The 115,343-nt window shown below is 61.1% G+C and carries 95 protein-coding genes, 1 tRNA gene, 1 other RNA gene and 9 pseudogenes; 42 read left to right on the forward strand and 64 right to left on the reverse strand.

Annotated features, from left to right (window positions below):
- Positions 1–563: 563 nt before the first annotated feature.
- Positions 564–869, reverse strand: a pseudogene (locus CIT37_RS35490) (HigA family addiction module antitoxin).
- A 51-nt stretch (positions 870–920) separates the two neighbouring features.
- Positions 921–1,220, reverse strand: coding sequence for a type II toxin-antitoxin system RelE/ParE family toxin (locus CIT37_RS35495; protein ID WP_231088546.1), 300 nt, complete (start codon positions 1,218–1,220; stop codon positions 921–923).
- A 453-nt stretch (positions 1,221–1,673) separates the two neighbouring features.
- Between CIT37_RS35495 and CIT37_RS35500 the strand changes: the two genes are divergently transcribed.
- Positions 1,674–1,991, forward strand: a complete 318-nt coding sequence (locus tag CIT37_RS35500) for a hypothetical protein (protein ID WP_011084451.1) — start codon at positions 1,674–1,676, stop codon at positions 1,989–1,991.
- A gap of 17 nt (positions 1,992–2,008) precedes the next feature.
- Here the strand turns inward: CIT37_RS35500 and CIT37_RS35505 are convergent, their stop codons facing one another.
- The gene (locus tag CIT37_RS35505) at positions 2,009–2,419 is read right to left on the reverse strand and encodes a tyrosine-type recombinase/integrase (protein ID WP_011084450.1); all 411 of its coding nucleotides are present in this window, start codon (positions 2,417–2,419) and stop codon (positions 2,009–2,011) included.
- Positions 2,420–2,795: 376 nt separating this feature from the next.
- Between CIT37_RS35505 and CIT37_RS35510 the strand changes: the two genes are divergently transcribed.
- Positions 2,796–3,152, forward strand: a complete 357-nt coding sequence (locus CIT37_RS35510; protein ID WP_028182256.1) for a hypothetical protein — start codon at positions 2,796–2,798, stop codon at positions 3,150–3,152.
- Between the two features lie 840 nt (positions 3,153–3,992).
- Positions 3,993–4,226 carry a cold-shock protein gene (locus CIT37_RS35515; protein WP_018647867.1) on the forward strand — a complete coding sequence of 78 codons (234 nt, stop codon included), beginning with the start codon at positions 3,993–3,995 and terminating at the stop codon, positions 4,224–4,226.
- Between the two features lie 320 nt (positions 4,227–4,546).
- Here CIT37_RS35515 and glmS read toward each other — a convergent pair whose 3' ends face one another.
- A complete protein-coding gene (gene glmS, locus CIT37_RS35520) occupies positions 4,547–6,373 on the reverse strand; it encodes a glutamine--fructose-6-phosphate transaminase (isomerizing) (RefSeq protein ID WP_011084447.1) in 1,827 nt (608 codons plus the stop codon).
- A 1,332-nt stretch (positions 6,374–7,705) separates the two neighbouring features.
- On the opposite strand from glmS, the gene gmd reads away from it, so the two are divergent.
- Both gmd and CIT37_RS35530 read left to right on the forward strand, forming a co-directional pair.
- Positions 7,706–8,791 (forward strand): GDP-mannose 4,6-dehydratase, encoded by a 1,086-nt coding sequence (gmd, locus tag CIT37_RS35525; RefSeq protein WP_014498053.1) that lies wholly within the window; start codon positions 7,706–7,708, stop codon positions 8,789–8,791.
- The gene (locus tag CIT37_RS35530) at positions 8,763–9,770 is read left to right on the forward strand and encodes a GDP-L-fucose synthase family protein (protein ID WP_095424407.1); all 1,008 of its coding nucleotides are present in this window, start codon (positions 8,763–8,765) and stop codon (positions 9,768–9,770) included. The genes gmd and CIT37_RS35530 overlap by 29 nt, the downstream gene beginning before the upstream one ends.
- A 274-nt stretch (positions 9,771–10,044) precedes the next feature.
- On the opposite strand, the gene CIT37_RS35535 is transcribed toward CIT37_RS35530, so the two are convergent.
- From CIT37_RS35535 to CIT37_RS35655, 25 genes and pseudogenes are all read right to left on the reverse strand, one after another.
- Positions 10,045–13,161, reverse strand: coding sequence for an efflux RND transporter permease subunit (locus CIT37_RS35535; protein WP_028153850.1), 3,117 nt, complete (start codon positions 13,159–13,161; stop codon positions 10,045–10,047).
- Positions 13,162–13,671: 510 nt separating this feature from the next.
- A pseudogene (gene panC / locus CIT37_RS35540) lies at positions 13,672–14,537 on the reverse strand (pantoate--beta-alanine ligase).
- Positions 14,491–15,377 (reverse strand): annotated as a pseudogene (panB, locus tag CIT37_RS35545) (3-methyl-2-oxobutanoate hydroxymethyltransferase). The pseudogenes panC and panB overlap by 47 nt, the downstream one beginning before the upstream one ends.
- 960 nt (positions 15,378–16,337) lie before the next feature.
- A complete protein-coding gene (locus CIT37_RS35550) occupies positions 16,338–17,606 on the reverse strand; it encodes an IS256 family transposase (protein WP_035716818.1) in 1,269 nt (422 codons plus the stop codon).
- Positions 17,607–18,795: 1,189 nt separating this feature from the next.
- A pseudogene (locus CIT37_RS35555) lies at positions 18,796–19,035 on the reverse strand (type IV secretion system protein); the annotation flags it as partial.
- The gene (trbK-alt, locus tag CIT37_RS35560) at positions 19,032–19,403 is read right to left on the reverse strand and encodes a putative entry exclusion protein TrbK-alt (protein ID WP_080586783.1); all 372 of its coding nucleotides are present in this window, start codon (positions 19,401–19,403) and stop codon (positions 19,032–19,034) included. The pseudogene CIT37_RS35555 and the gene trbK-alt, both read right to left, overlap by 4 nt.
- A complete protein-coding gene (gene trbJ, locus CIT37_RS35565; RefSeq protein WP_028152635.1) occupies positions 19,403–20,134 on the reverse strand; it encodes a P-type conjugative transfer protein TrbJ in 732 nt (243 codons plus the stop codon). Before trbJ ends, trbK-alt begins: the two co-directional genes overlap by 1 nt.
- The gene (trbE, locus tag CIT37_RS35570) at positions 20,131–22,572 is read right to left on the reverse strand and encodes a conjugal transfer protein TrbE (protein WP_095425543.1); all 2,442 of its coding nucleotides are present in this window, start codon (positions 22,570–22,572) and stop codon (positions 20,131–20,133) included. The genes trbJ and trbE overlap by 4 nt, the downstream gene beginning before the upstream one ends.
- Positions 22,573–22,582: 10 nt before the next feature.
- Positions 22,583–22,846, reverse strand: coding sequence for a VirB3 family type IV secretion system protein (locus tag CIT37_RS35575; RefSeq protein WP_028152637.1), 264 nt, complete (start codon positions 22,844–22,846; stop codon positions 22,583–22,585).
- Positions 22,846–23,169 (reverse strand): TrbC/VirB2 family type IV secretion system protein, encoded by a 324-nt coding sequence (locus tag CIT37_RS35580; RefSeq protein WP_038936972.1) that lies wholly within the window; start codon positions 23,167–23,169, stop codon positions 22,846–22,848. The genes CIT37_RS35575 and CIT37_RS35580 overlap by 1 nt, the downstream gene beginning before the upstream one ends.
- A 1-nt stretch (position 23,170) precedes the next feature.
- Positions 23,171–24,085 carry a P-type conjugative transfer ATPase TrbB gene (gene trbB, locus CIT37_RS35585; protein WP_028152639.1) on the reverse strand — a complete coding sequence of 305 codons (915 nt, stop codon included), beginning with the start codon at positions 24,083–24,085 and terminating at the stop codon, positions 23,171–23,173.
- A 224-nt stretch (positions 24,086–24,309) separates the two neighbouring features.
- Positions 24,310–25,629, reverse strand: a complete 1,320-nt coding sequence (locus tag CIT37_RS35590; RefSeq protein ID WP_038936973.1) for an MFS transporter — start codon at positions 25,627–25,629, stop codon at positions 24,310–24,312.
- Positions 25,630–25,764: 135 nt separating this feature from the next.
- The gene (locus tag CIT37_RS35595) at positions 25,765–26,190 is read right to left on the reverse strand and encodes a CopG family transcriptional regulator (protein WP_038936974.1); all 426 of its coding nucleotides are present in this window, start codon (positions 26,188–26,190) and stop codon (positions 25,765–25,767) included.
- 6 nt (positions 26,191–26,196) lie between these two features.
- On the reverse strand, positions 26,197–28,170 hold the full coding sequence (locus CIT37_RS35600) for a conjugal transfer protein TraG (RefSeq protein WP_038936975.1): 1,974 nt from the start codon (positions 28,168–28,170) through the stop codon (positions 26,197–26,199).
- 36 nt (positions 28,171–28,206) lie between these two features.
- Complete coding sequence (locus CIT37_RS35605) at positions 28,207–29,970, reverse strand: relaxase/mobilization nuclease domain-containing protein (protein WP_095425541.1); 1,764 nt, start codon at positions 29,968–29,970, stop codon at positions 28,207–28,209.
- Between the two features lie 456 nt (positions 29,971–30,426).
- Positions 30,427–30,672: pseudogene (locus tag CIT37_RS35610) on the reverse strand (IS110 family transposase); the annotation flags it as partial.
- A 140-nt stretch (positions 30,673–30,812) separates the two neighbouring features.
- A complete protein-coding gene (locus CIT37_RS35615) occupies positions 30,813–30,995 on the reverse strand; it encodes a hypothetical protein (protein WP_014498065.1) in 183 nt (60 codons plus the stop codon).
- A gap of 288 nt (positions 30,996–31,283) precedes the next feature.
- Positions 31,284–33,011 (reverse strand): dipeptide ABC transporter ATP-binding protein, encoded by a 1,728-nt coding sequence (locus tag CIT37_RS35620; protein ID WP_014498066.1) that lies wholly within the window; start codon positions 33,009–33,011, stop codon positions 31,284–31,286.
- The gene (locus CIT37_RS35625) at positions 33,008–33,889 is read right to left on the reverse strand and encodes an ABC transporter permease (protein ID WP_028144229.1); all 882 of its coding nucleotides are present in this window, start codon (positions 33,887–33,889) and stop codon (positions 33,008–33,010) included. The genes CIT37_RS35620 and CIT37_RS35625 overlap by 4 nt, the downstream gene beginning before the upstream one ends.
- Complete coding sequence (locus CIT37_RS35630) at positions 33,886–34,848, reverse strand: ABC transporter permease (RefSeq protein WP_011084418.1); 963 nt, start codon at positions 34,846–34,848, stop codon at positions 33,886–33,888. The genes CIT37_RS35625 and CIT37_RS35630 overlap by 4 nt, the downstream gene beginning before the upstream one ends.
- Entirely contained in the window at positions 34,845–36,533 is a 1,689-nt protein-coding gene (locus CIT37_RS35635; RefSeq protein WP_050995760.1) for an ABC transporter substrate-binding protein, read from the reverse strand. Before CIT37_RS35635 ends, CIT37_RS35630 begins: the two co-directional genes overlap by 4 nt.
- A gap of 32 nt (positions 36,534–36,565) precedes the next feature.
- Positions 36,566–37,900, reverse strand: coding sequence for an NtaA/DmoA family FMN-dependent monooxygenase (locus tag CIT37_RS35640; RefSeq protein ID WP_038973697.1), 1,335 nt, complete (start codon positions 37,898–37,900; stop codon positions 36,566–36,568).
- Between the two features lie 852 nt (positions 37,901–38,752).
- Positions 38,753–39,043, reverse strand: coding sequence for a hypothetical protein (locus CIT37_RS35645; RefSeq protein WP_028144232.1), 291 nt, complete (start codon positions 39,041–39,043; stop codon positions 38,753–38,755).
- Between the two features lie 11 nt (positions 39,044–39,054).
- The gene (locus tag CIT37_RS35650) at positions 39,055–39,270 is read right to left on the reverse strand and encodes a hypothetical protein (protein WP_240536567.1); all 216 of its coding nucleotides are present in this window, start codon (positions 39,268–39,270) and stop codon (positions 39,055–39,057) included.
- Positions 39,267–39,560 carry a hypothetical protein gene (locus tag CIT37_RS35655; RefSeq protein ID WP_240536566.1) on the reverse strand — a complete coding sequence of 98 codons (294 nt, stop codon included), beginning with the start codon at positions 39,558–39,560 and terminating at the stop codon, positions 39,267–39,269. Before CIT37_RS35655 ends, CIT37_RS35650 begins: the two co-directional genes overlap by 4 nt.
- On the opposite strand from CIT37_RS35655, the gene CIT37_RS35660 reads away from it, so the two are divergent.
- A complete protein-coding gene (locus CIT37_RS35660; RefSeq protein WP_240536565.1) occupies positions 39,547–39,912 on the forward strand; it encodes a hypothetical protein in 366 nt (121 codons plus the stop codon). The two genes, CIT37_RS35655 and CIT37_RS35660, sit on opposite strands and share 14 nt — an antisense overlap.
- 666 nt (positions 39,913–40,578) lie before the next feature.
- On the opposite strand, the pseudogene CIT37_RS35665 reads toward CIT37_RS35660, so the two are convergent.
- Positions 40,579–40,809: pseudogene (locus tag CIT37_RS35665) on the reverse strand (DUF3551 domain-containing protein).
- A 432-nt stretch (positions 40,810–41,241) separates the two neighbouring features.
- Positions 41,242–41,514, reverse strand: a complete 273-nt coding sequence (locus CIT37_RS35670) for a hypothetical protein (protein WP_038936786.1) — start codon at positions 41,512–41,514, stop codon at positions 41,242–41,244.
- Between the two features lie 668 nt (positions 41,515–42,182).
- Here CIT37_RS35670 and CIT37_RS35675 point away from each other — a divergent pair.
- Positions 42,183–42,258 (forward strand) — tRNA-Ile (locus CIT37_RS35675).
- Positions 42,259–42,556: 298 nt separating this feature from the next.
- Here CIT37_RS35675 and CIT37_RS35680 read toward each other — a convergent pair.
- The 3 genes from CIT37_RS35680 to CIT37_RS35690 form a co-directional block, all read right to left on the reverse strand.
- On the reverse strand, positions 42,557–43,621 hold the full coding sequence (locus CIT37_RS35680; protein WP_011084514.1) for an IS630-like element ISRj1 family transposase: 1,065 nt from the start codon (positions 43,619–43,621) through the stop codon (positions 42,557–42,559).
- 255 nt (positions 43,622–43,876) lie between these two features.
- Positions 43,877–44,041 carry a hypothetical protein gene (locus CIT37_RS35685; RefSeq protein WP_240536564.1) on the reverse strand — a complete coding sequence of 55 codons (165 nt, stop codon included), beginning with the start codon at positions 44,039–44,041 and terminating at the stop codon, positions 43,877–43,879.
- Between the two features lie 29 nt (positions 44,042–44,070).
- Positions 44,071–44,244, reverse strand: coding sequence for a hypothetical protein (locus tag CIT37_RS35690; protein WP_154694118.1), 174 nt, complete (start codon positions 44,242–44,244; stop codon positions 44,071–44,073).
- A gap of 44 nt (positions 44,245–44,288) precedes the next feature.
- Here CIT37_RS35690 and CIT37_RS35695 point away from each other — a divergent pair.
- Positions 44,289–45,013: pseudogene (locus CIT37_RS35695) on the forward strand (IS3 family transposase); the annotation flags it as partial.
- A 15-nt stretch (positions 45,014–45,028) separates the two neighbouring features.
- Here the strand turns inward: CIT37_RS35695 and CIT37_RS35700 are convergent.
- Positions 45,029–46,249, reverse strand: coding sequence for an IS110 family RNA-guided transposase (locus CIT37_RS35700; protein ID WP_028144250.1), 1,221 nt, complete (start codon positions 46,247–46,249; stop codon positions 45,029–45,031).
- Positions 46,250–46,489: 240 nt separating this feature from the next.
- Here CIT37_RS35700 and CIT37_RS35705 point away from each other — a divergent pair.
- The 4 genes and pseudogenes from CIT37_RS35705 to CIT37_RS35720 form a co-directional block, all read left to right on the forward strand.
- Positions 46,490–46,693: pseudogene (locus CIT37_RS35705) on the forward strand (integrase core domain-containing protein); the annotation flags it as partial.
- Positions 46,694–47,025: 332 nt separating this feature from the next.
- Positions 47,026–47,220, forward strand: coding sequence for a hypothetical protein (locus CIT37_RS35710; RefSeq protein WP_014498117.1), 195 nt, complete (start codon positions 47,026–47,028; stop codon positions 47,218–47,220).
- Between the two features lie 229 nt (positions 47,221–47,449).
- On the forward strand, positions 47,450–47,926 hold the full coding sequence (locus CIT37_RS35715) for a hypothetical protein (protein ID WP_231088548.1): 477 nt from the start codon (positions 47,450–47,452) through the stop codon (positions 47,924–47,926).
- A 367-nt stretch (positions 47,927–48,293) separates the two neighbouring features.
- Positions 48,294–48,626 (forward strand): avidin/streptavidin family protein, encoded by a 333-nt coding sequence (locus CIT37_RS35720; RefSeq protein ID WP_231088703.1) that lies wholly within the window; start codon positions 48,294–48,296, stop codon positions 48,624–48,626.
- A gap of 246 nt (positions 48,627–48,872) precedes the next feature.
- On the opposite strand, the gene CIT37_RS35725 is transcribed toward CIT37_RS35720, so the two are convergent.
- Positions 48,873–49,633 (reverse strand): IS5-like element ISBj2 family transposase gene (locus CIT37_RS35725; protein ID WP_110115815.1). Its coding sequence is split into 2 segments (ribosomal slippage): positions 48,873–49,294 and positions 49,294–49,633, totalling 762 coding nucleotides; the frame shifts between segments, so codons are not numbered across the junction.
- Between the two features lie 156 nt (positions 49,634–49,789).
- Between CIT37_RS35725 and CIT37_RS35730 the strand changes: the two genes are divergently transcribed.
- Together CIT37_RS35730 and CIT37_RS35735 are read left to right on the forward strand one after the other, a co-directional pair.
- The gene (locus CIT37_RS35730) at positions 49,790–50,854 is read left to right on the forward strand and encodes an IS630-like element ISRj1 family transposase (protein WP_039156390.1); all 1,065 of its coding nucleotides are present in this window, start codon (positions 49,790–49,792) and stop codon (positions 50,852–50,854) included.
- A gap of 72 nt (positions 50,855–50,926) precedes the next feature.
- Complete coding sequence (locus CIT37_RS35735) at positions 50,927–51,241, forward strand: hypothetical protein (RefSeq protein ID WP_334262531.1); 315 nt, start codon at positions 50,927–50,929, stop codon at positions 51,239–51,241.
- A 103-nt stretch (positions 51,242–51,344) separates the two neighbouring features.
- Here the strand turns inward: CIT37_RS35735 and CIT37_RS35740 are convergent.
- Both CIT37_RS35740 and CIT37_RS35745 read right to left on the reverse strand, forming a co-directional pair.
- A protein-coding gene (locus CIT37_RS35740) for an IS3-like element ISRj2 family transposase (protein WP_109866565.1) occupies positions 51,345–52,474 on the reverse strand; the annotation gives its coding sequence in 2 pieces (ribosomal slippage) (positions 51,345–52,222 and positions 52,222–52,474; 1,131 coding nt in all).
- 520 nt (positions 52,475–52,994) lie between these two features.
- Complete coding sequence (locus CIT37_RS35745; RefSeq protein WP_244611382.1) at positions 52,995–53,228, reverse strand: helix-turn-helix domain-containing protein; 234 nt, start codon at positions 53,226–53,228, stop codon at positions 52,995–52,997.
- A gap of 1,266 nt (positions 53,229–54,494) precedes the next feature.
- Here CIT37_RS35745 and CIT37_RS35750 point away from each other — a divergent pair.
- Entirely contained in the window at positions 54,495–54,854 is a 360-nt protein-coding gene (locus tag CIT37_RS35750) for a methylamine utilization protein (RefSeq protein WP_011084371.1), read from the forward strand.
- A gap of 4 nt (positions 54,855–54,858) precedes the next feature.
- On the opposite strand, the gene CIT37_RS35755 is transcribed toward CIT37_RS35750, so the two are convergent.
- Complete coding sequence (locus tag CIT37_RS35755; protein WP_050995610.1) at positions 54,859–55,851, reverse strand: hypothetical protein; 993 nt, start codon at positions 55,849–55,851, stop codon at positions 54,859–54,861.
- 313 nt (positions 55,852–56,164) lie between these two features.
- Between CIT37_RS35755 and CIT37_RS35760 the strand changes: the two genes are divergently transcribed.
- Entirely contained in the window at positions 56,165–56,326 is a 162-nt protein-coding gene (locus CIT37_RS35760; RefSeq protein WP_154694119.1) for a hypothetical protein, read from the forward strand.
- Positions 56,327–56,358: 32 nt separating this feature from the next.
- Here CIT37_RS35760 and CIT37_RS35765 read toward each other — a convergent pair whose 3' ends face one another.
- From CIT37_RS35765 to CIT37_RS35780, 4 genes are all read right to left on the reverse strand, one after another.
- Positions 56,359–57,381, reverse strand: a complete 1,023-nt coding sequence (locus tag CIT37_RS35765; RefSeq protein WP_028142008.1) for a cytochrome-c peroxidase — start codon at positions 57,379–57,381, stop codon at positions 56,359–56,361.
- A 446-nt stretch (positions 57,382–57,827) separates the two neighbouring features.
- Complete coding sequence (locus CIT37_RS35770) at positions 57,828–59,174, reverse strand: IS5-like element ISBj5_B family transposase (RefSeq protein ID WP_011084757.1); 1,347 nt, start codon at positions 59,172–59,174, stop codon at positions 57,828–57,830.
- A gap of 139 nt (positions 59,175–59,313) precedes the next feature.
- Complete coding sequence (locus CIT37_RS35775) at positions 59,314–61,980, reverse strand: EAL domain-containing protein (protein WP_244611328.1); 2,667 nt, start codon at positions 61,978–61,980, stop codon at positions 59,314–59,316.
- A gap of 412 nt (positions 61,981–62,392) precedes the next feature.
- The gene (locus CIT37_RS35780; protein ID WP_011084366.1) at positions 62,393–62,554 is read right to left on the reverse strand and encodes a Flp family type IVb pilin; all 162 of its coding nucleotides are present in this window, start codon (positions 62,552–62,554) and stop codon (positions 62,393–62,395) included.
- Positions 62,555–64,186: 1,632 nt separating this feature from the next.
- Between CIT37_RS35780 and CIT37_RS35785 the strand changes: the two genes are divergently transcribed.
- Positions 64,187–64,366 carry a hypothetical protein gene (locus CIT37_RS35785; RefSeq protein ID WP_074077659.1) on the forward strand — a complete coding sequence of 60 codons (180 nt, stop codon included), beginning with the start codon at positions 64,187–64,189 and terminating at the stop codon, positions 64,364–64,366.
- A 694-nt stretch (positions 64,367–65,060) separates the two neighbouring features.
- Here CIT37_RS35785 and CIT37_RS35790 read toward each other — a convergent pair.
- The 3 genes from CIT37_RS35790 to CIT37_RS35800 all read right to left on the reverse strand — a co-directional run bounded on the left by CIT37_RS35790 (position 65,061) and on the right by CIT37_RS35800 (position 66,026).
- Complete coding sequence (locus CIT37_RS35790) at positions 65,061–65,360, reverse strand: hypothetical protein (protein ID WP_028142010.1); 300 nt, start codon at positions 65,358–65,360, stop codon at positions 65,061–65,063.
- A 64-nt stretch (positions 65,361–65,424) separates the two neighbouring features.
- A complete protein-coding gene (locus CIT37_RS35795) occupies positions 65,425–65,583 on the reverse strand; it encodes a hypothetical protein (RefSeq protein WP_154694120.1) in 159 nt (52 codons plus the stop codon).
- A 209-nt stretch (positions 65,584–65,792) separates the two neighbouring features.
- Positions 65,793–66,026: a hypothetical protein gene (locus CIT37_RS35800; protein ID WP_038971399.1), complete on the reverse strand. Its 234-nt coding sequence runs from the start codon at positions 66,024–66,026 to the stop codon at positions 65,793–65,795.
- A 471-nt stretch (positions 66,027–66,497) separates the two neighbouring features.
- Between CIT37_RS35800 and CIT37_RS35805 the strand changes: the two genes are divergently transcribed.
- The 6 genes from CIT37_RS35805 to CIT37_RS35830 all read left to right on the forward strand — a co-directional run bounded on the left by CIT37_RS35805 (position 66,498) and on the right by CIT37_RS35830 (position 72,751).
- A complete protein-coding gene (locus CIT37_RS35805; RefSeq protein WP_131233107.1) occupies positions 66,498–66,701 on the forward strand; it encodes a DUF6894 family protein in 204 nt (67 codons plus the stop codon).
- 451 nt (positions 66,702–67,152) lie between these two features.
- Entirely contained in the window at positions 67,153–68,205 is a 1,053-nt protein-coding gene (locus tag CIT37_RS35810) for an IS110 family RNA-guided transposase (protein ID WP_095424708.1), read from the forward strand.
- Positions 68,206–68,875: 670 nt separating this feature from the next.
- Positions 68,876–69,289 carry a hypothetical protein gene (locus tag CIT37_RS35815; protein ID WP_011084360.1) on the forward strand — a complete coding sequence of 138 codons (414 nt, stop codon included), beginning with the start codon at positions 68,876–68,878 and terminating at the stop codon, positions 69,287–69,289.
- A 13-nt stretch (positions 69,290–69,302) separates the two neighbouring features.
- The gene (locus CIT37_RS35820) at positions 69,303–69,617 is read left to right on the forward strand and encodes a hypothetical protein (protein WP_014498135.1); all 315 of its coding nucleotides are present in this window, start codon (positions 69,303–69,305) and stop codon (positions 69,615–69,617) included.
- A gap of 719 nt (positions 69,618–70,336) precedes the next feature.
- A complete protein-coding gene (locus CIT37_RS35825; RefSeq protein WP_161966264.1) occupies positions 70,337–70,843 on the forward strand; it encodes a hypothetical protein in 507 nt (168 codons plus the stop codon).
- A gap of 204 nt (positions 70,844–71,047) precedes the next feature.
- On the forward strand, positions 71,048–72,751 hold the full coding sequence (locus CIT37_RS35830) for a recombinase family protein (RefSeq protein WP_011084356.1): 1,704 nt from the start codon (positions 71,048–71,050) through the stop codon (positions 72,749–72,751).
- Here CIT37_RS35830 and CIT37_RS35835 read toward each other — a convergent pair.
- From CIT37_RS35835 to CIT37_RS35860, 6 genes and pseudogenes are all read right to left on the reverse strand, one after another.
- Positions 72,724–72,813: pseudogene (locus tag CIT37_RS35835) on the reverse strand (acyl-CoA thioester hydrolase); the annotation flags it as partial. The gene CIT37_RS35830 and the pseudogene CIT37_RS35835 sit on opposite strands and share 28 nt — an antisense overlap.
- A 69-nt stretch (positions 72,814–72,882) precedes the next feature.
- Positions 72,883–73,803 (reverse strand): metallophosphoesterase, encoded by a 921-nt coding sequence (locus CIT37_RS35840; protein WP_095424707.1) that lies wholly within the window; start codon positions 73,801–73,803, stop codon positions 72,883–72,885.
- A 129-nt stretch (positions 73,804–73,932) separates the two neighbouring features.
- Positions 73,933–74,967 carry a Holliday junction branch migration DNA helicase RuvB gene (gene ruvB, locus CIT37_RS35845; protein ID WP_174719466.1) on the reverse strand — a complete coding sequence of 345 codons (1,035 nt, stop codon included), beginning with the start codon at positions 74,965–74,967 and terminating at the stop codon, positions 73,933–73,935.
- A 149-nt stretch (positions 74,968–75,116) separates the two neighbouring features.
- A complete protein-coding gene (ruvA, locus tag CIT37_RS35850; RefSeq protein ID WP_095424705.1) occupies positions 75,117–75,734 on the reverse strand; it encodes a Holliday junction branch migration protein RuvA in 618 nt (205 codons plus the stop codon).
- Between the two features lie 142 nt (positions 75,735–75,876).
- Positions 75,877–76,404, reverse strand: coding sequence for a crossover junction endodeoxyribonuclease RuvC (ruvC, locus tag CIT37_RS35855; RefSeq protein ID WP_092254529.1), 528 nt, complete (start codon positions 76,402–76,404; stop codon positions 75,877–75,879).
- 235 nt (positions 76,405–76,639) lie between these two features.
- Entirely contained in the window at positions 76,640–77,386 is a 747-nt protein-coding gene (locus tag CIT37_RS35860) for a YebC/PmpR family DNA-binding transcriptional regulator (RefSeq protein WP_028142017.1), read from the reverse strand.
- Positions 77,387–77,596: 210 nt separating this feature from the next.
- Between CIT37_RS35860 and CIT37_RS35865 the strand changes: the two genes are divergently transcribed.
- From CIT37_RS35865 to CIT37_RS35885, 5 genes are all read left to right on the forward strand, one after another.
- Positions 77,597–79,342 (forward strand): methyl-accepting chemotaxis protein, encoded by a 1,746-nt coding sequence (locus CIT37_RS35865; RefSeq protein ID WP_161966265.1) that lies wholly within the window; start codon positions 77,597–77,599, stop codon positions 79,340–79,342.
- Between the two features lie 107 nt (positions 79,343–79,449).
- Positions 79,450–80,874 (forward strand): methyl-accepting chemotaxis protein, encoded by a 1,425-nt coding sequence (locus CIT37_RS35870; RefSeq protein ID WP_095424703.1) that lies wholly within the window; start codon positions 79,450–79,452, stop codon positions 80,872–80,874.
- A 632-nt stretch (positions 80,875–81,506) separates the two neighbouring features.
- On the forward strand, positions 81,507–81,971 hold the full coding sequence (locus CIT37_RS35875; RefSeq protein WP_028142020.1) for a (2Fe-2S)-binding protein: 465 nt from the start codon (positions 81,507–81,509) through the stop codon (positions 81,969–81,971).
- Between the two features lie 8 nt (positions 81,972–81,979).
- Positions 81,980–84,148, forward strand: coding sequence for a xanthine dehydrogenase family protein molybdopterin-binding subunit (locus tag CIT37_RS35880; RefSeq protein ID WP_161966266.1), 2,169 nt, complete (start codon positions 81,980–81,982; stop codon positions 84,146–84,148).
- Positions 84,145–85,488, forward strand: a complete 1,344-nt coding sequence (locus CIT37_RS35885; RefSeq protein ID WP_095424701.1) for a c-type cytochrome — start codon at positions 84,145–84,147, stop codon at positions 85,486–85,488. Before CIT37_RS35880 ends, CIT37_RS35885 begins: the two co-directional genes overlap by 4 nt.
- A 210-nt stretch (positions 85,489–85,698) precedes the next feature.
- Here the strand turns inward: CIT37_RS35885 and CIT37_RS35890 are convergent, their stop codons facing one another.
- The 5 genes from CIT37_RS35890 to CIT37_RS35910 form a co-directional block, all read right to left on the reverse strand.
- Positions 85,699–86,523 (reverse strand): TIGR00282 family metallophosphoesterase, encoded by an 825-nt coding sequence (locus tag CIT37_RS35890; protein ID WP_161966267.1) that lies wholly within the window; start codon positions 86,521–86,523, stop codon positions 85,699–85,701.
- A complete protein-coding gene (locus tag CIT37_RS35895) occupies positions 86,501–87,097 on the reverse strand; it encodes a 5-formyltetrahydrofolate cyclo-ligase (protein ID WP_028142024.1) in 597 nt (198 codons plus the stop codon). The genes CIT37_RS35890 and CIT37_RS35895 overlap by 23 nt, the downstream gene beginning before the upstream one ends.
- Before the next feature lie 169 nt (positions 87,098–87,266).
- Positions 87,267–87,427, reverse strand: a non-coding RNA gene (ssrS, locus tag CIT37_RS35900) — 6S RNA.
- Positions 87,428–87,669: 242 nt separating this feature from the next.
- Positions 87,670–88,053: a cell division protein ZapA gene (locus tag CIT37_RS35905; RefSeq protein WP_095424699.1), complete on the reverse strand. Its 384-nt coding sequence runs from the start codon at positions 88,051–88,053 to the stop codon at positions 87,670–87,672.
- Positions 88,050–88,370, reverse strand: a complete 321-nt coding sequence (locus CIT37_RS35910; RefSeq protein ID WP_028142025.1) for a DUF4164 domain-containing protein — start codon at positions 88,368–88,370, stop codon at positions 88,050–88,052. Before CIT37_RS35910 ends, CIT37_RS35905 begins: the two co-directional genes overlap by 4 nt.
- Positions 88,371–88,755: 385 nt before the next feature.
- Between CIT37_RS35910 and tkt the strand changes: the two genes are divergently transcribed.
- From tkt to CIT37_RS35950, 8 genes are all read left to right on the forward strand, one after another.
- Entirely contained in the window at positions 88,756–90,741 is a 1,986-nt protein-coding gene (gene tkt / locus CIT37_RS35915) for a transketolase (RefSeq protein ID WP_095424698.1), read from the forward strand.
- 148 nt (positions 90,742–90,889) lie between these two features.
- Positions 90,890–91,897: a type I glyceraldehyde-3-phosphate dehydrogenase gene (gene gap / locus CIT37_RS35920; RefSeq protein WP_028142027.1), complete on the forward strand. Its 1,008-nt coding sequence runs from the start codon at positions 90,890–90,892 to the stop codon at positions 91,895–91,897.
- A 144-nt stretch (positions 91,898–92,041) separates the two neighbouring features.
- Positions 92,042–93,238 (forward strand): phosphoglycerate kinase, encoded by a 1,197-nt coding sequence (locus tag CIT37_RS35925; protein WP_095424697.1) that lies wholly within the window; start codon positions 92,042–92,044, stop codon positions 93,236–93,238.
- Positions 93,239–93,294: 56 nt separating this feature from the next.
- Complete coding sequence (fba, locus tag CIT37_RS35930) at positions 93,295–94,362, forward strand: class II fructose-bisphosphate aldolase (protein ID WP_028142029.1); 1,068 nt, start codon at positions 93,295–93,297, stop codon at positions 94,360–94,362.
- A 256-nt stretch (positions 94,363–94,618) separates the two neighbouring features.
- Complete coding sequence (locus CIT37_RS35935) at positions 94,619–95,644, forward strand: class I fructose-bisphosphate aldolase (RefSeq protein ID WP_028142030.1); 1,026 nt, start codon at positions 94,619–94,621, stop codon at positions 95,642–95,644.
- 3 nt (positions 95,645–95,647) lie between these two features.
- Positions 95,648–96,337, forward strand: a complete 690-nt coding sequence (locus CIT37_RS35940; RefSeq protein ID WP_038950778.1) for a thiamine phosphate synthase — start codon at positions 95,648–95,650, stop codon at positions 96,335–96,337.
- Positions 96,338–96,345: 8 nt separating this feature from the next.
- Positions 96,346–97,419: a tetratricopeptide repeat protein gene (locus tag CIT37_RS35945; RefSeq protein ID WP_095424696.1), complete on the forward strand. Its 1,074-nt coding sequence runs from the start codon at positions 96,346–96,348 to the stop codon at positions 97,417–97,419.
- Between the two features lie 96 nt (positions 97,420–97,515).
- On the forward strand, positions 97,516–98,307 hold the full coding sequence (locus CIT37_RS35950; RefSeq protein ID WP_038950776.1) for an inositol monophosphatase family protein: 792 nt from the start codon (positions 97,516–97,518) through the stop codon (positions 98,305–98,307).
- 120 nt (positions 98,308–98,427) lie between these two features.
- On the opposite strand, the gene CIT37_RS35955 is transcribed toward CIT37_RS35950, so the two are convergent.
- The 4 genes from CIT37_RS35955 to CIT37_RS35970 form a co-directional block, all read right to left on the reverse strand.
- Positions 98,428–101,583, reverse strand: a complete 3,156-nt coding sequence (locus tag CIT37_RS35955; protein WP_095424695.1) for a multidrug efflux RND transporter permease subunit — start codon at positions 101,581–101,583, stop codon at positions 98,428–98,430.
- Between the two features lie 6 nt (positions 101,584–101,589).
- A complete protein-coding gene (locus tag CIT37_RS35960) occupies positions 101,590–102,783 on the reverse strand; it encodes an efflux RND transporter periplasmic adaptor subunit (protein WP_085968065.1) in 1,194 nt (397 codons plus the stop codon).
- A 310-nt stretch (positions 102,784–103,093) separates the two neighbouring features.
- Positions 103,094–105,979: an autotransporter family protein gene (locus CIT37_RS35965; RefSeq protein ID WP_244611329.1), complete on the reverse strand. Its 2,886-nt coding sequence runs from the start codon at positions 105,977–105,979 to the stop codon at positions 103,094–103,096.
- A 28-nt stretch (positions 105,980–106,007) separates the two neighbouring features.
- Positions 106,008–107,024 carry an SAM-dependent methyltransferase gene (locus tag CIT37_RS35970; protein WP_028142036.1) on the reverse strand — a complete coding sequence of 339 codons (1,017 nt, stop codon included), beginning with the start codon at positions 107,022–107,024 and terminating at the stop codon, positions 106,008–106,010.
- 168 nt (positions 107,025–107,192) lie between these two features.
- Here CIT37_RS35970 and CIT37_RS35975 point away from each other — a divergent pair, with 168 nt between their 5' ends.
- The 4 genes from CIT37_RS35975 (at position 107,193) to CIT37_RS35990 (ending at position 110,143) form a co-directional block, all read left to right on the forward strand.
- The gene (locus CIT37_RS35975; protein WP_028142037.1) at positions 107,193–108,212 is read left to right on the forward strand and encodes a flagellar motor protein MotA; all 1,020 of its coding nucleotides are present in this window, start codon (positions 107,193–107,195) and stop codon (positions 108,210–108,212) included.
- 146 nt (positions 108,213–108,358) lie between these two features.
- Positions 108,359–109,387: a peptidoglycan -binding protein gene (locus tag CIT37_RS35980; RefSeq protein ID WP_028142038.1), complete on the forward strand. Its 1,029-nt coding sequence runs from the start codon at positions 108,359–108,361 to the stop codon at positions 109,385–109,387.
- Positions 109,387–109,833 (forward strand): GNAT family N-acetyltransferase, encoded by a 447-nt coding sequence (locus CIT37_RS35985; protein WP_038950771.1) that lies wholly within the window; start codon positions 109,387–109,389, stop codon positions 109,831–109,833. The genes CIT37_RS35980 and CIT37_RS35985 overlap by 1 nt, the downstream gene beginning before the upstream one ends.
- A gap of 94 nt (positions 109,834–109,927) precedes the next feature.
- Positions 109,928–110,143 (forward strand): hypothetical protein, encoded by a 216-nt coding sequence (locus CIT37_RS35990; protein WP_038950770.1) that lies wholly within the window; start codon positions 109,928–109,930, stop codon positions 110,141–110,143.
- Between the two features lie 245 nt (positions 110,144–110,388).
- Here CIT37_RS35990 and CIT37_RS35995 read toward each other — a convergent pair whose 3' ends face one another.
- A complete protein-coding gene (locus CIT37_RS35995) occupies positions 110,389–112,239 on the reverse strand; it encodes an ABC transporter ATP-binding protein/permease (protein WP_038950769.1) in 1,851 nt (616 codons plus the stop codon).
- A 196-nt stretch (positions 112,240–112,435) separates the two neighbouring features.
- On the opposite strand from CIT37_RS35995, the gene rpmE reads away from it, so the two are divergent.
- Complete coding sequence (rpmE, locus tag CIT37_RS36000; protein ID WP_007599895.1) at positions 112,436–112,663, forward strand: 50S ribosomal protein L31; 228 nt, start codon at positions 112,436–112,438, stop codon at positions 112,661–112,663.
- 188 nt (positions 112,664–112,851) lie between these two features.
- On the opposite strand, the gene rcdA is transcribed toward rpmE, so the two are convergent.
- A complete protein-coding gene (gene rcdA, locus CIT37_RS36005) occupies positions 112,852–113,361 on the reverse strand; it encodes a protease adaptor protein RcdA (protein WP_018318720.1) in 510 nt (169 codons plus the stop codon).
- A gap of 576 nt (positions 113,362–113,937) precedes the next feature.
- The gene (locus tag CIT37_RS36010; protein WP_028142042.1) at positions 113,938–114,129 is read right to left on the reverse strand and encodes a DUF1192 domain-containing protein; all 192 of its coding nucleotides are present in this window, start codon (positions 114,127–114,129) and stop codon (positions 113,938–113,940) included.
- A gap of 109 nt (positions 114,130–114,238) precedes the next feature.
- On the opposite strand from CIT37_RS36010, the gene CIT37_RS36015 reads away from it, so the two are divergent.
- A complete protein-coding gene (locus CIT37_RS36015; protein WP_028142043.1) occupies positions 114,239–115,237 on the forward strand; it encodes an NAD(P)H-quinone oxidoreductase in 999 nt (332 codons plus the stop codon).
- Positions 115,238–115,343 lie beyond the last annotated feature (106 nt).

A 115,343-nucleotide genomic window follows, 5' to 3' on the forward strand; every position in this document is an offset into this window, starting at 1 on the left:
GTCATCCGGCCGCGCGGGTAGGACCCACAACGTAAAAATGCGTCCACTACATGGTTGAGTAAAGCGGGTGGCGTTGGGGGAAAATCTTTTCCCATCTCGCGTCTGAGCGCCTCGAATTCGGCTAAGGTCGAAAGAGGGCACTCCGCCACCGCGTCCATTTTTGAGCAGATAACTTCAACCCGGAATCGCCGAGCGGCCAGCTGCTCTTCAGTTCGCTGTGGCCCGTAGGTGTCTTCTGCCGGGGTATGGCTTGGCCTACGGGCGTAGTCCGTGAATGCTTGGATTGCCGCCCCCACATCGGTCCTAGGCACGGCGGTTACTCCTATGAGCGGAGCCAGCTCGAACAGTTGCGGGCCGAGCGCTTCAATATGACATGCACGCGGGGCGCGGCACCCCACCGGTACTGGTAGGTGCTCTCCAGTTCTTCTCCACCATACAATGGTAGCACCTTGGGGAATTTGAACCTCTCGGGCGTAAAGGTGGCCAGCCCCTGTCTTCGAGGACGGGCTGGCTACCATCGCTTGCGACACCGTTTGGGCGACCCCGCACCCGGACTCGTCGCCCTAAGCCGGTTCCAGCATCTTGATCTCGCTGACATCAACTTCGCGTCGGCGTGCCACGCATCGGGGGCTGCCTGCAAACGAAGCTAGATGGCCGGGCCGTTGCCGACCGGCTTTCCAATCCGGGCGGCCACGTTCGGACTGACCGGCTTCTTCTCCGCGAGGATGTCGTGCAGATGCTGCCTGGAATCCCAGCGCTTCTGCAATCTCGGTCTTAGACTTCCTGATGTACTGTAGAATTTCATCAAGGACGGCGCCCGGATGAGACGGGCAGCGGTTAGGATCGCGCTTAGCCTTCTGCTCTGCCATTGATGCTCTCCAGCATGTCGGAGCCCTCATGGCTTATTCGGTATTCTGCGTTCAGTGGTACTGGTCAAAGTCAACCTTGAATGCATCGCTTCCTTCAAACTCGAATGTGATGCACCACGGGCCATTGATGTGAATCGTGTAGCGCACGGACTTTCCGGCCAGCTTGTGGAAATCGTTGCCTGTCAGCTTCAGTTCGGAACTGTTGACGGCTTCGTTGAGCGTATCGAGACGAACTCCTATAGCGCGACAATCAGGATGAGAGCGCGATGCGCTTGTGCATTCTCTTGTCGACGCAGCCGGTTCGCCGCTAGTGGCGCGGCCATACTGCCTAAGATCACAACTGATCGCCAAGCGCTGGCTACGACCAATCCTGGTAGTTGTGATAGGGGCGTTCGCCGAATATGCATCCCGGTTAGCTTCTTCCGCTGCTTGGGCTGACCATGGTGAAGTTAGCGGTGAGTGGTAGGGACAGCGCTTCCTCGGTTCACGTCAAAGCGCCGAGTCACGTGCAGCTATCTACTGTGGGTCCGAATGGGCGGTGACAATCAACACTCGAAATCTTCGGCAGATCACAGCCCTGCGGTCGCAAGCGCTTGAGGTGCTTGCAGCCAATCAGGCCCGGGCCGCCGATCAGTCTTTGAGCCCGGCAGATCGCCAAGTCGCGACGTTTGATGCCGAGGAGGCTCAGGCAGTGTTGGGCATACTCGATAGCGTGAAACTCAACCTGGGCCGAAGGAGGCAGGCAAGATCGCTGCACGCATACGCGCTCTTCTAGAGGGCGTCTCGTGGGCGCTGGCGTGTTTGGTGCCTGATCATGATTCGGTTCCCCGTCAAACCAAAACTCAGATACTACAGTGGCGTGAACCGAAAGTTGCAGCGCAAAAAAAGCGGGTTTATAACGCGGTTGCGCATCGCGCCGCCAATCACCTTAATACCCAGATCGCGAACAATGAGAGCGACACCCAGCAATATATGTTCGCTAACATCGCTTACGATATCGGCGCTTCGACGGATGACGTGCGATCTGCCCTTTCAAACGGCGGGTACAACGGCGTAACATTCATGGGCATTAGCGCAGAGGAGCGGACAGCACTGGCTCGATACAGACGAGAGGGGAGCTGAAGTGTCGCAGAAGTTTGCTAACCGGTGATTGTGATTAAATGCTTTTCAATCCGCTGGAATCGCTTCTCGCTTCTCTTCGAACATATGCCATCGCGCATAGACGCATGAACGATGGTCGCGGCTGTACGCCTGAGGTCATGGGGCGTAAAGGCTACCAGCTCATTGTCTTCCAACAAGCGCCGCACAGCCTGGCTCATACAGTGGCTCGCAAGCACCCCAACGCTTTCGAAGCGACTGGCAACGACGGGTCTGTTGCCTTGGTCCTCTCCCTTCTCTGGCTTGCCGATCTCCAAGGCCGCCTCGATCAACTTGACGGCAGTCGGGAAGAGCGGGACTGTGTGCTCCGCTTTCTTGTTCTTCGTCCGTACAGCGGGAATGATCCAGTGGGGCTTTTCCCCGTGTAGGCCGTGAAGCTCGGAACGCATCATGCTCGCGACTTCGCCCCGGCGCTGGGCTGTCAGCAATACGGACTTTCAGCGCCAAGCGCGTTCCATCCGTGATGCCCGCTTCCTCATCGTTGAGGATCGCAAAGAAGGCTTCAGTTCGTCGAGTGTTAGAACGCGGTCCTTCTCGACTTCCTTGCCACCAACTTTCTTCATGCCGTGCAGGAAATTCTCAGTCAAATCTCGCGGTCGTTCGCATACCCCGCAAATGGTGCGGATATCCGCTTAAGCAATCCCGATGAGCAAGTGCTACCAAATGAGATAGGTTCGACATGTTGCCGGTTGTGGTACTTTCCGAAGCTCTTGGTCGGATCTAGACCACGCAGCGAGCTGCGATCCTGTTTAGACGGAGAGACGTTGAATGACCGCGAGAAGTCCCGAATACGAGAAACGCGAACGGAAGACCCATCCAGAGCCCGAACGGGCCGCCCAGGCTTCAGCCTCTGAAGCGGGAGGCACCACGCACGATGTTGGAGAATCAGCGAGGGCTGCATCAAGCCATTCATTTGCGTCTCCGGAATGGAAAAAATCCCTCGAAGAGACAACAGACCTGTTCGCTGCGGCGTTGAAGGACGGGTCAAAGCTGGCTGCTTCCTCTCTGCACGCTCAGGTCAATCTTCTGAAGAATCTTGCCAATTCCAAAACTCCCTCGGACGTGATGAAGTGCCATCTGGATTTCGCGGAGCAGTTCTGGTCGAAATCGTTCAGCAAAGGCTGAGAGATAAGATCATTTAGAGCGGGCCGTCATCTGCGGCTAGCTGAGCAATTCGCCAAGCGTGAAATAGGGTCGATGGCGCTCTATTACCTCCGAGGTGAACGCACCTTTGGCAAGCCTGACAATCACCCCAGTCCAGCTTCGCTACTTGCTCGACTACCCATGCGAATGCTCCTCCTCGTGAGGCTCAGTGATTCTGAGATGGAGATGGTCGAGCTCGTGATTGCGTAGTTTTCGAGCCTCAATCGCGCACGGCGTGTTGGAGAACGGGTGCGCGTCCGAAGGGAGACGATCGATTAAAAGGCCCGCTTGCCTGCTGTTCAATACGCCAGCGAAATTTCTGTGTGCTTAGCAGGTCGGATGAATGCCGCCATCGCGTACAGGCCGGGCGTGCAAGAGAATGCGCTGGGCCGTGATGGGCAGCACGTTGTCGGGGCAATTTGGCGGCGCGAGCGTGAGCCTGCAGTCCGAAGTTCGGCGGGACCAACTGGGACGGACAGTGCCCCCGTCGGCCATCAGTTTTCAGACCAAAGCGAACACCTTGACCCTGTAGCCCGCCACGAAGCGCCTGCAGAATCTCCGATTCTCGATTCGGCACGACCCTTGCTCGGTCCTGGGCAGCATCACCGAGTCTCCAGATGCGGTAATGTTAGGGGCGGGCTCGTCGCTTCTAGCGCCTGGTCCGCCCCGCCGGTTTGCTGTGAGGCGAGGTGAGTCAGGATGTTTCAAGTGGTGGCGCTCATCTTCGCTCGCGCTCGTCGCCGCCGAGTTAGGAACGGAAAGTGCACCCGCAGCTCCGGAGTAGTAGGCGGCGATATCGAGCCGCAAGACCGTGGAACAAACATGCGCACCGGAACAGTAGTGTCGTACAGCGTTGAAAAGGGCTGGGGGTTCATTCGGCCTGACTATGGCGACGGCAAGGATTTGTTCGTGCACATATCGGACCTTCGCGGCTGCGCAGGGGCTGATCTGGTGTCCGGCACGCGCGTGACTTTCGGTATTCGTTTCAATAAACAGCGCTCGAAGTACAGAGCCGTCGAAGTCAGGCTGCGCGCTCCGGGGCATGGCGACCAGTGAATCCGATTGATGGCGACCACCATTTCCGATCGATGACGACCACCTGTTCCGGTCGATGGCGACCAGGGCAACAGGGCTGTGGACGGGCGTGATGAACGCCGTCCCAGTCGTGCAACATCCCGGATCGCCCCTAGGCTAGTCGATTCTGCTATACGAGGCTGATGGCAGCATCAGCTAAGTTCACCAAAACCGCACGACAGCTACGAGCGACCCGGATTGGGAACTTGTCGGATTCCGTCCCCGCAGAACCTAGGCCACCAAACCCGCGCCGAATGGCTCGAGGCCGAGACCTCAATGCTTTGATACTAACTTCTCCAGCCTCATTCCACCGTGACCGATTTTGCAAGATTACGCGGCTGATCCACGTCCGCCCCCCTTGCGACCGCGGTATGGTAAGCCAAGAGCTGGACCGGAATGGCATAGACCAGCGGCGTAAAGCTTGCGACCATTGCCGGCAGCACGATGGTCAGGAGCGTGTCTACCATCGCTTCAGACGCACCCTTCGCATCGGTGATCAGGATGATCTTGCCGCCCCGAGCGGCCACCTCTTGCATGTTAGAGACGGTCTTCTCGAAGACCTCGTCGTAAGGCGCGATCACCACCACAGGCACAGCCTCATCGATCAGTGCGATCGGGCCGTGCTTGAGCTCGCCGGCGGCGTAGCCCTCTGAGTGGATATAGGAAATTTCCTTCAACTTGAGCGCGCCCTCCAAGGCCAAGGGGGCCGATGTGCCACGACCGAGATAGAGTACTGTCCTCGCGCCGGCGATATAACGCGCGAGCTTCTCAATCTGGGGCTCGACCAACAGGGCCGCAGCAATCAATCGCGGCACCTCAATGAGCTCGCGCACGAGCTGCGATTCATCGATTTCAGACAGCTTACCCCGCTCCTTAGCTGCTCTGACGGCAAGCACCCCCAATACCATCAGCTGGCAGATAAATGCCTTGGTGGAAGCGACGCCGATTTCTGGCCCTGCCAGGGTAGGCAAAACGGATTCGCTCTCGCGCGCAATCGTCGACGTCGGTACATTAACCACAGATATCGTATGCAAGCCCTTGCCCTTGGCGTATCGCAAGGCAGCTAATGTGTCAGCGGTTTCGCCCGATTGCGAGATGACTATTGCGAGATCGCCTCGGCGCAAAGGCGCCTCCCTGTAGCGGAATTCAGAGGCTACATCGACGTCGCAAGGCAAACGCGCGAGCCTCTCGAACCAGTATTTGGCGATGTGCCCAGCGTAGCTAGCCGTGCCGCACGCAGTAATTGAAATGCGCTGAATGCAATTAAAGTCGAAGGGCAACGCGAGCGGCAGGGCGACGCGTTTGGCCGCAACATCGAGATAATGCGCCAATGTCTTGCCGGCCACTGTCGGCTGCTCGTGAATTTCTTTGGCCATGAAGTGGCGGTAATTCGCTTTGTCCACAAGGAGCGCTGATACGCCAGATTTTGATGTTTCCCGCTGGACGATAGAGCCGTCTGCACCATAAATCACGCACGTTGCGCGCGTAAGCACGGCCCAGTCGCCGTCTTCAAGGTAGGTGACGGTGTCGGTCAAAGGTGCGAGCGCAATTGCGTCCGAGCCTAGATACACTTCGCCGCGACCATGTCCGATCGCGAGCGGCGAGCCCTTGCAAGCACCGATCAAAAGATCGTCGTTCGCTTTGAAAAGGAATGCCAACGCGAAGGCACCACGCAGTCGCGGCAGTGACGCCTGTACCGCATCCTGCGGCGAGTAGCCATTCTTGAGATAGGAATCGACGAGATGCGCCACTACCTCGGTGTCCGTCTCCGAGTTAAAGCCGGCTCCATTCCGCTCCAACTCGGCTCGCAGCTCGCGGAAATTCTCAATGATCCCGTTATGAACGACCGCGACATTCTCCGTCGCATGCGGATGAGCATTGCTTTCGGTCGGCTTTCCATGAGTCGCCCAGCGGGTGTGACCGATGCCAGCATGCCCCGACGGCGGACAATAGCGCAGCTGCTCCTCAAGGTTCCTCAGCTTACCTTCGGCGCGGCGGCGCTCGATCCGGACTCCTTCGAGAGTTGCGAGGCCCGCGGAATCGTAGCCACGATATTCCAATCGCCTGAGCGACGCGACCAACTTATCAACGACCGGACCACGGCCCAAAATGCCAACAATTCCACACATATCAATCCATGCAGCCCAGCTTCAAGAAGTCTGACGTTCCTCCAACAGGAGCACCGTCGCAAACTTCGTTTGCCCAAAGGTAACAGGTTTAGGTTCGGGATTTTCAGCGGGCGCCGTTATCACCGCCGCATTCTCTGGCCTCATTTAGATCTCCCGGCCATCATCGCTTCGCCCAGCTAGATTCCGCTTTTGGCTGGCCGATCGAAGAAACACTGCGATGCCATCGCCATTGGCGTGACTGCCTGAAGCAGAATCAGATGCGCTAGTGCGCCTGCACGGCGCATCCAAGTCCGCCCAAACAGGCTCGCTCGACGGCCTCACTAACTGTCGCCGGCGCAACAAGCCGCTGCCAAGATGTATCAAATAGTCTCGCTCCATAGATTGAGGGCATTCGAACAGAACGGAAAGCCAATTATCCTACGGTGAAGCAGGTTATCTTGCTTGGCTCACTCTCACCGAGGAGCCATTTCAGGACGCAGTTTGTGTTCTCAGAAGAAGCGAGAAGCGATGCCAGCTTGCCGGGCACGGTCAATATGGCAACAACTGAGTCCTCGCGTCTCACTAATCATTCTCCCGGGCGAGTGACGCTTCGTCTGGGCTTCGCTCCATTTCAGACAGAAAGATGAGATCTGCCCACGTTCCGCATAGTCCCTGCTCATCTCTTTGCGCAGCTGCTCCCGACTTGCTGGAAACACACTTGCGATGAGGGTTTAAGAGACTTTTCATGATTGGACAGAGGCAACTTATGCCCGGTCAAGTTAGAGGACTGGCATCAAAGCTCCATTGTACGAACGTAAGATTTCGATATCGAAACGTTACAAAGTCTATACCAACGTTTGCCTTTCTTTCTCATTCTGTTTTGCATCAGGCCGTCCATTGCCTACCCGCAATTAGCAAAGCGGCGCTGATTATGAGCCGCGAAGGCTGCGTCTTCTAGTCGGAAGTCTCACCACGTCACTCTTCCGCGCCATGAGGGACCAAACGGAAAACATACCTGCGCGCGTGGAAAGATAAGGACCCCAGAAATATCGCGAGGAGGCAAAGCGCCCCCGAGCGCGTCTAACAGGGCCTACCATCCATCCCGCCTGCTTGGGATCGTCGCCGTTGCGAGGGTTCGCTCGACTTTCATCTTTGAAGCTCATGCGCCGGCATCATTCAGTCCACCTAAATCAATGTATATGGTGTGTTTTCCTGAGTCCGGTGTATGACTTGGCTTGCCGAGCGTATCCTTTAATTGCGATGGAGCGCGCATCCGCATATCGATCTTTTCGAGAAGCGGCTTCGCAATGATTTCTCAGAGTGCAGCTCTTTCCGGTGCAACTAAGGAAGACCATGACGGTTCGCAACTCAAAGGGGCGTGTCGCTCTCATCACCGGCGTGACCGGTCAGGACGGCGCCTATCTCGCCGAATATTTGCTGTCGCTCGGCTATGTCGTGCACGGCATCAAGCGGCGCTCGTCCTCGTTCAACACCGCGCGCGTCGATCACCTCTATCAGGACCCGCATGTCGGCAACGTTCCGTTCCTGATGCACTATGGCGACATGACGGATTCGACCAATCTGATCCGCCTGGTGCAGCAGATCCGGCCGACCGAGATCTACAATCTCGCAGCTCAAAGCCACGTCGCCGTCAGCTTCGAGAGCCCGGAATACACCGCCAATGCCGACGCCATCGGCGTGCTGCGCCTGTTGGAAGCGATCCGCATCCTCGGCATGGAGAAGGAGACGCGGTTCTACCAGGCCTCGACCTCCGAGCTCTACGGCCTGGTGCAGGAGATCCCGCAGAAGGAGACGACGCCGTTCTATCCGCGCTCGCCCTACGGCGTTGCCAAGCTCTACGGCTACTGGATCACGGTGAACTACCGCGAAGCCTACGGCATGTTCGCGTCGAACGGCATCCTGTTCAACCATGAGAGCCCGATCCGCGGCGAGACCTTCGTGACCCGCAAGATCACCCGCGGCGTCGCGCGTATCGAGGTCGGGCTGGAACAGACGCTCTATCTCGGCAATCTCGAAGCCAAGCGCGACTGGGGCCATGCCAGGGACTATGTCGAGGGCATGCACAAGATCCTGCAGGCCGACAAACCCGACGACTTCGTGCTCGCCACCGGCGAGATGCGCTCGGTGCGCGAGATGGTCGAGCTGTCCTTTGCCCATGTCGGCCGTCGCATCGCCTGGCGCGGCAAGGGCGTCGAGGAGACCGGCGTCGACGAGACGAGCGGCAAGATTGTGGTGAAGATCGATCCGACCTATTTCCGTCCGACCGAGGTCGATCTTCTCGTCGGCGACGCCAGCAAGGCGCGCGAGGTGCTCGGCTGGACGCCGAAGCGCAGCTTTGCCCAGCTCGTCGAGGAGATGATGACGAGCGATCTGGCGGAGACAAAACGGGATGCGGCCAGTGGCAAACGCACCGTTTGAGCTGAGGGGCAAGAGCGTCTACGTCGCCGGCCATCGCGGCATGGTCGGAGCCGCGCTGGTGCGCCGGCTGGCACGGGAGGAGGTGCGGCTCGTCACGGTCGACCGGCGCGAGGTCGATCTCTGCAACCAGGCCGCCGTGTTCGACTGGTTCGCCAGGACGCGGCCGCAAGTGATCTTCCTCGCCGCGGCCAAGGTCGGCGGCATCGTCGCCAACAACACGCTGCGCGCCGAGTTCATCTACGACAACATCGCGATTGCGGCGAACGTGATCCAGGCCGCGCATCAGAACGGCGCCGAGAAGCTAATGTTTCTGGGCTCGTCCTGCATCTATCCGAAGCTGGCGCCGCAGCCGCTGCGCGAGGATTCCGTGCTCACCGGTCCGCTGGAGCCGACCAACGAGCCCTATGCGATCGCCAAGATCGCCGGCATCAAGATGGCGGAGGCCTATCGCAGCCAGTATGGCAGCGACTTCATCAGCGTGATGCCGACCAATCTGTACGGCCCCGGCGACAATTATCACCCCGAGCTGAGCCACGTCGTCGCCGCGCTGATCCGCCGCTTCCACGAGGCGAAGGTTTCGGGAGCGAAGCGCGTCATCGTGTGGGGCACCGGCACGCCCCGGCGCGAGTTCCTCTATGTCGACGACATGGCGGATGCCTGCGTGCACCTGATGAAGACCTATTCGTCGCCGGAACCGGTCAATATCGGCACCGGCGAGTACATCACCATCGCCGATTTAGCACTGATGGTCGCGGCCGCCGTCGGCTTTCGCGGTGAAATCAGCTTGGATACGTCGCGCCCGGACGGAACGCCGCGCAAGCTGCTGGATGTTAGTCGGCTGTCCAGACTCGGCTGGCGAGCCACCACCTCGCTCACGGAAGGCATTCAGCTGGCATACCGGGTGTTTTGCGCTGAGAGAGACGGACGGCTCCAGAGTGATCTGCTCGTTCTCGACAAGGCAGCCTGCATCACCGGCTAGATCATATCGAGCAATGTTCCGAAGGGGCTGAGCCTTGCGATGATCTGTCAGCCCTCCTTTTTGATCAAGAGAGCACCGATTCTCCTTTGGTCGAGCTTGGGCGTCAGGTCTCCGTGAATACCCGGCGCCGCTTTAACCTGGGGCGGCAGCAGCGGATCTCCGACTGTTAACCGCCGAAAAGATGCGCCCAGTTTGGCACCAAGCACGCGAAGTTCTCGATGTGTAAAGAACCGTGAAGTGGTCCTAAGCTCCTTCGCGCGTCACACTAGCAAACCTAGATGATTTGATGGTCATGCTTTGTTACCTCGGCATCAGCAGCGCTGGTGAAGTCGCGCTCGGCGAGGTTCGCGCGGACGACACCCCCATTACCACGGTGATCGGACGCGATCGCGACATAGACCGCCGGGAGCACGAATAGCGTGATCAGCGTGCCCGCAGACATGCCAGCGGCGAGAACGAGTCCGATCGAGAACCGGCTCGCGGCGCCAGCTCCGGTTGCCGTCAACAAGGGTATGAAGCCCGTGACCATTGCCGCCGTGGTCATTAAGATTGGGCGCAGTCGGACACGCGCCGCCATCTCTATAGCCGAGCGACGGTCAAATCTCTCCTTGAACTGCAGCTCATTGGCGAACTCAACCATTAGGATGCCGTGCTTTGAAATCAACCCGACCAGTGTCAACAGTCCAACCTGGGTGTAGATGTTCATGGTCGCCCAGCCGAGGAACGGCGGAATCAAGGCGCCGACCATTGCCATCGGCACGCTGATCATGATGATGAGCGGATCGCGCAGACTTTCGAACTGCGCCGAAAGCACTAAGAATATGATGATGAGGGCAAATGCAAAGGTAATCGCCAATTGATTACCCTCGTGCACGTACTGGCGGGCGTCGGCCAGGAAGTCGTAACTGAAGCCTGGGGGCAGTTTCTTCGCCTCGGCTTCTAGGAAATCCACGGCCTGTTCGATCGTGACGCCGGGCATCGGCACGGCCTGAAAGGTCGCGCAGTTGAGCTGGTTGTAGTGGGTGAGCGCATTCGGATCGGTCGCAGTCTCGGTGGAGACTACGGTAGACAGCGGAAGCATCGATCCCGTCGCAGTCTTCACATAATAGCTTCCGATTGATTGCGGCACTAGCCGTTCCTCTCGCGGCACCTGCGGGATCACCTCGTAGGAGCGGCCCTGCAGATTGAAGCGGTTGACGTAATTTCCCCCAAGTAAGGTGGCGAGCGCGTTACCGACGATCTGCATGGTGATGCCAAGCTCGTTAGCCTTCGATCGATCAACCTTGATTCGTACCACCGGCTGGTTGAACTCGAGGTCGGAGTCGCTCACCATGAAGAGGCCGCTCTTCTGCGCGGCATCCTTCAACTTTGACATCTGCTCGTGGATGGATTGAAAGCCAAGAGTCGAATTGATCACCATCTGGACTGGTAGGCCACCAGAACCGCCCGGCAGCGGAGGCAAGCTAAAGGCAAACGCGTTGATGCCTTCGATTTTGGATAGCTCGGCCTGAACAAGCGACTTTAGTACAATCGATGATCGCTTGCGTTCGTCCCAAGGCTTGAGCAACATGCCGGCCATGCCACTCTGCTGGCCGCCAATGCCATTGAACACGAAGCTCAAGTCAGTCTCTGGAACTTTTTTCAACGCGCTTTCAAGCTTGGTGCCATAATAGTCGAGGTAGTCGATATTGGCGTATTTCGGCGCCTTAGTTAGCGCGAATATGATACCTTGATCCTCCTCCGGCGCTAGTTCCTTGGAAATATGCATATAGAGAAAGCCGACAAGTCCCAACATGGTCAGCGCAAATAGGCCGGTAATTGGGCGATAGTCGAGCGAACGGTCGAGCTTGCGGCCGTACCATCGTGTTACGGCACTGAACCCGCGGTTCACAAGCCTTGCAAATCGTCCCCCCTTGGCGCGCCTCAGGAAGAGAGAGCACATCATGGGCGACAGCGTCAAAGCGACCACACCGGACACGATCACCGCTCCTGCCAGCGTGAACGCGAATTCGCGGAACAGGCCACCGGTGAGGCCGCCAAGGAATCCGATCGGGGCATATACCGCAGCCAAGGTAATCGTCATGGAGATAACCGGACCGACGATCTCGCGCGCGCCCCTTGTAGCAGCCTGTAGCGGAGCCGCTCCTTCTTCTAAATGGCGATGAATATTCTCCACCACCACGATTGCGTCGTCGACCACGAGGCCGATCGCGAGAACCATCGCAAGGAGCGTCAGGAGGTTGAATGAGAACCCCAGCGCCAGCATCATGCTGCAGACACCAACGAGAGACAACGGAATAGTAACCACAGGAATGATGACGGACCGCAGCGAGGCCAGGAAAAGAAAGATCACGACGACCACAACCACGACGGCCTCAATGAGCGTCTTCTTCACTTCGTCGATCGATGATTGAATAAACTTGGATGAGTCGTAGGCCACTTTCATCTTCAGCGGCGGCGGCAGGTTACGCTCCATTTCAGGAAACAGCGCCCGAACGCCTCGCACTATGTTTAGCGGATTGCCTTCCGGGCTCGCTTGCACGCCGACAAAGACCGCGTGGTCGCCGTTCATCGTGACGGTAGTGTCCGTCATCTGCGCGGCAAGTTCGACTACCGCAATGTCTTCCATGCGCACAAAGCCACCGTCATTCGCCTTGACAATCATACGCTTGAAATCGTCAACACTCCGCAAATCCGTATTTGCTGTGACATCGGAGATAGTGAAATAGCCCTTGGTCTGGCCTGCCGCAGCCTGGAAGTTGTTAGCTGCGATTGCAGCCGAAACTTCAGCCGGCGATATGCCATGCCCAGCCATTTTCGCAGGGTCTAGCCATAGCCGCATCGCAAAACTCTGGCCGCCTAGGATGTCAGCCGCTGAAACGCCGTCGACGGTTGAGATAACCGGTTGCACGACGCGCGTGAGGTAGTCGGTGATCGCACTGGCCGCTAGCTCATCGCTGGAGAAAGCGATATACATGACAGCATTCGTCTGACCGCTCGACTTCGTGACGACTGGATCGTTTGATTCCTTCGGGATCAGGTATTTGACTGAGTTGACCTTGGAGAGCACCTCCGTGAGCGCTTCGTTTGGATTGAAGTTCAGCTTGATGTAAACTTGAATAGTCGAGACACCAAGCATAGACGAGGAACTGATGTAGTCGACGCCTTCGGCGGACGCGACTGCTTGCTCCAGGGGAGTGGTGATGAACCCCTGGATCATGTCGGCCGAGGCGCCAGGATAGGCAGTCGTGATATTGATGACCGTATTGGTTAGCTTCGGATATTGCCGGATCGGCAGTAGGACCGCGGCGCGCAAGCCGATCAGCAAGATCAGGAAACTCACGACGATTGACAATACCGGACGTTTGATGAAAAGCGCGGTAAATGTCATGTCAACTCGTATTCGGGATTGGGATGTAAATCTGCCACCAACTTTAAGGCAATGGTCAGCAATGCGGCGACTGTGCTAGAGCCCCCGCTGTAGAGCTCGTGCCCTTTTTGCGTTTATCGGCGAAAGGCCCGACAAGAATAGTTGATTAGAACGCAACGACTTCTAGCCGGGCATTAGTTCAGGCTTCGCACTTCGACATCGGAATTACAAACGACCTGACCGGTACTCAACTCTACAAAGGTAAGTGAGTGATATAGCATCGGCTGCAAAGCACTATACCAAGGTTTATCGAGTTCGCCGCTGATCACCGTCGCAAGACTTGCGGAGTTGCTAAACACAAATTCTTAGCCCCGCATATTCAGTGCGCGCCCGCTATCGCTTCGCTAACTCGCCGAACAAAGCCGTCTCGGGGCTTGCCCTCTGCTGCCAGTTCGATATGCCTCTCGGAACAGTGCTTTGAGCGTTTCTGTCAGCTCAATAAGCTGCGCTCTGGCTTGTCCACGCCTTGCGCTACCGAGTTGGCAACGCCAATACCACTTTGTCGATCCGACGCGTTGAGCCAACGTAGGCGGCCGTACATAGCGCCGCGGGGAGTCGCAGTGGACTATCGGCGGTTTTGGGCGTGTCACCGTCGATAAGTCAAGATACTGCAATGTGTCAACCGCCTCCAAATGCCTTGGCAGCCGCAATCAGCTTTTGTACGTTGCACTCTCCAGACCGAAAATCATCGAGCGCCGCGGGCAGCCCCTGGTTGATTGCAAGGGCCTGCTGCGCGCTTCCTAGCTGAGATAGCGATTGCGACTACTCATGGCGGGCCCATCCTTTTCACGAACCGTCGGTACGGTGACGATCTCGATCGGGACATTGAGATCAACCACCATGCGACGCACGACTACGCATTAATGAACATCCTTCTGGCCAAAAAAGCGACGTGGGGCTGCACCATGTTGAACAACTTGCAGACGACAGTCGCCACACCGCGAAAATGTCCGGGCCTGAAAGCGCCGCATAGAGGTTTCGCGAGGTCGCCAGGTCCAACAAAGGTTTCGAAATTGCTCGGATAGACTTCCTGTGCATCGGGCGCGAAGAGGATCGCAACACCAGATCCCGGCACAGTTCTTCATCGCGCAAGAAGTCGCGCAGATAGGTGCTGAGATCTTCATTTGCTCCGAACTGAGTGGGGTTAACGAAGATGCTGACGACGGTCACATCGCATTTTGCTTGGCTCGCTGCGATCAGCGCCAGGTGGCCATCGTGGAGATAGCCCACCGTCGGCACAATCCGGCCCTTTGATTGGCACTGCGGGATTTTGCGAGAGTGCGGCGAAGTTCAGCGACGCTCGTGATAATTTGAGGTGGATGGCGCGCAGTTGGCAATTGCCTCCCCAACGCCTTCGGGAAGCCGATAGGACTCTTGCGGGCCGGGGAACGCGCCACGGCGGACATCCGCTGCCCCGCGCGAAAGCGCATCATGGAACTGCTGAAAGCCTTCCGTATAGGCGGGAACGAATTTGGGGCGATGACCTTCGGTTTGGCCCAGCACGTCATGAAACAGAGCACCTGCTCTGAACAGTCTGGGCCCGAGCCGATTCCGATCGTCGGTATTGTCAAGGAATCGCTTACTCGAGCAGTAAGCTCAGCCGGAGTGCCCTCCAATACCAAAGCGAAACAGCTGGCCTCCTGCAGACGATGAGCATCATCGAGCAAACGCAGCGCTTCATCCACTTTGCGGCCCTGCACTTTGAAGCCGCCCATGACATTAACGCTCTGCGGAATAAGACCGAGATGACCCATCACGGGAATCTCGCAATCGACAATGGCACGCACCATCTCGATTCTTTTGCCACCGCCCTCGAGTCTCGCCGCAGCTGCTCCTCGCTGCAGAAATCCGCCAGCATTTCGTATGGTCTCCTCAACGCTGACGTGGAAGCTAAGAAAGGACATATCGGCGACGAGCAAGGCACGCGGTTTGCTGCGTACGGCGGCTTCGAGGTGATGGTTCATCATCGCAACACTTACTGGAGGCGTGTTTTCGAATCCAAGGCAGACGTTACCCCCGCTGTCACCGACGAGACTGATATCGATGGAAGGATCCGGGATAGGCGCCGCAACCGCGTCGTAGGCAGTCGTCATGACTAGACGCCGGCCGTCCTGCTTCCACCGCTGCAGGAGGGGAATTGTGATGCGGTCGACCGGTTGCTCCGAAACGCGACTCATTTGAACTCAGTTCGATTTTTAGCTGCGAACTGACAAAGCTTTGAACTTCAACCAACTCGCCGCCTATTGCAAAGTTATAGCGATCCCCAGCGCTCGAGTTGATCGAGTATCCCACGCGATCAGCAGTCTGGTTGCTACAATTCTTCAGCGTCAATCCGCTCTTCGTCGCTGTCCAAGAAGGACAAAGGGCAAAAAGTGAGTTGCGTATGGGCTTGGTGGATCCGCGCACCAGCGCCGTTGAGAACACACCATCGCGAGGCACGTGCGCGAGAATGACATAGGTCGAAGTCGCCCATAGGAGTTCTTGTTCCATATCTCCACAAGCCCATCGGTGGAATGGCCACTTCGAAATAAGGATGTGGATCGAGGGTGGCGGAACCGCGACAATGAAGATTGGCCTCCAGCACATCCTTCGCAGCGACTACTTTTCTCGCCAAGTGTTTTGCGCACCCGCGACTTCCCTGTGAGAGCGGAAGAAATCTGTCGACCCGCCAAGAAGAAAGGAAAGACCCTCTCGGAAATCACCCGCAGATGGTGAAAATTCCTTTTGGTTGCGTCATCAACGCCAGAAGGCTTCCTTCGCTTGCTGTAGGTCTTGCGGGCGTGTTCGGCTTCGGCCGATTCGCGGGCCGGCTGTCGCGTCGGACCGATCGGGTTTACTTCTACAGCGCACTTTTGATGCATCGATTTTTTCCAGTGTTAAATCCACCGAGGTGAGCATAAGGCGGCATGCAACAGATTGTATTTCTGAGCCGATTGATCGGTAAAGAGCTCCTATAGAGTTTTGTACCGATGTGCTTGAGACCGAGGCGTCCGTCTCGGCAGTCCTCCCCCGCAGGCTGCTCTGTCCTGTCCGGTCCATTAACCGCTGGCCTATATGGTCACCTTGCCGAGCTTTTTGATACCGACCCGGATCGGGTCCGCCGGAAGAGCTATGCGGGATTTTGGGTGACGAGGCGATCAGGCGGCGTGGTTTTCCGGCACTTGGATGACCTCGATGCCGTTTTCGAATCTGACACCTGCGATGACCTTCGGCAACTGATTTGTGCCTTTCAGCCGCCGCCAGGTCTTTGATGCGGCGCAGAGCAGCTTGAACACCATCAACTTGGCAGTCGTTGACGATAACGAACCTTTCGTGCGCACCGTTCTGTGCCGGACCGTCGCGAACACGCTTTCGATGGGATTCGTCGTCCGCAAGTGGTCCCAATGCTCGGCGGGGAATTCGTAGAACGCAAGCATTGCGTCGCGATCTTTCGTCAGGCACTCGACCGCCTTGTCGTACTTCGCTCCGTATTTCTCGGCAAAGACATCGATCGCCACTTCGGCCGAAGCTCGGTTGGACGCCAAATAGACCTCGCGCAGATCCTTCTTCATGCTGGCCTGTACCGACACTGCGACTTTGTTCAAGATATTCGCGGTTTTGTGCACCCAGCACCGCTGATGTCGCGTGGCGGGAAAGACCTCGTCGAGCGCCTTCCAGAAGCCGAGCGCGCCGTCACCGACGGCGATTTCCGGGGCGATCTTCAGCCCACGGGTTTTCGCCTCGACGAGCAGTTCGTGCCAGCTCTGCGTGCTCTCGCGCACGCCGACCTGGAAGCCGATGAGTTCCTTCTTGCCTTCCGGCGTCGCGCCGATCAGCACCAGCATGCATTCGCTGTGGTCTTCCATGCGAGCCTGCAGGAAGACGCCGTCCGCCCACACGTATACGTACCGGCGCGCCGACAGATCGCGCTTCTGCCAACGCTCGTACTCGAGCTGCCACTCCGTCGTCAGTCTGGAAACCACCGCCGGAGAAAGATTCGGCGCATCCTTGCCCAGGAGCGCCGCCAGCGCCTCCTGGAAGTCGCCCGTCGAGATGCCTCGCAGGTACAGAACCGGCAAAAGTGCATCCAAGCTCTTCGTGCGCCGTGCCCACAACGGCAGGATCGCCGAGGTGAAGCGGATCCGCTCGCCATCGCTGGTCACCGCGCGATCGCGAATCTTTACCCGGGCGACTTCGACGGCGCCGATCCCCGTCTGGATCGTCCGCACTGGACCATGGCCGTGCCGCACGAGGCGGTCGCGGCCATCGGGAAGCTTCAAGCCCTTCATCGCGGCGAGAAACGCCTCGGCTTCCATCTCGACAGCCTGCGCAAGCAGCTGCCGAGCACCAGATCGCAAAATATTCGTCAGTGGATCGTCGATCTCATCGGGCTGACGCAGTGGGACAATGTTGCTATGCTCGTTCATGGCGTATCGCTCTCCTTGAGGTTCTGGCAGGCTCGACACCCGCCTCGATACGCCGCCTATCTCATTCCGTCATCACCCAGTTTCCCGCATAGCTCCCGCCGGAATGCTCACGTTCATAGCGTCGCTCCGGCTCAGCCGGGCCCAGGTTGCGCAATCGGTTTAATCCCAGCCGGCGCCGGATAGGGCTGAAGGTCGCCGGCGACACTACCGGCCTCGATTGAGATCTGTTTGACCTGTGGCGCTGTCGTCCCAACGTTCCGGCTTCTGCGCATGGGAAGGCAGGATTTGGCTTGGATAAAAGAGGTCTTGTGGAGCGATCACGGTCCATCCACTTCTTCCTCGCCGAACGCTTAAACTTGGCGACCGTCCTCGCCGAAAACGGCGAGTTGCAGCGCACTGCAGCCTTCGTCAGGCCAGCCTCGATCAAGATTGGCGCCATGGCCTTTCGGCGTCAATGGCGCATTCTTGGGGGCGTTCATCCGATCCTTAAGGGGTAGGCTAAAGCTTCGGCAGGTTGCTTCCTCGTTCAGGACCGGATGGACAACCTACTGAAAGCTCACACCTCATGGTCTCACAGACATCCTACCCGAACTGGTTGCCCCCTCATGCGGCCCCTCTAGAAGCGCGCGTATGCGCGCAGCGATCTGTCGCGCTTTTCGGCCGCAGGTTGGGTTCCACGCAATCGAGTATAGCCAGCATCGCCAGAACTTCGTCGACGTTAAATGTGGCCGCCCTGCGATCTGATAGTCCCAGAGACCGATGGGGGGCGCGGACCCGATTGGCTGCAAGCACCGCAAGCGCTTGCGGCCGCAAGGACGTAATATGCCGCTCGAATATATGCATTCGTTGGCCTGTAGCTGCCCTGTGGGCATGATGTCGCGAGCGCTGGTGGCCAACCCGGTCGCAAAGACTGGGGCTGGCCACCTTTGCTCCCAAGAGGCTCCAATTCTCAAGGGCTACAAAGTTGTATCTTCGAGAAGTACCAAGGGGCACCTACCAAAATCGGTGGCTCCCCTCCTCGTCGGCGACTCTCTAAGCTAGTTTTTGCCTTGAATTGGAGACACCAGCACGACCAGACACATGCACGTTGCATGAACAAGAAAACATGCCAATCGCACATGAGCGACGCAAGTATGTGGGCAGAGTCAATCTAGGCGGAGCACGATAGAAAGCCGCTGGAAAGTTATCCGAGACCCTCGTAGACCGCGATGAGGAAGGCGAAGACCCCTACGAAGAGCGTCTTCTTGACGAGACGCGCGGTGATGTCCTCATCAGTTCCCCAACTCCAGAACAACGCTGCGAGCGTAATGTCGATCGCAGCAAGGGTCGTTGCGAGATATCCGACATCGCTCCCCAGCAGCCCAAAGCCGCTGTCGATGTAACGCGTGAACGTTTCCAGGAACTGGTCAATGATCCCCGTACCAGTCATGGCTTGCTTGCCTCAGGTGTCACCAGGTTCGGATATCCCTGCGGGATCCGGCTTGGATCCTTTGGAGCGAGCGCCACGCCGGCAGCGGAATCGTCGTGGCCAGGTAATGTGGCACCGTCTTTCTTGCCAAAAAAGCGACGGCGGTTTTCGGCCCAAACTTGCTTGCAGTGATGATAACCCGCGGCTTCCTCCGCAGTGACGCTGCGGCAGCGCGCGAGGTCAGAGCTGGTTGCTTCTGTCGTCTGCTCGGCCTTCGGTGGTGGAGCAGGACCGTCTCCGCCACGAAGCTGAATCGTGCAGGCAGCGACGGCCACTAGGCCGATTGTCGTAAGCAGCGATAGCGCCTTGAATGCCTTTAGCTCGGTCATCAGTGGAACATCTGCACGTTGAAGGATTGATAGCCCTCTCCTGGCGTCAGGAATCGCCTGAGTTGCTCTCGTCCTTGATCCTGAGCCGAGCCGCGCTGAGCCGCTTCGAGGCTCTGCGCCCTGCCCTGCGCCGTCACGACAGCGGTGAGGTCGGCGAGTTGCTGCGCGTTCAGCGCGAGAATCTGATTGCCAGCTTGGGTTGCCTGCAGAGCACCGCTTGCGCCTTGGCTAGACGCTACGAGCGCGGACGTCTGGATGCGATTGGTGTCGAGATTGCCAACGATGCCCGCCTGAACTCGCAGCGCGTCTTGCGTTGCGGCATAGGAATTCTGCCAACGTGTTTGGGCGTTGAAGATCAGCAACTGGTTCGACTGGCTGACTGTAGCTGGCGCATAGCTCGTCGAAAACGCGCGATCGATCTGCTGGACGTCATAGGCGATGCGCTGGGCCTGGGCCAGTAATTGCTGAGTCCGCTGGATCGAGGATTGCAGTTGCTGCAGCGACGAGTACGGCAGGTTTGCTAGGTTCTTCGCCTGATTGATCAGCATCTGCGCCTCGTTCTGCAACGAGGTGACCTGATTATTGATCTGCTGGAGCTCCCGCGCAGCTGTTAGGACGTTCTGCACGTAGTTGTTGGGATCAAAGACGATCCACTGCGCTCGCGCGGACACCGTGACGCTGAGCATCAGCGCGACCGTGGCAGCGGCCGCCAATAGGCCAAGATGCCTCATAGGGATTTCTCCAGATTGACGAGATTGGGGATGATGTCTAGGGCCCAGGCGACACCGCGGTGCCGGAGCCAGGCCGGCACGAAGCCGTCAGGTCCATGTTCGGCGAGGAGTTGCGTGATCGCGGCTTGGTCTGCCTTGGAAGAGGCTGCGGTAAAGGCGAGCGCGACTTCACCGAGCCCAAGTTCGAACATCCGATTGCCCCGGCGCGACTGGCAGTAGTAGTCGCGCTTTGGCGTTGCTCGGCTCAGAAGTTCGATTTGGCGATCATTGAGTCCGAAGCGGCGGTAGATCGTGGTGATCTGGGGTTCGATCGCCCGCTCGTTCGGCAGCAGCAGGCGCGTTGGGCAGCTTTCGATGATCGCCGGCGCGATCGCGGAGCCATCGATGTCCGACAGTGACTGGGTGGCGAAGATGACGGACGCATTCTTCTTCCGGAGCGTCTTCAGCCATTCCCGGAGTTGACCGACAAAATCTTCATCGTTGAGGGCAAGCCAGCCCTCGTCGACAATGAGAAGTGTCGGCCGGCCGTCGAGACGGTCTCCGATCCGATGAAAGAGGTAAGCCAGAACCGCTGGGGCAGTGCTCGTTCCGATCAACCCTTCAGTCTCAAACGCCTGAACCGAAGCTTCGCCAAGGCGCTCGAATTCGGCATCAAGCAGGCGCCCGGAGGGACCGCCCAGGCAATAGGGCTGCAGGGCCCTTTTCAGGGAATTGGATTGCAGCAAGACCGAGAGGCCCGTGAGGGTGCGCTCCTCCCTCGGCGCCGAAGCGAGAGAGGTGAGCGCCGACCACAGATGATCCTTGACCTCCGGCGTGATCTCGACCTTTTCCCGCGCCAGGATCGCGCAGATCCATTCCGTGGCCCATCCGCGCTCGGCGGAATCGTCGATCCAGGCCAAAGGTTGCAGCGCGACGGGGTTTTCGTCCCCTTCAGACAGCGCACCGCCGAGATCATGCCAGTCGCCGCCCATGGCGAGCGCGGCCGCCCGGATCGAACCGCCGAAATCAAACGCAAAGACCTGCGAGTTCGGATAGCGCCGGAATTGCAGCGCCATCAGAGCGAGCAACACCGACTTTCCGGCACCGGTCGGTCCCACCACAAGGGTATGGCCGACATCTCCGACGTGGAGCGAAAACCGGAACGGCGTTGATCCCTCGGTCTTACCAAACAGGAGCGGCGGGCCCCTGAAATGCAGGTCCCTCGCCTCGCCCGCCCAGACGGCCGACATCGGAATCATATGGGCGAGGTTAAGTGTCGATACCGGTGGCTGCCTCACATTCGCATAGACATGCCCCGGCAGACTGCCGAGCCAGGCTTCGACCGCGTTCACCGTCTCGATCATGCAGGTGAAATCGCGGCCCTGAATGACCTTCTCGATCAGCCGCAGCTTCTCGTCGGCGACATTGGGATCGCGGTCCCACACAGTGATGGTCGCCGTGACAAAGGCTTGCCCAATCTGATTGGACCCCAGTTCCTGCAACGCCGCGTCGGCATCAAGCGCCTTGTTGTGGGCGTCGGTATCTAGCAGCGTCGACGCCTCGTTCGTCATGATCTCCTTGAGAATGGCGCCAATCGATTTTCGTTTGGCGAACCACTGCCGCCGAATTTTGGTCAGCAGCTTGGTGGCCTCGGTCCTGTCGAGCATGATCGCGCGGGTTGACCAGCGATACGAAAACGCCAGGCGATTCAGGTCATCCAGAATTCCCGGGGTCGTCGCGCCGGGAAAGCCGACGATTGTCAGGACCCGAAGATTGGCTGAGCCCAACATCGGCTCGAGTCCGCCGGTCAGCGGCTGGTCGGCCAGCAGAGCATCGATGTACATGGGAATCTCAGGTGCTCGAACTCGATGACGCTTGGTCGAGATCGTCGAGTGCAGATAAGTCAGCGTGTCCTGATCATCGAGCCAGGTGCATTCCGGCATGAACCCTTCAAGCAGGCCGAGCACGCGGTTGGTTTGGTCGATAAATCCGCGCAGCACCTCCCGAGCATCTGCTCCAACGGTGCGGTCGCGACCTTCATAGAGGAATCTCTCCGCCATAGCCGCTCCCTCCTCCGGAGGCAGATAGAGGAAGGTCAGGAAGTAGCTGGACTCGTAATGGGCACCCACCTCTTCGAACTGAGCCCTGCGTTCCGCGTCGACCAGCGCGGACGCGACGTCCGGAAAGGAGTTAGGCGGGTACGCCCCCGCAAAGTGACGTTGCGCCTCAACGAACACGGCCCAACCCGATCCCAGGCGACGCACGGCGTTGTTCAAACGGCCGGCGACGGCGACAAGTTCAGCCGGCACTGCGCTATCGAGATCGGGGCCGCGGAATTTCGCGGTTCGTTGGAACGAGCCGTCCTTGTTCAGGATGATTCCCTCGTCGACCAAGGCGGCCCAAGGCAGAAAGTCGGCGAGACGAGCATTAGAATGGCGATATTCGGCAAGGTTCATCATGGACATGAGCTCAGGCGTTGAGATGGCTGGGGATGCGCAGATGCCGGCGCACCACATCGACAAAGGCTGGATCGCGCTTGGCGGCCCAGACAGCGGCCATGTGGCCGATGAACCAGAGGACGAGACCGGCGATCCAGAGCCGAAGTCCGAGCCCAAGGGCTGCCGCAAGCGTGCCGTTCACGATCGCAACCGACCGCGGCGCGCTGCCCATCAGGATTGGCTCAGTAAGCGCGCGGTGAACGGGCACAAAAAAGCCTTTGACCGGTTCATCCATCAGATCACCACGCCGCCGCCGAAGGAGAAGAACGACAGGAAGAAGCTCGAGGCGGCAAACGCGATCGACAGACCAAACACGATCTGGATCAGCCTGCGGAAACCACCTGACGAGTCCCCGAACGCGAGCGTGAGCCCGGTCACGACGATGATGATGACGGCGATGATCTTGGCGACTGGACCTTCAACCGACTGCAAAATCTGATTGAGTGGCTGCTCCCACGGCATGTTCGAGCCAGCCGCCCACGCCGATGCCGACGCCAAAAGCACCGTGCCGAAAGCGGCCAACGATGCACCTCGAAGAAAGCGAAATTGCTGACGCATGTCAGTCTCCTGCTGTTGAAATGCTGTAGTCGCCCGTGGCACCGAGGCCTGAGACGGTGGCGAGTTCGGCGAGGCGGCGGTCGGCGCCGCGTCCCGCCAGCACGGCGACGAGGTCGATGGTCTCGGCGATCAAGGCGCGCGGAACCGAGATGACGGCTTCCTGGATGAGCTGCTCGAGCCGTCGCAGCGCGCCGAGCGCCGTCCCCGCATGAATGGTACCGATGCCGCCGGGATGGCCGGTGCCCCAGGCCTTGAGGAGGTCGAGTGCTTCGGCACCTCGGACTTCGCCGATCGGGATGCGATCAGGACGCAGTCGGAGGGACGAGCGAACAAGATCCGACAGTGTGGCCACACCGTCCTTGGTCCGAAGCGCAACGAGATTGGGCGCCCTGCACTGTAGCTCGCGCGTATCTTCGATCAGCACGACCCGATCGGAGCTCTTCGCGACCTCGGCCAGGAGCGCGTTCGTCAAGGTTGTCTTGCCGGTCGATGTTCCGCCGGCGACGAGGATGTTCTTCCGTGCGTCGACCGCGCCCCTCAGGATCTTGGCCTGCTCCGAGGTCATGATGCGCCTTACGACGTAGTCGTCGAGCGTAAACACGGCGACGGCGGGCTTGCGGATAGCAAAGGCCGGTGCTGCAACGACCGGAGGCAAGAGACCTTCGAAGCGCTCGCCGGTCCCAGGCAATTCGGCCGAGACCCGTGGCGAACCGGCATGCACCTCGGCACCGACGTGATGCGCGACTAGGCGAACAATGCGCTCGCCATCGGCAGCGGACAGAGTTTCGCCTGTGTCCATGAGGCCATTCGACAGCCGGTCGATCCATAGCCGGCCATCCGGGTTGAGCATCACCTCGATGATCGCTTCGTCTTCGAGATAGCCGGCAATCGCGGCCCCAAGCGCGCTGCGCAGCATTCGCGCACCGCGCGAGCTCGCGTCTGATTGAATAGAATGGATTGCCATCGTTCGCCCCACCGAATGAGGGCACCCAAGGGGCCCTCAGATGGGGATCATTAGAAAAGGCCCCACGGACTTGGCGCAACAAGCGGCTTCAGTGATCGTAGACTGGCGTAGAAAAGAAAGACTGAAAACTGATGTTTGAGGTCTACTCATTCGTATCGTACTCGGCGAGCTACCGCTCACCACTCCGCATCGTCATCCGCGGGCACGAGTAAGACCGAATCCTCATACGACTCGACAGCGTAAGAAACATCAGCCGGCTTGAAGAATAGGAGTGAACTCATCCAGGAAACGATAGATCGGCGCCAAGGCAGCATGAACCAGATCAACGCCGCGATCTGCACTGCTACGTTGACGCCGAACGCTACTTGATAGGCATGGACGGCCCTATGGCCATCATTCGCGGGCCATTGCTCCAAGATAAGACCTGTCCCGCATTGTGCCAGGAACGCCCAACCAAAGTGCAAGACGTTCAAGGCGCCGTTGGCACGACCGGCAAGCGCCGGCGGAAAGTAATCTACTATTACCGCGAAGCTGACCACGGTTGCCGTTCCGGCAATTGCGACAACGGACCAGGGCAAGATGGACGGCAGAGGCACTCGCAGGATCAAAGCTAGCTCGGCTGCGAAAAAGAGCACCGCAACCGTCGCTAATACCGTCTCCGCCCCTATTCCCCTTCGTTTGACGTAGTGGACGGTCATCCCGAACAACAACGCGCCGAAGCTCAAGACGATCGACATGGTGAACAGCTGTCTTACGAGACTTGCGCGATCAAGCCCCTCCACGTCGGTCAGCCACGGTGATGCCCACAGTCCCTGCAGAGACCAAGCCGATCCAACACAAGTCGCCGACAATGGGGCCATTCGCCAGAAGCGCCGATCGCTGAAAACGGAGCCAAGGGTGGCGCGCGCCGTTGATGGAACAATGCCTCGTTCAGGCACCGCGACATAGATGAGAATGGCCGTCGCACCGGTAGCGACTGCCAGGATCCCAAAGAGCAGCCGCCAGCCCATCCAAGCGAGCAGGTATTCGACGGGAGCCGTAGCCGTTACCGCTCCTAGCGACCCCAGCATAATCATGTAGCCGTTAAGCAAAACGACGCGTTCGCTAGGGAACCAGAGGATGATGGACTTCAGTCCGGCCGTCAGCGCCGCCGCGACACCAAGCCCGATCATTGCACGCGCTATCAAGAGTGACGGGAAACCGCTCGATACCGCGAAGAGTCCGGCGCCCACTGCTGCGAGCAAGAGCAGAGCACTCTGGACGCGCCGCGGACCAAAGCGGTCCAACAATATGCCGACGGGAATCTGCGCCGCCGCAAAGACGAGGAAATAGACCGAGGTAAGCAACCCGAGGTCGGCAGCCCCAAGCCCAGCATCCGAGCTGAGATGACTGGCGATCAAAGCGTTGATCGTTCGAAACAGATACGAAAGATAGTATCCAACCGCAAACGGGAGAAATACGCGCGCTGTGAGGCGCCATGCCCCTGAAATCTGCATGCTGGCCCCTCTTGCTGTCAGCTCGTGCGAGCCGATAGCGCGACCAGCTTTTCGTCAGTTCAGCTAAATCGCTGCGGGCGTAGGTTAGCGAAGAAAAAGAAGGGACCGGCGAAACGGTCTTGCTACATGGTTCAATCAAGATTCTTCGGCCGCTTCCTGGCGGCGGATATCTTCTGGAATCTCGCGCAGAAAGCTTTGCCCTTTCTGCAAACGGCGCCCGAGCGCCTCGACAAATCCTTCAAAGCGCTCCCGACCCTTTGCCTGCGCGGCCGTCTGCGCGTCATTGGGCAATGGCGGCGTTACTGTCAGCCAGAAGCGGATGAACAGGGCCAAGGTCTCTGCCGTTAGACCGATATCACGCTCCATCCGCTGCATTTGTCGCGAGAGGCGATCGAGACGACGGGTAAACGCGGCCTCTCGCCTGTCCGCTCCGTCCGGTGACAAAAACGAAGCAACGGCTGCCTCCACGATCGCAGACCGGGAAAGGTTTTTGCGATCCGCGAGGTCCGAGATCTGTTTCAGAAGCTCGGGCGGGAAATAGACGTTCATCCGATCGCGCATGTTGCCTCAGAGCTCCATGCCGTCATTCGGATCCATGGCAACCTGGCGGGCGACGCCACGCATCTGCTGACGAAGCAGTCGAGATTGGCGGACCGCGTCCTCATCGTCGTCAAGAACCACGGCGAATTCCTCGGCTGGGGCCGGCTCGGTTGTTTCCTTGGCTATCGCGACGTGATCGGGGAGTTCGGGCTCGCGACGGAGACCACTGTTCGCGGCGTCTTCCTCTGCTTGCCCCCTGTCGGTTGGATGCGGCGCAGGCTTCAGCGTTTCAAGCGTTGACCATCCGTCCGTTCCTGATACCGTCGGATCGGGCGGCGGCAAGATCCGCTCGGTAAGCCGCCGATCCTCATAATAGCGAACCTTCTTCGCCCGGATCGGCGGTGTGCCCGCTACCATAACAATCTCGTCCATCGGCGATAGCTGCATGACCTCGCCCGGGGTTAGCAGCGGTCTCGCCGTCTCCTGGCGCGAGACCATCAGGTGTCCAAGCCAGGGGTTCAACCTGTGACCGGCATAGTTCTTCATCGCACGCATCTCCGTCGCCGTACCCAACGCGTCGGACACCCGCTTGGCGGTCCGCTCGTCATTTGTCGCGAAGCTGACGCGCACGTGACAATTGTCGAGAATCGCATTGTTGGGCCCGTAGGCCTTCTCGATCTGATTGAGCGATTGCGCGATCAAGAAGCTCTTGATGCCGTACCCCGCCATGAAGGCGAGCGCGGACTCGAAGAAATCAAGACGTCCCAGCGCCGGAAACTCGTCGAGCATCATCAGGACTCGATGCCGGCGGTCGCGGGCGTGCAGATCTTCGGTCAGCCGCCTGCCGATCTGGTTTAGCACCAGGCGGATTAAAGGCTTGGTCCGCGAGATATCGGAGGGTGGCACCACGAGGTAAAGCGTCGTAGGGCGGCTGTTTGCGATCAGATCGGTTATCCTCCAGTCGCAGCGGCAGGTCACCTGGGCTACGACGGGATCGCGGTAAAGACCCAGGAACGACATCGCGGTGGACAGAACGCCCGACCGCTCATTCTCGGATTTGTTGAGGAGTTCACGCGCCGTCGAGGCGACCACGGGATGGGAGCCCTTCGCGTCAAGATGCGCGGTCGTCATCATCGCCTTCAGCGTCGCCTCGATCGGCCGCTTCGGATCGGACAGGAAAGCTGCGACGCCAGCCAAGGTCTTGTCTGCCTCGGCATAGAGAACATGGAGTATGGCGCCGACCAGGAGCGAATGACTGGTCTTCTCCCAATGGTTCCGCTTGTCGAGCGAGCCCTCGGGGTCGACCAGGACATCGGCGACGTTCTGGACGTCACGAACCTCCCATTCCCCGCGCCGCACCTCGAGCAGTGGATTGTACGCAGTGGACTTTGGATTGGTTGGGTCGAACAAGAGAACTCGACCATGCCGCGAGCGAAAACCGGCCGTCAGTTGCCAATTCTCACCTTTAATGTCGTGCACGATGGCCGAGCCCGGCCAGGCCAGCAACGAAGGAACGACCAAGCCAACACCCTTACCGGACCGAGTGGGGGCAAAGCACAAGACGTGCTCCGGCCCGTCATGGCGCAGGTAGTCGTGGTCGAGCTTGCCAAGCACCACACCATCCGGACCGAGAAGTCCGGCCGCTCGAACCTCTTCCGCATCAGCCCAGCGCGCCGAGCCATAAGTCTCAACGTCCTTGGCCTCGCGCGCCCGCCACACCGACATGCCGATCGCCACCGCGATCGAAACGACGGTCCCTGATGCTGCGATGAAGGCCCCCTCGACAAAGACCTGCGGCGCATAGGCATCGTAGACGAACCACCACCAGAAGAAGATCGGCGGATAATAGATCTTGAAACCCCACAGTTCGAACCAGGGCCGCCCAAGCTGGGGCTGGTAGCCAAGTCGCCAGGCCGTCCACTCGGTTGCTCCCCAGATGGCCAGCAAGACGATCAGGCCGACAACGATCACCTGCCCCCAGAGTATTTTGGTTCCGGACATTCCGAGCGTCCTTCCGCAACTGAATTGGTGAGATAGCTAGAGGCCGAGGTCGCGCTTGCGACCAAAGCCCCATTCAATACCACCGCCGTCCTTCACGAACCCGGTGACGTGTTGGCCGAGCCTCTTTTCTAGTTCGCGCGACCAGGGCACGAGCTGGAAGCCGAGACCATTATCGATCATGGCGAAGCGTCCCGAGGTGAGCGTCAGCCGCTGGCGATACGTGCCCGCCACATGCTCCCCGGAGGCGGCGTTCATATGAGGCAGGCCGATGTCGGCCGAGACTTTTGCGGCAACCTCGTCCAGTTCGCGTCGACGCAACGTCTTCAGGAGGTCTCGCTGCACGGTGATGCGTTGGCCCTGCCGCCGCGCCAAGCCCTCCTGGATCAGATGCTCGGTCCGGGCCTCCATGGCGTCGCGGGTCTCGCGGCCAAATCCACCCATGGCAAGCGGCATGGGGTCGCGTTCGACCAGCCTGTGGTCGAGCCAAGTTGCCCCTCTTGCCTTGACCTGACCACCAAGATCGAGATCGGAACGGGCCGCGAGCACCACGGTGGGGCGCGGATCGCCGGGTGGACCGAAACTCCGGACTTCGACGATGCCGCCCATTGGCGGTGCATATTCGAACGCCTCGAGCCCTCGGAAGCGCACGTGGTGAGCGCGTCCGTCTGTTCCGTCAATCAGGGCATAGGCCTCCCCGGTCAGTTCGTCATGCAATCCGCGGTCGACCAGCCGTCCGATAATCTGGGCCGTCGGCCGTCCACTCTCAATGACGAAGTCGGCAACGCCGCGCGCTTCCCCACGCTCGGTGAAGGCGCGGTGCATGGTCTTGATGATGTCGCCGCGCATGCCGAGATCGCGCAAGCTGCGCTCGGCCTCGAGCCCGACTATCCATTCGCCTGGTGCAGCGGAGGTAGCAAGGCCCATCCTCTCTAGCTGTTGAAGACGACCGATCATCAGGCGCCGGATCTCGGAATCGGACTTGCTCGGGTTCTCGGGGCGAAGATCGATAGTGCCGGTCTCATCGGCTGCCAACCGGATCTCCCGATCTAGCCGCGTCCATCGTTCCGCCGTGACTTCTCTCTCCAGCGAATTGCGGATCTCGTGCTCCGGTTTTGGACCCAGTTCTATGGCGACCAGTTCCTCGGCGCGTGACCGCAGGCCCAGGCTGATGTAGTCGCGGGAGATCACGAGATCTGCCCCTTCCTCGTCTACTCCCCGAACGAGAAGATGGACGTGGGGATTGTCGGTATTCCAATGATCGACAGCAACCCAATCGAGCCGCGTGCCGAGATCAATCTCCATTTGCTTGGTGAGGTCGCAGGTGAAAGTCCTGAGGTCGGTCATCTCGCCGGCATCCTCAGGCGAGACGATGAACCTAAAATGATGCCGGTCGTCCTTGCATCGTTCAGCGAAAGCCGCGCTATCGGCACCGTCACTGCCGGCATCGAACATCACGGCACGCTCACCGCTTCGGGTCACGCCATCGCGCTTGAGATATGAAAGATGGGCCGTCAGAGGCGCCGAGCGGAATGCTCGTCCTTTGTGCCGGACAACACGTGCCTTCACCACGACGCGCCGCGTCGGGCTGAACAACCGACTGCGGCTGAACGCAAGCCTGCCGCGGCCAAACGTCGAGCGGCCATAAGCCGTGGAACTCCTGCCAGCCGCAGACTGACCAGAGGTGTGCCCGGCCTTCTTTGCCGCCCGCAGCACCTGGTTAATGAAGCTCTTCTGCTTCGGCGAGCGGGTATTGCGGATGCGCCCAGGCCGAATACGCAGGTCGCTATCGCCCACGCTCACGGGGCCTCCAAACGATTAAAAGCACGCACAGTGCCGAAAACGCCTTTGATTGCATTCGTAAAAACGCTAGGCGCGGCACGCGACCCGACAGACCGGCACGCTAGAACCCAAGCCATGCCAATGGCTTGCGGTTCGACCGGCGAGCCCCTTTTATCTCGACGTGCCGTGCCCATTACCCCGGTGAACCAGACAGGTGCGTGCGTCGATTGCTTCCCTGTCCGCACGGCCTTCCCCGCCATACGATCGGGTCGGCATTCACATCGTAACTTTCGAGGCGTGCTCAGGCTTCACTCACGTTACGGCCCGCTGGATTGCTCGGCCGCCTAAAGCGACCTTTGTCACGAGGCTTCGATCCGTCCGATTGCTCGTCCAAACCGCTCGTCAGCTACCAGATCAATCGACAACTCTCTGGGTGGATCCTTCCTCCACTGGTAATACGCGCCGTCGGGGCGCACCGTAAGCCTTCACATATTGGGGCGGGATCATCGCGACCTCATGTCCGAGCGATCGCAGCTCCCGCGCCCAATAATGCGACGCGCCACAAGCTTCCATTGCGACAAACGCTGGCGGCAAACGACGGAAGAACTCCAGAACCTGGCCGCGCCTCAACTTGCGCCGCAAGACTGGTTGCTCCATCCCGTCAACGCCATGTAGCTGAAATACGCTTTTTGACGTGTCCAAACCGATTCGAGCAATTGCCACGGACGGCTCCTTCGTTTGAGGTCATCGACGACCCCATCCTGCCACGCACACCGGTGGAAGGGGGCCGTCCACCCCAACACGAGAGCCCGGTGCGGCGGAAGCCGCACACGCGAATCGGAAAAATCCGCCAGTCCGCGGATCTAGATGTCCTCGCGCGCTTGCGTCTGCGCGTCATAGATCCTGATCTGAAGCATGGGAAAGCGCTTCTTGAGTTCTTCTCCGCCTGCCCTGGCGCCGTCTCTGGTTGCAAATTCGGCCTTGAGTCGGCCATCCACTTCAAGTGCGTAACCAGAGGCCGGCAGTTCGCGGGTTGCTGCAAACATTTCATTCCCATTGTGCAGTGATGTGGTCGGGAATGATGGGTAACGTGAGTCGCCCAAACGACGCCAGACCCACCTGACCCGGTGCGCTGATCGGTCGTCGCATCTTGTGGATTGACGTCTCGCAGTGGAGCCCTTCGAGGACGGGCATTTGCATGGTCCGAACAGGGGGACGGGGTTTCAGCCAGCGCGGATGCTGCATGGACACGGCCCGACATTCCTGCCTTCCACAGCACTGGCCCGCGCAGTCACCCTCCCGCTGAGCCGACATGTGCGGCTGGCCTCTGAAATTTATGCCGCCTGGAAGTGCAATTGTGGAACGGCCGCGACCAGCTTCCTCGTATAGGGTTGCCAAGGCCGTAAAAATACGTCGTCCGCTCCACCGGCTTCGACGGCCACGCCATGGTGCATGACAAGAACGCGGTCGCTGAGGTGATGCACGACGCCGAGATCATGCGAGATGAATAGATAGCTGACACGCAAATGCGACTTGAGATCTCCAAGCAGATCGAGAATTTGCGCCTGAATGGATACGTCAAGTGCCGCGACCGGCTCGTCACACACGATGATCTTGGGGCGCGGAGCAATTGCGCGCGCGATCGCAACCCGTTGGCGTTGACCGCCCGACAGTTCCAGTGGACGCCCGGTCCTGAAGTTTGGTGACAGACCCACGAGATCAAGCAGCTCGCTGACCTCCGATTGTCGACTGGCTCTGTCGAGGGGATTTCCGCTACGTCTGGCCAAGGCATCATCAATGACACGCTCGATGGTCCAACGCGGATCGAATGAACTTAGTGGGTCCTGGTAGATGACCGAGATATCCGATCGCCGCTGGCGGCGCTCTTTCTCAGTCGCTGCAGTCCACGGCGAGCCCTCGAGTGTCACCTCTCCTTGGTCCGGCCTTTCGAGCGCGAGCGCCATGCGTGCCACGGTCGTCTTCCCAGACCCTGACTCGCCGACGATGCCTAGCGTCTCTCCATGGCCGAGGCGAAACGAGACGTCATTGACGACGGTACGCAGCTTGCCATCCGGTCCGCGAAAGCGCTTGACGAGCCGTTCCGCCTCAAGCAGGGGACTACAACGCTGTGCCATATTCGACTGGGTCAGCGCTCTGGTCTCTCCTTCAGCCGAGATGAAGCGCGGCGCCGTCGAGGACGAAAGACGGCTCCCGCGTGACCGGACGGATGGGATCGCCTTGAGGAGGCCCCGCGTGTAATCATGTCTCGGGTCACCAAAAATCTGTTCTGATGAGCCATGCTCGACGATTTCGCCGTGTCGCATCACAATAACCTCGTCGGCCATCTGCGATACCACGGCAAGATTGTGGCTGATGAGAATCATGGCCTTGCCGCGTTGGCGGGTTTCGCTGAGCAGATCCAGGATTTGCGCCTGGATCGTAACGTCCAGCGCCGTCGTGGGCTCATCTGCGATCAAAAGAGCTGGATCGAGTGCGATTGCCGTCGCAATCAAGGCTCTTTGCCGTTGCCCGCCTGAAAGCTCATGTGGAAGCTGCCGCGCCTTGACCGCCGGCTCGGGCACGCCCACGAGATTCAGAAGTTCAACTACCCGTTCCGTCAAGTCTGCGCGTGTCCTGATTGCACGGTGAACACTTAGTGCTTCACCGATCTCCTTGCCAACCGGTCTCAGCGGATCGAGCGACACCAGCGCGTCCTGTAACACAAAGCCAATGCGCTTGCCGCGCAAGGCTCTCCATTCCCTGTCACCGAGTCGATCGATATTCTTCCCCTGAAAAGTCAGGCGGTCAGCTTGGACATGAGATCGCGCCCCGGTCAGACCAACCAGCGTCCGGGCCGTAACGCTTTTGCCTGATCCCGATTCACCGACGATCGCGACGCACCGGCCTTCCTCAACCCTGAAAGAGACCCCCTTGACCACAGCTCGCCGCGAATGCGCCGGCCCGAAGGAAACGTTGAGGTTTTGTACGGTGAGCAACGGGTCGCTAGCCGGGGGCTTTGTGGCATTTTGCCGGAAGGAAGCTGCGGGATAGGTCACGTTCATGGAAGCTCGATCCTTCCTTCCAGGCGTTGCTGCACGTACTGGCCGATGACAGTCACTGAGAGCGCGAAGGTAGCGATGGCGATCCCGGGCATGACCTCGAGCCACCATGCATAGATTACGTAGTTGCGCCCGGCATTGAGCAGTGCGCCCCATTCCGATGACGGGGGCGCAACTCCCAAGCCGAGAAACGAAAGGCCGGATGCCCAAATGATGGCTTGCCCGATACCGAGCGTGAACATTGTCGCAAGCGGGCTGATTGCGTTGGGGAGGATATGCTTGAACAGGATGTCCCTGGGCGAGTGGCCTAACGCCTTTGCCGCCTCAACATAACCAGTAGCTTTGACCCTCAGAACCTGCACCCTCACCATGCGTGCATATCCTGGCGATGTTCCAAGGCCGACCGCGATAATCAGTGTCGAGACCGAGGTGCCCAACAACGAAACGAAGAGAAGCGCAAGGAACAGAGTGGGGAGAGCGAACAGGGCGTCGAAGAGCCGGCTGAGCACGTTGTCGATCCAGCCGCCAGACAGGCCCGCCGTCACGCCGAGTATGAGCGCGATGGCAAGGCTGAGCGCAGTCGCACCCAGCCCAATGGAGAGAGACTGACCTGTCCCCGCCACGATGCGGGAATAGAGATCCCGTCCGGACTGGTCCGTCCCCAGCCAATGCGTCAATGAAGGGGCCCTGAGAGGTGACATCAAGCTCAGCGCCAACGGATCATGCGTCTGAAGCAGTTTCGGCGCAATCGCCGCGATGAGGAAGAAGGCCGTGAAGACAGTCGCGATATAGACCGGAACCGGAAACATACGGGCGCCCGTCAGCACTCTTGCAGTGATGAACGCTTTTGTATGTCCCGCGGAGCCATTGGCGAAACTCATGCCTCTTTCATCCTCGGGTCGACGAGTTGTATCGTGAGATCCACGATCAAGCTGGCGGCGACAAACAGCGCAGCTGAAACCAGGATCACCCCTGACACGACCGGGACATCGCGTGTGGACGATGCTGCGACAAGGACGCCGCCGAGCCCCTGACGGCCGAAGACCGCTTCGATCAATACGGCGCCCGACAGCAGCTTGCCTATGATCCAGCCGGAAAGGGTGATCCCCGGCAAGGCCGCATGGCGCAGAGCGTGACGTAGACGGAGGCTGAGATCACCTGTGCCGCGCATTCTCGATGAGGTGATGAAAGGCTGATCAAGAACCCGCGTGAATCCGCTCAAGACCGCTTGACCAAGGAAGCCGTAGATTTCCAAGGCCAGGGCCATCGTAGGCAGAACGAGGCCCATGAGGGTGTTGCCGCCCACGACAGGAAACAAGCGAAGCTGGATCGCGAAAACGACCAGCAGGATTGTCGCCAGCCAATAGGGCGGCAGGGTTGCCAGGAAGACCTGAAACCCGCCTAGCGCCTTGGACCATATGTTGTTACGGCCGGCGAAAAGAACCGTGGTCGTGATGGTGATGATCCAGGCGGTCAACATGGCGGCAAAAGCGAGCGCAATCGTTGGTCCGATCTGGCGCGCAATCAGGTCTGTGACAGGTTGATATTGGACGTAGGACTGCCCAAGGTCTCCGTGCATCACGTCCCTTACATACTTTCCGTATTGCACGAAGACGGGTTGATCGAAGCCATATTTGGCATTGATGGCGAGTAGCTGGTCCCGAGGAATCTCTCCCACGTTTCCGCTATTTGCATTGAAGATGATCTGGGCCCGTTCCCCGGGCATCAGAAACTGCACAAAGAAGGTAAATGTCGCCGCGGCCCAAACCACGATCAGGCCGGACAAGAGCCGGCGCGCTAGCCAAAGGCTTTGATGGCCTATCGTCTTCACCGCATTCATTTCTTGTCGGTGAAATATGCGTCCGAGAAAACGGGCTCGCCCACCGACCCGCTGTCGAGCCAGATGTCCTTCACATTATCGGCTAAAGCGAGGGTGACGTCCAAAACCGTGTAGCTCAGGGACGGCGCGTTCTCGATAATCCGCCGTTCCGCCTGCTGATAAAGCGCGGTGCGTTGCGCCTTGTCACCAGCCTGTTCAGCCTTCTGAATGATGTCCCACAGGGGCAGATCCTGATAGCGGGATGGATTGAAGGGATTGCGGACACCATTCAGGTCAGGCTTGTACGAAATACGATAGATCTCGGCGCCAGGCGCAACCCAATACAGTGGAACGACCTCATAGTCATTTGGACCAAGATTCTTTCCTGCCCAGAAATCAGCCTGGTTGGTCGGCTGGAGCCGCACGTCGAACCCTGCGGCCTTCGCTTGCTGCTGGATGATCTGCAGGACCTGATCGCCGTCGGGAGGCGAAAAGGCATTGGTGTAGGTGATGCGTATGATCAGCGCTTTGCCGTTCTTGCTGCGAATGCCGTTTGCATCGCGCTCCGCCCAGCCAGCCTCATCGAGCAGCTTGTTCGCCTTCTCGATGTCATAGGAATAGGATTTTGAGAGCTCGCTGACATATTCCGGCGAGCTTTGGCTCAAAGCGAAATTGCCCTCATAGGGCAGTGAGCCAAGAAACGCCGCTTGCACGGCAGCACGTCGGTCCGAGGCGTAAGCAAAAGCCTGCCGGACACGCACGTCGTCGAACGGCGGTCTCTCGGAGAACAACGCAAGCCGAAGCGGCGTTCCACCCGTGAGGTGGCGCACGATCTTGAACCGGGAATTGGCGTCCTGCCAGTTGACGGCAGGGATATGATAGACAACGTCGGATTCGCCGGTCAGAAGTGAGCCGTAGCGTATCGTGGGGTCAGCGAGAAAACGCCACTCAATTCCTTCGACATAGGCTGGGCCTTGATGCTTGGCAGTGGCCGGCGCCGAATTATAGTTTGGGTTTCGACGGAATATGACGTTCTTGCCGCGGTTCCATTTCTCTACGATGAACGGACCCGAACCAACTGGGCTTTCGCAGTTCACGGCCTTGCTACGCTTAAGCGCCGTCGGCGACAAGATGCCTTGCGAGGACTGCGCAAAGACATTCAGCAGCGGCTCGAACGGCGTCTTCAACGTGATTTTGAGCGTCAGCGGGTCGGCAACCGCCGCGGACTCGAAGATGCCCCTGAGATAAGGACCGGCTGTGGGGTTCTCGAGCTCCGGACTGTCGCTCAGCCATCCATTGATGTTATCGACGACCGCCTGGGCGTCCAGAGACGTCCCGTCCGTGAATTTGACATCGGGCTTGATCTGGAAGGTGTAAGTTTTGCGGTCATCCGAGATGGTCCAGGCGGTCGCAAGCCAAGGCAGGATCCTTCCGTCTTCAGCCCTGGCGACCAGATTGTCGCTGAATTGACGCTGAAGGTACCACTGCTGCACCCAACCACCATAGAGGCACGGCGGCTCCTGGAAGTGTCCGTACCGGATAATCCCACCCGATTGCGGCTTGCCAGCCGAAGCGCCCTCCGCGTGCACCGGATCCGCAATCGAAAGGCCAGACATCGCGATGGCGATGATTGCGGCGCGAGACTTCACACGACGATTCAGACTTTTGAGAAGAAACACCGCATGAACGGCAGCCGGCTTGGACATGATAAGCTCCGAATGTGATAAAGGAGAAGCACTCAGGCGGCGGAGACCTGGTCGGTGCGCTCGCCCTGCAGTGGGATGCCGAGGTGCTCGCGCAGCGTTTCGCCGCGATAATCCGAGCGGAACAAGCCGCGCCGCTGAAGAACGGGAACAACGTGATCGACGAACGCAGGCGTGCCGTCGGACAGAACATCAGGTATGACGTTGAACCCGTCGACTGCGCCAGCCCGGAACCATTCTTCGAAGGATGCGGCAATCTGTTCCGGCGATCCGACCAGCACCCGGTGGCCATAAGCAGGCGCCTCTACGATGATCTGGCGGACTGTTTTGCCGGAGCGCACGAGAGCTTCCACAGTGCGATGTTGGCCAATGGAAAAAGCAGCGTCCGCATGTCCCGGCAGTAAGCTGAGGTCGATTGGCTCGTTGATCTTCAGCCTTTCGGCAGGAAAGCCGAAACGACTGGCCAGCGCATCAAGGGCAACGTCAAAGTTGATTAGATCGTCAAGCTCCGCCTTGCGCTTGATTGCTTCCTCTTCGGTTCCGCCGACGAACGTGACGATACCCGGCAGGACAAGGGGCGCCCGTCGTCCATGTTGAGAAGCAAACGACCTGAGGCGATCGGCCTCGCGCAGGGCGATTTCCAAATCGCCTGTCGATGAGAACACGGCATCGGCGCTTCGGGCCGCGAACCGGAGCCCTGGATCGGATCCGCCGGCCTGGAAAATAACCGGCTGCCCCTGTCTTGAGCCGGGATGTGTCAGTGGCCCGCTGATGTCGAAGAACTCGCCGGCATGCCTCGTCGTCCGCAGCCTGCTCGGATCACCAAACCGCCCCGAGGCCTGATCCAGGATAAGAGCGCCTTCTCCCCAGCTATGCCAAAGGGTTCGCACCGCCTCCACAAATTCTTCGGCGCGGCGATAGCGGTCATCACGTGACAGCACGTCGCCGCCAAAGCTCCTGGCCGTATAGACATTGGACGTCGTAACTGCGTTCCAGCCCGCACGGCCGCCACTGACAACGTCAAGCGACTGGAATCGGCGCGCGAGGTTATAGGGTTCGTTGTAGGTGGTGGATGCCGAGCCGATCAGGCCGACAAATTTTGTTTCTCGCGCAATGCTGGCAAGTGTAATCGTCGGCTCGATGCCGTTGAGCGGTGGGTGTTTCTCGATTGCTGGATCGAGCGCTGGCGTGTCGGCGAGGAAAACCGCGTCGAGCTTTCCACGCTCGGCGAGCTTCGCGGCTCGTACGTAATGCTCAATATCGTAAAATGCGCCGGGAGAATTTCCGGGCCACCGCCACGCTGCGGTATGTCCCCCAGCACCATGCAGGTTCAAGCCAAGGTGAAGCTCATGTTCAAGCACTGACGTCATCACGCGGCACATGCGGTTCGTGTAGAGCTGGACCGGAAGGTCAAAAACGGCATCGCACTCTTCTCAATTTTCGGTAGCCATGAACGCGTCATGGCACTCCAACATTGTAGAGTAGCCGACCAGCGTCAACCGCGGAGGAAAAATAAGAATGCCTGTTTCAATTCGTGCCGCCGGATAATTAATTTCTGTTGGGAATGCCTCATGGCGCGGAACGATAAACTCCGTGACTGAGAAGCCCCATCTATCTGGTTTGCATCACATCGACGGACCGACGCAGCGACCAACTCAGAGTCGCGTAGACACGAATGCGCCACAAGGCATTCCAGCGCCAGCGACAAGAGCGTTGCTTGCGTCTATGCATCATACTGCGCCCCGCGCACAAAGATTGAATCTCAGGGTGCACGGCTCGGAACAGAAGGGCGATCGCGCCGTAATCAAGCTTGCGCGTTCTGATGTTTCAGGACTGATAGCCCCATCGTCATAATCCGAGCCATCTCAAGGTAATGAGTTGCAATGGATCACTGATAGGCCGTCCTGTCTCGACCTTGCGCGCCAACATCTGCGGCGTGCGCCAGGGGCGCATCGCCTAAACGCAAAATGGCACCCGTAGGAGCGTGAGCATAGCCCCCCGAAGGGGCACGCGGGTCCGAGTGCAGTGACGACCGGTAGGGTGGTTGGCAATGATGGGACGCTGGAGCCATCTGCCTAAGTACGGGGATCAGTCATCGCAGTTTGTGGATTTCGATGAGATAGTCCGTACCTGAACGAGGATGCGAGAATACATGTCTTGCCTCTTTTTGACCGCCAGAAGCGGTTCGGCAGAGACGCGTCAATATGAGCCACTCTGAATGTTCAGCTCTTCAGAGAGCCCGCGTATCTCAGGCTGCGGGTCCATAGACCGACGAGCGCGATAGTGATGAGGATCGTCACTCCGGATGCCATATAAAGCGCGGCCTCAATTGCGTTTGGAAATAGGGTCGGAAGGAGGAAGATCAGCGCACCGAGCCCGGCCGTCAGCAGGGTCGTGAAGGCCTGGACGCGCCCAATCAGGGCCGAATCCACAACGGTCGAAAGATGTCCGTTGGCCGCGGCCCGTGACAGGCTCCACAGCATTCCAGCTATGGCATAGAGCACGATCGCCATCAGCGGGCTGGTCACAAAAGACAGCACAACCAATGAGGCCGGGCCCCTGCAAGAACCGCGGCGGTTGCTCGGGCCAGTTTCCTGGCGAGCGCAGGTATCCCGGCAAGAGCGAGAGCGGCCATGCCGGCGATCGCGGCGGTCATCTCGAGCATGCCGAAGAGATCGCTCCCGCCGCCAAGCGAATGAATAACGAAATCAGGCAACAATAGGTTTGTAATCTGGATCACCGCAAGGCCAGTCCCACCGTGACCGCGGCGGACAGGCTTTGCGGTTCGTTCAGAAGATAGCGGAACACTTCACGCGAAGCGGAAAGCGGAGTAAGGCCCTTTATCGAACTGCGACTGCTTTCGGTTCCCGTCGTCAGCCTCCCGAGCAAAGGCAGAATGGCCACAGCCATACCGGCCGATAGGCCGGCTGTGGTAGCGCCGCCGAGACGATCTATGGCATAGCCCGCCATACCTGTCCCGAGGGCAAGACCGGCCTGATTGAAGAAGGAGAGGCGGATGTTGAATGCCATGCGCTCGGTCTCGGGAACGATTGACTGGAGCAACCCACTCATCGCGCCGGCCAGCAGCGCTAACCGAACGCGCCGAGAATGGCCGAAGAACCAGGAGTGGTCGCGAGAGGTCCTCGGGGAGGAGCTGCACGAGGGCCAACACAAAAAGGCCGCAGGCCCTGATTGCTTGCCCCGTCGCGCTGACTGTGAGCCGACTATGTCGGTCGACGATGTACCCGCTGAGGGGCGCCAGAAACAATCCAGCGACGCTCGAGGTCAGCAGCAGAAGGCCAACCAGACTGGATCCGCCGGCGTGGAAGCCAATGCACGCCGGCAGGACGATGCCAACGCCAACAATAAAAAACGACGCTGAGAAAAACCTAACAAACCAAAGTCGGTGTGTTGCTTGCATATCCAATTCGTTTCCTCCCGCTCTCCAGGAGGTTACCGCCCTCCCCTCAAGCTCGACCCGGGCGCGGCCGCTGCAAGGCGGAAAGGCCAGAATACGAAATCACAAATCCGGCCGTTCCCTGTCTCCGCGGAGATATCGGCGTGGACAATGGCACGGTCGCTATTACTCGCGGCCCTTAGAGTTGATCGTCGCCGCGCGCGTGGACGTGAATGGGATTTTTGATCTAAATTTTGATCTCAACGAACAGGGTCCCGGGCTGCGGCGTAGAGCGAAGAGGTCGCGGCTCGTCGCACGATCAGCAGCATTTTGAGCGAGCGAACGGGCGCCTAACCAAGATCATCCGCTGGGACCGCCAATGGCACGAAGTCAAGGGAGTTTCGACCGGTGCCGACGGTTGCGCCGTCGGCGATTGAGGCCGGGGCGGTGCGAGAGGATGCCCGGTCGAACGTGACGCCGATAAGGCATTGTGTCCGGTTCGCTGTTGCCTGGCGTCCCAATGCAACTGAGGACGCGAGCTTACTCGAATGTGGACGTCCAACCAGGCGGAAGCCCAACCCTTACCTGCACAGCGGGCGATTCGATTTAGATGAGCAAAGACTGATGTCTCGATCACGCTTGACGATCACATCAGCGCAGTCGCCATCCTTGTCGCTGGAATGCGTAGATCGGATTCATCCCGCAATAGGCTGAGGTACCGGAGGAGGTGGCCATACACTGGTCATAAAACTGGCAATTGCCAGGATATCCCAAGGTACGTCCCTGCAGGCAATAAACGTCCTGCCGAGCCGGTGGGATGTGCTAACGCCCCCGCGGAGCGGCGGTCGAAGGCGATCCAAAGCCGACAAAGTGCAAACACAGCGATGAAGAAAAGGTTGCGCATGATCTAGCCTCCGTTAAGTCTTGAGAGGATAGAAAATTCAGAAGTGATGTTTTGATATTGGTCAATGGCAAAACGCTCCGTAGACGGTTTGGCCGATCGCCTTCGAAAGAACTCCAAGCGTCACTCGCTCCGGCTTTCAAGCAGCATTCCTGCTATTTCTAAAAAGACGCGCATTTTTCAAGCGTGATGGCAACGTGTGCGGCGGAACACTCTACGGCAACAGCCGATCGGAGCTTGAGCACTCTCGCGCTTGCGCAATAAGTCAATTCGGGGACGGTCACAAATCGGCGCGCTTCAATGAGCTAAAGGAGTGGAAGATCGGCCATCAGGTACTCCGCGAGCGCGCATCGCTTGAGATGGGCGACTTGAGCGGGCCCGGCAGCGCCACATGACAGTGAGTTTGAGCTATCCTACGATTTCGTGACCCGCTCGATCCGGCGCAGCAGGGAATTGGCATACTCTTCACGCTCGCGCATGAAGCGCTCTTGCTGAGCTTTGAAGCTCTCGACCCGTTTTCTGATCTCATCGCGTTCGCTGCCGCCATAGTCGGGCACGCTGAGGCAACCCGGCTCAACGACTTTTTTCGGCACAGAGCGGGGCCGCTCGATCTCTACCTTCAGCGATTCGGTGAAGGCCATCGTTTCAGCGACGAGCGCATCGAGCTCGCTCTTCCAATCGTGCATTGACGCAACCCCCACGAAATAATCCCGCCATGCTAGACGAGCCAATTCATCACAAGCCAGGCTGCGGCAATGGCGCAAACGCCGATTGCCAAATAGCGCAGTCCAACCCTCATGGTTCAAAGGAAGACCTCGATCCGTAGTGTCGCGCGTCGGGGCGACACTACATCAGCTCCGGTCACAGGCTGCCCATGCGAAAGACGGTTCTCGGATCCGGGCAACGGCCTCGAATGTCTTTCTAAAGTGGGGCAGCTCTGGGCTTGGCGATATCGCAACTTCCCACACTCGATGTGGTGAAATTCATCAAAAACGAGCTCCCGGGCGCCGAATTCAAGCGCCATCGCAGGGTTGCACCTCGTGTGTTGCCGCCTACGAGCGCCTGTTCCCTGGCCGATTGAGCGCGCGCTACTGTTTCGGCTAGCCGCGGTAGAGTCAAAGTCGAAGTTCTTTGTTTTCGGGCTTTCGATTCAGGAATTCTGCGTCCGACGGCGACAATACGCAACGCGGGATCAGGATCCTCGACCGGTCGGCGGCTCGCGAGCTTTGACCTGCAAAGCTGAATGCCGACTGCGAGCTAGTCCCCATTTCGCTTGAAGCGATATGGGATTGCCGGAATGCCGGCCAACCTGTAGACGATCCCGGCGCCGCCGCGCGGTCGCCTTTCAGCGGCGGGGCCTGTAGCTCAATGGTTAGAGCCGGCCGCTCATAACGGTCTGGTTGCAGGTTCGAGTCCTGCCGGGCCCACCAGTATTTTCAAGGAGGGCTTGGCCCGCCCGTTCGCGCCTCGTCTTTTCGTCAACCAACGAAACAACCAATCCTACGTTCTTGCTCGGTGCCGAATGCGTTCCGATAGCGTTCGCTGCGGTACGCAGGGTGGGCCGGGTGGTGATACCATAGGTTTCGCGAAGCGTCATTTCGCTCATACCCAAGAAGCCCGCGGCTTCCCACATCGGTGCCGCCCGCTGCATCAGCCAAGTTGCCGCGGTATAGCCGGTAGGTGAGACGTGGATAGTCCGACCGCGGGCGAACTGGCTAGTACCCGGAATCAGAGCTGAGTGATACGGCGGCCTTTGAAACGGCGTTGACGGACCTTTTTCTTGGTCCAGACGAAGGGCTCGGCTCTGTCGTTGTATGCGTTGACGTAGGCATCGATGTGTTCCTGAAGCTGCTTGAGGCTCGTGAAGGAGGTGCCGCTGAGCGACTGCCCCTGCAAGATGGAAAACCATACTTCGACCTGATTGAGCCATGACGCACTTGTCGGCGTGAAATGAAATTGCACGTTGGGGTGGGCCTTGAGCCAGTCCTCGTTCTTTTTATGGGTGTTGAGGTTGTCGAGGATGACGTGAAGCTTGCGGTTCGGAAAAGTCGCGGTGACGCTGTTCATGAAATCGAGAAACTCGACGCGGCGCCGGCGTTTTGAATGGGTCGCGATGATCTTTCCGGTGGCGACTTCGAGCGCCGCAAACAATGTTGTGGTGCCATGCCGCTTGTAATCGTGGCTTTGGCCGGTTAAGGCGCGGCCATTGGGCAACTTCAGATAACCCTGCGCTCGCTCCAAAGCCTGGATCGAGGGCTTCTCGTCCACGCACAGCACAATGGCCTTCGCCGGCGGCGCGACATAGAGGCCGACAACATCGGCGGCTTTGGCCGTAAAGTTCGGGTCGTTGCTCTCGCACCAGGACTTGCGAGCCACCAGGTCAATCTTGTGGCTGCGCAGGAACCGCCAGACATATTGGACATCGACATCGCCCAGCGCCTCGGCCAGCAGGGGGCCGGTCCAGCGCGCAAACCCTTGCGGTGGCGGCTTATCCAGCAGCTTCAGAATCCGCTTGTCGGTCGTCTTCGTATAGATCGGCTGCTTGCCAGGCCGCGGCTTGTCTTGCAGCCCTTCAAGGCCATGGTCGGCATAGCGATGCCGCCAAAGGCTGACAATCCGCGGCTGGACCCCAACTTCCTTGGCGATCGACCGGGTGCTGCGCCCATCCGCCGCCAACAGAACTATCCGCGCCCGCTTCAAATCGCGCTGCAACGTCACCGGTGAGCGACAGCACGCCTCAAGCACCTTGCGATCTTTCCTCGAAAGGTGGACTTCTCTTGCTTCGGGTATCATCCCGACCTTGAATCACGACTCACGTTCCAAGAAAAGTGGGTACTAGGGGTGGGCCTCAAGCAGTTCTTTGCGGGCGATCTGAGCGCCGTCGATCCCGGCATGGCTGACGCTGATTGGTGAGGTTATGCGCTTTTGAGATGGCTCGGGTACTACGACGGCGGATGCGGCCCGCAAGATCGTGGGGCATGCCAGCAAGGAAAAACCTGCCAGCAGGTGTCTACGGGTCAGCATGCGCAGGTGTCTTGCTGAGATTAGCTAGTTTCTGCGCGAGCAGGATGCTTTGGCGCTGCAGGCCTCCTCGATCACGTCAAGCTTCGCGCGCATCAGGCGCAGCGCAGTGGCCGATGCCGGCCGGTGCGCCACATCGAGTAGCATCAGCCGAGTGGACATCGCCTGATATTGCGCGGCGAAGTCGGTCACCTCGGAGCGGTAGGTTCGCAAAGCGTCCGTCAGCGCAACGATCGCTTGATCGGTCGATTTCTGCTCATGTTTGATGGCCCCCCTAAATCACGGTCGGTGGATGCCTGCTCATGTTTGACGGCCTCTAGATCACGGCCGGTAGATGCTTGCTGATGTTTGATGAACTCTAAAGCGCGGCCGATCGAAGCCTGCTGAAGTTTCATGGCCGTGAGTTCGTCACGCGCCTTGTTCTGACTGTAGACCACGCCGGCTGAAGCGGATTGTTGCGGACCTGTCCTTGGACAAGGCCAAGCTTCAGGATGTGCTCTCAAAAAAGCTTTGAAGCCTGGCCGCAAGCGAGAGCTTGTCGACAAAGTACGGAGTGACTGGAAGGTCTCGATCAGGCGGGCCTGTTCGACTCTTCGGATCGATCGCGCACTTTACGTCTACAAGTCCAAGCGTGGCGACCAGGCCGCTCTCAAGAGCCGGATCAAGGACATCTGCGAGACGCGGGTGAGATACGGATATCGCCGGGTCCACGTCCTGCTCCAACGTGACGGCTGGGCCATCAATGTCAAACGTGTCTATCGTCTTTATAGGGAATTGAGCCTGCAATTGCGCAACAAAACGCCGAAGCGTCGCGTCAAGGTCAAGCTGCGTGAAGACAGGACGGAAGCAGGTCGGATCAATGAGGCCTGGGCAATGGACTTCGTTCATGACCAGCTCGCCACCGGCCGCAAGATCCGTGTGCTCACGATCGTCGACACGTTCAGTCGCTTCTCTCCAGCCGTCGATCCGCGCTTCAGCTATCGAGGCGGGGATGTCGTGCAGACTTTGGAACGCATCTGCAAGACCGTCGGCTACCCCAAGACGATCCGCGTCGACCTGGGATCGGAGTTCGTCTCCCGCGATCTTGACCTCTGGGCCTATCAGCGCGGCGTCACGCTGGACTTCTCGCGGCCCGGCAAACCGACCGACACGGATGTTGTAGACAAGCCCTATGTTGCCCTATGTCGCGGAAGCCTTGCTGTGTCGGGATCGTGGCTTTGCCCGCCACCGGGACGTGAACCTCGTGTACTCCTTCTCGGCGGATTCCACGCGTGCTCGTTCCTCAGCCCTCTTCGCGGGGATGTTGTAATCATAGGCCGATCCACGCTTGGCATGGCTGGTGGGTAATCCAGCGCGCAGTTCGATGCTCCGGAACTTGCGCGCCAGCAGGGCCGGCCTGGTCCAGATGTAGTCAGTGCTCTTGGTCAGCATATGCCAGATGATCATCGCCAGCTTCCGCGCCGTCGCGACTGCCGCGATGTGCTTGCCGCGTCGTGAAGCCACGCGCTGGAAGAATGCACGCAGCGGTCCCGGCGAACGGGCTACAGCCCATGCTGCTTCGACGAGCATTCCGCGAGCTTGGCCGCGGCCCTGCTTGGTGATCCTGCCATGGTAGGCGGAGCCCTCGCCAGACTGCCTTACGCTCGGGTTTAGCCCCAGGTAGCTCACCAGCCTGGTCGGATCGGCAAAGCGCCGAATGTCGCCGACGGCCGCGGCCACGCCCGAAGCCACCGTCATATCCACACCCGGGAGCGTCATCAGCCGCCGAATGATCGGATCGGACATCGCTTCACGCGCGATATCCGCCTCGACCTCCTTCAACGAACCCTGGATCAGGTCGATCTGCGCCAGGTGCCGCTCGATTGCGGCACGCTCGTCGGCAGGTACCATCTGGGCGGCGATCCACCTGCGACCGCTGATCCCTACAAGGTTGAGGTGTGGACAGGGCGGAATGAGGTGGGCGTGAAGGATCGACTGAATGAGGTTCTTCAAGCGTACCCGCTGACGCACGAGCTGCGTACGGCGCGCAACTTGCCGTCGCAGGGCCATAGTGCGCTGATCGGGTACCCAGACCTCCGGAAGAAATCCGGTGGCGTACAACTTCGCGAGCACGGCGGCATCAATCGCATCCGTCTTGATCTTTGCGTACGCGATCAACCGCACCTGCTTCGGGTTGGCGATGACAACACGGTCGACATACGGCGCCAGAACTTCGACAACGGCCGCGGCATTGCCAGTCGCCTCGACGACCACGTGATCATCATGGGTGAGTTCCTTCCTGGCGAAAGCCTCCAAGCTGTCACGAGTCATGGGAATGCGGCCGAGCTTCGTTAGATGTCGCTCGAGCAGCGCCACGGCCTCGGCCGCCACGCGATGGATGTCCATGCCAATGATGCGCATCTCTCCCTCCATGGTCAGTGCGAAAGGGAGCTGCGGGCAACACGACAATTACGGATCCGCGCTCGCAGCGCATCCGGGCTAGTCGCAGGGGCGGCCAGATAACGACCTCGAACTCGCAGTTCATGTCAGTGCGACGGCCTGCCCGCACTTGCGTGCTCCCGGTGCCCCGAGGCCCGGATCGGTCTACGCTAATGGGCTAGATCGAGTCTGGAAACACGGGACACCGGCTACATCATGCCGGATAACGCGTTCATCGAGGCTTTCAACGGCCGCTTCCGGGCCGAATGCCTCAACACCCACTGGTTCCTCAGCCTTGCGGACGCCCAGCAAAAAGTGGAGACTTGGCGCAGATACTACAACGAAGAGCGGCCCCATGGCGCGATCGGCAATCGACCGCCGATTTTGCTGCAAAACCACGTCGGCGCATCCAGCCCGCCAACGTGATCACGGCGAAAAACTCTAGTTCTGGATGGTCCAAAGTTCGGTCTCGCTGCATAACCCCGGGAAATTCCAGCAATGGCTGGCCTAGTTTCCGGGAGCACTTCAGCGGCAAGCAGCCATCGACGTGTGGTGTGGGTCATTCTGGGGTGAGGCGTTCAGAACTACTGACGGCTCGGGACAATCCTATAGCCGACACAATCACCGCGAGTAAGCCCCGCAGCGGTCTCCCGCCGGCGCAGACAGATCTCCCGACTTTCCGGTCCCGATTTTTTAGCGACCTAGAATCGCCGCGCAACGATTTCACGCATTTCCCACATAACGTGAAGGAAAACTTCATGAAACGCATCATATGCGCATTTTTTGCCGCGCTGATGCTCCTTGTCGCCGATTTGGCACATGCCGCAGCAAGTATCCGGGCGGCATTCCAATTATGGTTGATGATACTGATCCCGGTAGATGGCAGTCGCGATGATAATCAGCGCAGGAGGGCCTTCGTGCGCTGTCTTTCTGCGCCGCTTCTTCCGCGTTAAACGGGACCGTCATCTTTCTTGGATATTCGCGCTGGCCAATCTCGTGCAGCTCGCGGCCAACAGCCCAACTAAAGAGATTTGCACATGAGGTTTCACGGCGCTCATAGGTCTCCTGGCGTCTACCACGCTTGCCGTTGCATTTTTGTGGACTTCGCGGTGACAACATGCAGACGCGCTTCGTCATATTCGATCGTGGCTGTATGCACCTCCGAGGCGATAGGCTAAGCGATTGATTTCTGAGGTATGTGATAATCACACGATCGAGGCCGATTACGGGATCGATCATTCGCAGCGTTGTTTGGCAAGCGGGTTGGGACACTTGATGCGAACGATTCTTATAGCTCTAAGTATTTGGCTGTTGATCAACGTCCTCTTTGTACTAGTCATGTTTCCCCCGCGCAAACCGCGGAAATCTAGCCGTCAGAGCGGCACCGCCGGTAGGCTTTCACCCGCATTAATTAAGGAGAACGCCGAACTATCAAGCGAAGAGGATGATAGCTCTTCTCTTCGCCACGTTGTCATCGCGATCGGGCTGGGCGTCTTCTTTTCGCTGACGCCGCATTTGCTTCAGGCTTACGATGCTATCAACGAGTTCGTTAACCGTCGCCGATCAAGACGAAACGCTTCGGCGACCCATCACAGCCTTGATCAGCACGCTGACGAAGTCTCCGATGTTGAGACCGGCCAGGACAAGAACCGTCGGTAGTCACCATTCGGGATGAATGTTCAATCCCATTAAGTCGTAGTCGGTCAGTGTTTCGCCGCCCGTGTCGCATTGGTGCTTTCCGGCGAATTGATCCACTTTTAGCAGTGGGCTCGGCGCGCGGCCGCCAGGAACCATGTCGGGGTAACGGTGCCGGGGGGCTCGACGGAGTCCGACTCCGCCGCGATCCAGCGCTACCTGGCGCATATGCGCCGCATTCCGTTGCCTAATGCGAGATAAGAGCAGCGAACATGACCTCAAGTTGAACCACACTACATGATCTTTAAGCGACTAATTTTGGGGCTTCAATATGAAGAGACTTCTGGGGCTTTTGCTGCTCGCCCAATCCTTCTTGCTTTCCGCCGAGGCCATGGCGCAGGGGCTTCCCGCTCCCTCATACTGGAAAAATGAACGAGGTTCGGAACTGCTTATTTGGTCCGCCAATAGCGGGACGATACAAGGGACTTTCACAAACCATGCTCAAGGGTTTGCGTGCCAGGGCATCCCGTATCCTGCAGCGGGATCCGTTAGTCCAACCGGCTTGTATTTTGTTGTTACCTTTGCCCAGTGCAATTCCTTTACCCGCTGGGTTGGAACAATTAAGGGGTCTCAGATGCCAACGTCTTGGACGCTGTTCTACGTTGATAACAAAGGCAAGCCTAGCAGGTTGAAGGGTGCGGATATATTCACGCGCGTATGGTAGTTTTCAATCTTCCTGCAAACGCAGCGACCTAAGATTTGAAGATCGCTCTCGCGACGTCTGCACTCCGAAGCGGCGTGTGACGCTGAGCCCGGCGCGCGCGGGCCCAGCGTCGCGCCGACGCGGCGGATTTCGGCCTATTCTCCGCCCTCGTAGAAGAGCTCGAGCGGCAGGTTGACCAGCACCGATCCAGTCCCGAGCAGTTGCATTCGGCGGTTCGGGTGGTAGACACTTCGCTAGGGTCCAGACTCAATTGAGCCAATATGCGACGAGAGCGGCGAGATGAACAGCGGCCAAAAAATTACGGGCGAGCTTGTCATATCGCGTGGCGATGCGCCGGAAGTCCTTGAGCCTGCAAAAGCAGCGTTCGATGACATTTCGTCCTTTGTAGGCGCGTTTGTTGAAGCGATGGATGACGACACGGTTAGATTTATTGGGGATTACGGGCTTGGCGCCACGACGAATGATTGCGCCGCGAAGCTTGTCGCCATCATACCCTTTGTCGGCGAGGAGCACGCTCATGGGTGGCGCGAGCGCCAGGACATCGGGAGCCGCAGCGATATCGGCATCTTGGCCTGGAGTCAGATGCAGGACGACCGGCCGGCAGAGCGGATCGCTCAGCGCATGGATTTTTGTCGTGCGGCCTCCGCGCGAGCGGCCGATTGCTTGATTGTGCTCCCCCCTTTTCCGCCGGAGGCACACCGGTGAGCTTTAATCGAGGTCGAGTCGAGCGACAGTACGACGCCGTCTTCGCCAGGCTTGGCCAGCGCTTCGAAGATTGCGCACCATCGTCCTCGCTTGGCCCAGCGATTGAAGCGATTGTAGATCGTCGTGTAAGGGCCGTATTCACGTGGACAATCACGCCATCGTGCACCCGATTGCAGCATGTGAATGATGCCGCTGACGATGCGTCGGTCGTCGTCCCGATCCGGCCCCGTCAGTCCCCTCGGCAGATGCGGTTCGATACGCGCCCATTGCCTGTCGTTCAGCCAAAACAAACCAGCGCGCATTCTCTCGCCCCCGAATCAACACGTAGGCAAGAGAATCACGTGGCGCTATTTAGGTACAGACCCTAATACTTCGGTTCGAAGCGCGCTACTCTGCGCGTCATCCCTGAGCTCTAGTACCCACTTTTCTTGGAACGTGAGTCGTGATTCAAGGTCGGGATGATACCCGAAGCAAGAGAAGTCCACCTTTCGAGGAAAGATCGCAAGGTGCTTGAGGCGTGCTGTCGCTCACCGGTGACGTTGCAGCGCGATTTGAAGCGGGCGCGGATAGTTCTGTTGGCGGCGGATGGGCGCAGCACCCGGTCGATCGCCAAGGAAGTTGGGGTCCAGCCGCGGATTGTCAGCCTTTGGCGGCATCGCTATGCCGACCATGGCCTTGAAGGGCTGCAAGACAAGCCGCGGCCTGGCAAGCAGCCGATCTATACGAAGACGACCGACAAGCGGATTCTGAAGCTGCTGGATAAGCCGCCACCGCAAGGGTTTGCGCGCTGGACCGGCCCCCTGCTGGCCGAGGCGCTGGGCGATGTCGATGTCCAATATGTCTGGCGGTTCCTGCGCAGCCACAAGATTGACCTGGTGGCTCGCAAGTCCTGGTGCGAGAGCAACGACCCGAACTTTACGGCCAAAGCCGCCGATGTTGTCGGCCTCTATGTCGCGCCGCCGGCGAAGGCCATTGTGCTGTGCGTGGACGAGAAGCCCTCGATCCAGGCTTTGGAGCGAGCGCAGGGTTATCTGAAGTTGCCCAATGGCCGCGCCTTAACCGGCCAAAGCCACGATTACAAGCGGCATGGCACCACAACATTGTTTGCGGCGCTCGAAGTCGCCACCGGAAAGATCATCGCGACCCATTCAAAACGCCGGCGCCGCGTCGAGTTTCTCGATTTCATGAACAGCGTCACCGCGACTTTTCCGAACCGCAAGCTTCACGTCATCCTCGACAACCTCAACACCCATAAAAAGAACGAGGACTGGCTCAAGGCCCACCCCAACGTGCAATTTCATTTCACGCCGACAAGTGCGCCATGGCTCAATCAGGTCGAAGTATGGTTTTCCATCTTGCAGGGGCAGTCGCTCAGCGGCACCTCCTTCACGAGCCTCAAGCAGCTTCAGGAACACATCGATGCCTACGTCAACGCATACAACGACAGAGCCGAGCCCTTCGTCTGGACCAAGAAAAAGGTCCGTCAACGCCGTTTCAAAGGCCGCCGTATCACTCAGCTCTGATTCCGGGGACTAGGTTCATTCTCGAGGAGATCCTCAGCACGTGCCTTGGCGTCGTTTTCTCGGGATTATTTTATGTCACCTATTCAAGCGATTAAAGACTGGTACGTGTCCCTGGACAACGAACTTCAATCAGACATCGCGTACATGTTCGTATCTCTGACTCTCGGTGATCGCCAGTTTGCTCCCGCTGCCGCTGTCCGAAGACTGTTGCAATGGTTTGACGTGCGTAGTGAAGGCACGGAACACGAGGATGCTCTAGCAGCCGTTACGTTTCGGGCCTCATTCGAATACATCTTTGCTGAGCGCTTCACGGGCGCCGGGTGGATCTTTCCGGAGCAAACTTTAGAGCTGGCCCCGGTTGTTTGGACAGCGCCCCGCTGGATTTAAGTGGATTCCTGCCGGGTTATGCTGAACGCGGGGCTTTACGATTTTGTCGTTGCGTCGGGAGGGCGTAGCCCGACCAGAGCGACGACAAAATCGTCGGCGACGGTCATGCGGCCATCACCATAGCTTGCGTGCCGAAGTAAGCCTCGTCGGGCGTGCGCCCGTCAAGGCTCGAGTGAGGGCGTCCCTGATTGTAGAAGGCCAGATACTTGGCAATTGACGCTCGCGCCTCGGACACGCTGTCGTAGGCGCGGAGATAAACTTCTTCGTATTTGACCGTGCGCCAGAGCCGCTCGACAAACACGTTGTCGCGCCAGGCGCCCTTGCCATCCATGCTGATGGCGATCTTCGCGTCCAGCAGCACATCGGTGAACTCGAGGCTGGTGAACTGGCTGCCCTGGTCCGTGTTGAAAATCGCGGGCCTGCCGTGCTTCGCCAACGCCTCCTGGACCGCTTCGACGCAGAAGGCCGCCTCCATTGTGATCGAGACGCGATGGGCCAGGACCCGTCGGCTGAACACATCGACGACCGCCGCGAGATAGACGAAGCCACGCCGCATCGGAATGTAGGTGATGTCCATTGCCCACGCATGGTCGGGCCGCTCGATCTTCAATCCGCGCAACAGGTACGGGTAGATCTTGTGACCCGGAGCCGGCTTGCTCGTGTTCGGGCGACGATAGACCGCCTCGATCCCCATGCGCTTCATCAGCGTCGCGATGTGGCGGCGACCGGCGTATACCCCCTCCCGCCGCAGCAACGATCGCAGCATACGCGCTCCCGCGAAGGGATAATCGAGATGCAGCTCATCGAGCCGACGCATCAAGGCAAGGTCCTCGGCCGAAACTGGCCGAGGTTCATAGTAGACCGTGCTGCGAGCCAGCTTCAGGACCTTCGCCTGGCGCACGATAGAAAGATCATGACCGCGGTCGATCATCGCTTTGCGCTCAGCAGGCCCGCCTTGGTGAGCGCGCCGGACAAAAAATCGTTTTCCAACGCCAGCTCGCCGATCTTGGCATGCAACGCCTTCAAATCGACCGGCGTCTCGGCCGATGTCTTGTCATGCCCAAACACGCCGGCGGCGCCTTCCAGGAGCTGGTTTTTCCAGATCGTGATCTGGTTCGGATGAACATCAAACAGTTGCGCCAGCTCCGCCAGTGTCTTGTCTCCTTTGACCGCAGCCAAAGCAACCTTCGCCTTGAATGCCGGAGAATGCGTCCGGCGGCTCTTCTTCGTCATCTTCGCTCCTGATTCGCAGCAAGAATCCTCGCCGCTGTCAGGCAGAAAATCCACTCAAGCTACTGTCCGAATTTGCGGGGCCAGCTCTCTTTCAAGGACGTGATCCGCGAGGCTGCTGAAGGTAAAGAGGCAAGCAAGATTGCAACGAGCGCATTCCGGTTACTGCGGAGCCTTCCGGACCGGAGAACGAAATGGAAAGAGGCAGGTGAGAACTGGAATGCCCTAGTCAACTCGACAATCAACGATGATGCGTTGAGGCAGTGGACACAAGATCAGTTCCTGGCGAGCGACTACGGGCCGGCGCAAGACTGAAAAAGCTCCTCACCTCCCGCAATCCTCGCGACGGTGCACTTGCCAGGCGATTCTGGCGCCATCGATGTTAGAACCTCCATCCTCAAACTTGCTTTGTTTGAGTAGGAGTCAAGCGCAAATGCTGTTCGGCTCTTCGCTCCGCGCAGCAATACCGTGTTCGGCAAGTCGTCTCGATATGAACTGGAGAGGTGAAGCCTATGCGACGTTGTTACCCCATCAGCTCTTTTGCTGGAATCGCGGACTGAGACGAGGCATAGGCGCCTGAAATGAGCTTGTAACAACAACATGCCCTTTTCTCGAGGCACTTGGGTTCATCAATCTCCAAGACACCGCGCATCTTGCGGATCAGCCCTCGTTCTTCGAATCGGCTTAGAGTCTGCGTTACCCCAGCGCGACGAAGTCCCAAGACAGACGAAAGGTAGTCATGGGTAACTGGCAGCACACAAACGTCAGCAGCATCACTCGCCAAACAAAGCCAGCTCGCGAGCCTCTGTTCACGATCGTGCCGAACCCCGCACAATCCTGTCTGAACGCACTGAAATGTCAGCGCTTAAACGTACTCAAAGAGATGCTCTCGGATCTCAGGACGCTCTTCTACTAGCCGGCGCAATTCCTCAACACGGATCCTGTGCGCGCTTCCGGGAAAGAGCACCACAGATTGATGCGTCGAAAGATGTCCTCCGCACAAGAACGAAGCACCGACAACACCCCGATATCCTATGACGGCCGTTTCAAGCACGCTCCCCGCCGCGACAACCCTTAGCGAGACGAGGCCCGACTCCACGAAGTAGACGTGCTCTGCATGCCTTTTCGGCTCTTGCAGAACCATACGCTCTTTCAGGACGATCGGCTCAAGGCACTCCCCCAATGCCGCGAGGCCGTCCGGAGAAATTCTGGACAGGATAGCATTTCTGACAGGGGGCCGCGTATTAGGACGCAGGCTATCGAGCCGACGAAGCGTCGGCTGTGTGCCGGTAACTCCTGCGAGAGCGGGGTCACCCGAGCTGTCCCGCGGTTCAAGGACGGCTGGCACCCGATTGGTCATAGTGCAGTCCGTCTCACAGCGTGGATATCTGCTGGAAACGTAGCCAAATACCCATACGGATTCCTGCAATGTGCAGCGCGTTGAGCACAAATCCGGCCTTAAGACGGCGTCTTTGACGAATTTCAACGCCTGACGGGGACCGACCGGGGTGTGGAGCAACTCGCCTTGGACTCGTCGGCGCCGGAACGCCGTCAGACCAGCGCGCCACGCTGTTACCGCCTGGCCGGGGATTGCGAAGTCCGTTGCGTGAGACGAACACAGCACCACTAAGGCAACCGCGCCTCGCCAGAGAACATTTCAGATGTCAGGCGAGAGTTTAGTCATGCTCCCTCTATGCCGAAATTCATTGTGACCCACACGAGTTTTGCACTGATGATCTCAAGACAATTAATCAACCTTTTCAACCGCTGATGCCATGAGGGAGCACCGTTTGTCTCGCCGCAGGGACACCTGGCGACGACTGGCAGTCCCCTCGCACCGCCAAAGCGCAAACATGCTGCGTGGACACAGCCGGCCGCCTGCCTCGCGTCAGTTTTCCTCTAATAATGATTGGAACCGAGGCGCAAAATAAAGATCAATCTGTCATAAGTGTCGCTAGTCCCGGGCTCCGGCGGTCCGCGGTAAGGTCGCATTTTTATAGAATTTAGCTTCAGTGAGGTCGGAATGAGAGAAAGGCTAATACCTTCACGCACAGGCAAGTTCGGTTTTCAGATGATAGCCGCAATAGTGGGAGGGCTCCTCGCTGGAGCCGCTCTAGGCGCCTCCCCCTATGTAATTTCGCAAAAGGACCGAGAATTCAGACCCCAAGAAATCGTAATAAAGCGCGGCGAGACCCTACGGTTTATCAACGATGACGGTGAGCTCATGCACCACACCTATTTGAGCTCAGACACCTTCGAGTTCGATTCTGGCGATCAACAGCCAGGCAGCCAATTCGACGTCGTCTTTTCTGTGGCTGGTGATTACACTGTGTTGTGCGGCATTCATCCCAAGATGAAGCTTGGCGTGCACGTCAAAAAGTAGGGCCCTACAGAATTGAGGTGTTGAAGATCGCTGCATGACCGACATAGTAGGCGAACAGCGTAACCGTCAACGCCGCACATAGTCCGGCCGGAGCGAGCCAGGGAGCGCGATAGTCGGCTTCCCTCGGCTGATTATCGGAAAGTATCGCGACCAGTACGACGATGATCGCCGAGTGCCCGATCACATCAAGCTTGCCAAATTCGAAGCACGCGCTGATGAACATTCCAAGCAGTATGGCAGCCGCAACGCGCCGGACCAAGGGCGTCCAAGCTAGGGCAAACGCGAGCGTGAATTCGATCATGCCAGCGGCGCGCATATAGAACTCACTATCGAGCCTGAGCGTCATGCCGGGGTGCTCGATCAGAAGTGGGAAGCTCCATTCCGGGTAGGCCCACTTTTCCACCGAAGCCCACATCAACGTGACGGCGGTTGCGTAGCGCACGACATCGAGTGGCGGAACGCCGAACAGATCTTTTTGCAAGCCAGCGAGGGCGAGGTAGGCCGCAAGGCCCAAAAAGATCGGATAATCGGCCAGATGAAACGTGCCGTAACCTCGAACGGCGAGCCCGAACAGAACGACAATTCCCGCCGCGGAGAAGGGCATCGTGCGGCGCGACAGCAGGCCTGCTGCGATGGCGAGTTGCAAAGGCCCAACCATTGACGAAGTCGTTTTCAATTCCGGGGTCAGCAAGATACCGCCCACCGCCCAAAGCGAGATGAAGAAAAATCCGCAGACAGCCCGGATGATTTCCTCAGTGTGTAGTCGCAATCCGTCCGTGAAGCGGTTGAGGGAGCGGGCCGCCAGCTCACCCAAAGACGTCCGTTCAACCATGCAGCCGGAAAAAAACCAGAGCAGGGCAAGAGCCAACAGCAGTTCAAAATCCTGGCACAGTACGTTTTCGAGGCTTCGGGGCTGGCCGGCAGCGTCATAGGCACAGAACCATTTGACATGGGCACTGGCACCTTGTGTTCCCAAGAACCAGAAAGAAAGTGCCACGATGGACCTTGCAAAAAGGGAGCTTCTCCGGAATGCCGCAAAGGCATCCCGCGTCGGAGACCTGAACATAAAAAACCACCCCTTTTGGAAAAGCGCCCGCCTCTGACGATTTGTTCAACTTAGCACAAATCTTAAGGATGTGACGGCGCTCGCATCCGAAGGTTGTTTGCTGGGTTAATGGGCACACGCCGGCAAGGATTTGTGCGGCGAGACTATCGCGCACGTCCCTTCAATTTTACAGATTTTGACGACGGGCCTTCAATGCAAGTGTCGTACTGAATGTCAGACAAAAAACGGATGTCCGGAGTAGTCCATGTTTGGTGCGTTTCGTACGAAGAGTGTGCCCGTCGGCTCGGCGCTGGCCCGCACCGCGATGCGGCTCACAGCATGCAGTGAAACCCTGGAGACGTGGGCGGGCGGTTTCCTCATCCTCGTGTTGGGCTTGCTGGGAGCGGCATTGCCGCACTTCCCCTGAGAGCCTCCCCGACCGCGCGATCGGGGTACCGGTCATCGCGCCAACCTGGGAAAAGTCGTATCCGTCGAGGATGCGGTGAGCGTCTGAAGAAAAGCGATCAGATCCGCCTTTTCGCTTTCCGTAAGAGATAGAGGCTTTATTGAAGGCGAGCGGCTCGGACGGTCAATCCCACCCTTGTCATAGAGTTCGATGACCTCTTCGAGGGTTGCGACCGATCCATCATGCATGTAGGGAGCACGCCGCGCGACATCGCGCAGTGTCGGCGTTTTGAATGCGTACCGCAGCTTTTGCGACGTCGGAAAAAGCCGACCGCGTCCAACGTCGTCGTTCCTTGCGACCCCAATATCGTGAAACGATCCGTCAGTGAACGATGGTCCACTGTGGCAGTTTGAGCAATGGGCTTTGCCGTTGAAAATCTCAAAGCCGCGTTTTGCCGCGGCGCTGACGGATGTCGCGTCTCCCATGATCCACCGGTCGAATGGCGCTTCGCCAGCCACGATGGTTCGTTCAAAAGTCGCCAACGCGGCTTCGATCCAGGGTCGCGTGATCGCACCGTCCCCGAATGCGGCTGCGAATGCATCAGCATAGGCCGGGATAGCGGAGAGACGCGCGATCAATTCTGATTCCGTCAAATTCATGTTGGCCCGGCCTGTGATCGGCCCGAACGTGACGGCTTCGAGAGTCTTGAATTTGCCGTCCCACCCCAACGGTTCGGTGAACGCCACGTCGATCAGGGTCGGCGCACGCAATGGCAGGCCGCTGGGATCCTCGCCGACCGCACGCGCGAGGCCATCACCCCAGGAAAGCGACGGATTGTGGCACGTCGCGCAGGAACGGGTGTGGGACTTCGAGAGCAGCGCATCGAAGAAGAGTCTTTCCCCGAGAGCAGCTTTCGGCACCGTGTAGGGATTACGATCGGGAAAAGGGATCGCCGCCGGCCGACGATAGCTGGCGCGCGCCGTGGCATCCGCTGATGTCTCCGCCGCTGCCGAGGCAAAAGGTTGGCCCAGCGGAAAAAGGGCCGCGAGCAAAGCTAAGCTGACCCAGATCCTCATCGGCTCCTCGACGATATAGTGCTCCTATATATGGCAACCCCGGAAAAAAAGCCTTAATAGCAAGTATCGGATGCTGCCGATTAATCGAAATCTCCTTCAGAGAACCCTTGCGCCTCCATGACTGGGGCGCGCCAACAATTGATGAAGTGGGCCCGTGTGACATTATAATGGAAGCCCTCGATGAGTTTCATTTCAGAGCGCTCAACAAAACCGTAGGCAGGAGCTGCGGCGCGCCCGACGATCGGAACCTTTGTGGCTCGGTTGCTAACATGTCGACGCACCATGTGGATCCTGAACGCATTGAAACCCAACGGCGAGAGCGAACTCAGGACCGAACAACACTCAGGAAAGTCCTGGTTCGTCTTAGCCGGTCATCGCACCGCTTAAATGACGTCTCGCGAGGCCGCCTCTCAGATTCAGGATCGTTGATGCTATCTCGTCGTCCGTTAAGAAGCCGGATTGATCGAGGCTGGCCGGGCGAGCGTGCGCCATAGCTGGGCCAGGAACAGGCACAAGAGATATCTCAGCCAGGCGAGGATGCGGCGGAAGTTGTGTCCGACGGCTGAGAGGACGACGTTGGCGGCATCGCCGGCGCGGCCTTTGAGGTAGCAGCGCCCGAGGTGGCCTTCCGCCTTCAGGTGTCCGATGATGGGCTCGATGGCGGAGCGGCGGCGCAGCTCGCGCTTGATGACACCGAAAACGCCGCGCTTCTGGCCGGAGATGAAGACGCGACGGGGATTTTGTGCGTCGTGGCCGCGGTATCCCTTGTCGACATAGGCCCGCTCGATCGGACAGCCGGTGAGTGTCTCGGTGCGGTCAATGACGTCCCGCAAGGTGTGACCGTCGTAGGGGTTGTCGGGCAGTGCGCTGGCGTGCAGCACGAACAGGCCACCGGGAGCCCGGCGGTTGTTGGTGACGATGGAGGCCTTCACGCCGAACTCGTAAGGCGCGCTGGCCTTGCCCTTGCCGATGCACTCCACTTCCGGGGCATGGAAGGAATAGAGCTTCCAGCCGCGCTGGCGCTGCTGCTGCGAGCGGATCTGCGTGGCCCGGCCGAGCGGGAGGGCGAACGCCTGCTCCAGTGCTGGCTGGCCTTCGATCTTGCGGCGGATGTCGCGGATGATCCGGCCCAGCCGGCTACGCAGGATACGCAACTGCCGCTGATGCCGCCTGAACTGTTTGGCATGGGCGTAGCGGCCGGCCATCATCGCGGCGGCCTTGGCGATGCGAGCATAGGATTGCCGCAGCCTGACGCCGTGCCTGATCGCCAGGCGGTTGAGCCCCTTGATGGCCGCATGCAGCAGCTTGGCATCGGTCGGAAAGGTGATGGCCTTCGGCTGCACCGTGGTGTCGACCGTAACCCGCTTGAGGTCCTGGCTGCGTAATGCACCGGCCTCGTGCGCTACCCGCAAGCTCTCGGCCAGCAGCAACTCCAGCTTGTCGCCAAGCCGCTTGCGCCAATGGCTCAGGTCCGAGCGCTCGTGCGGGAACGTGTGCTGAAAGAACTCTTCCCCGGTGAAGAACTGGAAGTATGGGTCATGGACCCAGCGCTCGCACACCTCCTCATCGGACAGCCCGTAAATGTGCTTGAGCAACAGCAGACCGATCATGAAGCGCGTCTCGATCCCGGGCCTGCCGTTCTCGCTGTAGAGCGGCGCGATCTCGCCGTCGATCCAGTCCCAATCGACCTTGCCGGCGAGCAGAACCAGCTCGTGCTTCATATTGATGATCTGGTCGAGCCGAGCCCGGAACAGATCGTTCGATCCCGTCGTCTTGTGCTTCTTCGGCCGCATCGTTCCCTCCGATGCAGACAAGGAATCATGCTTCCCGCTTCGAGGGAATCCACGAAAACCAAATCGCAAGGTTCTGACGCCCAAAGCATCAAAACCTTGCAATCTGGAAATGCCCCTTAGCCCAAATCGAGATTCCCGATCAGTGGCTTAGTCCTTCTTCACGGACGACTATCTCGGTAGCAGGGACCGGGCGGCTGAATAGGAATCCCTGCGCCTCGTTGCACCCTTCCGCCCTTATTTGATCCAACTGTTCAATCGTCTCGACCCCCTCCGCCGTTATTGTTATGCCAAGGCTTTTTCCAAGGCTGGTAATGGCTCTTACGATTAATTTAGATCCATTTGTCGCTGTTGCATCACGGACGAATGACTGATCGATCTTGAGCTTGTCAAAGGGGAAGCTGCGCAGATAGCTCAGCGAGGAGTATCCAGTACCAAAATCATCTAAGGCGATGCTCAGCCCCTGCGCCTTCAGCTTGTGCAGTGTTGCAACCGTCTCGGCGCTGTTTCCAAGGAGAACAGACTCCGTGATTTCCAATTCGAGCCGGTGCGGGGCCAGCGTTGAAGCATCAAGCGCGTTGGCGATAACCTCTGCAAATCTTGGATCCCGAATCTGAGTCGCCGAGACATTGACGGCAATCTTGAGCTCGCTCGGCCAACCGGCCGCCTGCTCGCAGGCGCGGTTGAGAACCCACTCACCCAGTGGAGTGATGAGACCGATGTCTTCTGCAATGGGAATAAATTGGTCGGGTGGCACCAGGCCACGCTTCGGATGAGGCCAGCGCAATAATGCTTCGAAGCCGCTGATCCGGTCCATCCGCAGGTCATAAATGGGTTGATAGAACAGAGTGAACTCGTCCTTGTCCATGGCCTCGCGAAGATCGAGTTCGAGCGCGCGGCGGCTCTGCAAACTTGCGTCCATCGCCGGCTCGAAAAACCGCCATGTTCCCGTGCCCCCGGCCTTGGATCGGTACAAGGCCATGTCCGCATTTTTCAGGAGCATTTCCCGTGTCATGCCGTCACCGGGCGCGAGCGCAATTCCGACGCTGCACCCGACGATAACGCGATGCCCATTTAGCTCATAAGGAGCTCCGATACATTCCACCACGCGGCGGGCGAGACGTTCGGCGTCTGCAGCGTTTTGGACATCAGATTGTATGATCGCAAACTCATCGCCCCCCAACCGGGCGACGGTATCAATCTCGCGGACACACGCGCTCAGTCGGTCGGCGACCGCGCAAAGCAACCCATCACCCACCGGGTGGCCCAAGGTGTCATTGATCTGTTTGAAATTATCCAGATCCAGGCAGAACACCGCAAAGCCGGAACCCCGGCCGGCCTCCGCGACGGCGTGTTCAATGCGCTCGGCGAACAATGTGCGGTTAGGTAGTCGGGTCAGATCATCATGCCGCGCCATGAAGGTAATCTGAGATTGGGCTCTCTGTTGTTCGGTCACATCTTCGCAACTGACGAGTAAGCCGCCATCAGAAGTGGAGCGATGGCCAATAGAGATGACGCGTCCGTCGTTAAGGCGCTGGAGGTAGTTGCCGCTCTCGTGGCGAGGCAAAATTTTCTCCCGCTCCGCCAGCAGATCGGGTACCGTCTGGCCGCCATGACTTCCAGCCGCAACACTCAGACCCACTTCCTCGAAAGTCATGCCCGGAGCAACGAGCTCAGGCGAAAGATCAAAGATCTCACAGAAGCGTCGGTTTACGACCTGCAGCCGTGCCTCGCTATCGTAGAGGCAGAGGCCCTGAGACATGTGTGACAGCGCCGCATCCAGTCTCAGATTCGTCGCATGCAACTCGGCTTCCTGACGCTTCAAGCTGGTGATATCGCTATAAACGAGGATAACACCCCCCTCTTGGGTCGGACTGCGGCTAACTCGCAGCCACCGTCCATCTGGGAGTCGGGCTTCGCTCGCCGATCCTTCGACGTCGCGAGACACCTTTCGTTGCGTGATTTCGGCTCCGGTTGATTCATCGCTTGGCACCTGCTCTACTCGAAAAGGATCCGGATGAACAAGCTGCGAAGAGCAGCCGATGAATTCGCTGGCTCGGGAATTGACCAATGCTATCTGTCCGCTCGCGTCCAGGAGCACGATGCCTTCTCGAGAATTTTCAAGCGCATCGGAAAGCCGCGCTTGCGCGGAGCGACGTTGCGCCACCTCTCGGTCGACCATCTTCCTGATGTTGTCCCGCATCTTCCTCATGGCCGCGAGTAGCGAACCCAACTCGTCACTGCTGCCTCTGGGAATGTCCGCGTTCAAGTCGCCATCGGCAATACTCCTTGCCGCTTTCGACGCAATGGCGACAGGCCCGATAATCCGCCGTGCCAGCAACCACGAAAAAAGCCCGGACAGAAGGAGCGCAACGGTCAGCGCCACCACATTCAGTTGCAGATCCCGTTTGATCGCGGCAAGGGCTCGCTGACGGAATAGAAAACCATCCCCGGCCGTATAGTTCACCAGCAATTCAATCTGCTGATTTACGACGTTTGAGAGCTGGTCAACGTCGTCGATTTCCCGAGCGCTCGCTTCATTATTCCCGGTGCCATCAGCTTGAAAGCGACGGCGATGAATCGCGACCCAGGCGTTTGCAGCTTCTTTAGCTTTGGCGGCTGCCTTCGCAGCTCGCGCTGATTGCGACCTTTCAGCTGCAATAGTGACATCTTCCGAAAGCGTCTTCGCCAGCTTGTCGATTTCATCATCTAGTCGAGGACGGGCCGACGGCTGCCTTGTGACGTGTGAAGATGCCACGCGCATCGCGGCAAAATCGGCACCAGCCGCACGTGCGTAGTTGATCGACATCAAGGACTCATCGAAAGTCCGCGCAACCAGGTCGCCTGCGTGCCGGATACCAAGGACGGAATACCCTCCGAGGCTCACTGCGATCGCGCTCATCGCAAGACAAAAGCACAAGATTGCAATTCGGATCGACCCTCGAGCCGAGACAAAGCGGGAGAAACAGGCCGTCACGGACTGAAATGCCTCAAGGACCACTTTCGATTGATTGGCAAATCTGCCGACGACCAAAAGACTCATCCAGGTGTCTTTCGCTAAAACAAGAATTTCCGAGCAGCAGCATCGAGACGATCCGTTCACCCCCTCGCCGCACCGATTCTCAAGTTCCGCCGAATTCAGAGGACTAGCTCGCCTCTGACTAGAGCCGTTCTTGCACATGCGGTGGAGAGAAGAGGCCGCCAAGGGAGGCGGCTTTTGATTATTTCAGAGAGCTGCTGATCGAAGCGAATTTCGTATTGAGTTTAGTGCCTAGCCCATTCACGACCGCGATGATTGCAAGCGAAATACCCGCCGCTATCAGCCCATATTCTATGGCAGTAGCCCCGGACTCATCGCGTAAAAAGTGTACTAGCGTTTTCACGGTGCGTGCCCTTCTAAGATCTAACGCTCGGGATTTACCGGCAATTTGTTAAAGCCGGCAGAATCTCATTCGAGAATCCGTTTGGTGTGGCGCCAAAACTTTGTACGGAACGTACAAATACGCGCACACTTTGCAAAGTCGCGGTGAACCTCTCGTCGTCCAGTTACTAGTCTCAGGCGGGTGCAGGTGGCGATCTCGGCGTTGGCGATCGACATCTCGCCCGAGGAGTATCGCGCCGAACACGGCCGCGCGGTCGGATGCCCGGTCGAGGATAGGCCCCCTGCTGGCCTTCTAAGGATTTCCCGCAGAGTATCGGGATCATCGTGTGCTCTCACAATATCTCCTGGAGAACGGTTCGGGATAGTTCGGCAGTGGCCATAAACCTGCACGCTAGGGTTTGGGCTCCGCCTACCTGCATGACCCGTCACCCCCGCATGGTTGACGGAACACTCGATCAACCGTCCTCGTTGAACTGCTGCCGTGGAAAGCTGGGGAAATCTTGTCAGAGCTGCGATCCGCTTTATGATGGCACATGTTGGTCGCCGAAGCGTCGACTTCATCGAGGAAGTGAACTTCTCTTATCGCCAGCTTCCGCAATCGCGACAACGTTTCTCAGCTTGGCTACATCGATCCGACAAGTGCTTCCCCAATCTGCCACTCCGTCTTTACAGATCGAGACCAGCTTTGATGGAGTGATCAGTACCGTCGCGAGAAGGGCTAAGCGATCGACCATTTTTGTGGTTTCGGCCTGCTGCGCAGTTGCGTCTCTGTTATCGGCAGGAAGGCGCCCGTCTGAACGGTTGCCGATGTTGCCTGACAGTCGACCGTTTGCCCCGCTGCCACTCGCGCCAACTGCCGAATGTCAAACAAGCCTCCAGATCAGCAAACTATGCCGACCCACTGATCAAGCTAGCTGCAAGCGCAAGAATCCGAGGCCAATGTAATGAATACTTAAGCGCTGGGCTGGGTTGAATGGCGCCTCCGGGTTTCAATCGAGCGCAGCTCGGCGAGCGCGCTCACAGTGTTAGAATAATTAGGTACTGCTCGCTCGAAAGCTCGAGAATAATCGTCAAGCGGAGCTTCGCCACTATTCAGGAACAAACAATCTCGATGCACACCCCACACACCTCTCGTTAATGACGGTCGCGTTTGCGATCGCAACTGACGCCCAATAAGTTTCTAGATTTGATCAATACGTTTTCAAGGTTCTGCTGCGCCGGGCTTGGAAGTGCCCGCCCCCTCCGAGATGGAAGCACCAAAGCGATAGAGGCCTTGATAGCATCCCGCATGCGAATTCGGCGCAGTACAGCGTTAAAGTAGAGTTCCGGTGTCGAGGCATTTTGCAATAGGTCTCATTCAATATCCTGAAAAGGGGCATGGGCGCGATTCCGAGCTTCTAATGGGGGAGAATGCGATGCGACCGCTGCGTAAAGCACGAGAGTCATAGCCGAGCGGACGATATTTTGTACATAACGTTCAAATCTGTGGCCGAAGCAACACGCTCGGGCGAGTAACGGGATCGTTCGTACGTCCCGTGCTGTGTTTGTCGCCGCCGCCCTGATTTGACTATTAATGGTTGGCGAGCACAGGGAAACTCTTCGTTCGTACTCACTTGCTCGGAAAAGGTTCGATATGAATCATGACGACAACGGAAATCGCCATGAAGTATCTGTGATGACGGACGAACAGCTCGAACTGGAGCACTGCAAGCAACAGATTGCTCGTCTCAAACAGCTGGTTATTCGCCTTTCTGAAATTGCGTTGCGCAACGTCGTAAGAGCCGCCGAGGACCGAAAATCGGAACGCGCGTGAGTCTCTGTCGGCCCACCGAACGACCAGCCCCCGAGGGAAACGAACGTTGCGCCGTAGCGCGCTGTTCTTTGCAGCGCGGCTCCCGCCGGGGGCAGGGAGCAGCCTCGCCCCTATCTCCATAGGGGCGAGGCTGCTATTTTATAGCCGGAACTTTGAGGGTTCAGACCGGCATCGAGCTTGGCGTATCGCGCGTCGCCCGACGCGTGGATATTCCTTCGCATCGACAGCGATCACGCGCGACGTGCCGAGCACATTCTTGCGAGAGCAGTGGCTCGCATTTGCGACGGCAACGCCAGCAAGCAATGCCGTCGCCGCGCCGGCGAGTTGTGAGGCCCATTGGTGCAGGCCTAGTCTACCACCGCAACGGAGAAAAGCGGCGCGCCTATTTTGTACCAAGGGAAGCTGTCTCGCTCCTCTCAATGGGGCGCGAAGTGGATTTCGATCCTGACCGCAACCGGATGGGCGGGCCGGCATTGGGCGAAATGTCGTTTACTCAAGAGTACTTTCGCCGGCTGGCTCGGGAATGTGAGCTGCCCGCGCGCTTTTTCGCGCTGCTTGACGGCGACGCCTCAGAGTACGCCCCCGAGGAAGCCGAGCAGGAGTGTTGCCGGAAACACTCTGCGTCCGCAACGGCTCCCACCTCTCCAGATCGGCGTGGATAACCAGGTCACGTGGCCCAAGGAGGAAGCGCTTATCACTGCTCCTCATGCCCAAGACCAAGGATCACTTGCAGTCCGTCCACATCGCCCTGACGGCCAACTGTCTCGACGAACGCGGCGCCTTGACGGTCGTCTCTCCTTCTCAGCTGCACCGGCTCGATGCCGGAGGCAAACTCGATCACCGGCTGGTAGCGCTTGGCGGAAGTGCTGAAATATATCACGCCCGAACGCCGCCGCTGAAACAACTGCACGTCGCTCGAGCCCTGCGGCGTCGAGATTTTGACTTTGTGCTCGCGGTTGATGAAGCCGAACACGCGCAAGGTTTCCGAATCCACTCCTGGCGCTGCTGCACAAACCAGCTCTAGCCAAGCGCGGCCCCTTGGTCATTGCGTAGCTCGATTACGTCGGGGTCAGCTTGTGGCGGTCGCCGTTCCAGATCGTTATCGCTTCCTCGGGCGTGCCGACCGCCTTGGTCGAGACCTCCATGCCGTAGGGTTCGCAACGAAGGCGCCTGCTCGCATCCTCCTGGATCAGGACCGGGTAGCACTTGGCAATCAAGCACCTCCGGATCGGACGCCTCCGATTTCGTGTTGCTCTCACTGGTATTCGGATCAACTGCCATTCTGTAGTCTGCCTCAAGCAGCTCCACTAGCCGCTCGACGCGAGCGATCCGGAATGGCTGGGACGGCTTTGTCATCAGGGCAGGTCCCTGGGATCGAATGCGAAGAATCCAATGATGAAGATGACGAGCGTGCGAGGAGTGGCGTTCATGCGCCGGGTTGTCGGTCCTCCGCCGAATGCCAGTCCGCGCCGTGGAGGCGGATCATCTCGCGACGGGACCGCTCGATGAAGACGCGCTCAACGCAAAAGCCGGCGGTGACTGAAGCCGCCAGCGCAAGGCCGCAGGCGTTATAATCATTCATGAAATTCCAAAACATGTTGCTGCCGGCGACGCCGACAAAAGTAAGTGCCATGACGGTGTTGCGAATTGCCTTAACCACGTTGTTCCCCCAGCCGGTCGGCGAGGCACTTTAGCATTGCAACCATGACGCTTAGCAGCGTTTGATGGTTGTGATCCGCCGTCTTTCTGCTCAATCAGCTTGGGTCCGGCCGTGTTGTCGCGCCCCGTGGAATCCGATCGATAACGTATCTCGCTCTGTGCCATGAAATGTGGTGACGTCTTGGCAGACAGCCTTCGCCAGCCGATAGGACGCAGCATCCGCTTTGCAGCGGTTTCGGCCAGCGCAGCCGAGCAGAACAAATAGCACTGCATCTCTGGACCATAGAACGAGGCGTTCTCGGCGTCGGCAGCAATTCGTGCGGGCTCAATCCGTTCCAAAGCCCACGCACGGAAGCGCTTCGCATTTTGCCAATCATTCGCAGAATTTCGGCATCATGAGGCCCTACATCAGAGAACTTCTGCTTAATTGCCCAATACTATCATTATTCCCGTGGGGCAACGAAGCGAACGAATGGCCCGTTTCTACTTTAATCTGGCAGGCAAGCAGAATGTCGACGACCCCGGCGGGTTAGCATTCGAAGACGAGCTGCAAGCCTTCCGTGCGGCAGAACGCTTAGCAAAAGATCTGGCGAGTGCTCAACCTCTGCTGCGGGGTACAACCTGCGTGGTCGTTACACGCAGGGACCGAGGTGAGGCCTATTACGTAAGCGTGTGACAGCGCTTCCAAATCAGACGTCTCGGCCACTACTGACGTATCATCTGCCGGGGCAGCCGCCCCGAGTTGTGGGACCACCGAGCCGATTGAGGGAGGGCTCGTTTTCCCTAGTTAGACTTGCCTGCAACGCCACCGTCAGGCACGATTTCGAAGAACCCCGATTGCACCATGTCCATCAAGACCTATATCGGCGCGGTCGCAGCGGCGCACGATGATGGCTGATTGGGCCGCGTTCTGCGATGGCAAGCGCGCTGCGGACGGCGTGGTCGTGCCGATGTCTCGCGCGATTGCGTGACGAATAACTTTCTGACTTTCGAATCGTGGAGAGCCTGTTTCCCACCAAGTAGAACTAGATGCCGTAATGGGCCCTGCTTCGAGCAAGGGGTCATGATGGTGGCTGTCCCCCGATAGATGATGAAACGGGGTCACGACTTGAGTCGGCCCCAAGCATCTGGAGACGGAGGACAGCCGTGGAAATTATGCCGGAATCGACGTGTCATTGGAACTGTCGAGCGTGTGTGTTGTGGACGCCCAGGGTAAGATCCTGAAGGAAGCGAAGGTCGCAAGCGAACCCGACGCCTTAGTTGAGTTTTTTGAGACGCTCGGCTTTGCAGTGAAGCGGATCGGGCTGGAGGCTGGGCCGCTGTCGCAATGGCTGCATGCAGGCCTGAAAGGTGCAGGATTTGAAACAGTTCTGCTGGAAACGCGGCACGTGAAGGCCGCATTATCTGCAATGACGGTCAAGACGGATCGCAAGGATGCCCGCGGGATCGCCCAGTTGATCCGGATGGGATGGTTTCGGCAGGTACACGCAAAGTCGGTTGATGCGCAAGAGATCCGGGCACTCCTGATCGCACGCAAACAGCTTCTCGGGCGGCTGATCGATGTAGAATTAAGTATCCGAGGGATTTTGCGCGGCTTCGGTCTGAAGGTCGGCCCGGTGACGCGAAGGAATTTCGAAGCGCGGATTCGAGAGTTGGTTGCAGGCCAGGCGACATTGGAGCGCATTGCTGGTGCGATGCTTTCGGCACGATCGGCCCTGAAGGCAGAATACGGAAGACTACACAAGGCTGTGCTGGCAATTGCGCGTGATGATGCAGTCTGCCGCCAGCTTATGACAGTACCAGGCGTTGGTCCCCTGGTGGCCATCACCTACAAATCGGCGATTGATGATCCTCATCGCATTGTAAAGTCAAAGGCAGCAGGCGCGCTGTTCGGGCTCACGCCAAAGAAATATCAATCGGGAGAAAAGGACGTCACGGGCGGAATCACGCTGGCCGGCGATGAGACGGTGCGGACGGCCTTGTATGAAGCCGCCAACGTTCTGCTATCGCGCATCACGCGGTTCTCAAAACTCAAACGCTGGGGGATGGACGTCGCTAAGCGGAGAGGCTCAAAGCGCGCAAAGGTCGCCCTGGCACGCAAGCTCGCAGTGATCCTGCATCGGATCTGGGTCGATGGCACGACTTACCGATGGGCCGAAGCGGGCTCAATCGCAGCATAGAAGACGTGGAGGAGATCAAGAACGCAACCGGGATGAACTGAAGCCCGGTGCCCGAAGTCCCGTCGCCGGGACGGTGGATGCGGTGAAGCCGTTACACGCCCAGTGGCCGTCGTCCGACGAACCACGCGTATCTAGATAGGCTCACCGCTCCCTCTGACAGCATGATGTGGCGGCCAGGCGTCGACCACGAACAGAAGCATGAGCTGGGCGACGAGACGTTCACTCGGGAGGCTTGACATCATCGGGCCCATTACAGAAGGCCGCGAACCCATCTGTGGACGCCCCGCGAGATGCAAGCGGTTTTTGAAACAGACCACGAAAAGCACCAGAGAGTTGCAGCTACTGGGTCCACCATTGTGCCTCCGAAATCCCGCGCGCGCCGCCCTATCGCCTGAAGGGATTTCGTTGGGACCCGGCGCAACTGGAAAAACTGCAAGGACCGCCAGATGAGGGGTGAGCGCCACCCGGGTTTATTAACCCTCCGCCGATCGTGCAGAAAGACGGCAAAAGGTGGCCCATCGGCGCCGATTATGGAACCGGTTGCGGTGTTAAATGCCCCGAAACGATGGCAGAAACGAAGGGGATGCTCCGGCTCCGCGTACTCGGCTCACACACCGACGACTGACGCAGGATCGCCCGCGATGACAAAGCAGAGCGAGCATAGATCAGCATGGCGTATCTGCAGAAGCAGCTCGCTAGGCAGCGAAAAGCCCTCGGCGAACTCGGTGAGCGCGTGTCGCGTGCCGAACGTGAGATCACGAAAGATCGCGCCGACAGACTCGAGCCGGCATTGCTTGGACTAGTGTCGACTGAAAACCCCGACACTGACGAAGAGAAGATCATGCCCGTACAAATGAACGCCGAGCTTTTCTGCAAGCTGCAGGAACTATCCCGCCATAACGCGGTCGCCCGCGCGCTTGTCTTCTTGTGGGAAACCGGCACCCTGACCTACGAGGACTGGGCGACGAAGGCGATCTCTCTTCTCATTGATCAGAACGAAACGCTCTCGGCGATCGCCGTGGATGCGGAGAAGCGCGCCTGCCGCCTGCCCAAAACTCCGCCCGTAGCCTCACCCACACGTTGAGAGAGATCGTCCCGTGTCCGACACCCCCAAGACCGGAACACCGCACCCCGGGCCCGCGCTGCGGCTTGTCAGCGGCGCGAAACAGGAGCCGCTGCGCTGCCCCGCCGCTGGCCGCGATGCCGAAAGCGAGAAGACGCTTTGCTTCTACTTCAACCGGCGCATGACCGATGACGAGATGCGGCACCTTCACGCGGTCATACGGCAGGCGGCAGCCTACTCGCCGATCATCGACGGCCAGCCCAGCAAGCAAACGAGCGGAGTCTCAGAGCAGGAGGCGGCGGCAGTGCTACGGCGCTACCTGCTCATGCGCGAGATTGACGGTCACTGAGAAAGTTCCTCTTTTTCATCCGCGCCCCCGACAAAGTCTCGCTAAATTTCAAACTGAGACACTACCCGTTAGTCGGTTCAACTCGCAGCGTCAGGACGCCCGTGATGGCGGAGGCGACGAAGACAGTCACTCGCACCACTTCCGGGAACAGCACACCAATCAATGGTGTCAGAGTCCGGGGAGACCCCAGTAGAACACGCCGACCAGGCCGGCAATAAGGCTTGTATAGAGGACGTGGGGGACAATGGGGAGCAGGTACTGCTTACTCGCTCACCGCTGTGAGTGCCCTGCCGGCGGCCAATCGGCTCCTTGGTTCGGGCGACGATCAGAAGGCGGCGAACGATTATCTGCTGACCTGCGCTTCCTCGGAGACGACAAGGATTGAAGCAACGCAATCCACCGGGAGCAACAAGCCGCCGCATCGCCCATCAGACGCGTTTCCACGGTGAAGATCAGCGCTTGCGAGGCCGGTTCGTGGAAAATTTTCGCGATTGGATGGGCTCCTGCAAAAAGATTGTCTTTTCAGACTCCACCGCATTTTGCGGCACCGGCCGAAGAAGGCCTCCCTTGTGGTCTTCCATATCTCCCCAAGCGTCGAAGGTAGTGGCTAAAACAGGCGGCGTCTCAGCAATTCCTCCGTGCGTATACTCAGATCAGGACAACCGCATCTAGCGTCGTGCGCCACGATTTGTCGGCCGACCGCCGGATTTCACTGATCAATGAAGCCGTCTCGTCTGCGGCAACCGCTGGCATCAGACGGAGCGGATAACTGCACCGCTAAATATGGACACGGGCATCGGACTTTCGTCGCCGTCAGGCGCAAGTTTTTTTACTCCGCCTTGTTTGGCAAGAATTCTCTCGCCTACGACCGGTATCGCAGGAATGCGCAAACGCCCGATGTGGAGCACCGCGACACCAGAAAACTCTCATTTTCATTGACCGCTGCAGCGGTCAACATGATTGGACCCACAATTACTCAGATCGAGACTTCCGTGAGCACTCCAGAGGCAAACGTCAAGTGTGGACCTTCTGTGATTTCTGTCGGCGCACGGCCAAGGCTGACGAAAGATGTGGTTGAAGGACGATCTGAACCTGAACACCACGCCGACGAAAATTGTGAAATCAGCGGGGGGTGTCTGCCGGCGCGATCGACGCTCCGAATAACAGAAGCAGGCGCCGCAAGTGATCACAGCCCAGCTATCGCGCTGGGCGACAATTTACGTTAACGTTTGCCGGTCGGTCCATATGCGTACTCGAATCCGATCGCCTCGGAGGCAGAAGGCGATCATCCGACCGCTTGATCCTTCCCACCCTCAGGGTTGGGATAATCCTGACAATGAGGAAGTTTGGCTTGAGCTGGCGCGCGCCATCGGACGGCAGATTGCACGAGACGAAAACGACGGTTTGGAGCAGCCAAAAGGAGGAAGGGCATGATGACGAGGCCAATAAAAAAGAGGGCCGTGTTATACGCCCGCTATTCGAGCGACATGCAAAAGGCGACCTCGATTGACGGTCAGCTATTGCTCTGCCGGAAGATCGCGGCACGCAACGACCTAGATGTCATCGGTGCATTTGTTGATGCCGCGAAGTCTGGCCTAACCGAAAATGCGAGGGACGGCTATCAGCAATTGCTCAATGGCGTGCGAAACCATGATTTTGATGTTGTGATCGTTGAGCATTTCGATCGCCTGTCGCGCGATCCCGCAACCATCCAGCGTCTCAAGCAAGTTTTCGAGTTCAATGGCGTTGAGCTGATGGATCAGAAAGGCGTTTACGCGACTGCCACCGACATCAGCATCGCAAGTCTCTACAACACGATTTATAAGCCGCAGCTCGCCGACAAGGTTCGGCGTGGCCATGATAATGCTGTCGCTAGTGGAAGAATTCCTGGCTCATACGCTTACGGTTACCGGCCAAGGCCGGGCGCGCCCGGTGAGCGCGTGATCGATGAGAACGAAGCGAAGATCGTGGTCCGCATCTTCACCGAATATGTATCGGGGCGTTCAACCCGAGATATTGCGGCCGATCTCACGCGCCAAGGCTTGCCCTCGCCTGGCGCCACCCGTCACAAGAACAAGGCTGGTCGCACGACCTGGAATCATCAGTGCATAACTGGCGGTCGCCACGGTCGCGGCATTATCGGCAACGAGCTGTATATCGGCGAAATACATTGGAACGTTCGATCAACAATTCTGAACCCGGAAACGCAGAAGAAACAGAAACGCCGCAATCCGGACGACCGGCACATCATTGTCAAGAAGCCCGAGTTGCGGATTGTTCCGCAAGTGCTTTGGGACAGGGCGCAGAAGGTTCGCAGCGGCCGCGCCATCCATATGTTCGGACCGACGGGCAAGCCGCGGCGCCGTCCTGTGATCCCGCGCAATAATGAGCACCCACTTGCTGGGGTCCTCCGGTGTGGTGTCTGCAACGGGAATATGCGAATCGCTCAATCCTCCAGGAATGGCGCTCCGCGCGCCGCATGCGCCAATGCGCATCAACGAGGCACGTGTGAGCACACTCGGAGCTTTGACATGGACGTGCTACTTGAGGATGTCTCAAGCAAAATGGAATTAAAATTGCTTTCGCCCAAAGCGATTGAAGAGGCGATGCGTGCTTGGAAGGAGGAGCGTAAGAACGATCGGAAAAAGAACAGCGAACACGCAAATTTAGAGCGTAGACTCCGTACGTTGACCACTGAGATCGAACGCTTGTCATATGCCATCGCAAACAGCCGTCGCAAGCCGGATGAGTTGCTCAAGCGGATCGATGAGTGCGATGTGGAACGGGAAACCGTTAAGGAGCGCTTGCGGCTGCTGGGTAGTGGCAGCGAAAACGTGATCCCGTTCGACCATCCAAAGTTCGGTGACCGATATCATTCGGAGGCCAAGAGACTGGTCACCGCGCTGAGGATTAATCCGAAGGCCATCGAAACCCGCGTCGCCTTTCGCAACTTGATCGACAGCATCGTAGTGCATCCGGTTCGCAAGCGGATGCCCTACGAATATACTCCGTACCTGAACAGCGCTTCCCTTTCTAGCATGAATCTTTTCCCCGAAAATCGACGCAAGACGAGAGAGATCAGTGCGTTCGTCTACTATGATAACGTCAAGTCAGAGAAATCCGTGTCCTCGTAATAGACGCGGACCTGCATGTGGTGGCGGCCGTCGCGGATCTCGCCGTCGAGATGAGCTGTCACGTCGCGAGCCTCTTCGCTTGTCGCTAACCGCCCCGTTTTGCGCAAAAACGGCCGGACGCGCAAGCGCAGCTAGGACACGGCGAGCCCTGTCCTTCCCAGCGTCACCTCGACGATCTCGGGCGGCACGCCGACGCGGATCGGCATGATGCTGCAACCGAGGCCACCGGAGACAATGAGGTCGCATTTCAGCCGGAAGTGGCCATAGGCGAGGCGCAGGCCGTTCTTGGGCGAAACCGCCGGCGACCAGCCAAGCAGGCGAACCTGGCCGCCATGGGTATGACCGGACAGTTGCAGCGCGACGCGCCCGGGTACGAGCGGCGCGATGTTGGGCTCGTGCGCGAGCAGGATGACCGGCGCATCGTCGGTGACCTTCGCCAGCGTGGCGTTAAGATCGTCGGCGCCGAAGCGGCCGATGCTGCGGAAGCGCCGCGCCGGCAGGAAGGCCAGCTGATCGCCGAGCCCCGCAAGCCAGAACGGGCGGCCGTCCTTGGTGAGGCGCACCACGTCATTCTCGTAGACGGGGATGCCGGCCGTCTCCAGCGCGCGATGGGCGATCGTCGGCCCATACCCTGCCTGCTGCACCGTCCTGTCGTCCCAATAATCGTGGTTGCCCATCACGGCATGGACGCCGAGCGGCGCCTTCAGGCGGGCCAGCACCCTCGCCCATTCGCGCGACGGGATGAGGCGCGTGACCTGGTGCACGCCGGCGACATAGTCGCCGAGCAGCACGACGAGGTCGGCCTTCAGCGCGTTGGTGCGGTCGACGATCGACTCGATCCGCTCCAGCGACATCCAGGGATCGCAGGCATGAATATCGGCGATGGCGGCGATCTTCAGCGGAAGATCCGCCGGCCATTGCCGCGGCGTCGGATGATAGCGGGTGACGCGGAGCCGCAGCACCGGCTCGATGCCGACGCCATAGGCGGCGGTCGAGACGCCGAGGGCGGACAGACCGCCGATGGAACGGATGAGATGACGGCGCGTGATCATGAAGACCCGATCGTAATGCGCCTTGTTGATGCGGTCCGATTGGAGCGGAATTGGGGTGCGTTCGTGCAGAACGTCTGCACGAGATTACCAGAAATTCATGATAGAAGGAGCGCGCTGCATTGGCGCAGCTCAGTCGTCGCTCTCGTCCGTGCCGAACAGGCCGAATTGTGCCGCCGCATCGCGCGAGGGCTCGGCGATGCCGAGATGGCGGAAGGTATGCGAGGTGAGCAGACGGCCGCGCGGGGTGCGCTGGAGATAGCCGCACTGGATCAGATAGGGCTCGATGATGTCCTCGATCGCATCGCGCGGTTCAGACAGTGCAGCAGCCATGGTCTCGACCCCGACCGGGCCGCCGCCATAGTTCATCGCGATGGTCGTGAGGTAGCGACGGTCCATCGCGTCGAGGCCCGCGGCATCGACCTCGAGCGCGCTCAGGGCGTGGTCGGCGATCTTGCGGTCGATCTTGTCGGCATCGGCCGCCGAGGCGAAATCGCGCACGCGGCGGAGCAGGCGGCCGGCGATACGCGGCGTGCCGCGAGCGCGGCGCGCGATCTCGTTGGCGCCGTCCGCGCTCATGCCGACATTGAGCACCCGTGCCCCGCGGGTGACGATGCTTTCGAGTTCCTCGATGGTGTAGAAGTTGAGCCGCACCGGAATGCCGAAACGATCGCGCAACGGATTGGTGAGCAGGCCGGCGCGCGTGGTGGCGCCGACCAGGGTGAATTTCGACAGCTCGATCTTCACCGAGCGCGCCGCCGGGCCCTCGCCGATGATGAGGTCGAGCTGAAAGTCCTCCATCGCGGGATAGAGCACCTCTTCCACCGCCGGGCTCAGGCGGTGGATCTCGTCGATGAAGAGCACGTCGCGCTCTTCGAGATTGGTGAGTAGAGCTGCGAGATCGCCGGCCTTGGCGATGACGGGACCCGACGTGGCACGAAAGCCGACGCCGAGCTCCTTGGCCACGATCTGCGCCAGCGTGGTCTTGCCCAGGCCCGGGGGACCTACGAACAGGACGTGATCCAGCGCCTCGCCGCGCTTGCGCGCCGCCTCGATGAAGATCGAGAGGTTCTTGCGCGCCTGCTGCTGGCCGACGAAATCGGACAGCGACTGCGGGCGCAGCGCGGTGTCGCCGACATCGTCGCTGCGGCGCTCGGGCGAGACCATGCGGTTGGCCTTGGGATCGCTCACTCAGCGAACTCCTCGTAGGGTGGGCAAAGGCGCGCTTCGCGCCGTGCCCACCATGTCTCCGATCGGTTGAAAGATGGTGGGCACGCTGCGCTTTGCCCACCCTACGAGACCGACCATTGCCGCGCTCACTTCGCCAGTTCCTTCAGGCCGAGGCGAATGAGTTGCGCCGTCTCGGCGTTCTCGCCCGCGCTGCGCGACGCGGATGCAATGGCGGCGGCCGCTTGCGGCTGACCATAGCCGAGATTGACCAGCGCGGAGATCGCATCCGCCACCGGGCGCGGTGCCCGCTGGTCGTCGACGGCGCCGGCAAGATGCACCACAGCCGGATCGACATTGGCGAAAGCCGGCGCCTTGTCCTTTAATTCGGTAACGATGCGCTCGGCGACCTTGGGGCCGACCCCGGGCGTGCGCGCCACCGCGGCCTTGTCGCGCAGCGCGATGGCGTTGGCGAGATCGAACGGCGCCAGCGTGCCGAGCACGGCGAGCGCGACCTTGGCGCCGACGCCCTGCACGGTCTGGAGCAGGCGAAACCATTCCCGCTCCTGGTCGGTGCGGAAGCCGAACAGTTTTATCTGGTCCTCGCGGACATAGGTCTCGATCGACAGCACGGCAGCCTCTCCCGGCGAGGGCAGATGCTGCAGTGTACGCGCCGAGCAATGCACCTGATAGCCGACGCCGCCGACGTCGAGGAGCACATAATCCTCGCCGTAGGAATCGATCAGGCCCTTGAGCTTGCCGATCATCTCGAGACCTCGGTCGCGGCAAGAACTCCTCTTTCGTCATGGCCGGGCTTGTCCCGGCCATCCACGTCTTTAACATCGGAAAGAAAGAACGTGGATGCCCGGCACAAGGCCGGGCATGACGACGGTGATGTACGCTTGCCCATCATAACCCCGCCACCTTCAGCCTGAGCGCGGTGCTCTGGCGGTGATGAGCGTGGGTGATGGCGATGGCGAGCGCGTCGGCGGCGTCGGCGGACGGCGGCTCGGCCTTGGGCAGCAATATCTTCAGCATCATTGCGATCTGTTGCTTGTCGGCATGGCCGGCGCCGACCACGGTCTTCTTGACCTGGTTCGGCGCGTATTCGGCGACAGAGATACCGAACATCGCGGGCGCCAGCATGGCGACGCCGCGGGCCTGGCCGAGCTTCAGCGTCGCAACGCCGTCCTTGTTGACGAAGGTCTGCTCGACCGCGGCTTCCATCGGCTGATGGTTCGAGAGCACGGCCGCGAGCCCCTCGTGGATCGCGAGCAGCCGGCGCGCCAGCGGCAAATCGTCCGGCGGTTCCACCGAACCGCAGGCGACGTAGATCAGGCGATTGCCCTCAGCCTCGATCACGCCCCAGCCGGTGCGGCGGAGGCCAGGGTCGATGCCGATGATGCGAACGGGGCCACGAATCGGGAGCGCAGTCATGGGTCAGTGATAGCGGCTGGCTGCCGTGGGGGAAACAGAAACAGAACGGAAGTAACAGGGGAAGTGGCGTCTGGTGCCCCGGGCGCGACGCAGCGCAAAGCGGTGCGGCGCTGAACCGGGGCCCAGTTTGCCACCGATGCTTAGAGAACGATGGGTCCCGGCTCTGCGCAGCAGCGCACCGGACGATGCTTCGCATCGCCGGGGACGCTGCAGCGCGTCCGGGACACGGTGAACTTCAGCCGCCCATCTTCGCGACCAGCGCGTCCGACACCTCGAAATTGGCGTAGACGTGCTGGACGTCGTCGTGCTCGTTCAGCAGATCCATCAGCTTGAGCAGCTTCTCGCCGGTCTCGTCGTCGACCGCGACCGTGTTCTGCGGTTTCCAGATCAGCGCGGCCTTGCGCGGCTCGCCGAACTTGGCCTCCAGCGCCTTGGCGACGTCGCGATAGCCTTCGGTCGAGGCGTAGATCTCGTGACCGGCTTCGCCGGAGACGACATCGTCGGCGCCGGCCTCGATCGCCGCATCGAGCATGGCGTCGTCGGAGGCCACGCTGCGGTCGTATTCGATGATTCCGGTGCGATCGAACATGAAGGACACCGAGCCGGTTTCGCCGAGATTGCCGCCCGACTTGGTGAAGAAGGAGCGGATGTCGGAGGCGGCGCGGTTGCGGTTGTCGGTCAGCGCCTCGACGATGACGGCGACGCCGCCGGGGCCATAGCCCTCGTAGCGGATCTCGTCATAGTTCTCGCCCTCATTGCCGAGCGCCTTCTTGACGGCGCGCTCGATATTGTCCTTCGGCATGTTCTCCTGGCGCGCCGCGATGATGGCGGCGCGCAGGCGGGGGTTCATGTTGGGGTCGGGCGTGCCCAGCTTGGCCGCGACGGTGATTTCCCGCGCCAGCTTGCCGAACAGCTTCGACTTCTGGGCATCCTGCCGCCCCTTGCGGTGCATGATGTTCTTGAATTGGGAATGTCCGGCCATGCGTGGTCTCTCGGGGGTCTCTTGGAAGCGTACGCCAATGAGGGTGGGAAACGCGGCCTTATAGGCCGCCAACCCACCGGAATGAAAGGGTCTCGGATACTTTAAGGTAACCCCGTACAGCCCCCTGCCTAGAGGTGAGGCATCGTTAACCCTGACTTCATTCCAGCCTGCGAAAATAACCTCCGAGCGTCCCCCGACAAGAGAGACCTGATGGCATTCGGACTATTTCGGAAGCGTCTGCCGGATATGGCCGCGCCGGTGGCAGCCGCAGAACCCGCGCCGCCGGTGGCCCAGTCCGAGCCCGCCCCAGCCGAAGGTGATTCGGCGCGGGAGATCCTGGAATTGCTGGAACTCGAGCTCGGCGCGATGATCCGCCAGCTCGAGCGCGCCGCCAATTCGGTGGCGGGCGGCGCCGAAGCGACCGCATCGACGCTTGCCGCCATCCGCGACCGCACCGACGCCCTGACCGGCCGGACCAATGCCGCGCAATCAACCGCCTCGACCTTCGCCCATGCCGCCGACAAATTCACCCAGTCGGCGCTGGGGATCGGAGCGCAGGTTCGCGAGGCCGGCAAGCTCGCCGACGAGGCCAGCGCCGCGGCGCAGGAAGCCCGCGCCAATGTCGATCGCTTGCGCGAATCCTCCGCCGCCATCGGCAATGTCGTCAACCTGATCGCGCAGATCGCGCGGCAGACGACGCTGCTCGCGCTCAACTCGACGATCGAGGCCGCACGCGCAGGCGCTGCCGGAAAAGGCTTTGCGGTCGTCGCAACCGAGGTCAAGGCCCTCGCGGTGCAGACGCAAGGCGCGACGGAAGAGATCACCAAGAAGATCGACGCACTGCAGCGCGACGCCGCCGGCTCTGCGGATGCCGTGCACCGCATCTCGCAGGCGATCGAGGCGATCCGCCCGGTCTTCGAGACCGTCAACGGCGCGGTCGCCGAACAGAACGCCACCACCAGCGAAGTCTCCGGCAACGCCGCCAGCGCCTCGGAGTTCATCGTCTCGGTCGGCGAGAGCGCAGCCGAGATCGATGCCGCGACCAAGGCCGCCGAGAGCCACGGCGAGAACGTCGCCAGTGCCGGCAAGGCCGTCACCACCTTCGCACAGAAGCTGAAATCGCGCTGCGCCGTGCTGCTCCGCCAGAGCGAGCACGACGACCGCCGCAAGACCGAGCGGCTGCCCTGCCATCTCAAGTTCGAGAGCCCGCGCGGCGTGATGCCGGTCTATGAAATCTCGATGGACGGCGTGCTGATCGGCGGCGCGGATGCAGGCCGGCTTGCACCGCAAGCGATGATCGAAGGCACCCTCGAAGCCGTCGGCGCCTGCCGCCTGCGCGTGGTCGAGCAATCCAAGGCCGGTGTACGCGCGCAATTCGCCAGCCCCAATGCCGAGCTCCGCGAGAAGATCGAGGACAGGCTCTGGGCGATCCACGAAGAGAACACGGAGTTCGTCACCCGCGCCATGGAAGCGGGCAACGCGCTGACCCAGATCTTCGAGCAGGCCGTTGCCCGCGGCGAAGTTGGGATCGACGACCTGTTCGACACCGACTACGCCGAAATCGCCGGGACCAATCCGCAGCAATACCGCACGAAATATCTCGACTGGGCCGACCGCGCGCTGCCGCCGTTCCAGGAGGTCTTTCTGGCCAAGGACCAGCGCTTGGCGTTCTGCGCCATGGTCGACCGCAACGGCTTCCTGCCGGTGCACAACAAGATCTATTCGCACCCGCAGCGGCCGGGCGATGTCGCCTGGAACACAGCCAATAGTCGCAACCGCAGGATATTCAACGATCCGGCGGGGTTGGCGGCCGCACGCAACCTGCGCTCGTACCTGGTGCAGAGCTATGCGCGCGACATGGGCAATGGGAATACGGTGATGATGCGCGAGATCGACGTTCCGATCCGCGTGCAGGGCCGACACTGGGGCGGATTTCGCACGGCCTACAAGCTCTAGTGCACGCTCAGGCAAGACGCCGCGCGCGAATCATCCTCTAAAGTCGAAATTGGAATGGGAATGCCGCGGTGAGCCGATGAACGGCTCCGCCTGGAGAAAGCCCGTAAATGTCCTTCGCACAACTTGCAGTATTGGACACCGGATCCAACCGGACGCTCGCTGAGCGGCTGATCGATCAGCTTGCCGACCGCATCGGCGGCCTCGGCGTGGAACTCGCCGATATCGCCGGCAACGTCCAGGAAGTCGCAAACCGCGTCGCAAACCAGTCGGAACGGTTCCACCATCTCCAGGAGACCGCCGAGACGATGGTCTCGGCCAACCACGATATCGCCAATGCATCGCAGGCCGTGCAAACCACCACGTCCGCGGCGGTTGGCGAGATCGCGCAATCGCGCAGCGCCGTCGACACCGCGGTCAACCACATCTCCGAGCTCGTCGCGGCGGTGGAGCGCATCGAGGCGCGCCTCAGTGCCGTCGGCTCGGCGCTGGCGCAGGTCGCGAAAGTCTCCGGCTCGATCGAGGCGATCGCGAAGCAGACCAATCTGCTGGCGCTGAACGCAACCATCGAAGCCGCCCGCGCCGGCAATGCCGGTCGCGGTTTTGCCGTGGTGGCAAGCGAGGTGAAGAACCTCGCGGAAGCCACCCGCCAGGCCACGCACCAGATCTCCGACACCGTGCGCGATCTCGACGGCCAGATCGAAGGCCTGATCGGCGAGAGCAGCGACGCCTCGCAGCGCGCCAAGACCGCCGGCGAAGGCGCCCAGCAGATCTCCGGTATCATCTCGCGGGTTCAGCAGGGCTTCGCCTCCGTGGAGGCGGAGATCGGCAGCGTTACGCGCGCGGCAACCTCCAATCTCGGACATTGCGACACCGTCATCAGCGAGCTGAACGAACTCGCCAAGGGCGTCGACCTCTCCTCGCGCGATCTCAAGAGCGCCGATCAGCGCGTGACAAAGCTGCTCGACACCTCCGAAGGCCTGATCGCACTGATCGCCGACAGCGGCGTGGAGACATCGGACGCGCCGCTGATCCGAATCGTCGTCGAGACCGCGAAGCGGATCTCGACCGAATTCGAGGCCGCGATCGATCGCGGCGACATCACGCTCGACCAGCTCATGGACGAGACGTATCGCGAGATTCCCGGCTCCGATCCAAAGCAATACCTCACCAAATACGTCGACTTCACCGACCGCGTGCTGCCCGCGATCCAGGATCCGATCCAGAAATCCGATCCCCGCATCGTGTTCTGTGTCGCCTGGGCCAAGGGCGGCTATCTGCCGACCCACAACCCCAACTACCGCCTGCCGCAGGGCAAGGACCCGGTCTGGAACAACGCCAATTGCCGCAACCGCCGCCTGTTCAACGATCGCGCGGTCCAGAAGGTCGCGGCGAACACCAAGCCGTTCCTGCTCCAGACCTACCGCCGCGACATGGGCGGCGGGCAGTTCGTGCTGATGAAGGACCTGTCCTCGCCGATCGTGATCCGCGGCAAGCGTTGGGGCGCCTTCCGGATGGGTTTCCGGCAGAGCTGAGGGCCGCTCAGTCAAAAATCTGAAAAACAACCCCATGCACAGTAGCCGGGGCGTCCGAAATCAATAGCTTACGCCGGCAGCCTCCGGCCCGTTTTGACTCGTCGGGCAAAACAAGGGCACAATGCTATTATTCCGAAGTTCGGCATCCGAGCTTGGCAAGGCCGGAGCAAGCGCCTCGTCCTTCGAGACGACCGCTTCGCGGTCTCCTCAGGATGAGGCTTCACTGCATCGGTGTCCGTTGAAACTGCTGCCGCGGACTCCGTCCTCATCCTGAGGGCCCGCCGGAGGCGGGCGTCTCGAAGGATGGGCCGCAGGCGAGGTTCGCCGTCGCGCGGCTCTCCGGTCACGAAACTTTCCCAATCGCACGACTTTCGTCATCGCATGATTTTGCGCATCCGCACGACAATCTGCGGTGATCGACGACGCGCGCGCCGAAAAAGCATCAAAACATGACGATTATCATATCAATTAGCCCAAAACGCTGGCAGCGAGCGCCGCACAAATTCGTGAACGTCATGGGCTGACGCGTCAGCAGCGCAAATATGCATTGCCGGAGATTGCGACGCTTCATTGTCGCGCGCGAATTGGCTGACTAGATCGACGTAAGCGATCGAGCGAGCAAGGGGATGCATATGGCAACTGTTCTCACCATCAACGGCGAAACGAAATCGTTCGATGCGCCACCTGAAATGCCGCTGCTGTGGGTGCTGCGCGACATCCTCGGAATGACCGGCACCAAGTTCGGCTGCGGCATCGCGCAATGCGGCGCCTGCACGGTGCATGTCGACGGCAAGGCCGTGCGCTCCTGCGTCCTGCCGGTCAGCGCGGTCGAGAACCGCGCCATCACCACGATCGAACATGTCGGCAGCACGCCTGCGGGCGCGAAAGTGCAGAAGGCCTGGCTCGACCTCGAAGTGATCCAGTGCGGCTATTGCCAGTCCGGCCAGATCATGTCGGCCGCCGCATTGCTGGCCGCTACGCCCAATCCTGACGATTCCGACATCGACGCTGCGATGGCCGGCAACATCTGCCGCTGCGGCACCTATGTCCGCATCCGCGAGGCCGTCAAGCAGGCCGCCAACGGCCGTCAGTCCTGAGGTCCACCATGAATGCACATAACAGCGTCTCCCGCCGCGCGCTGCTGACCGGCGGTCTCGCCACCGGTTTCCTGCTCGCCTTCCATCTGCCGCTGCGCGCGGCCGTCAACGAACCGGTGCAGCCGCCCGATGCAACCGAGGGCAAGTTCGCGCCCAACGCCTTCATCCGCATCGACGAGACCGGCCGCACCGTGCTGATGATGCCGCAGGTCGAGATGGGCCAGGGCACCTATACCTCGATCTCCGCCGTGCTCGCCGAAGAGTTGGATGCCGACTGGAGCAAGGTCGAGGTGCAGCACGCCCCGCCGAACGACAAGCTCTACGGCAATCCGACCTTCGGCCTGCAGGTCACCGGCAACTCCAACTCGATCCGGGCCTGGTGGACGCCGCTGCGCAAGGCCGGCGCCACCGCGCGCGCGATGCTGGTGCAGGCCGCGGCCGCCCAATGGGGCGTCGAGCCCGCGAGCTGCACGGCGTCGAAGGGCGAGGTCGCGCATGAAGCCAGCGGCCGCAAGCTCGCTTACGGCGCGCTGGCGCTCGCTGCCCAGGGACAGACCCCGCCGAAGGATGTCGCGCTGAAGGACCCCAAGGACTTCGTCATCATCGGCCAGCCGCTGAAGCGGCTCGACACGCCCGACAAGGTCAACGGCAAGGCCGTCTACGGCATCGACGCGATCCTGCCCGGCATGAAGTTCGCGACCGTCGCCGCCTGCCCCGTGTTCGGCGGCAAGGTCGGCAAGGTCGACGACAGCGCCGCGGTGAAGCTCCCTGGCGTGCGCAAGGTCGTGGTGCTCGACGACATGGTCGCCGTGATCGGCGATCACATGTGGGCGGCCAAGAAGGGCCTCGAAGCCCTCAAGATCGAGTGGAACGAGGGACCCAACGCTGCGATCACCACGAAGGATGTCTGGGACGATCTGCGCAAGGCCAGCCAGAAGGACGGCGCGGTCGCCAAATCCGACGGCGACATCGCCAAGGCGCTGGCGAGCGGCGACAAGTTTGAGGCGGCTTACGAGCTGCCGTTCCTGGCGCATGCATCGATGGAGCCCATCAACGCCACCGTCCATGTCAAATCCGATTCCTGCGAGATCTGGACCGGCACGCAGATCATGACGCGCGTGCAGTCGGAGGCGGCGAAGGCCGCTGGGCTTGCGGTCGACAAGGTCATCGTCAACAACCATCTGCTCGGCGGCGGCTTCGGCCGCAAGCTCGAACCCGACATGGTGATCGCGGCGGTGAAGATCGCAAAACAGGTCGACTACCCCGTGAAGGTGGTGTGGACCCGCGAGGAGGACATCCAGCACGACGTCTACCGTCCGGTCTATCGCGACCAGATCACTGCGTCGCTGGTCGACGGCAAGGTCGCGGGGTGGAAGTACAAGGTTGCCGGCTCCGCCGTGCTGGCGCGCTGGCTGCCGCCGGCGTTCCAGAAGGGCATCGACATCGACGCGATCGATGCCGCGGTCGATGCACCCTACGACTTCGCCAATTTCCACGTCGAATATGTCCGCGCCGAGCCGCTGTCGGTGCCGACCGGCTTCTGGCGCGGCGTCGGCCCGAACAACAACGTGTTCGCGGTCGAATGCGCGATGGACGAGCTCGCGCGCAAGGCGGGCAAGGACCCGATCGAGTTCCGAAAGTCCATGCTGACCAAGAACCCGCGCATGCTCGCGGTGCTCAACCAGGTCGCGGAGAAATCCGGCTGGGCTCAACCGCTGCCTCCGCGAGTCGGCCGCGGCGTCTGCGTGCAGCCGTCATTCGCGAGCTTCATCGCGACCGTGGTGGAGGCGGAGATCGACGACATCGGCGAGATCGTGCTCCGCCGCATCACCTCGGTGGTCGACACCGGCATTGCCGTCAACCCCGACACCGTGAAGGCGCAGATCGAGGGCGGGCTGATCTTCGGCCTCACCGCCGCGCTCTATGGCGAGATCACGATCGACAAGGGCCGCGTGCAGCAGTCGAACTTCCACGACTATCGCATGATGCGCATCAACGAGACGCCGAAGATCGAGGTGATCGTCGTCAAGAGCGGCGAGGCGCCCGGCGGCATCGGCGAGGCCGGCGTCAACGCCGGACCGCCGGCGCTGCGCAACGCGATTTTTGCCGCAACCGGCGTGGCGCTGCGGCGCCTGCCCATTGACCGAAAACTGCTGGCTGCGGGGAAGAAGGCATGAGCGGGAAGATGCGTATCCTCACAAGCGTCGCTGCGATCGCCATCCTCGCAGCAGGGCTCGGCGTCTGGATCATCCGCGGGCCCGGCCCGCTCGATTTCGCGGGCGGCACGAAGGTGGCGCTGACGGATTACCGCGCCGGCAAGCCGACCGGCGTGCCGGCCAAGCTGGAGAAAGCGAGCCTGGTCGAACGCGGTGAATATCTCGCCAAGGCGGCCGACTGCATGGTCTGCCACACCAAGCCCGGCGAGAAGGATTATGCGGGCGGGCTCGCCTTCAAGCTGCCGTTCGGCACGCTCTATTCCACCAACATCACGCCGGACAAGGACACCGGCATCGGCAATTACAGCGACCAGGATTTCCTGAACGCGGTCCAGCACGGCCAGCGTCGCGACGGCGCCCGGCTCTATCCGGCGATGCCGTACACGTCCTACACATTCATGACCGACGCGGACGTGCTGGCGGTGAAGGCCTATCTGTTCAGCCTGCCGGCGGTGCGCGCGAAGGCGCCGGAGAATACGCTGTCGTTCCCGTTCAACCAGCGTTGGGCCATGATTGCCTGGTCGGCCGTGTTCAATCCGGACACGCGCTTTGCGCCTGATACTTCGAAGAGCCCGGAATGGAACAGAGGCGCGTATCTTGTCGAAGCGCTGGCGCATTGCGGCGAATGCCACACCCCGCGCAATCTCGGTTTTGCGCTGGATAACCGCAAGAAGTTCGCCGGCGCGATCACGGCGGGCTGGCGCGCCTTCAACATCTCCTCCGACAAGGCGACGGGTCTCGGCAATTGGAGCGACCAGGATCTGATCTCCTATTTGTCGCTCGGCCATGCGCCGGGCCACGGCTCGGCCTCGGGCCCGATGGGTGAAGCCGTCGACCACAGCTTTAGCCAGTTCGCGCCAGAGGACATCAGCAGCATCGTTGCTTATCTGCGCAGCGTGCCGCCGGTGCCCTCGCCCGACCTGCCCGCCACCACGGCACCCGTCGCCCCCGCCTCGCACAAGGACGGCGTCACGGCGGACGCACGCGGCAAGAAGGTGTTCGCCAGCGCCTGCGCCAGCTGCCACGGCTGGAGCGGCGAGAGCCCGGTCTCGCCGATGGCAACGCTGACCGGCACCTGGGCCGTCAACGACCCCGCCGCCACCAACGTCGCGCAGATCGTGCTGTCAGGCACCAAGCGCCACACGCCCGATGGCGCGCTGTCGATGCCGGCGTTCGGCAACGCCTACACCGACGACGAGATCGCGGCGGTGGCGAACTACGTCACGGCGCGGTTCGGGACGAAGGGCTCGAAGCTGACGGCGAAGGATGTCGCGGAGCTGCGGGGACAGACGGCGGAGTAGTACGGTGGCGGTACTTGCAGCGAGATTGATGCGCAATCGCGCGTGTCAATCTCCGCTGTCGTCCCGGACAAGCGAAGCGCAGATCCGGGACCCATACCCACAGGGAGTGGTTTGGCGAGAATTCGGAGTGGGAGCTTTGCCTCACACTTCTCCCTGTGGGTATGGGTCCCCGCGTGCGCGGGGACGACACTGAGTTTGACGCGCCGCTACTCAGCTCAACCAGAACTTCGGCGTCGCCGGCTCCAGCCTTCCGCCGACGCGCACCGGCGCGATCTTCAGCGCGAGGCCGGTGGCATCATCCGTCTCCACGGCGACGCCGCTCAGCGTCGCAGCGCCCGCCGCCGGCTCGAATCGTCCCGACGGAATCCCCGACGTGAACCTGCGCAGCGGCTCTTCCTTCTGCATGCCGATGATGGAATCGTAGTCGCCGGTCATGCCGGCGTCGGTCATGTAGGCGGTGCCGCCCGCGAGGATCTGGTGGTCGGCGGTCGGCACATGGGTGTGCGTGCCGACGACGAGGCTGGCGCGGCCGTCGCAGAAGAAGCCGATGCCCTGCTTCTCGCTGCTTGCCTCGCAATGGAAGTCGACGACGATGGCGTCCGCAGCGACGCCGAGCGGACAGGCGCCAAGCTCACGCTCCAGCGCCGCGAAGGGATCGTCGAACGGGGTCATGAAGACGCGGCCCAAGGCGTTGACGACGAGCGCATGCTTGCCGTTCTTGGTTTCGACCAGGGCTGCGCCGCGGCCGGGCGTGCCGCGCGGATAGTTCGCGGGCCGGATCAGGCGCTCGGCACGCTCGATGAACACCAGGGCTTCACGCTGGTCCCAGGAATGGTTGCCGAGCGTGACCGCGTCGGCACCGGCGTCGAGAAACTCCTGATAGATCGCTTCCGTGATGCCGAAGCCGCCCGCGGAATTCTCGCCGTTGACGACGACGAAATCGAGCGACCAATCCTTGACCATGCCGGGCAGATATTCGGCGATTGCCGTGCGTCCTGCACGGCCGACGACGTCACCCACGAAGAGAATGCGCAACTTCAGAACTCCGGAAATCGAACACGTCCGATTCCGTTAGCACATAATCCAGCGCGACGTCGTGGGATAGTGCCGGAACCGCCTTGATCTCCTGCGCTGCAAAAGCGAGCCCGATGCCGACGATATTCTTGGCCTTGCGCAAATGCGCGAAGGTGAAGTCGTAATGCCCCGCGCCATAGCCGATGCGATGGCCAAGACGATCGAACGCCGCCAGCGGCGTCAGCATGATATCCGGGATGACTTCGCTTGCGGCCGGCGACGGCTCGGGAATGCCGAGCGGACCGAGCATCAGGCGATCGTTCGGATGGAAGATGCGGAAGATCAGCGACTGGCCGCGCGCGGTGACGCAAGGCAGCGCCAGCTTTGCGCCCTGCTCGGCGAGCTTCTGCAGCAGCGGCATCGGATCGATCTCGCTGCGGATCGGCGAATAGCCGGAGACGATGCTGCCGGGCAAGAGATCGAACGGCAGTCCGCGCTTGGCGAGCTTTGCGGCGGCAGCGCTGCGCTTCTTCTCGCTGAGCGCATCGCGCGCCGCGAGGGCTTTGGCGCGGAGCTCGGCTTTGGAGTTGGGCATTCGCTTTGGTCCCCCACGTCGTCACCCGCGAATGCGGTGATCCAGTATTCCAGAGGCGGCAGTGATTCACACAAAGGCCGCGGCGTACTGGATGCCCCGCCAAGCCGGGGCATGACACCTGTTGACTGGCCGCAGTCGTTTCAACAGGCACAAACCAAGCAAACAAAAGTGCGAAGCCGCGTACGCCGTTGAAGCACTCGATCCCGGAGTTCCCTACGAAAGTAGGTGGGCACCATATGTCCGGGCCCACGGGCCCGGCCAGGGACAGTTCCCTAAAGGATCGATAAGGCCCCGGGGATATATGGCTCCTGACGCGCGTCGCAGCCTCGCCCGCGCAATGTAACAACGATACTGACGAATCGCCAGCCCGGCGAGCGGGTCGCTTTCGCGGCCCTCGCTCGCAATGCCACCCTCCCCTGGAGGGGGAGGGTCGCTACGCATGCAGCGAAGCGAAATGCGTAGCGGGGTGGGGTGACGGTCTCTCCACCTCCAACAGTGTTCGTGTGGAGAGATCACCCCACCCCGCTCGCGCTACGCGCGATCGACCCTCCCCCTCCAGGGGAGGGTGAACGTCAGCCGATCGCGATGCCGTTGCCGACGGTCCGGTTCAGGACCTGGGTCGACTTCTCGATGCGTTCGGCCGCCGCGTTCAGGGCATTCACCACGGCGGTCTGCGTCATCCTGGCGCGCTCGACCTCGGCGTTGCGGAAGTCCCTGAGCTCGGTCAGCTCCTGCTCCATGGTGCGGACACGGTTGCCGGCATCGACCAGCTCGTCGCAGACGGTCAGCGCCGCCATCACGGTGAGGCGCGCATCGCCGATCTCGCCGAATTTTCCGCGCAGCGATTGGATCCGCGTCTCCAGGCTTTCCGCGAGCTTGAGCAGCCGCACCTCCTGGCCCTCCTCGCAGGCCATGCGGTATTGCCGGCCATTGATGGTGACGTTGATGTGGCTCATCCGTCCTCTCCGGTATCGAGCACCGAGCGTATCGTGACGATCGCGGAATCCAGCCGATCGGAAATCTCGCGATTGGTGCGCTCGAGCTTGCGCGCCTTCACCAGCGCGCCGTCGAGCTCGTCGGCGAGCCGCGAGCGGTCCGCGCCGAGCGCCTGGATTCGCGCCGCAAGCTCGTTCTCGTCGCGATCGGCGTCGCGCCGCCGCTCGACCGCGCTTTCGAGCGCGTCGAGCGCCGACATCAGCCTGCGGGTCGCGATCTCGATCTCGACCGCGGAGGACTCCGTCATGGCGGAACTGTTGGACACGCGATCGTTCATGTAGTCAGCGGCGGAACCTATGGCCCTTGCCCAGTGGCCTTTTCCTGGGGCGTGCCGTCCGGCAAAAGACTCGGTTCGGCAAGCGGTTAGAAGCAGAAATTTACGTGGCAAGCTAGCCGAGCGCAACGCCGCCGCGAAACTATGCACTGCTAGATCAGGCGCGGATCATCCCGACCCGTGGGTTCCTGCCTGCGCGATCACCTCCGAAACGGGACTCCACTTTCGGAGCGTGCCGCAGGCAACTTTTACGGCCGAATCGGCGTTTGACTGCCTTGGACTCCCGGAACCGAGGTGCTATCCCAGCCCCGACCTTCAGTGGCCGCCAGGCTCCTCCCGCGCGGGCGTACACCGCCTCCAAGCGCCTCATTTCAGACGGATTTCAGACATGACGCAGGTCGATCACACCCGTATGGCCAACGCGATCCGCGGCCTTTCGATGGACGCCGTCGAGAAGGCGAAATCGGGTCATCCCGGCCTGCCGATGGGTGCCGCCGACATCGCCACGGTGCTGTTCACGCAATTCCTGAAATTCGACGCCGCCGCGCCCGCCTGGCCCGACCGCGACCGCTTCGTGCTCTCGGCCGGCCACGGCTCGATGCTGCTCTATTCGCTGCTGTATTTGACCGGCAATTCCGAGATGACGCTGGACCAGATCAAGCAGTTCCGCCAGGTCGACTCGCTGACCCCGGGGCACCCCGAGAATTTCCGCACCAGGGGTATCGAGACCACGACCGGCCCGCTCGGCCAGGGCATCTCGACCGCGGTCGGCATGGCGCTCGCCGAGAAGATGCTCGCTGCCGAGTTCGGCAAGAAGATCGTCGATCACCACACCTATGTGCTCGCCTCCGACGGCGACCTGATGGAAGGCGTGTCGCAGGAAGCGATCGCGATGGCCGGGCACTGGAAGCTCAACAAGATGATCGTGCTCTACGACGACAACGGCATCTCGATCGACGGCCCGACCTCGATCTCCGATTCCGTCGACCAGGTGAAGCGCTTCAAGTCGGCGGGCTGGGCCGCCGAGAGAATCGACGGTCACGATCAGGCGGCGATCGCCGACGCCATCACGCGCGCGAAGAAATCCGGCAAGCCGACGCTGATCGCCTGCCGCACCACCATCGGTTTCGGCGCGCCGCACAAGCAGGGCACCTCGAAGGTGCATGGCGAGGCGTTAGGGGCCGAGGAGCTCACGGCCGCCAAGGAAAATCTCGGCATCTCGCTCGAGCCGTTCGCGGTCGCCGACGACGTGCTGAAGGCGTGGCGTGACGCCGGCAGCCGCGGCGCCGCGGCGCGCCAGGAATGGGAGGGCCGGCTCGGCGAGCTCGGCAGCCGCAAGCGCGCAGAATTCGAGCGGCGCCTGCGCCATGAACGTCCCGCCTCGCTCGCAAAGGCCGTGCGCGCATACAAGAAGGAATTGCTGGAAAAGCCGATGACCGCGGCGACCCGCAAATCCTCGGAAGCCGTGATCGAAGTCATCGCCGGCGCGATGCCGATGGAATTCCTGGCCGGCTCGGCCGATCTCACCGGCTCCAACAACAACAAGGCGAAATCGGCGACCGCGTTCTCGGCCAAGACGCCGAAGGGCCGCTTCATCCATTACGGGATTCGCGAGCACGGCATGGCCGCGGCGATGAACGGCATTTTCCTGCATGGCGGCTTCGCGCCGAACGGTGCGACCTTCCTGGTGTTCACCGACTATGCACGTCCTGCGATGCGCCTTGCCGCGCTGATGGGCTCGGGCGTCGTCTACGTGATGACGCACGATTCCATCGGCCTCGGCGAAGACGGCCCGACCCACCAGCCGATCGAGCATCTCGCCGCGCTTCGCGCCATTCCCAACATGCGCGTGTTCCGTCCCTGCGATTCCATCGAGGTCGCCGAGTGCTGGGAGCTTGCGCTCAACCGCATCGACGGCCCGACCGTGCTGGCGCTGACGCGCCAGAACCTGCCGCAGCTGCGCTCCACCGTGCCGAACGACAACCCTTGCGCACAGGGCGCCTACGAGCTGGTCGCAGCCCAGGGCGAAGCCAAGGCGACGCTGTTCGCCTCCGGCTCCGAGGTCGAGATCGCGGTCGCCGCCCAGAAGCAGCTCGCCGAACGCGGCATCGCGTCACGGGTTGTTTCTGTTCCCTCGCTCGAGCTGTTGTTAGCGCAACCAGAGGCCAAGCGCGCCGCCATCATCGGCAACGCGCCGGTCAAGATCGCGATCGAGGCCGCCGTGCGTTGGGGCTGGGATGCCGTGATCGGCCAGGATGGCGAATTCATCGGCATGCATTCGTTCGGCGAAAGCGGCCCTGCAAAGGAGCTTTACAAGCATTTCGGCATTACCGCCGAGGCCGCGGTTAACGCTGTGCTGAAGCGCGTTTCCTGAGAGTTGAGCTTGCCGCAAAAAAGGACTACGTAGTCTCTCATATGATCAAGCACCGCCCGGCCGAACCGGGCGCCCGCCCCTAAAAAACCCTCGCAGGCGCGCATAGCGCGTTGTGCGGGATGACAACGGTCATTGAAGGAGACGAAACATGGCAGTCCGCGTCGGAATTAACGGTTTTGGCCGCATCGGCCGCAACATCCTGCGGGCCATCGCCGAGTCCGGCCGCAAGGACATCGAGGTCGTCGGCATCAACGATCTCGGTCCGGTCGAGACCAACGCCCATCTGCTTCGTTTCGACAGCGTCCATGGCCGCTTCCCCGGCACCGTGACCGTCGACGGCGACTCGATCAATCTCGGTGGCGGCAAGATCAAGGTGACCGCCGAGCGCGATCCCTCGAAGCTGCCGTGGAAGGATCTCGGCGTCGACATCGCGATGGAATGCACCGGCATCTTCACCTCGAAGGACAAGGCGTCCGCGCATCTGACCGCCGGCGCCAAGCGCGTGCTGGTCTCCGCGCCCGCCGACGGCGCCGACGCCACCATCGTCTACGGCGTCAACCACGAGACGCTGACCAAGGAGCACCTGGTCATCTCGAACGGCTCCTGCACAACCAACTGCCTGGCGCCGGTCGCCAAGGTGCTGAACGATCTCGTCGGCATCGAGACCGGCTTCATGACCACGATCCACGCCTATACCGGCGACCAGCCGACGCTCGATACGATGCACAAGGATCTCTATCGCGGCCGCGCGGCGGCGATGTCGATGATCCCGACATCGACGGGTGCTGCGAAGGCGATCGGCCTCGTGCTGCCGGAGCTCAAGGGCAAGCTCGACGGCGTCGCGATCCGCGTGCCGACCCCGAACGTCTCGGTCGTCGACCTCAAGATCATCGCCAAGCGCGCCACCGACGCCAAGGAGATCAACGCGGCGATGAAGCGCGCCAGCGAGCAGCAGCTCAAGGGCATCCTCGGCTACACCACCGCGCCGAACGTCTCGATCGACTTCAACCACGACCCGCACTCCTCGACCTTCCACGAGGACCAGACCAAGGTGCAGAACGGCACGCTGGTGCGCGTGATGTCCTGGTACGACAACGAGTGGGGCTTCTCGAACCGCATGGCGGACACCGCCGTCGCGATCGCGAAGGTGATCTAAGCAAGGTCTCGTGTCCCGGACGCGGCGCAGCGCTAAGCGCTGCTCCGCAGAGCCGGGACCCATTCAATTGCGGGACTCGCTGTCATGTGGGTCCCGGTTCTGCAGCGCATCGCTCCGCGCTGCGCTGCGCCCGGGACAAGAGAGATGGCCAACAAATTCCGTACCCTCGACGACGTCGATGTGAAGGGCAAGCGCGTGCTGCTGCGCGTCGACCTCAACGTGCCCATGGACAATGGCCGCGTCAGCGACACGACCCGGCTCGAGCGCGTCGCGCCGACCATCACCGAGATCTCGGACAAGGGCGGCAAGGTCATCCTGCTCGCCCATTTCGGCCGGCCGAAGGGGCGCGATGCCAAGGACTCGCTCAAGCCTGTCGCTGAAGCGCTGTCGAAGGTGGTGAAGAAGCCGGTCGCTTTCGCCGACGACTGCATCGGCGAGCCCGCGGCGAAGGCCGTCGCTGGCCTGAACGACGGCGACATCCTGTGTCTCGAAAATACCCGCTTCCACAAGGAAGAGGAAAAGAACGATCCGGCCTTCGTCGCGGAGCTGGCGAAGCTCGGCGACATCTGGGTCAATGACGCGTTCTCGGCGGCGCACCGCGCCCACGCCACGACCGAAGGCCTCGGCCACAAGCTGCCGGCCTATGCCGGCCGCACCATGCAGGCCGAGTTAGATGCGCTGGAGAAGGCGCTGGGCTCGCCGACCAAGCCTGTCATCGCCATCATCGGCGGCGCAAAGGTCTCGACCAAGATCGACCTGCTCGAAAATCTCGTGAGCAAGGTCGACGCGCTCGTGATCGGCGGCGGCATGGCCAACACCTTCCTGCACGCCCAGGGCGTCGGCGTCGGCAAGTCGCTGGCCGAGAAGGATCTCGCGCCGACCGCGCTGCGCATCATGGAGAAGGCGGAAGCCGCCAACTGCGCCATCATCCTCCCGGTCGACGCCACCGTCGCCTATCATTTCGCGGCCAACGCGCCGTCGCACGCCTATGGGCTCGATGCGATCCCGGCCGACGGCATGATCCTCGACGTCGGGCCGCAATCGATCGCCCGCGTCCACGCCGCGATCGACGACGCGGCGACCTTGGTCTGGAACGGACCGCTCGGCGCCTTCGAGATGCAGCCGTTCGATCGCGGCACGGTCGCAGCCGCCCGGCACGCCGCCGAGCGCACCAAGGCCAAGAAGCTGATCTCGATCGCAGGCGGCGGCGACACCGTCGCGGCGCTCAACCAGGCCCATGTGGCCGGTGACTTCACCTATGTCTCGACCGCCGGTGGCGCGTTCCTCGAATGGATGGAAGGCAAGCCTCTGCCCGGCGTCGAGGTTTTGCGCGTCAAGTAAGCCAGATCGGCGAGTAATCAGCGGCCCCGCAAGGCCCCAACGGGAGAAAAAGACAGATGGCTCGGATCACGTTACGTCAATTGCTCGACCACGCGGCAGAGAACGATTACGGCGTACCGGCCTTCAACATCAACAATATGGAGCAGGCGCTGGCGATCATGGACGCGGCCAACCAGGTCGATGCGCCCGTCATCATCCAGGCCTCGCGCGGTGCGCGCTCCTACGCCAACGACATCATGCTCAAGCACATGATGGACGCGGTCACCGAAATCTATCCGCACATCCCGGTCTGCGTGCATCTCGACCACGGCAACGAGGCGGCGACCTGCATGACCGCGATCCAGGCCGGCTTCACCTCGGTGATGATGGACGGCTCGCTCAAGGCCGACGGCAAGACCCCCGGCGATTGGGGCTACAATGTCGGCGTCACCAAGACCGTGACCGACATGGCCCATCTCGGCGGCATTTCGGTGGAAGGCGAGCTCGGCGTGCTCGGCTCGCTCGAGACCGGCATGGGCGACAAGGAAGACGGCCACGGCGCCGAGGGCAAGCTCAGCCACGACCAGCTCCTGACCAATCCGGACGAGGCCGTGAAGTTCGTCCAGGAGACCAGGGTCGACGCGCTCGCGATCGCGATGGGGACCTCGCACGGCGCCTACAAGTTCACCCGCAAGCCGGACGGCGACATCCTCGCCATGAACGTGATCGAGGAGATCCACCGCAAGCTGCCGAACACGCATCTGGTGATGCACGGCTCCTCCTCGGTGCCGCAGGACCTGCAGGAGATCATCAACGCCAATGGCGGCAAGATGAAGCCGACCTGGGGCGTGCCGGTGGCCGAGATCCAGCGCGGCATCAAGAACGGCGTGCGCAAGATCAACATCGACACCGACAACCGCATGGCCATGACCGGCCAGATCCGGAAAGTGCTCAAGGACAATCCGGAAGAGTTCGATCCGCGCAAATATCTGAAGCCGGCGATGGAAGCCATGACCAAGCTGTGCAAGCAGCGGCTCCAGGAGTTCAACACCGCGGGCCAGGCCTCCAAGATCAAGAAGGTCCTGACCACCGCCGAGATGGCCAAGCGCTACGCCAAGGGCGAGCTGGATCCGAAGGTCGCGTAATCCCCTCGAGCCCATTCCCGGGTCATTCCGGGACACGCCAACGGGCCCGCGCGAATGCGCGGCACGATGACAGGCTCCGCGTGGGCCCGGAATCCATAACCACAGCCTGGGGTTATGGATTCCGGGCCTGCGCCTTTCGGCGCATCCCGGAATGACGGAAAGCCCCTTACCCCTGCGACGAACGTTAACTCGGCAATTGCCCGAGAACGGTCTATTTTCACGGGCAAGGGCAGAATCGTTTTGGGAGGACCTCTCGATGAATCTGACTGAGCTCAACAGAATCGCGACCGCCATGGTCGTATCAGGCAAGGGAATCCTCGCCGCCGACGAATCCTCGGGCACCATCAAGAAGCGTTTTGACGCGATCGGCGTGGACTCGACCGAAGACAACCGCCGCGACTATCGCGAGATGCTGTTCCGCTCCACGGAGGCCATGAGCCAGTATATTTCCGGCGTGATCCTCTATGACGAGACGATCTGGCAGGATGCCAAGGACGGCACGCCGCTGGTGAAGCTGATCGAACAGAGCGGCGCCATTCCCGGCATCAAGGTGGACGAAGGCACGCAGGCCCTGCCGATGTGCCCGGGCGAGCTCGTGACGGTCGGGCTCGACAGGCTCGCCGAACGGCTGAAGAAGTACTATGAGCGCGGCGCGCGCTTCGCAAAATGGCGCGCGGTGATCGACATCGGCAGCGGCATCCCCTCGATGACCGCGATCAGCGTCAACGCCCATGCGCTGGCGCGCTATGCCGCGCTGTGCCAGGCCGCACAGATCGTGCCGATCGTCGAGCCCGAGGTGTTGATGGACGGTGATCACGACATCGACCGCTGCTATGAGGTGACCACCCGCGTGCTCAACAAGACGTTTCAGGAATTGCGCGTGCAGCGCGTCGCGCTCGAAGGCATGGTGCTCAAGCCCAACATGGCGATATCCGGCAAGAAGTCCCCGAAGCAGGCCTCCGTCGAGGAGGTCGCGGAAAAGACGGTCCGGCTGCTCAAGGCCTGCGTGCCCGCGGCGGTGCCCGGCATCGCCTTCCTCTCCGGCGGCCAATCGGATGAAGAGGCGACCGCGCATCTCAACGCCATGCACAAGCTCGGTCCGCTGCCCTGGGGCCTGACCTTCTCTTACGGCCGCGCCCTGCAGGCCGCACCGCAGAAGGCCTGGTCCGGCAAGGCCGAGAACGTCGCGGCCGGCCAGCGCGCCTTCAGCCATCGCGCGCGCATGAACGGCCTCGCCTCCAAGGGCGAATGGCAAAGTAGCCTGGAAAAGAAGGCAGCCTAGATCTTGTCGAACAAACCGCCTCCGCCGCGCCCGGCGCCGCGCCTCTATCTCGCGACGCCCGTCGTCGATGATCCCGTTGCGCTCGTCGCCGAGCTGCCGGGCCTGCTCGCCGCCGCCGACGTCGCAGCCGTGCTGCTGCGGCTGAAGGAGACCGACCAGCGCACCATGATCTCGCGCATCAAGGCGCTCGCGCCGCCGGTGCAGAAAGCGGGCGCCGCCCTGCTCGTCGAGGACCATGCCGAGCTGGTCGCGCGCGGCGGCGCCGACGGCGCGCACCTCCCCGGCATCGCCGCGCTGAAAGAGGCACTGCCATCGCTCAAGCCCGATCGCATCGCCGGGGTTGGCGGGCTGACGACGCGGCACCATTCCATGGATGCGGGCGAGATGGGAGCGGATTACGTGCTGTTCGGCGAGCCCGATGCGAAAGGCCAGCGCCCCTCGGCGCAAGCGATCGCGGAACGGCTCGACTGGTGGGCCGAGCTGTTCGAGCCGCCCTGCGTCGGCTTTGCCATGTCGCTGCAGGAAGCCCACGACTTTGCTGCCAGTGGCGCCGATTTCGTCCTGGTCGGCGAGTTCATCTGGGCCGATCCGCGCGGGCCCAAGGCCGCGCTGATCGAGGTCGACGCTGCGATCAAGAAAGCCCATGCGACGGCGACGGCCAGCCAAAATCCTGCGAGCCAGGAGCACGGCTAGCGCCCAACATGAAGCTTCCCTGCATCACCATGCTGGCCACGCTGCTGCTCACAGTGCCCGCAGCCGCGCAGCTCCAGATCACCCCGCCGGATGCGACGCCGAGCGCGCCTGCCGAGAAGCAAAAGCCCAAGCCGCACACGATCACCAAGAAGAAGGAGGCCGCGCCGGCGCCGAAGCCGTCAGCTTCGCCCAAGCCGACCTCCTCGCCCAAGCCGGCGACCGTGATCCCTGCGCCTTCCAGCGACAATTCCAATGTCGATCTGGTGTTCGGCGCCTATCAGCGCGGCCAGTACAAGACCGCGTTCGACCTCGCCACCGCCCGCGCGCAAGCCGGTGATCCCAAGGCGATGACCATGCTCGGCGAGCTCTATTCCAATGCCATGGGCATGCGGCGCGACTACGCCAAGGCAGCCGAATGGTACAAGCGCGCGGCCGATGCCGGCGACCGCGAGGCGATGTTCGCGCTATCCATGCTGCGCATTTCGGGCCGCGGCGGCCCGATCGACAAGAGCGAGGCGGTCAAGCTGATGGCGTCCGCCGCCAAGCTCGGCGAGCCCAGGGCGGCCTATAACCTCGCTCTGCTCTATCTCGACGGCCAGACCCTGCCGCAGGACGTGAAGCGCTCGGCCGAGCTGCTACGCCAGGCCGCCGATGCAGGCCTGCCCGAGGCGCAATACGCGCTGGCGACCTTCTACAAGGAGGGCACCGGCGTGCCGAAGGACCCGGAACGCTCGGTGCGGCTCCTCCAGGCCGCTTCGCTCGCCGACAATGTCGACGCCGAGGTCGAATATGCCATCGCCATGTTCAACGGCACCGGCACCCCGAAGAACCAGCCGGCTGCCGTCGCCCTGCTCCGCAAGGCCTCCCGCCAGGGCAGCGCGATCGCGCAGAACCGGCTGGCGTGGGTGCTGATCAACGGCGTGGGCACGTCCGTGGACAAGGTCGAGGGCTTCAAATGGCACCTGGTGGCCAAAACCGCCGGCAAGGGCGACCCGGAGCTCGACAAGCAATTGTCCGACCTGCCCGCCGAGGACCGGACCAAGGCGGAGGCCGCCGCCAAGAAATGGCTCGGGACCAAATGACTTGACGCAATGACTTGACCTGAGGGCCCTTGCAGGGCACCCAATCCCCAAACAGGCGCGATTTCCCGCCCTTTCCCCCGATCAAGACCAGAGCTCATGCTGTATTCCGCCACTATCAACGTCATGGTCAAAGCCGCGCGGCGCGCCGGCCGCAGCCTCAAGCGCGATCTCGGCGAGATCGAGCATCTGCAGGTCTCGCTGAAGGGGCCGGCCAATTTCGTCTCGCTCGCCGACAAGCGTGCCGAGGAGATTCTCTACCAGGACCTCGCCAAGGCGCGGCCCGGCTACGGCTTCATCGGCGAGGAGGGTGGCACCCGCGAGGGCTCCGACAAGAGCCACACCTGGATCGTCGATCCGCTCGACGGCACCACCAACTTCCTGCACGGCATCCCGCAATTCGCGATCTCGATCGGCCTCGTGCGCGAGGGTACGATCATTGCGGGCGTGATCTACAATCCCGCCAATGACGAGCTCTACATCGCCGAGCGCGGCAAGGGCGCCTTCCTCAACGACCAGCGCCTGCGCGTCGCCGGCCGCCGCCAGCTCAACGAATGCGTGGTGGCCTGCGGCCTGCCCCATATCGGCCGCGGCGATCACGAGGAATTCCGCCGCGAGATGACCGCGATCCAGGACCGCGTCGCGGGCCTGCGCCGCTTCGGCGCCGCCTCGCTCGACCTCGCCTTCGTCGCCGCCGGCCGCCTCGACGGCTATTGGGAGCGCAATTTGCAATCCTGGGACATCGCCGCCGGCATGCTGATGGTGCGCGAAGCGGGGGGAACGGTGAGCGATATCGCAACGCCGGGGGATGCGCTGATCACCGGGCACGTGGTGTGCGGGAATGAGTACGTGCACGGGGAGCTGGTGAAGATTTTGCGGAAGCCTGCGTAGCAGTAGACGCGCGAGCCAATCACTCCGCTGAGACGCTAGTGGGATCCGGAGAAGCCGCCGCGTACTGGATGCCCCGCCCCCGTGCGCAATTGCGCACCAGGCTGGGCATGACAGTTTGCCTTATGACTTGACCGGCGCCGGCGGGCCGTACGGCTCGCCTTGCTTCGCCGCCTTCGGCTCCCTGTCCCCCGCCAGCACGCGCTGCACCGAGACGAAGAACACCGGCACCATCAAGAGAGCCAGGATCACCACGGCGATCATGCCGCCCATCACGATGCTGCCGAGCGCCTGCTGGCTGGCGCCGCCGGCACCGTGCGCGATGGCCATCGGCAGCACGCCGCAGATGAAGGCGAGGCCCGTCATCAGGATCGGGCGGAAGCGCAGGCGGCAGGCCTCGATGGTGGCTTCCACCAGCGGCTTGCCTTCTTTGCGCAGATCCTTGGCGAATTCGATGATCAGGATCGCGTCCTTTGCCGCAAGGCCGATGATGGTGATCAGGCCGACGGTGAAATAGACGTCGTTGGGCAGGCCGCGCAGCATGGCCGCGATCACCGCGCCGACGATGCCGAGCGGCACGGTGAGCAGAACCGCGAGCGGAATGGTCCAGCTCTCGTAGAGCGCGGCGAGGCACAGGAACACCACGAACACCGACAGACCGAGCAGGAACGGCGCCTGCGAGCCCGACAGCTTCTCCTGGAGCGACTGACCGGTCCATTCGTAACCGAAGCCGCGCGGCAGCCGGCCGGCAAGGCGCTCCATCTCGGCGATCGCATCACCCGAGGTGAAGCCGGGCTTGGCCTCGCCGGAGATGCGCACTGCCGGATAATAGTTGAAGCCTGCGATCTGGGTCGGGCCTCGCGCCCATTCCACCGTGGCGAAGGACGAGAACGGCACCAACTGGCCGCGGCTGTTCTTGACGTTGTAGTTGAGAATGTCCTCGGTCCGCATGCGGTCGCGGGCGTCGGCCTGCACCACGACGCGCTGCATGCGGCCGCGGTTCGGGAAGTCGTTGATGTAGTTCGAGCCAAGATTGGTCGAGATCGTGTTGTTGATGTCCTCGAAGGTGACGCCGAAGGCGCCGGCCTTCTCGCGGTCGATCATGAGATTGACCACTCCGGCCTCCGGCAGGCCCTCGACATAGACCTTCTGAAGCACGGAACTGGCGTTGGCTTCCGCGATCAACTGATCGGCGGCGCGCATCAAGGCCGGATAGCCCTTCTGTCCGCGGTCCTGGAGGCGGAACGAGAAGCCCGACGAATTGCCGAGATTGTCGATCGGCGGCGGCTGCAGCGCGGAGATTTTGGCATCGCGGATCGACGCCCCCAGATCGCGATTGATGTCGTTGACGATCGATGCGGCGGAATCCTTCGGTCCACGCTCCGACCAGTCCTTCAGCGTGATGAAGGCCTGCGCGGTGTTCATGCCCTGGCCGGAGAAGCTGAAGCCGGTGAGGAAGGTGACATCTTTCACGCCCGGCCGTTCGGCGAGATATTTCTCGACCTTCTCGATCACGGCCTCGGTGCGGGGATAGGACGAATCCGACGGCGTCTGCACGTCGGTGGTGACGAAGCCCTGGTCGTCGATCGGCAGGAAGCCGCCCGGCAGGCTGACGAAGGCCCAGGACAGGCCGACGAGCAGCGCGACATAGACCAGCATCAGCCGGCCGGTCCGCTTCAGCGAGAAGCCGACGGTGCGCGCGTAGCGCAACCGGCAGGCCTCGAGCATATGATTGAACCGGCTGAACACGAAGTTGGTCGAATGGCCATGCCCCTTGGCAATGGGCTTGAGCAGCGTCGCGCACAGCGCCGGCGTCAGCGAGAGCGCGAGGAAGGCGGAGAAGCCGATCGCCGCGACCATGGTGACCGAGAACTGGCGGTAGATGATGCCGACCGATCCCGGGAAGAACGCCATCGGCACGAACACCGCCATCAGCACCAGCGTGATGCCGATGATGGCGCCCGTGATCTGCGACATCGCCTTGCGTGTCGCTTCCTTCGGCGACAGGCCTTCCTCGGCCATGATGCGCTCGACGTTCTCGACCACGACGATGGCGTCGTCGACGAGGATGCCGACCGCGAGCACCATGCCGAACATCGAGAGCATGTTGATGGAGTAGCCGGCGAGCAGCAGCGTGGTGCAGGCGCCGAGAAGCGCCACCGGCACCACGATGGTCGGGATGATGGTGTAGCGAATGTTCTGCAGAAACAGGAACATCACCACGAACACCAGCACCACGGCTTCGACCAGCGTCATCAGCACCTTCTTGATCGAGGCCTCGACCACGGGCGTGATGTTGTAGGGAATCTCGTAGGAGATGTTGGCCGGGAAGAACCGCGACAGCTCCTTCATCTTCTCTTCGACCGCGCTCGCGGTCGCCAGCGCATTGCCGGTCGGCGACATCAGCACCGAGAGACCGGCGGTCGGCTTGCCGTTCAGGCGCGTGTTGAACTGGTAGCTGAGGCCGCCGACCTCGATACGTGCGACGTCGCGCAGGCGCACGGTCGAGCCGTCGGCATTGGCGCGCAGGATGATGGCGCCGAATTCATCCGGGGAAGAGAGCTGGCCCTTGACCAGCACCAGTGAGGAAGTGCGCTGGCTCGACGTCGAGGGCTCGGCGCCGATGCTGCCCGAGGCGACTTGCGCGTTCTGCGCGGCAATCGCCTTGTTGACGTCGTCGGCGGTAAGCCCGTAGCCGACGAGCTTGGCCGGATCGACCCAGACGCGAAGCGAGCGCTCGGTCGAATAGAGCGTGGCGCGGCCGACGCCGGGGATGCGGCGGACTTCGCCGAGCACGTTGCGGATCATGAAGTCGCCGAGCCCGACCTCGTCGAGGCTGCCGTCGGTCGAATTCAGCGTGATGATCTGGAGCACCGCGCTCGAGGCTTCCTCGATCAGGATACCCTGCTGAATCACCGCGCGCGGCAGGCGCGCCTCGACCCGCTTGATGCGGTTCTGCACCTCGACCGAGGCCGCGCTGGTATCGGTGCCGGGCACGAAATTGGCGATGATCTCGACCTGGCCGAGCGAGTCGCTGGTCGATTCGAAATTGAGGATGCCGGAGGCGCCGTTGAGCTCCTCCTCGATCAGGCGCGTGACGCTGTTGTAGAGGTTTTCGGGCGAGGCGCCGGGATAGCTGGTCGAGATCGAGATCGAGGGCGGCGCGATGATCGGATATTGCGCGATCGGCAGCAGCGGCACGGCAATCGCGCCGATCAAGCAGATGAACAGCGCGACCACCCAGGCAAAGATTGGCCTGTCGATGAAGAAACTCGCCATAGCGCGTTACCGCGTGAGCTTCTGGGCGTGCCGGTTGTCCGCGGTCGCGTCCGCCTCCGACCAGGATTGCGGCTTGACCTTGTCGCCGGCGGCGAACTTCTGGAAGCCTTCGACCACGACCTTGTCGCCGGCCTTCAGGCCTTCGGTGACGAACCAGATTCCGTCCTGCACCGAACCCGTGCGCACCGGCTGCACCGCGATGTGGTTGTCGTCCTTGACGACGAACACCTCGCTGCCGCCGCCGCCATTGCGCTGGATCGCCTGCTGCGGCACCGCGATCGCGTCGCTATCGAGACCCTGGTCGATGCGGACGCGGACATACATGCCCGGCAGCAGTTCGCGCTTGGGATTGGGGAACTCGCCGCGCAACGTCACCTGCCCGGTGTGGGCATCGACCTTGGCGTCGGAGAACAGCAGCTTGCCGTCGAGCGAATAGAGCGTGTTGTCGTCGAGCACCAGATGCACCTTGGCGGCATCGGAGGCGATGCGCTCGAGGTCGCCGGTCTCGAAGGCGCGGCGGAGCTGGTTGAGCTCGTTCACCGACTGGGTGAAGTCGGCATAGATCGGATCGAGCTGCTGAATGGTGGCGAGATTGGTCTCGTTCTGCACGGCGAGCGCACCCTCGCTGACGAGAGCCGCACCGACGACGCCGTCGATCGGCGCGCGCACGGTGGCATAGTCGAGATTGAGCTTGGCACGCGAGAGTTCCGCCTTGCGTCCCTCGACCTCGGCATGGGCCTGACGCTCGGCCGCAATCGCCTTTTCGTTCTCGGCTTCCGGGGCGGCGCGGTCCTTGGTGAGCGCAGCGACGCGGCGTGCCTGCTGGTGCGCCTGCATCGCAGCGGCCTCGGCCTTGGCGAGCGCCGCCTCGTTCGCCAGCACCTCGACCTCGAACGGGCGCGGATCGATGCGGTAGAGCGGATCGCCGGCCTTCACCTCACTGCCCTGGCGGAACAAGCGCTCGACCACGATGCCGGAGACGCGCGGCCGCACGTCGGAGACGCGCGTCGGCGCGATGCGGCCGGGCAATTCCCGGACCACGGCGCGCGGCTGCGGCTTGACGATGACGATGCTGACGTCCGGATAGGCGGGCGGAGCGGCAGACACGGCGGAGCTGGATTCGTCGCAAGCACCAAGCAGCGGCGCCAGGGCCGCGAGCATCATTGCAACGCATGCCGATCGCGCGCGAAGTCCTGACATGAAGTTAAGTGCCCCGATGTTGTTGAAACTGATCACGCTCCGCGCGCGGCCCGTTCTGGGCGATTCCGTGCGGCTGATGCCGTCAAGATAGAATGCACCTGCTGCGATGCAACGCATGCTGCGGGCGGCTCATTGTCACACAATGTATCCTGTTGAACTTATGCAGCTTTTATGGACTCACCTGATTGTGAGACAGGTTCCATCGCGGCGTGCTGCGGCGGAACATCGCAACGAAACGTTACGGACTGCAGAGTACACTCAAAGGCCACGGTTCCTCGGACTACGCGAATTCCCTGCGACATCGCATGAATCACCAGGTGACGCGAACACCTCCGCTACCCCTGTAATGGCGGTTGTCCGCGCTGTTGTTGAGGCTCGTATTGTAAGTGCCCTCGCCGAAGATGGTGTAGCGCCCGTTGGCCCAGCTGTAGCTGCCGCCACCGCCGATGCTGCCCCACAGCCGATCTTGCGCATTTGCAAATCCGGTACCTGCCACGTCCACATTGGTGCCGCCGAGGAACTCGTAACGCAGATTGGCAATGCCGTAGACATCGGAACGCACGATACCCGTGCCATCGTTCCAGGTCCTCTGATGGTTGAGGGCAAGGCCGGCGCGGCCGAGCAGGCTGTCAGCATCGCGCAACGACACCGGCGCGCCGAACCGATCGGCAAAGCTGTCGAAAGCGACCTTCGAATAGGAGAGCTGCGCCTGAGGCGTCAGTGACCAGCCACGGCCAATGCCGATCCGCTTGCCGGTTTCGGCGCTGAAGGCATAGCCGAACCCTTCATTGCCGTGGATCAGGCTGCCGGCCAGCACGGACGACAGATCGCTGCGGTAGAACATCGACTGCGCCTGACCGTCGACATAGAAGCCGTTGTCGCCATACCAGGTGAGCGTGCTGCCCACCCCCGTTCCCTCGACGCGGATACGACCATTGCCGAAGAACGAGGCGACATTGGCGGTGGTCAGGCCATATTGCGCGGTGAGGCCGACGAACAACTGGCCCCGCTCGTTCTCGAGCACGAGGCCATCGAGTCCTGTCTGCACCTTCAAATGATCGGCCTTGTAGGTCGAGCCGGTGGTGTTGGAGGACTGCAAGTCGGAATGCCCGCCTTCGATGCGGCCCCAGAACGCCGTGGGCGCCGGCGGAGCCACGCCCGGCACCGGCGCGGCGCCGGCGCGCGCCATCGCATCGCTGCCGCCCCAATAGCGGTTGCCGACGCGCTGCTGCAGCGTCGGCAGATCGTTGATGCCGAGCATCACCTGCGCGTAGTTCTCGTAAAGCGGAACGCCCGGCTGATAGAGCGGACCGGGCGGCGTCGCCACCGGCGGATTGAGCAGGCTCGAGCGCAGGTACCAATCGCCGTCGGCGGGACTGGCGATGCCGTTCTTCTGCAATGTATAGGCATAGGCGCCGCCGACCACGGCCTGTTCGCCGTGAAAGACGTAGCTGCCCAGAAGCGAAAAACTGCCGTTGGACGCTCCGACCACGTCGATCACCTTGATGCCTTCGGTGGTCTGCGCACCGGCGCCGCCGACATTGGTGACACGCAGCGACGACGCGCCCGACGTGCTTCCCTGCACCCGCAACAGGTCGGTCGGCGAGCCGTCGCCGCCGAGCCGGCTGTTGAGCTCCACGATTCCGCCATTGCCGAGATAATTGCCGGTCACTGTCAGCGTCGTTCCCGGCGCACCGCCGAGGGTGACCGTGCCGGCATTGCCGAGCGAGGCGAGCGTCTGATTGAAGCCGGCGAGGTCGAGCGTGCCGCCGGCGGCGACCGTGATGGCCGAGGCCGCGCTGAATGTGTTTGTGGCTCCGGCGCGGAGAGTACCGCCGTTCACAGTCGTCGCGCCGTTGTAAGTATTGGCTCCCGCCAGCGTCTGGATGCCGCCGGTGAGCGTCAGACCGCCGGTGCCACCGATCACACCGGCGAACTGATCGTTCGCGTTGGTGATGGTGAGGTTCTTCGCGCCAAGCGCGACGGCGCCAGTTCCGGCCAGGCTTTGAATGCTCGTGCCGGCGGCCGTGATGCCCGAGACGCTGAAGGTTCCGTTTGCGACGACCCGGCTTGACGCGGCAACCGAGCCACTACTGGCGAGCGCAAGCGTGCCGGCCTGGATCACCGTAGCACCGGTATAGGTATTGGCGGCGCGGAGATTGAAGGTGCCCGCGCCAGTCTTGGTCATTCCGCCAACGCCGGAAAAGCCGCTGTTCGCGCTTACAGTGAAGGCCTGCGTGTCGACAGTCAGACCGCCCGCGGCGATATTGAGGCTTCCCGGCACGAATGCGGAGATGAAGCCGACGCTGTTTATTCGGGCGCGCAGGATGGCATTATTGAAATTGACCTGGCCAGTTCCTCCCCCACCGGGGCGAGACAGGATGGTCGTCTCGAGCGTGCTGCCGCCGTCGATATTGAGCGTGCCCGTGCCGGCGGCGAAGCTTCCGAGCAACACTCCTGCTTGGGCGACAACTCTGGCGCCGTTCTGAATGTTGAGTGTACCATTGCCACTGGCGCCGATTTCGATCTGAGCGCCGGATGTAGTCCATTGTGATCCGGCCCCGCTGACGGTGACGGTGCCGTTGCTTCCGCCTGCGACTCCAATCGCAATCGTCGCGCCACTGGTCGTCAGCGTGCTGCCGTTCTGAATTGTCAGGTTGCCGAATGATCCGGTCGTATTGCCGACGGTCAGTCGACCTGTCGCGCCGGCAGCAGCACCGCCTACGCCGAGGATCGTCGGGTTTGGCGACGTCGTATTGATGTTGACGAGGTTGCCCGCGATTGGGACCGCGCCACCGGACCAGTTGCTCCCGACCGTCCAGTCGCTGCTTGTCGTTCCGGCCCAGCTTTGGGCCGAAGCAGACCGGGGGGACAGCGCTATCAGCGCCGCCGCTGCCGCGCTCGCCAGCTGCAAGCGAAGCATTCGGGTCCGGGGGTTGCTGGATGGAGAGCGCTGCGTCCGATTCGGACTCCTGTGCAGCGAATCATCGTGGTGTGGTCGGGTTGAGGCAGCCCCGATGCATTCGCGCATGCTCATTCCAATTGCGTCCGCGCCGTTCGAGGGTGCGGATTTCTTGTCGTGTCGTCCACGAGGGACAACCACGACGATAGGCGAGCGGAAACGTTCAGACAACAATTGCCACATGTTCCTACAAAGAAAGCACGCGGCGTGTGCCGTTTGGGCAACGAAAGACACTTAACAAATTCTTTCGAGTGGCCGCGCGCTACGCCGCCTTCATCCGGTAGCGGCTGATGCCCCATTCGCTGCCGGCGGCGTAGCCGAACAGGCCCGCTGTCGCGAGCAAGAACCAGCGCCAGCGCCGCATCCACAGGTGCGTCTCCGCGCCGTAGACGTTGCGCAAGGCCGCCTCGATCGCATCCCGGTGCGCGTCGAAATTGGCGAGCCAGTCGTTGGCGGTGCGCTGATAATGCGCGCCGCTCCAGCACCATTCCTTCTCGACCGTGAAGATGTCGTGGAATTGCCTGACGAGGTGATGGCTCGGCATCAGCCCGCCGGTGAAGACGTGCTGGGCGATCCAGTCCTCGCGGTCGAGCCGGTCGAACAGCTGGGAGCCGGAGCGATGGGTGACGATCTGCATGAAGAAGCGCCCGTCGGGGGCGAGCCATGACCGCAGGCGCGTCATCAGCTTGCGCCAGTTCATCATCTGCTCGAACATCTCGACCGAGACGATGCGGTCGAACTGGCCGTCGGGCGCGAACACGTTCATGTCCGCCGTGACCACGCGCAGGTTCAGCAAGCCGCGCCGCCGCGCCTCCTCCTCGACATGAGCGCGCTGCGCCTGCGAGGTCGACACCGCCGTCACCCTGGCGTGCGGAAACTGCCGCGCCATCCACAGCGACAGCGAGCCCCAGCCGCAGCCGAGCTCGAGGATGGTCTGGCCGTCGGCGAGGCCGGCATGCTCGACCGTCTGGCGTAGCGCCTCCTCCTCCGCCTCCTGCAAGGTGGTCGCATCGGTCTTGTAGAAGCAGCAGGAATATTTGCGGCTGGGGCCGAGCATTTCGGCGAAGAACGCCGCGGGCACGTCCTCACGCCCGGCCTCCGCGTTTTCGGCGATCGGCCGCAGCATCATCCGGCCTGCGAAAGCGGCATCGGCGGGCGCATCATGCGCGGCGAGGCGGGTTGCGCTGCGGGAGCACAGGCGCTGGATCGCGGCGCGGATCACGACGTCCGGCAGCGGCACGCGTTCGGCAGTCCCGATGATCGCGGAAACGACGCTCATGCGCCCCCCGAATGGCGAATCTCTGCAGACACCAGCTTATCAAAGCGCCGCTTCCGGTGCGGGTTCCCCCAGCTGTCCCCGAAATCGGCGCATCCGGCGCTTTTTTTGGGCCGGCGCTGTGCCATAGTGCGCGCCGCAAGCAAGCTTTTGGAATGGATGATACCGGCCATGCCGTCAGGCGCCTCGCCCCGCTCCACCATGGATATTGAGTATACAAAGCTGTCCTCACCCAGCGTCTTCCTGGTGCGGATGCTGGTCTTCCTGGTGCTGTGCACGCTGGTCAGCGTGGTGCTCTACAAGCAGATCATCCAGGCCTTCTTCGCCAATCCCGGCCTCAATGCCCTGATCGGCGGCGTGCTGTTCATCGGCATCATCCTGGCCTTCCGCCAGGTCATCCGGCTCTACCCCGAGGTCTCCTGGGTCAACAATTTCCGCATCGCCGATCCCGGCCTGGCGCCGGCCCGGCACCCGAAACTGCTGGCGCCGATGGCTGCGATCCTCGGCGGCGAGCGCTCCGGGCGAATGTCGATCACCCAGACCACCATGCGGCATTTGCTCGATTCGATCGCGACGCGCCTGGATGAAGCCCGTGACATCTCGCGCTACATGACCGGCCTTCTGGTCTTCCTCGGCCTGCTCGGCACCTTCTGGGGCCTGATCGAGACGGTCGGCTCGGTCGGCAAGGTGATCGACGGGCTCAAGGTCGGCGGCGATTCCGGCGCACTGTTCGACACGCTGAAGGAGGGCCTCGCCGCCCCGCTCGGCGGCATGGGCATCTCGTTCTCCAGCTCGCTGTTCGGCCTTGCGGGATCGCTGATCCTCGGCTTCCTCGATTTGCAATCGAGCCAGGCGCAGAACCGCTTTTACACCGACCTCGAAGACTGGCTCGCCACCACCGTGCGCGAATATGGCAGCGGCGAGGTCGCGGTCGCTTCCGGCGGCGGCGGGGTCGCCAGCGGCGAGCTCCAGGCCGCGGTCGAACGCTTACGCTCCGTGCTCGAGGAAGGCAGCGCCAGCCGCGGCACCACGGCGGCGATGGCGAGCCTTGCCGAAGCCATCCAGGCGCTGGTCTCGCATATGCGCACCGAGCAGCAGATGATCCGCGAATGGGCCGACGGCCAGGGCGAGCAGAACCGCGAGATCCGGCGTCTGCTGGAGCGCATCGCCCGCCAGCCGGAAAAGAGCTAGCGGCTCGCTTGCCCCGGACGCTGCGCAGCACGAAGTGATGCGCTGCAGAGCCGGGGCCCAGCGTCAGGGACAACATGGGTCCCGGCTCTGCGAAGCAGCGTTGCACGCTGCATCGCGTCCGGGACACGAAAGTGGAGACGGACAACATGGCTCTAGCGCGCGGCCGCCGCAGCGAAGGCGCCTTCAACTACTGGCCCGGCTTCGTCGACGCGCTGTCGACGCTGGTGCTGTCGATCGTGTTCCTGCTGTCGGTGTTCCTGGTGGTGCAGTTCTTCCTGTCGCAGGAGGTCACCGGCAAGGACAAGGCGCTGGAGCAGCTCAACGCCAAGATCGCCCAGCTCAACGAGCTTCTGTCGCTGGAGAAGCTCGGAAAGCTCACGCTCGACGACCAGGTCTCGCAATTGAAGGCCGGCCTCGCCTCGGCCGAGACCGAGCGCGACCGCATCAAGGGCCTCTACGATGGCCTCGCTGCCGCCGGCAACGACGCGCAGGGCAAGTCCTCCGAGCTCGGCAAGGCGCTGGATTCGGAGAAGGCGGTCTCGGCGCGGGCGCTGGCCCAGATCGAGGTGCTGAACCAGCAGATCAGCGCGCTCCGGCGGCAACTGGCGGCGCTGGAAGAGGCGCTCGATGCGAGCGAGAAGCGCGACAAGGAATCGCAAAATCGAATTGCCGATCTGGGCTCGCGCCTCAACGTGGCGCTGGCGCAGCGCGTGCAGGAATTATCGCGCTACCGCTCGGAATTCTTCGGCCGCCTGCGCGCCATCCTCGGCAACCGCCCGGACATCCGCATCGTCGGCGACCGCTTCGTGTTCCAGTCCGAGGTGTTCTTCGACACTGGCCAGGCGGTGCTGCTGCCCGAGGGCCGCGCCGAGCTCGACACGTTGGCAGCCGCGCTGATCGAGCTCGACAAGAAGATCCCGAGCGACATCCCCTGGGTGCTGCGCGTCGATGGCCACACCGATGTGCGTCCGGTCAACGGTCCGAACTTCAAGTCGAACTGGGACCTGTCCGCGGCCCGCTCGATCTCGGTGGTGCAATATCTGGTCTCGCTCGGCGTGCCCGCCCAGCGCCTCGTCGCCGCCGGCTTCGGCGAATTCCAGCCGCTCGATCCCGGCAACACGGAAGAGGCCTACAAGCGCAATCGCCGCATCGAGCTGAAGCTGACGGAGCGGTAGTGAGCGCGATCCACCTCCGCCCCTACGCGGCCTCCGACGAAGCCGCCGCGATCGATCTCTGGCATCGCACCTGGCAGCAGGCCTATCCGCAGATCGACTTCGCGGCACGGCTGGAATGGTGGCGCGAGCGTTGGCTGAGGGATCTGGTACCGAAGGCGTCCATTGTCGTCGCCGAGCAGAATGGTGCCCTCACCGGCTTCGTCACCATCGATGGCGAAGGCTATCTCGACCAGCTCGTGGTCGATCCTGATCACTGGGGCTCGGACGCGGCCCGGCTGCTGGTCGACGAAGCGAAACGCCTGTCGCCATCGGGCATCACGCTGCTCGTCAACAAGGACAATTCCCGCGCCATCCGCTTCTACGAGCGCAACGGCTTTGCGCATGCCGGCGACGATGTGAACCCGACCTCGGGCCGGCCGGTGCTGAAGATGGCCTGGCGGGCGTAATTCTGGCGGGCGTGAGGCCTGTCACGCAGGGATCCCGGGACGTCTGCTAGTCGTTGGTGCAAGAGCAGCGATGACAAGCGAATGGAGGCGATCGATGCAGCTGCGCGATCTTGCCAAGGGTTCCTCGGTGTTTCTGGCCGTCATCGTCGCCGGATATTTATCGACGACCTATGTCGACCAGCGTTTTGCTGCGCCCGAGGTCTCCAAATCAACAGAGACGGCATCAGCCTCAGCCTGCGTCGGAGAGGACGGCAGCTGGAAGAACTGGCCGTGGCCAAACGTGCCTGCGCTGTCGCCGAAGTGCCGGTAGCTGACCGAGTGGCGCAAAGCACCTGCCCCAAGCTCCGCTGTCATCACCCGCGAAATGTTTAGCCCGGACAGATCACTGACAGGTGTTCGGAGACATAGCTGACACATCAAACTGGGCTGGATTGGTCGATTCGGGAGGCCGTCCATGCCCTGGAACGAGGTGTCGGTAATGGATCAGCGGCGCGAGTTTGTGCGACTTGCCTTGCAGGACGGAACGAACCGGCGGGAGCTGTGCCGCTAACGCCCTCACGCCCCCTCGAACTGCAGCCTCGCCAGCCGCGCATACAGCCCGTTCGCGGCCACCAGCTCGGCATGGGTGCCCTGCTCGACGATCTTGCCCTGGTCCATCACCAGGATGCGGTCGCAGGACAGCACGGTGGCGAGGCGGTGGGCGATCACCAGCGTGGTGCGGTGGCGCATCAGCTCTTCCAGCGCGGTCTGCACCAGCGTCTCGCTTTCGGCATCGAGCGCGGAGGTGGCTTCGTCGAGCAGCAAGAGCGGCGCATCGCGCAGGATGGCACGGGCGATCGCGATGCGCTGGCGCTGGCCGCCGGACAGCGTCACGCCGCGCTCGCCGAGCGGGGTGTCGAAACCTTCGGGCAGGCGGCGGATGAATTCGGCGGCATGCGCGAGCTCGGCGGCGCGCTCGACCTCGGCATCGGTCGCATCGGGCCGGCCGAAGCGGATGTTCTCGCGAGCGCTGGCGGCGAACACGTTCGATTCCTGCGGCACCAGCGCGATGCGCGCGCGGAAATCGCGGGGATCTGCGGATTTGACCGGCACGCCGTCGAGCGAGATCGCGCCGCTGCGCGGGTCGTAGAAGCGCAGCAGCAGATGGAAGATCGTGCTTTTGCCAGCGCCGGACGGACCGACGATCGCGACCTTCTCGCCGGGGCGCACCGTGAATGACACGGCATCGAGCACATTGACGTCGCGCCGCACCGGATAGGCGAAGCTGACCCGGTCGAAGCCGACCTCGCCGCGTGCCGGCACCGGCAGCGCGCGGGGAGACGCGGGCGCCTTGATGTCGGGCTGCACATGCAGGATCTCGAACAGCCGCTCGGCCGCGCCTGATGCCGCCGAGACCTCGCCCCAGACCTCGCTGAGCTGGCCGAGGCCGGCTGCGGCGAACACCGCATAAAGCACGAACTGACCGAGCCGGCCCGGCGAAATCGCGCCGGTGAGGACGTCATGCGAGCCGATCCAGAGGATCGCGACCACGCTCGCGAACACGATGAAGATGATGATGGCGGTGAGCACGGCGCGCGCCTGGGTCGAGGTGCGCGCGGCCTCATAGGCCTGCTCGACCTCGCCGCCGAAACGCTTCTCGGCGAATTGCTCGCTGGTATAGGCCAGCACGGTGCGGATCGCGCCGACCAGCTCGCCCGCATAAGCCGACGCCTCGGCAAGCGTGTCCTGCGCATTGCGCGACAGACGCCGCACCCAGCGCCCGAAGGCAACCAGCGGCAGCACGATCAAAGGGATGGCCAGCAGCACGAAGCCCGACAGTTTTGGGCTCGTGATCACCATCATCGCCGCGGCGCCGAGGAACATCATCAGATTGCGCAGCGCGATCGACACCGAGGCGCCGACGGCCGATTTGAGCTGGGTGGTGTCGGCGGTGAGCCGCGAGATCAGCTCGCCGCTGCGTGCGGAATCGAAGAAGGCGGGGGACAGCGACAGCAGATGAGCGAACACGTCGCGCCTGAGGTCGGCGACGATGCGCTCGCCGATCGTCATCACGAGGTAGTAGCGCGCCGCGCTGGCGAGCGCGAGCACGCCGACCACCGCGAGCATCACCGAGAAGTAGCTGTTGATCAGCTCGATGCCCTCGGGCGTCAGGCCGAAATCGATCATCCGGCGCACCGCGACCGGCACCAGCAGCGTGGTCAGGGCCGCGACCGTGAGTGCGACGAAGGCCAGCGCCGCCCGACCGCGATAGCGGTTCACATAGGGCGCGAGCGCAAGCAGCGGCCGCAGCTTGGCGCGACCCTTGGCCGGCTCTTCGATCAGCTCGGCCTCGATCGAGGGGGTGTCCGCGGCGTTCATTCCGGGCTGATCGACATACTGGTCATCAAGCCGTTCCACTGCGCTCATGAGATCCAACCCATTGCATTCGTTTGCTCCCAATAGGCCGGTGCAAGGGTAGTGGCAAATCCGGGAAGTCCCTTAGGGGCAAACCCGGTTCACCGCCCGGGATGGCTTGTTTTAGCGGGTTTCGTGAGGTATAGACCCGCCCAAATCCGTCATTCGATAGCCACCCAAGAAGGCGCCGGGGCGCCGAGGAATTGCCATGAAAGCCGAAATTCACCCGAACTATCATACAATTAAGGTCGTGATGACCGACGGAACCGAGTACCTGACCCGCTCGACCTGGGGCAAGGAAGGCGACACGCTGAACCTCGACATCGACCCGAAGTCGCACCCGGCCTGGACCGGCGGCAACGCCCAGCTGATGGATCGCGGCGGCCGCGTCTCGCGCTTCCAGAAGAAGTTTTCGGGCTTTCTCAAAAAGGATTGATCCCGCCCGCAGGGTTGGACACGAAAAACGCCCCCGGGAGACCGGGGGCGTTTTTGTTTTTTCCGGCTGTCATTCCGGGGCGTGACGAAGTCGCGAGCCCGGAATCCATAACCACGATCGGGAGTATGGATTCCGGGCCCGCGCCAAGAGGCGCGTCCCGGAATGACGACCGAGATTGTCGATGGAGCTTACCGCTCGAACGCCGCCTTCAGCGCGTTGAGGTGCGGCACCAGCGGATTGCCGATCGCGATGTGTTCGGCCGGCGGGGTGTGGATGGTGGTGTCGAGGCGGCGGACGCGGGTCTGCAGGCTCATCGAACGATGGATCAGATCCTGAAGCTGCGAGGGCAGCTTCTCGATGGTGTCGGTGGGGCCGGGATCGGCAGCGCTGAGCTTGACCTTGGTCTTCTCGCGATTGGCCTGGCTCAGCGTCATCTCGCCTTCCTTCACCGCGCGGTGCAGCAGCAGCCACGAGGCGAGCTGCATCAGGCGGGTGGTGAGACGCATGCTCTCGGTTGCGTAGGTGAGGCTGACGGCACGGTCGAGCGCCTTGGCCTCGGTGCGGCCGGCGCCGTCGAGATAGGCAGCGGTCTCTTCGACGAGGTCCATGCCCTCACGGAACAGGACGCCAAACGCCGCAGAATTGGTGAACCGCTCGCTGAGTTGAACGAGAGCGCCGTCGGCCTGCAAACGTTCCATGGTTAACGCCTCTTACGCAACTGTTTGACTGCCCGGCTTTGGCGCCGGCTTATGATGAACAAATCATTGCGCGGGCGGGACGCGGAGTCCAGTGACAAGCGCGGATATGGTTTCCGCGGGTCATTCCCAGGAATTCAACCGGGACGAGACGCCAAATAGCGGGAGTAAACGCAAAAAAAGAGCCGCCGGAGACCGGCGGCTTTGAAAGTTGATAACAGGGAGGCGTCAAACAGAGTGGACAGGAGCCACTCGGTGTCCAAACGAGGACAGTTCCAGTCATAAACCCGAAAGCTTAATCGACCGTAAACGAGCGAATTTTTTGAGGGTTCGTTAGCCATGTCGGCCAGTGACCGAGCGGGGGGTGGAACATAATCGGCAGTCCCCCGGTGCAACGACACATTCAGCTGTCGTCCCGGACAAGCGTCAGCGCAGATCCGGGACCCATAGCCACTGGCGGACGTGGTGACGGGGACTCGGAGTGGCCGACCTCGCGACAAACTTCATCCTTTGGGTATGGGTCCCGGATCTGCGCGCGCCTATGGCGCGCTTGTCCGGGACGACAGCCGATATGCGCCCCTACTTCTTGAAAAAACTGTTCGCCGCGTCGCGCGAGGCGCGCTTCTTCGTGGCGGCTTCTTCCAGCCTTGCGATCTCGGTCTTGAGCAGCGTGACGCGCTCGGCCAGTTCCTCGACCGACAAGAGCGAGAGGTCCTGCCCGATGTCATGGCTGATCTTCTTGCGCGGGCGGTCGTCGTCTTCCGTCGCCATCCTCGTTCCTCCTGCGTTCGCGCACACAATGCCGAGGCGGTTGCCAGCTTGGATCACGCTGGCTAAGCAAGGGCCTCGTTCATCCCGCACCTTCACCCAAGGACACATCATGGACAAGCTGCCCGCGCAAATGACCGTGGTCGCCATCTCCAAGCCCGGCGGACCGGAAGTGCTGGTGCCGGAACAACGGGCGCTGCCGCAGCCCGGTCCTGACGAGATCCTGGTCAAGGTGCAGGCCGCCGGCGTCAACCGGCCCGACGTTGCGCAGCGCTCGGGGGCCTATCCGCCGCCGCCCGGCGCCAGCGACCTGCCCGGTCTCGAGATCGCGGGCGAAGTGGTTGCCGTCGGCAGCAATGCCAAGCGGCACAAGATCGGCGACAAGGTGATGTCGCTGGTCGCCGGCGGCGGCTATGCGCAGTACTGCATCGCCCAGGATGCCCAGGCGATGAGCGTACCGCCCGCGCTGTCCATGAAGGAGGCCGGCGCGCTGCCGGAAACCCTGATGACGGTCTGGCACAATGTGTTCGAGCGGGGTGGCCTGAAGGAAGGCGAGACGCTGCTGATCCATGGCGGCTCCTCCGGCATCGGCACCATGGCGATCCAGCTGGCGAAAGCGTTCGGTGCGAAAGTGTTCGTCACCGTCGGATCGCAGGACAAGATCGATGCCTGCCTCAAGTTAGGCGCCGACCGCGCCATCAACTACAAGACCGAGGACTTCGTTGCCGTGGTCAAGGAAGCGACCAACAAGGAAGGCGTCAACCTGATCCTCGACATGGTCGCCGGCGAGTATGTCGACCGCAATTATGATGCCGCCGCGCTCGATGGCCGCATCGTGCAGATCGCGACCCTCAACGGGCCCAAGGTCAACGTCAACATCGCCAAGGTGATGGTGAAGCGCCTGACCCATACCGGCTCGACACTGCGTCCCCGTAGTAATGCGGACAAGGCGGCGATGGTGGCCGCGATCGAGGCGAAAGTGATGCCGCTTTTGCGCGAAGGCCGCGTCAAACCGCTGATGGACAGCACTTTCCCGCTGGAAAAGGCAGCCGATGCGCACCGCCGCATGGAAACGAGCGCACATATTGGCAAAATTGTGTTGGAGGTCTAGGCCTCCGGCCCACAGGCGGCGGCGGAAACCCTTTGATTTTCCTTGCTTTCGTGGCATCTATCGCGACGCACCGAACGGTTTCCGTCCGGTCTGAAATCGTCTTCAC

The sequence above is a fragment of the Bradyrhizobium ottawaense genome (assembly GCF_002278135.3).
GTDB lineage: Bacteria > Pseudomonadota > Alphaproteobacteria > Rhizobiales > Xanthobacteraceae > Bradyrhizobium > Bradyrhizobium ottawaense.

Bases quoted from the DNA above. Each gene is read 5' to 3' on its own strand.
- CIT37_RS35735 (WP_334262531.1), top strand. From the start codon at position 50,927: ATGTCACCTATTCAAGCGATTAAAGACTGGTACGTGTCCCTGGACAAC.
- CIT37_RS35720 (WP_231088703.1), top strand. From the start codon at position 48,294: ATGGCGCAGGGGCTTCCCGCTCCCTCATACTGGAAAAATGAACGAGGT.
- CIT37_RS35995 (WP_038950769.1), bottom strand. From the start codon at position 112,239: ATGAGCGCAGTGGAACGGCTTGATGACCAGTATGTCGATCAGCCCGGA.
- CIT37_RS35970 (WP_028142036.1), bottom strand. From the start codon at position 107,024: ATGAGCGTCGTTTCCGCGATCATCGGGACTGCCGAACGCGTGCCGCTG.
- fba (WP_028142029.1), top strand. From the start codon at position 93,295: ATGGCTCGGATCACGTTACGTCAATTGCTCGACCACGCGGCAGAGAAC.
- CIT37_RS35595 (WP_038936974.1), bottom strand. From the start codon at position 26,190: ATGCGCGATCGGATGAACGTCTATTTCCCGCCCGAGCTTCTGAAACAG.
- CIT37_RS35990 (WP_038950770.1), top strand. From the start codon at position 109,928: ATGCAGCTGCGCGATCTTGCCAAGGGTTCCTCGGTGTTTCTGGCCGTC.
- CIT37_RS35640 (WP_038973697.1), bottom strand. From the start codon at position 37,900: ATGACGTCAGTGCTTGAACATGAGCTTCACCTTGGCTTGAACCTGCAT.
- trbJ (WP_028152635.1), bottom strand. From the start codon at position 20,134: ATGAGGCATCTTGGCCTATTGGCGGCCGCTGCCACGGTCGCGCTGATG.
- CIT37_RS35535 (WP_028153850.1), bottom strand. From the start codon at position 13,161: ATGACATTTACCGCGCTTTTCATCAAACGTCCGGTATTGTCAATCGTC.
- CIT37_RS35710 (WP_014498117.1), top strand. From the start codon at position 47,026: ATGAAACGCATCATATGCGCATTTTTTGCCGCGCTGATGCTCCTTGTC.
- CIT37_RS35630 (WP_011084418.1), bottom strand. From the start codon at position 34,848: ATGAATGCGGTGAAGACGATAGGCCATCAAAGCCTTTGGCTAGCGCGC.
- CIT37_RS35875 (WP_028142020.1), top strand. From the start codon at position 81,507: ATGGCAACTGTTCTCACCATCAACGGCGAAACGAAATCGTTCGATGCG.
- CIT37_RS35575 (WP_028152637.1), bottom strand. From the start codon at position 22,846: ATGGATGAACCGGTCAAAGGCTTTTTTGTGCCCGTTCACCGCGCGCTT.
- ruvB (WP_174719466.1), bottom strand. From the start codon at position 74,967: ATGGTCTCGCCCGAGCGCCGCAGCGACGATGTCGGCGACACCGCGCTG.
- CIT37_RS35620 (WP_014498066.1), bottom strand. From the start codon at position 33,011: ATGAACGTGACCTATCCCGCAGCTTCCTTCCGGCAAAATGCCACAAAG.
- CIT37_RS35670 (WP_038936786.1), bottom strand. From the start codon at position 41,514: ATGCACGATTGGAAGAGCGAGCTCGATGCGCTCGTCGCTGAAACGATG.
- CIT37_RS35910 (WP_028142025.1), bottom strand. From the start codon at position 88,370: ATGAACGATCGCGTGTCCAACAGTTCCGCCATGACGGAGTCCTCCGCG.
- CIT37_RS35700 (WP_028144250.1), bottom strand. From the start codon at position 46,249: ATGCGCATCATTGGCATGGACATCCATCGCGTGGCGGCCGAGGCCGTG.
- CIT37_RS35870 (WP_095424703.1), top strand. From the start codon at position 79,450: ATGTCCTTCGCACAACTTGCAGTATTGGACACCGGATCCAACCGGACG.
- rcdA (WP_018318720.1), bottom strand. From the start codon at position 113,361: ATGGAACGTTTGCAGGCCGACGGCGCTCTCGTTCAACTCAGCGAGCGG.
- trbB (WP_028152639.1), bottom strand. From the start codon at position 24,085: ATGCTGCGCAGCGCGCTTGGGGCCGCGATTGCCGGCTATCTCGAAGAC.
- CIT37_RS35690 (WP_154694118.1), bottom strand. From the start codon at position 44,244: ATGAAACTTCAGCAGGCTTCGATCGGCCGCGCTTTAGAGTTCATCAAA.
- CIT37_RS36015 (WP_028142043.1), top strand. From the start codon at position 114,239: ATGGACAAGCTGCCCGCGCAAATGACCGTGGTCGCCATCTCCAAGCCC.
- CIT37_RS35590 (WP_038936973.1), bottom strand. From the start codon at position 25,629: ATGCAGATTTCAGGGGCATGGCGCCTCACAGCGCGCGTATTTCTCCCG.
- CIT37_RS35505 (WP_011084450.1), bottom strand. From the start codon at position 2,419: ATGATGCGTTCCGAGCTTCACGGCCTACACGGGGAAAAGCCCCACTGG.
- CIT37_RS35980 (WP_028142038.1), top strand. From the start codon at position 108,359: ATGGCTCTAGCGCGCGGCCGCCGCAGCGAAGGCGCCTTCAACTACTGG.
- CIT37_RS35805 (WP_131233107.1), top strand. From the start codon at position 66,498: ATGGCCCGTTTCTACTTTAATCTGGCAGGCAAGCAGAATGTCGACGAC.
- tkt (WP_095424698.1), top strand. From the start codon at position 88,756: ATGACGCAGGTCGATCACACCCGTATGGCCAACGCGATCCGCGGCCTT.
- CIT37_RS35905 (WP_095424699.1), bottom strand. From the start codon at position 88,053: ATGAGCCACATCAACGTCACCATCAATGGCCGGCAATACCGCATGGCC.
- CIT37_RS35840 (WP_095424707.1), bottom strand. From the start codon at position 73,803: ATGATCACGCGCCGTCATCTCATCCGTTCCATCGGCGGTCTGTCCGCC.
- CIT37_RS35515 (WP_018647867.1), top strand. From the start codon at position 3,993: ATGCGCACCGGAACAGTAGTGTCGTACAGCGTTGAAAAGGGCTGGGGG.
- CIT37_RS35645 (WP_028144232.1), bottom strand. From the start codon at position 39,043: ATGGCGATCGTGCTCTATGCCATAGCTGGAATGCTGTGGAGCCTGTCA.
- CIT37_RS35830 (WP_011084356.1), top strand. From the start codon at position 71,048: ATGATGACGAGGCCAATAAAAAAGAGGGCCGTGTTATACGCCCGCTAT.
- ruvC (WP_092254529.1), bottom strand. From the start codon at position 76,404: ATGACTGCGCTCCCGATTCGTGGCCCCGTTCGCATCATCGGCATCGAC.
- CIT37_RS35865 (WP_161966265.1), top strand. From the start codon at position 77,597: ATGGCATTCGGACTATTTCGGAAGCGTCTGCCGGATATGGCCGCGCCG.
- CIT37_RS35935 (WP_028142030.1), top strand. From the start codon at position 94,619: ATGAATCTGACTGAGCTCAACAGAATCGCGACCGCCATGGTCGTATCA.
- trbE (WP_095425543.1), bottom strand. From the start codon at position 22,572: ATGATGAACCTTGCCGAATATCGCCATTCTAATGCTCGTCTCGCCGAC.
- CIT37_RS35530 (WP_095424407.1), top strand. From the start codon at position 8,763: ATGCGGCCAGTGGCAAACGCACCGTTTGAGCTGAGGGGCAAGAGCGTC.
- CIT37_RS35765 (WP_028142008.1), bottom strand. From the start codon at position 57,381: ATGAGGATCTGGGTCAGCTTAGCTTTGCTCGCGGCCCTTTTTCCGCTG.
- CIT37_RS35660 (WP_240536565.1), top strand. From the start codon at position 39,547: ATGTTGAATGCCATGCGCTCGGTCTCGGGAACGATTGACTGGAGCAAC.
- CIT37_RS35655 (WP_240536566.1), bottom strand. From the start codon at position 39,560: ATGGCATTCAACATCCGCCTCTCCTTCTTCAATCAGGCCGGTCTTGCC.
- CIT37_RS35730 (WP_039156390.1), top strand. From the start codon at position 49,790: ATGATACCCGAAGCAAGAGAAGTCCACCTTTCGAGGAAAGATCGCAAG.
- CIT37_RS35860 (WP_028142017.1), bottom strand. From the start codon at position 77,386: ATGGCCGGACATTCCCAATTCAAGAACATCATGCACCGCAAGGGGCGG.
- CIT37_RS35885 (WP_095424701.1), top strand. From the start codon at position 84,145: ATGAGCGGGAAGATGCGTATCCTCACAAGCGTCGCTGCGATCGCCATC.
- ruvA (WP_095424705.1), bottom strand. From the start codon at position 75,734: ATGATCGGCAAGCTCAAGGGCCTGATCGATTCCTACGGCGAGGATTAT.
- rpmE (WP_007599895.1), top strand. From the start codon at position 112,436: ATGAAAGCCGAAATTCACCCGAACTATCATACAATTAAGGTCGTGATG.
- CIT37_RS35680 (WP_011084514.1), bottom strand. From the start codon at position 43,621: ATGATACCCGAAGCAAGAGAAGTCCACCTTTCGAGGAAAGATCGCAAG.
- CIT37_RS35760 (WP_154694119.1), top strand. From the start codon at position 56,165: ATGTTTGGTGCGTTTCGTACGAAGAGTGTGCCCGTCGGCTCGGCGCTG.
- gmd (WP_014498053.1), top strand. From the start codon at position 7,706: ATGACGGTTCGCAACTCAAAGGGGCGTGTCGCTCTCATCACCGGCGTG.
- CIT37_RS35945 (WP_095424696.1), top strand. From the start codon at position 96,346: ATGAAGCTTCCCTGCATCACCATGCTGGCCACGCTGCTGCTCACAGTG.
- CIT37_RS35925 (WP_095424697.1), top strand. From the start codon at position 92,042: ATGGCCAACAAATTCCGTACCCTCGACGACGTCGATGTGAAGGGCAAG.
- CIT37_RS35775 (WP_244611328.1), bottom strand. From the start codon at position 61,980: ATGTCGATCAACTACGCACGTGCGGCTGGTGCCGATTTTGCCGCGATG.
- CIT37_RS35825 (WP_161966264.1), top strand. From the start codon at position 70,337: ATGAAGCCGTCTCGTCTGCGGCAACCGCTGGCATCAGACGGAGCGGAT.
- CIT37_RS35975 (WP_028142037.1), top strand. From the start codon at position 107,193: ATGCCGTCAGGCGCCTCGCCCCGCTCCACCATGGATATTGAGTATACA.
- CIT37_RS35950 (WP_038950776.1), top strand. From the start codon at position 97,516: ATGCTGTATTCCGCCACTATCAACGTCATGGTCAAAGCCGCGCGGCGC.
- CIT37_RS35895 (WP_028142024.1), bottom strand. From the start codon at position 87,097: ATGCCCAACTCCAAAGCCGAGCTCCGCGCCAAAGCCCTCGCGGCGCGC.
- gap (WP_028142027.1), top strand. From the start codon at position 90,890: ATGGCAGTCCGCGTCGGAATTAACGGTTTTGGCCGCATCGGCCGCAAC.
- CIT37_RS35815 (WP_011084360.1), top strand. From the start codon at position 68,876: ATGGCGTATCTGCAGAAGCAGCTCGCTAGGCAGCGAAAAGCCCTCGGC.
- CIT37_RS35955 (WP_095424695.1), bottom strand. From the start codon at position 101,583: ATGGCGAGTTTCTTCATCGACAGGCCAATCTTTGCCTGGGTGGTCGCG.
- CIT37_RS35960 (WP_085968065.1), bottom strand. From the start codon at position 102,783: ATGTCAGGACTTCGCGCGCGATCGGCATGCGTTGCAATGATGCTCGCG.
- trbK-alt (WP_080586783.1), bottom strand. From the start codon at position 19,403: ATGACCGAGCTAAAGGCATTCAAGGCGCTATCGCTGCTTACGACAATC.
- CIT37_RS35600 (WP_038936975.1), bottom strand. From the start codon at position 28,170: ATGTCCGGAACCAAAATACTCTGGGGGCAGGTGATCGTTGTCGGCCTG.
- CIT37_RS35785 (WP_074077659.1), top strand. From the start codon at position 64,187: ATGAATCATGACGACAACGGAAATCGCCATGAAGTATCTGTGATGACG.
- CIT37_RS35635 (WP_050995760.1), bottom strand. From the start codon at position 36,533: ATGTCCAAGCCGGCTGCCGTTCATGCGGTGTTTCTTCTCAAAAGTCTG.
- CIT37_RS35550 (WP_035716818.1), bottom strand. From the start codon at position 17,606: ATGAACGAGCATAGCAACATTGTCCCACTGCGTCAGCCCGATGAGATC.
- CIT37_RS35880 (WP_161966266.1), top strand. From the start codon at position 81,980: ATGAATGCACATAACAGCGTCTCCCGCCGCGCGCTGCTGACCGGCGGT.
- CIT37_RS35625 (WP_028144229.1), bottom strand. From the start codon at position 33,889: ATGAGTTTCGCCAATGGCTCCGCGGGACATACAAAAGCGTTCATCACT.
- CIT37_RS36010 (WP_028142042.1), bottom strand. From the start codon at position 114,129: ATGGCGACGGAAGACGACGACCGCCCGCGCAAGAAGATCAGCCATGAC.
- CIT37_RS35510 (WP_028182256.1), top strand. From the start codon at position 2,796: ATGACCGCGAGAAGTCCCGAATACGAGAAACGCGAACGGAAGACCCAT.
- CIT37_RS35580 (WP_038936972.1), bottom strand. From the start codon at position 23,169: ATGCGTCAGCAATTTCGCTTTCTTCGAGGTGCATCGTTGGCCGCTTTC.
- CIT37_RS35750 (WP_011084371.1), top strand. From the start codon at position 54,495: ATGAGAGAAAGGCTAATACCTTCACGCACAGGCAAGTTCGGTTTTCAG.
- CIT37_RS35615 (WP_014498065.1), bottom strand. From the start codon at position 30,995: ATGTTTGCAGCAACCCGCGAACTGCCGGCCTCTGGTTACGCACTTGAA.
- glmS (WP_011084447.1), bottom strand. From the start codon at position 6,373: ATGTGTGGAATTGTTGGCATTTTGGGCCGTGGTCCGGTCGTTGATAAG.
- CIT37_RS35770 (WP_011084757.1), bottom strand. From the start codon at position 59,174: ATGCGGCCGAAGAAGCACAAGACGACGGGATCGAACGATCTGTTCCGG.